At 72.0% G+C, this 115,343-nt stretch carries 100 protein-coding genes and 1 riboswitch (1 of these 101 running past the window's edge); of the genes, 58 read left to right on the top strand and 42 right to left on the bottom strand.

All coding sequences use genetic code 11. The features are described 5' to 3' along the window. The 3 genes from AB0H62_RS19115 to AB0H62_RS19105 form a co-directional block, all read left to right on the top strand. Positions 1-18,473, top strand: the 3' portion of a protein-coding gene (locus AB0H62_RS19115; protein ID WP_360587188.1) for a non-ribosomal peptide synthase/polyketide synthase. It extends 5,080 nt beyond the left edge of the window; only the last 18,473 of its 23,553 coding nucleotides appear in the window; its start codon lies beyond the left edge, outside the window; its stop codon occupies positions 18,471-18,473. Between the two features lie 14 nt (positions 18,474-18,487). Continuing rightward, positions 18,488-18,697, top strand: a complete 210-nt coding sequence (locus tag AB0H62_RS19110; protein ID WP_220240961.1) for an MbtH family protein — start codon at positions 18,488-18,490, stop codon at positions 18,695-18,697. Between the two features lie 221 nt (positions 18,698-18,918). Then, on the top strand, positions 18,919-20,589 hold the full coding sequence (locus tag AB0H62_RS19105; RefSeq protein ID WP_360587186.1) for a DUF885 domain-containing protein: 1,671 nt from the start codon (positions 18,919-18,921) through the stop codon (positions 20,587-20,589). Positions 20,590-20,657: 68 nt separating this feature from the next. Here the strand turns inward: AB0H62_RS19105 and AB0H62_RS19100 are convergent, their stop codons facing one another. The 3 genes from AB0H62_RS19100 to AB0H62_RS19090 all read right to left on the bottom strand — a co-directional run bounded on the left by AB0H62_RS19100 (position 20,658) and on the right by AB0H62_RS19090 (position 25,280). Beyond that, on the bottom strand, positions 20,658-21,734 hold the full coding sequence (locus AB0H62_RS19100; protein ID WP_360587184.1) for an iron-siderophore ABC transporter substrate-binding protein: 1,077 nt from the start codon (positions 21,732-21,734) through the stop codon (positions 20,658-20,660). A gap of 82 nt (positions 21,735-21,816) precedes the next feature. Then, positions 21,817-23,592, bottom strand: a complete 1,776-nt coding sequence (locus AB0H62_RS19095; protein ID WP_360587182.1) for an ABC transporter ATP-binding protein — start codon at positions 23,590-23,592, stop codon at positions 21,817-21,819. Beyond that, positions 23,589-25,280 (bottom strand): ABC transporter ATP-binding protein, encoded by a 1,692-nt coding sequence (locus AB0H62_RS19090; protein WP_360587180.1) that lies wholly within the window; start codon positions 25,278-25,280, stop codon positions 23,589-23,591. The genes AB0H62_RS19095 and AB0H62_RS19090 overlap by 4 nt, the downstream gene beginning before the upstream one ends. Before the next feature lie 114 nt (positions 25,281-25,394). On the opposite strand from AB0H62_RS19090, the gene AB0H62_RS19085 reads away from it, so the two are divergent. Together AB0H62_RS19085 and AB0H62_RS19080 are read left to right on the top strand one after the other, a co-directional pair. Beyond that, the gene (locus tag AB0H62_RS19085; protein WP_360587178.1) at positions 25,395-26,447 is read left to right on the top strand and encodes an iron chelate uptake ABC transporter family permease subunit; all 1,053 of its coding nucleotides are present in this window, start codon (positions 25,395-25,397) and stop codon (positions 26,445-26,447) included. Next, positions 26,444-27,484, top strand: coding sequence for an iron chelate uptake ABC transporter family permease subunit (locus AB0H62_RS19080; RefSeq protein ID WP_255638047.1), 1,041 nt, complete (start codon positions 26,444-26,446; stop codon positions 27,482-27,484). Before AB0H62_RS19085 ends, AB0H62_RS19080 begins: the two co-directional genes overlap by 4 nt. A 3-nt stretch (positions 27,485-27,487) precedes the next feature. On the opposite strand, the gene AB0H62_RS19075 is transcribed toward AB0H62_RS19080, so the two are convergent. The 4 genes from AB0H62_RS19075 to AB0H62_RS19060 all read right to left on the bottom strand — a co-directional run bounded on the left by AB0H62_RS19075 (position 27,488) and on the right by AB0H62_RS19060 (position 31,047). After that, a complete protein-coding gene (locus AB0H62_RS19075) occupies positions 27,488-28,327 on the bottom strand; it encodes a DMT family transporter (protein ID WP_220240950.1) in 840 nt (279 codons plus the stop codon). 82 nt (positions 28,328-28,409) lie between these two features. After that, on the bottom strand, positions 28,410-28,829 hold the full coding sequence (locus AB0H62_RS19070; RefSeq protein ID WP_360587176.1) for a barnase inhibitor: 420 nt from the start codon (positions 28,827-28,829) through the stop codon (positions 28,410-28,412). Between the two features lie 177 nt (positions 28,830-29,006). After that, positions 29,007-30,182 (bottom strand): serine hydrolase domain-containing protein, encoded by a 1,176-nt coding sequence (locus AB0H62_RS19065; protein ID WP_360587174.1) that lies wholly within the window; start codon positions 30,180-30,182, stop codon positions 29,007-29,009. 484 nt (positions 30,183-30,666) lie between these two features. After that, on the bottom strand, positions 30,667-31,047 hold the full coding sequence (locus AB0H62_RS19060) for a hypothetical protein (RefSeq protein ID WP_360587172.1): 381 nt from the start codon (positions 31,045-31,047) through the stop codon (positions 30,667-30,669). A gap of 426 nt (positions 31,048-31,473) precedes the next feature. On the opposite strand from AB0H62_RS19060, the gene AB0H62_RS19055 reads away from it, so the two are divergent. From AB0H62_RS19055 to AB0H62_RS19030, 6 genes are all read left to right on the top strand, one after another. Continuing rightward, positions 31,474-31,986, top strand: a complete 513-nt coding sequence (locus tag AB0H62_RS19055; protein WP_220240947.1) for a DinB family protein — start codon at positions 31,474-31,476, stop codon at positions 31,984-31,986. 17 nt (positions 31,987-32,003) lie between these two features. Beyond that, positions 32,004-32,714 carry an MBL fold metallo-hydrolase gene (locus AB0H62_RS19050; RefSeq protein ID WP_220240946.1) on the top strand — a complete coding sequence of 237 codons (711 nt, stop codon included), beginning with the start codon at positions 32,004-32,006 and terminating at the stop codon, positions 32,712-32,714. Between the two features lie 262 nt (positions 32,715-32,976). Continuing rightward, entirely contained in the window at positions 32,977-33,810 is an 834-nt protein-coding gene (locus AB0H62_RS19045; protein ID WP_220240944.1) for an ABC transporter permease, read from the top strand. Continuing rightward, positions 33,795-34,523 (top strand): ABC transporter ATP-binding protein, encoded by a 729-nt coding sequence (locus tag AB0H62_RS19040; RefSeq protein ID WP_220240942.1) that lies wholly within the window; start codon positions 33,795-33,797, stop codon positions 34,521-34,523. The genes AB0H62_RS19045 and AB0H62_RS19040 overlap by 16 nt, the downstream gene beginning before the upstream one ends. A 25-nt stretch (positions 34,524-34,548) precedes the next feature. Continuing rightward, positions 34,549-35,544 carry an ABC transporter substrate-binding protein gene (locus AB0H62_RS19035; protein WP_360587564.1) on the top strand — a complete coding sequence of 332 codons (996 nt, stop codon included), beginning with the start codon at positions 34,549-34,551 and terminating at the stop codon, positions 35,542-35,544. Continuing rightward, complete coding sequence (locus tag AB0H62_RS19030) at positions 35,541-36,701, top strand: LLM class flavin-dependent oxidoreductase (protein ID WP_220240940.1); 1,161 nt, start codon at positions 35,541-35,543, stop codon at positions 36,699-36,701. The genes AB0H62_RS19035 and AB0H62_RS19030 overlap by 4 nt, the downstream gene beginning before the upstream one ends. A gap of 1 nt (position 36,702) precedes the next feature. Here AB0H62_RS19030 and AB0H62_RS19025 read toward each other — a convergent pair whose 3' ends face one another. The 4 genes from AB0H62_RS19025 to AB0H62_RS19010 form a co-directional block, all read right to left on the bottom strand. Continuing rightward, positions 36,703-37,314, bottom strand: coding sequence for a class F sortase (locus tag AB0H62_RS19025; RefSeq protein ID WP_360587169.1), 612 nt, complete (start codon positions 37,312-37,314; stop codon positions 36,703-36,705). Further along, positions 37,304-38,164 (bottom strand): DUF4397 domain-containing protein, encoded by an 861-nt coding sequence (locus tag AB0H62_RS19020; RefSeq protein ID WP_360587167.1) that lies wholly within the window; start codon positions 38,162-38,164, stop codon positions 37,304-37,306. The genes AB0H62_RS19025 and AB0H62_RS19020 overlap by 11 nt, the downstream gene beginning before the upstream one ends. Positions 38,165-38,185: 21 nt before the next feature. Next, entirely contained in the window at positions 38,186-40,024 is a 1,839-nt protein-coding gene (locus AB0H62_RS19015; protein WP_360587165.1) for a phospholipid carrier-dependent glycosyltransferase, read from the bottom strand. Positions 40,025-40,135: 111 nt separating this feature from the next. After that, the gene (locus AB0H62_RS19010; RefSeq protein WP_360587163.1) at positions 40,136-40,894 is read right to left on the bottom strand and encodes an IclR family transcriptional regulator; all 759 of its coding nucleotides are present in this window, start codon (positions 40,892-40,894) and stop codon (positions 40,136-40,138) included. Between the two features lie 41 nt (positions 40,895-40,935). Between AB0H62_RS19010 and AB0H62_RS19005 the strand changes: the two genes are divergently transcribed. Next, entirely contained in the window at positions 40,936-41,838 is a 903-nt protein-coding gene (locus tag AB0H62_RS19005) for an acetaldehyde dehydrogenase (acetylating) (protein WP_220240932.1), read from the top strand. After that, a complete protein-coding gene (gene dmpG, locus AB0H62_RS19000) occupies positions 41,835-42,884 on the top strand; it encodes a 4-hydroxy-2-oxovalerate aldolase (protein WP_360587161.1) in 1,050 nt (349 codons plus the stop codon). Before AB0H62_RS19005 ends, dmpG begins: the two co-directional genes overlap by 4 nt. Positions 42,885-42,895: 11 nt before the next feature. Here the strand turns inward: dmpG and AB0H62_RS18995 are convergent, their stop codons facing one another. Further along, positions 42,896-43,492: a TetR/AcrR family transcriptional regulator gene (locus tag AB0H62_RS18995; RefSeq protein ID WP_354875906.1), complete on the bottom strand. Its 597-nt coding sequence runs from the start codon at positions 43,490-43,492 to the stop codon at positions 42,896-42,898. Positions 43,493-43,581: 89 nt separating this feature from the next. On the opposite strand from AB0H62_RS18995, the gene AB0H62_RS18990 reads away from it, so the two are divergent. The 4 genes from AB0H62_RS18990 to AB0H62_RS18975 all read left to right on the top strand — a co-directional run bounded on the left by AB0H62_RS18990 (position 43,582) and on the right by AB0H62_RS18975 (position 48,418). Continuing rightward, positions 43,582-44,508: an oxygenase MpaB family protein gene (locus tag AB0H62_RS18990; protein WP_220240926.1), complete on the top strand. Its 927-nt coding sequence runs from the start codon at positions 43,582-43,584 to the stop codon at positions 44,506-44,508. A gap of 15 nt (positions 44,509-44,523) precedes the next feature. Beyond that, positions 44,524-45,549 (top strand): LLM class F420-dependent oxidoreductase, encoded by a 1,026-nt coding sequence (locus AB0H62_RS18985; protein WP_360587158.1) that lies wholly within the window; start codon positions 44,524-44,526, stop codon positions 45,547-45,549. Between the two features lie 134 nt (positions 45,550-45,683). Continuing rightward, positions 45,684-47,003, top strand: coding sequence for an MFS transporter (locus AB0H62_RS18980; protein WP_220240922.1), 1,320 nt, complete (start codon positions 45,684-45,686; stop codon positions 47,001-47,003). After that, complete coding sequence (locus AB0H62_RS18975; RefSeq protein WP_360587155.1) at positions 47,000-48,418, top strand: aminotransferase class V-fold PLP-dependent enzyme; 1,419 nt, start codon at positions 47,000-47,002, stop codon at positions 48,416-48,418. Before AB0H62_RS18980 ends, AB0H62_RS18975 begins: the two co-directional genes overlap by 4 nt. 40 nt (positions 48,419-48,458) lie before the next feature. On the opposite strand, the gene AB0H62_RS18970 is transcribed toward AB0H62_RS18975, so the two are convergent. From AB0H62_RS18970 to AB0H62_RS18935, 8 genes are all read right to left on the bottom strand, one after another. Continuing rightward, a complete protein-coding gene (locus tag AB0H62_RS18970; protein ID WP_360587153.1) occupies positions 48,459-48,731 on the bottom strand; it encodes a DUF6295 family protein in 273 nt (90 codons plus the stop codon). Positions 48,732-48,758: 27 nt separating this feature from the next. Continuing rightward, complete coding sequence (locus tag AB0H62_RS18965) at positions 48,759-49,502, bottom strand: dienelactone hydrolase family protein (protein WP_220240916.1); 744 nt, start codon at positions 49,500-49,502, stop codon at positions 48,759-48,761. Further along, positions 49,499-51,226: an MFS transporter gene (locus AB0H62_RS18960; protein ID WP_255638043.1), complete on the bottom strand. Its 1,728-nt coding sequence runs from the start codon at positions 51,224-51,226 to the stop codon at positions 49,499-49,501. The genes AB0H62_RS18965 and AB0H62_RS18960 overlap by 4 nt, the downstream gene beginning before the upstream one ends. Beyond that, positions 51,223-51,666, bottom strand: a complete 444-nt coding sequence (locus AB0H62_RS18955) for a MarR family transcriptional regulator (RefSeq protein WP_220240914.1) — start codon at positions 51,664-51,666, stop codon at positions 51,223-51,225. Before AB0H62_RS18955 ends, AB0H62_RS18960 begins: the two co-directional genes overlap by 4 nt. Positions 51,667-51,881: 215 nt before the next feature. After that, positions 51,882-52,976: a GTP-binding protein gene (locus AB0H62_RS18950; protein WP_360587150.1), complete on the bottom strand. Its 1,095-nt coding sequence runs from the start codon at positions 52,974-52,976 to the stop codon at positions 51,882-51,884. Further along, a complete protein-coding gene (rpmF, locus tag AB0H62_RS18945; RefSeq protein WP_220240910.1) occupies positions 52,973-53,131 on the bottom strand; it encodes a 50S ribosomal protein L32 in 159 nt (52 codons plus the stop codon). The genes AB0H62_RS18950 and rpmF overlap by 4 nt, the downstream gene beginning before the upstream one ends. After that, positions 53,131-53,394 carry a type B 50S ribosomal protein L31 gene (locus tag AB0H62_RS18940; protein ID WP_360587148.1) on the bottom strand — a complete coding sequence of 88 codons (264 nt, stop codon included), beginning with the start codon at positions 53,392-53,394 and terminating at the stop codon, positions 53,131-53,133. Before AB0H62_RS18940 ends, rpmF begins: the two co-directional genes overlap by 1 nt. Continuing rightward, the gene (locus AB0H62_RS18935; RefSeq protein ID WP_360587146.1) at positions 53,391-54,650 is read right to left on the bottom strand and encodes a GTP-binding protein; all 1,260 of its coding nucleotides are present in this window, start codon (positions 54,648-54,650) and stop codon (positions 53,391-53,393) included. The genes AB0H62_RS18940 and AB0H62_RS18935 overlap by 4 nt, the downstream gene beginning before the upstream one ends. Positions 54,651-54,727: 77 nt before the next feature. Here AB0H62_RS18935 and rpmB point away from each other — a divergent pair, with 77 nt between their 5' ends. Genes rpmB through cobA form a run of 6 tightly spaced genes read left to right on the top strand, consistent with a single transcriptional unit; the run spans position 54,728 to position 57,367 of the window. Next, entirely contained in the window at positions 54,728-54,964 is a 237-nt protein-coding gene (rpmB, locus tag AB0H62_RS18930; protein WP_360587144.1) for a 50S ribosomal protein L28, read from the top strand. Beyond that, positions 54,965-55,132, top strand: coding sequence for a 50S ribosomal protein L33 (gene rpmG / locus AB0H62_RS18925; protein WP_220240903.1), 168 nt, complete (start codon positions 54,965-54,967; stop codon positions 55,130-55,132). Beyond that, positions 55,132-55,437, top strand: coding sequence for a 30S ribosomal protein S14 (gene rpsN, locus AB0H62_RS18920; RefSeq protein ID WP_360587142.1), 306 nt, complete (start codon positions 55,132-55,134; stop codon positions 55,435-55,437). The genes rpmG and rpsN overlap by 1 nt, the downstream gene beginning before the upstream one ends. After that, complete coding sequence (gene rpsR, locus AB0H62_RS18915) at positions 55,434-55,679, top strand: 30S ribosomal protein S18 (RefSeq protein ID WP_220240899.1); 246 nt, start codon at positions 55,434-55,436, stop codon at positions 55,677-55,679. The genes rpsN and rpsR overlap by 4 nt, the downstream gene beginning before the upstream one ends. A 40-nt stretch (positions 55,680-55,719) precedes the next feature. Beyond that, entirely contained in the window at positions 55,720-56,112 is a 393-nt protein-coding gene (locus AB0H62_RS18910; RefSeq protein ID WP_220240897.1) for an ankyrin repeat domain-containing protein, read from the top strand. Between the two features lie 28 nt (positions 56,113-56,140). Beyond that, positions 56,141-57,367 carry a uroporphyrinogen-III C-methyltransferase gene (cobA, locus tag AB0H62_RS18905; protein ID WP_360587139.1) on the top strand — a complete coding sequence of 409 codons (1,227 nt, stop codon included), beginning with the start codon at positions 56,141-56,143 and terminating at the stop codon, positions 57,365-57,367. A gap of 10 nt (positions 57,368-57,377) precedes the next feature. Here the strand turns inward: cobA and AB0H62_RS18900 are convergent, their stop codons facing one another. After that, entirely contained in the window at positions 57,378-58,253 is an 876-nt protein-coding gene (locus tag AB0H62_RS18900) for an alpha/beta fold hydrolase (RefSeq protein WP_220240893.1), read from the bottom strand. A 113-nt stretch (positions 58,254-58,366) separates the two neighbouring features. Between AB0H62_RS18900 and AB0H62_RS18895 the strand changes: the two genes are divergently transcribed. Both AB0H62_RS18895 and AB0H62_RS18890 read left to right on the top strand, forming a co-directional pair. Beyond that, positions 58,367-59,209, top strand: coding sequence for a crotonase/enoyl-CoA hydratase family protein (locus tag AB0H62_RS18895; RefSeq protein WP_220240891.1), 843 nt, complete (start codon positions 58,367-58,369; stop codon positions 59,207-59,209). 34 nt (positions 59,210-59,243) lie between these two features. After that, on the top strand, positions 59,244-60,968 hold the full coding sequence (locus tag AB0H62_RS18890; RefSeq protein WP_360587137.1) for an AMP-binding protein: 1,725 nt from the start codon (positions 59,244-59,246) through the stop codon (positions 60,966-60,968). Between the two features lie 27 nt (positions 60,969-60,995). Here AB0H62_RS18890 and AB0H62_RS18885 read toward each other — a convergent pair whose 3' ends face one another. Continuing rightward, positions 60,996-61,502 (bottom strand): hypothetical protein, encoded by a 507-nt coding sequence (locus AB0H62_RS18885; RefSeq protein WP_255638042.1) that lies wholly within the window; start codon positions 61,500-61,502, stop codon positions 60,996-60,998. Positions 61,503-61,826: 324 nt separating this feature from the next. Between AB0H62_RS18885 and AB0H62_RS18880 the strand changes: the two genes are divergently transcribed. From AB0H62_RS18880 to AB0H62_RS18855, 6 genes are all read left to right on the top strand, one after another. Continuing rightward, positions 61,827-62,078 carry a hypothetical protein gene (locus AB0H62_RS18880; protein WP_220240887.1) on the top strand — a complete coding sequence of 84 codons (252 nt, stop codon included), beginning with the start codon at positions 61,827-61,829 and terminating at the stop codon, positions 62,076-62,078. A 207-nt stretch (positions 62,079-62,285) separates the two neighbouring features. Continuing rightward, positions 62,286-62,879, top strand: a complete 594-nt coding sequence (locus AB0H62_RS18875) for a CDP-alcohol phosphatidyltransferase family protein (RefSeq protein WP_220240885.1) — start codon at positions 62,286-62,288, stop codon at positions 62,877-62,879. A gap of 46 nt (positions 62,880-62,925) precedes the next feature. Beyond that, complete coding sequence (gene gcvH / locus AB0H62_RS18870) at positions 62,926-63,309, top strand: glycine cleavage system protein GcvH (RefSeq protein ID WP_220240883.1); 384 nt, start codon at positions 62,926-62,928, stop codon at positions 63,307-63,309. A 132-nt stretch (positions 63,310-63,441) separates the two neighbouring features. Further along, complete coding sequence (gene garA, locus AB0H62_RS18865; RefSeq protein WP_033287853.1) at positions 63,442-63,909, top strand: glycogen accumulation regulator GarA; 468 nt, start codon at positions 63,442-63,444, stop codon at positions 63,907-63,909. Beyond that, positions 63,906-64,664: a MerR family transcriptional regulator gene (locus AB0H62_RS18860; protein ID WP_220240881.1), complete on the top strand. Its 759-nt coding sequence runs from the start codon at positions 63,906-63,908 to the stop codon at positions 64,662-64,664. Before garA ends, AB0H62_RS18860 begins: the two co-directional genes overlap by 4 nt. Before the next feature lie 216 nt (positions 64,665-64,880). Continuing rightward, the gene (locus AB0H62_RS18855; RefSeq protein ID WP_091613264.1) at positions 64,881-65,354 is read left to right on the top strand and encodes a bifunctional nuclease family protein; all 474 of its coding nucleotides are present in this window, start codon (positions 64,881-64,883) and stop codon (positions 65,352-65,354) included. Positions 65,355-65,415: 61 nt separating this feature from the next. Here the strand turns inward: AB0H62_RS18855 and AB0H62_RS18850 are convergent, their stop codons facing one another. Next, positions 65,416-66,051, bottom strand: coding sequence for a TetR/AcrR family transcriptional regulator (locus AB0H62_RS18850; protein ID WP_354875946.1), 636 nt, complete (start codon positions 66,049-66,051; stop codon positions 65,416-65,418). A 256-nt stretch (positions 66,052-66,307) separates the two neighbouring features. On the opposite strand from AB0H62_RS18850, the gene AB0H62_RS18845 reads away from it, so the two are divergent. Beyond that, positions 66,308-66,889, top strand: coding sequence for a MerR family transcriptional regulator (locus AB0H62_RS18845; protein WP_220240879.1), 582 nt, complete (start codon positions 66,308-66,310; stop codon positions 66,887-66,889). A 41-nt stretch (positions 66,890-66,930) separates the two neighbouring features. Continuing rightward, positions 66,931-67,031: riboswitch (glycine riboswitch) on the top strand. Between the two features lie 341 nt (positions 67,032-67,372). Here the strand turns inward: AB0H62_RS18845 and AB0H62_RS18840 are convergent. Next, on the bottom strand, positions 67,373-67,735 hold the full coding sequence (locus tag AB0H62_RS18840) for a nuclear transport factor 2 family protein (protein ID WP_220240878.1): 363 nt from the start codon (positions 67,733-67,735) through the stop codon (positions 67,373-67,375). Positions 67,736-67,916: 181 nt separating this feature from the next. Here AB0H62_RS18840 and AB0H62_RS18835 point away from each other — a divergent pair, with 181 nt between their 5' ends. Beyond that, on the top strand, positions 67,917-68,726 hold the full coding sequence (locus tag AB0H62_RS18835; RefSeq protein WP_255638041.1) for a helix-turn-helix transcriptional regulator: 810 nt from the start codon (positions 67,917-67,919) through the stop codon (positions 68,724-68,726). 102 nt (positions 68,727-68,828) lie between these two features. Beyond that, on the top strand, positions 68,829-69,653 hold the full coding sequence (locus AB0H62_RS18830; RefSeq protein WP_220240877.1) for an aldo/keto reductase: 825 nt from the start codon (positions 68,829-68,831) through the stop codon (positions 69,651-69,653). Positions 69,654-69,734: 81 nt separating this feature from the next. Here AB0H62_RS18830 and AB0H62_RS18825 read toward each other — a convergent pair whose 3' ends face one another. The 6 genes from AB0H62_RS18825 to AB0H62_RS18800 form a co-directional block, all read right to left on the bottom strand. Next, complete coding sequence (locus AB0H62_RS18825) at positions 69,735-70,436, bottom strand: substrate-binding domain-containing protein (protein ID WP_220240875.1); 702 nt, start codon at positions 70,434-70,436, stop codon at positions 69,735-69,737. A 118-nt stretch (positions 70,437-70,554) separates the two neighbouring features. After that, positions 70,555-71,436, bottom strand: a complete 882-nt coding sequence (locus AB0H62_RS18820; RefSeq protein ID WP_220240874.1) for a 3-methyladenine DNA glycosylase — start codon at positions 71,434-71,436, stop codon at positions 70,555-70,557. Further along, on the bottom strand, positions 71,433-72,476 hold the full coding sequence (locus AB0H62_RS18815; protein ID WP_220240872.1) for a hemolysin family protein: 1,044 nt from the start codon (positions 72,474-72,476) through the stop codon (positions 71,433-71,435). Before AB0H62_RS18815 ends, AB0H62_RS18820 begins: the two co-directional genes overlap by 4 nt. Further along, on the bottom strand, positions 72,473-73,888 hold the full coding sequence (locus AB0H62_RS18810; protein WP_220240870.1) for a hemolysin family protein: 1,416 nt from the start codon (positions 73,886-73,888) through the stop codon (positions 72,473-72,475). Before AB0H62_RS18810 ends, AB0H62_RS18815 begins: the two co-directional genes overlap by 4 nt. 208 nt (positions 73,889-74,096) lie before the next feature. Next, positions 74,097-74,663: a TIGR03086 family metal-binding protein gene (locus AB0H62_RS18805; RefSeq protein ID WP_220240868.1), complete on the bottom strand. Its 567-nt coding sequence runs from the start codon at positions 74,661-74,663 to the stop codon at positions 74,097-74,099. 43 nt (positions 74,664-74,706) lie between these two features. Then, positions 74,707-75,294, bottom strand: coding sequence for a TetR/AcrR family transcriptional regulator (locus tag AB0H62_RS18800; RefSeq protein ID WP_220240866.1), 588 nt, complete (start codon positions 75,292-75,294; stop codon positions 74,707-74,709). A gap of 184 nt (positions 75,295-75,478) precedes the next feature. On the opposite strand from AB0H62_RS18800, the gene AB0H62_RS18795 reads away from it, so the two are divergent. Genes AB0H62_RS18795 through pip form a run of 5 tightly spaced genes read left to right on the top strand, consistent with a single transcriptional unit; the run spans position 75,479 to position 79,499 of the window. After that, positions 75,479-75,874: a hypothetical protein gene (locus tag AB0H62_RS18795; protein WP_220240864.1), complete on the top strand. Its 396-nt coding sequence runs from the start codon at positions 75,479-75,481 to the stop codon at positions 75,872-75,874. Continuing rightward, entirely contained in the window at positions 75,871-76,497 is a 627-nt protein-coding gene (locus AB0H62_RS18790) for a DUF3558 domain-containing protein (RefSeq protein ID WP_220240862.1), read from the top strand. The genes AB0H62_RS18795 and AB0H62_RS18790 overlap by 4 nt, the downstream gene beginning before the upstream one ends. Next, positions 76,498-77,769 carry a hypothetical protein gene (locus AB0H62_RS18785; protein WP_360587128.1) on the top strand — a complete coding sequence of 424 codons (1,272 nt, stop codon included), beginning with the start codon at positions 76,498-76,500 and terminating at the stop codon, positions 77,767-77,769. It abuts the gene before it with no gap. Further along, positions 77,766-78,515: an ESX secretion-associated protein EspG gene (locus AB0H62_RS18780; protein WP_360587126.1), complete on the top strand. Its 750-nt coding sequence runs from the start codon at positions 77,766-77,768 to the stop codon at positions 78,513-78,515. Before AB0H62_RS18785 ends, AB0H62_RS18780 begins: the two co-directional genes overlap by 4 nt. A gap of 33 nt (positions 78,516-78,548) precedes the next feature. Further along, a complete protein-coding gene (gene pip, locus AB0H62_RS18775; protein ID WP_360587124.1) occupies positions 78,549-79,499 on the top strand; it encodes a prolyl aminopeptidase in 951 nt (316 codons plus the stop codon). Between the two features lie 96 nt (positions 79,500-79,595). On the opposite strand, the gene AB0H62_RS18770 is transcribed toward pip, so the two are convergent. Continuing rightward, a complete protein-coding gene (locus AB0H62_RS18770; protein ID WP_360587122.1) occupies positions 79,596-80,795 on the bottom strand; it encodes a Glu/Leu/Phe/Val dehydrogenase dimerization domain-containing protein in 1,200 nt (399 codons plus the stop codon). 120 nt (positions 80,796-80,915) lie between these two features. Here AB0H62_RS18770 and AB0H62_RS18765 point away from each other — a divergent pair, with 120 nt between their 5' ends. The 9 genes from AB0H62_RS18765 (at position 80,916) to AB0H62_RS18725 (ending at position 90,867) form a co-directional block, all read left to right on the top strand. Beyond that, positions 80,916-81,842, top strand: coding sequence for a LysR family transcriptional regulator (locus AB0H62_RS18765; protein WP_220240854.1), 927 nt, complete (start codon positions 80,916-80,918; stop codon positions 81,840-81,842). 178 nt (positions 81,843-82,020) lie between these two features. Then, positions 82,021-83,283, top strand: a complete 1,263-nt coding sequence (locus tag AB0H62_RS18760; protein ID WP_220240852.1) for a glutamate-cysteine ligase family protein — start codon at positions 82,021-82,023, stop codon at positions 83,281-83,283. Then, positions 83,280-84,629 carry an ergothioneine biosynthesis protein EgtB gene (egtB, locus tag AB0H62_RS18755; RefSeq protein ID WP_360587120.1) on the top strand — a complete coding sequence of 450 codons (1,350 nt, stop codon included), beginning with the start codon at positions 83,280-83,282 and terminating at the stop codon, positions 84,627-84,629. The genes AB0H62_RS18760 and egtB overlap by 4 nt, the downstream gene beginning before the upstream one ends. A 5-nt stretch (positions 84,630-84,634) precedes the next feature. Then, positions 84,635-85,399 (top strand): ergothioneine biosynthesis protein EgtC, encoded by a 765-nt coding sequence (gene egtC, locus AB0H62_RS18750; RefSeq protein WP_360587118.1) that lies wholly within the window; start codon positions 84,635-84,637, stop codon positions 85,397-85,399. Beyond that, on the top strand, positions 85,396-86,367 hold the full coding sequence (gene egtD / locus AB0H62_RS18745) for an L-histidine N(alpha)-methyltransferase (RefSeq protein ID WP_220240846.1): 972 nt from the start codon (positions 85,396-85,398) through the stop codon (positions 86,365-86,367). The genes egtC and egtD overlap by 4 nt, the downstream gene beginning before the upstream one ends. Before the next feature lie 46 nt (positions 86,368-86,413). After that, positions 86,414-86,830 (top strand): nitroreductase family deazaflavin-dependent oxidoreductase, encoded by a 417-nt coding sequence (locus AB0H62_RS18740; protein ID WP_220247750.1) that lies wholly within the window; start codon positions 86,414-86,416, stop codon positions 86,828-86,830. Positions 86,831-86,942: 112 nt separating this feature from the next. Beyond that, a complete protein-coding gene (locus tag AB0H62_RS18735) occupies positions 86,943-88,091 on the top strand; it encodes an EfeM/EfeO family lipoprotein (RefSeq protein ID WP_360587115.1) in 1,149 nt (382 codons plus the stop codon). After that, complete coding sequence (locus AB0H62_RS18730; RefSeq protein WP_360587113.1) at positions 88,088-89,245, top strand: Dyp-type peroxidase; 1,158 nt, start codon at positions 88,088-88,090, stop codon at positions 89,243-89,245. Before AB0H62_RS18735 ends, AB0H62_RS18730 begins: the two co-directional genes overlap by 4 nt. Then, positions 89,242-90,867, top strand: coding sequence for an alkaline phosphatase family protein (locus AB0H62_RS18725; RefSeq protein ID WP_220240842.1), 1,626 nt, complete (start codon positions 89,242-89,244; stop codon positions 90,865-90,867). The genes AB0H62_RS18730 and AB0H62_RS18725 overlap by 4 nt, the downstream gene beginning before the upstream one ends. An 80-nt stretch (positions 90,868-90,947) precedes the next feature. Here AB0H62_RS18725 and acnA read toward each other — a convergent pair whose 3' ends face one another. Next, positions 90,948-93,758, bottom strand: coding sequence for an aconitate hydratase AcnA (acnA, locus tag AB0H62_RS18720; RefSeq protein ID WP_220240840.1), 2,811 nt, complete (start codon positions 93,756-93,758; stop codon positions 90,948-90,950). A 366-nt stretch (positions 93,759-94,124) separates the two neighbouring features. On the opposite strand from acnA, the gene AB0H62_RS18715 reads away from it, so the two are divergent. Then, positions 94,125-95,456: an NlpC/P60 family protein gene (locus AB0H62_RS18715; protein WP_220247748.1), complete on the top strand. Its 1,332-nt coding sequence runs from the start codon at positions 94,125-94,127 to the stop codon at positions 95,454-95,456. 19 nt (positions 95,457-95,475) lie between these two features. Next, positions 95,476-96,144, top strand: a complete 669-nt coding sequence (locus AB0H62_RS18710) for an SMI1/KNR4 family protein (RefSeq protein ID WP_360587111.1) — start codon at positions 95,476-95,478, stop codon at positions 96,142-96,144. On the opposite strand, the gene AB0H62_RS18705 is transcribed toward AB0H62_RS18710, so the two are convergent. After that, the gene (locus AB0H62_RS18705) at positions 96,098-96,883 is read right to left on the bottom strand and encodes a GNAT family N-acetyltransferase (protein ID WP_360587109.1); all 786 of its coding nucleotides are present in this window, start codon (positions 96,881-96,883) and stop codon (positions 96,098-96,100) included. The two genes, AB0H62_RS18710 and AB0H62_RS18705, sit on opposite strands and share 47 nt — an antisense overlap. 404 nt (positions 96,884-97,287) lie before the next feature. On the opposite strand from AB0H62_RS18705, the gene AB0H62_RS18700 reads away from it, so the two are divergent. The 3 genes from AB0H62_RS18700 to AB0H62_RS18690 are packed head-to-tail and all read left to right on the top strand — an operon-like array spanning position 97,288 to position 100,282. After that, entirely contained in the window at positions 97,288-98,352 is a 1,065-nt protein-coding gene (locus tag AB0H62_RS18700) for a MoxR family ATPase (protein WP_220240834.1), read from the top strand. Positions 98,353-98,357: 5 nt separating this feature from the next. Beyond that, a complete protein-coding gene (locus AB0H62_RS18695; protein WP_354884708.1) occupies positions 98,358-99,305 on the top strand; it encodes a DUF58 domain-containing protein in 948 nt (315 codons plus the stop codon). Beyond that, entirely contained in the window at positions 99,302-100,282 is a 981-nt protein-coding gene (locus tag AB0H62_RS18690; protein ID WP_220240830.1) for a VWA domain-containing protein, read from the top strand. The genes AB0H62_RS18695 and AB0H62_RS18690 overlap by 4 nt, the downstream gene beginning before the upstream one ends. Positions 100,283-100,303: 21 nt before the next feature. On the opposite strand, the gene AB0H62_RS18685 is transcribed toward AB0H62_RS18690, so the two are convergent. The 6 genes from AB0H62_RS18685 to AB0H62_RS18660 are packed head-to-tail and all read right to left on the bottom strand — an operon-like array spanning position 100,304 to position 105,598. Next, complete coding sequence (locus AB0H62_RS18685; protein ID WP_360587106.1) at positions 100,304-100,771, bottom strand: tRNA (cytidine(34)-2'-O)-methyltransferase; 468 nt, start codon at positions 100,769-100,771, stop codon at positions 100,304-100,306. A gap of 18 nt (positions 100,772-100,789) precedes the next feature. Continuing rightward, the gene (locus AB0H62_RS18680) at positions 100,790-101,224 is read right to left on the bottom strand and encodes a thioesterase family protein (protein ID WP_360587105.1); all 435 of its coding nucleotides are present in this window, start codon (positions 101,222-101,224) and stop codon (positions 100,790-100,792) included. 23 nt (positions 101,225-101,247) lie between these two features. Next, positions 101,248-102,189 (bottom strand): TAXI family TRAP transporter solute-binding subunit, encoded by a 942-nt coding sequence (locus tag AB0H62_RS18675; RefSeq protein ID WP_220240824.1) that lies wholly within the window; start codon positions 102,187-102,189, stop codon positions 101,248-101,250. Further along, complete coding sequence (locus AB0H62_RS18670) at positions 102,186-103,571, bottom strand: HAMP domain-containing sensor histidine kinase (protein WP_220240822.1); 1,386 nt, start codon at positions 103,569-103,571, stop codon at positions 102,186-102,188. The genes AB0H62_RS18675 and AB0H62_RS18670 overlap by 4 nt, the downstream gene beginning before the upstream one ends. A gap of 3 nt (positions 103,572-103,574) precedes the next feature. Continuing rightward, positions 103,575-104,240 (bottom strand): response regulator transcription factor, encoded by a 666-nt coding sequence (locus tag AB0H62_RS18665; protein WP_220240820.1) that lies wholly within the window; start codon positions 104,238-104,240, stop codon positions 103,575-103,577. 14 nt (positions 104,241-104,254) lie between these two features. Continuing rightward, positions 104,255-105,598 (bottom strand): MFS transporter, encoded by a 1,344-nt coding sequence (locus tag AB0H62_RS18660; protein WP_220240818.1) that lies wholly within the window; start codon positions 105,596-105,598, stop codon positions 104,255-104,257. Between the two features lie 348 nt (positions 105,599-105,946). On the opposite strand from AB0H62_RS18660, the gene AB0H62_RS18655 reads away from it, so the two are divergent. Both AB0H62_RS18655 and fabI read left to right on the top strand, forming a co-directional pair. Next, positions 105,947-106,651 carry a beta-ketoacyl-ACP reductase gene (locus AB0H62_RS18655; RefSeq protein ID WP_220240816.1) on the top strand — a complete coding sequence of 235 codons (705 nt, stop codon included), beginning with the start codon at positions 105,947-105,949 and terminating at the stop codon, positions 106,649-106,651. A gap of 46 nt (positions 106,652-106,697) precedes the next feature. After that, complete coding sequence (gene fabI / locus AB0H62_RS18650; RefSeq protein WP_220240814.1) at positions 106,698-107,465, top strand: enoyl-ACP reductase FabI; 768 nt, start codon at positions 106,698-106,700, stop codon at positions 107,463-107,465. 58 nt (positions 107,466-107,523) lie between these two features. Here fabI and AB0H62_RS18645 read toward each other — a convergent pair whose 3' ends face one another. Continuing rightward, complete coding sequence (locus AB0H62_RS18645) at positions 107,524-108,732, bottom strand: Cmx/CmrA family chloramphenicol efflux MFS transporter (RefSeq protein ID WP_360587101.1); 1,209 nt, start codon at positions 108,730-108,732, stop codon at positions 107,524-107,526. Positions 108,733-108,822: 90 nt separating this feature from the next. Continuing rightward, entirely contained in the window at positions 108,823-109,407 is a 585-nt protein-coding gene (locus AB0H62_RS18640) for a TetR/AcrR family transcriptional regulator (RefSeq protein ID WP_220240810.1), read from the bottom strand. A gap of 86 nt (positions 109,408-109,493) precedes the next feature. Here AB0H62_RS18640 and AB0H62_RS18635 point away from each other — a divergent pair, with 86 nt between their 5' ends. Further along, on the top strand, positions 109,494-110,537 hold the full coding sequence (locus tag AB0H62_RS18635; protein WP_220247747.1) for a ferrochelatase: 1,044 nt from the start codon (positions 109,494-109,496) through the stop codon (positions 110,535-110,537). Positions 110,538-110,653: 116 nt separating this feature from the next. On the opposite strand, the gene AB0H62_RS18630 is transcribed toward AB0H62_RS18635, so the two are convergent. Beyond that, positions 110,654-111,451: a hypothetical protein gene (locus AB0H62_RS18630; RefSeq protein WP_220240808.1), complete on the bottom strand. Its 798-nt coding sequence runs from the start codon at positions 111,449-111,451 to the stop codon at positions 110,654-110,656. 100 nt (positions 111,452-111,551) lie between these two features. Between AB0H62_RS18630 and AB0H62_RS18625 the strand changes: the two genes are divergently transcribed. Then, a complete protein-coding gene (locus AB0H62_RS18625) occupies positions 111,552-112,949 on the top strand; it encodes an ATP-binding protein (RefSeq protein ID WP_220240806.1) in 1,398 nt (465 codons plus the stop codon). Further along, positions 112,949-114,904: a VWA domain-containing protein gene (locus AB0H62_RS18620; RefSeq protein ID WP_220240804.1), complete on the top strand. Its 1,956-nt coding sequence runs from the start codon at positions 112,949-112,951 to the stop codon at positions 114,902-114,904. The genes AB0H62_RS18625 and AB0H62_RS18620 overlap by 1 nt, the downstream gene beginning before the upstream one ends. Positions 114,905-115,343: the final 439 nt, after the last annotated feature.

Below are 115,343 nucleotides of genomic sequence, written 5' to 3'. Positions count from 1 at the left end.
ACATCAACACCTTGCCCGTGCGGGTCCGCTGGACCGGGGGCGACACCGTCGCCGGGCTGCTGCGGCGGTTGCAGGACGAGCAGGCCGCGCTGCTGGACCACCAGCACCTCGGGCTCGCCGAGCTGCAGCGGATCGCCGGCGTGGGCCAGGAAGAGCTCTTCGACACGCTCGTCGTGGTCGAGAACTACCCGCGCGAGAACGACGACGCGGGCGCGCTGCGCGTGACCGGCGTCGAGGTCGTGGACGCGGTGCACTACCCGGTCGCGCTCATCGCCACGCCGGGCGACACGCTCGAGTTCGGGCTGAAGTTCGACGCGGCGCGCCTTGACGCACGGGCGGCCGAGCAGCTCGCGGAGCGGTTCGTGCGCGTGCTCGAAGCGTTCGCCGCGGCCCCGGACGCGCCGGTGGCGCACGTGGACCTCGTCTCGGCCGCCGAGCTGGAGCGGCTGGGAGAGCTGAACGCGACCGCCGTGTCAGTGCCGGAGCAAACGCTGCTCACGGCGTTCGAGCGGCACGTGGCCGAGGCTCCCGACGCGATTGCGGTGCTGTTCGAGGACCAGCGACTGTCCTATGCGGACCTGGACACTCGCGCGGCCGCGCTGGCCCGACGGTTGCGGGCCCGCGGTGCCGGGCCCGGGTCGGTGGTCGCCGTCGCGGTGCCGCGCTCGGCCGAGCTGATGGTGGCACTGCTGGGCGTGCTGAAGTCCGGCGCGGCTTACCTGCCCCTCGACCTCGACTACCCGGCCGAACGGCTCGAGTACATGCTCGCTTCCTCGGGGGCCGCGCTGGTCGTCATCGAACCGGGGACGGCCGCGAAGGTCCCGGCAGGGCCCGAACAGGTGGCCGTCGACGGCCCCGAAGACAGCACCGCGGTCGAGGTTCCCGGCGCGGTTGGCGGGCCGGACGACGCCGCCTACCTGATCTACACGTCCGGTTCGACCGGCCGGCCCAAGGGTGTTGTGGTCACGCACCGCGCGATCGTCAACCGGCTCGTGTGGATGCAGCACGAGTACCGGCTGGGCGCCGACGACCGCGTGCTGCAGAAGACGCCGTCGAGCTTCGACGTGTCCGTGTGGGAGTTCTTCTGGGCGCTGCGCGAAGGCGCGGCCGTGGTGTTCGCCCGGCCCGACGGCCACCGCGACCCGGCCTACCTCGCCGAGGTGATCCGCACCCACGGTGTGACAACGCTCCATTTCGTGCCGTCGATGCTGGCCGCGTTCCTCTCCGTCGAGGAGGTCACCGGCGATCCGCGCTGGGCCGCGTCGCTGCGTCGCGCGTTCACCAGCGGCGAGGCGCTGCCCGGCGAGGCCGCGGCACGCTGGCGGCGGCTGACGGGGGTGCCGCTGCACAACCTGTACGGCCCGACCGAGGCGGCCGTGGACGTGTCGTACTTCCCGTTCCGCGACGGTCCGGAAACGACTGTCCCCATCGGACGTCCGGTGTGGAACACGCGCCTGCTCGTGCTGGACACGTGCCTGCGCCCGGTGCCCGACGGCGTGGCGGGGGAGCTGTACCTCGCGGGCGTGCAGCTCGCGCGGGGTTACCACGGGCAGCCCGCGCTGACGGCGGAACGGTTCGTGGCCGACCCGTTCGGCGAGCCCGGCGCGCGGATGTACCGCACGGGTGACTTGGTGCAGCGCCGCGCGGACGGCGAGCTCGAGTACCTGGGCCGCACCGACCGGCAGGTGAAGATCCGCGGCAACCGCGTCGAGCTGGGCGAGATCGAGGCCGTGCTCGCGGCGCAGCCGGGCGTCCGGGCGGCCGCGGTCGTCGTGCACGACGGCGCCCTGGTCGGTTACGCAGCCGGTGCCGTGGACACCGACGAGCTCCGGGCCGCGTTGACCGCGGCGTTGCCCGCGACGATGGTGCCCCACGCCCTCGTGGTGCTCGACGAGTTCCCGCTGACCCCGAGCGGCAAGCTCGACACCCGCGCCCTGCCCGCGCCGGCCGTCCCCGCGGCCGCGGCGACGGTGCAGCGCGGCGACGACCGCGAGTCCGCCCTGGCGGCGATCTTCGCCGACGTGCTCGGGCTGGCCGAGGTCGGCGCGGACGGTGACTTCTTCCTGCTGGGCGGCGACAGCATCACGTCGATCAGCGTGTCGAGCCGGGCCCGCCGGGCCGGGTTCGACCTGAGCCCGAAGGACGTGTTCACCCACCGCACGCCCGCCGCGCTGGCGGCGCTCGGTGGCGAGCCCCGGGCGCAGGGGCCGGTGTCCGACCCGGACGGGGTCGGCGACGTGCCGCTGCTTCCCGAGGTCCACCGCCTGCGCGAATTCGGCGACAGCGGTGCCGAGTCGATCGAGCTGCGCCTGCCGGCCGATGCGGACACCGAAAGCCTCGCGGCCGCTCTGCAGGCAGTGTTCGACCACCACGACGGGCTGCGGCTCAAGCGCAGCCGCGTCGCGTCCGTGCTGTGGTCGCTCGAGACGCGCCCGGCCGGCGCGGTCGACGCCGCCGAGGTGCTGCTCGCCGCGAACACCACTGCCGCGAACACCACGGCTGCGGACACCACTGCCGCGGACACCACGGCCGAGTTCGACCCGGACGCCGGGATCCTGCTGCAGGCCGTCCGGTCCGGCGACCGGCTCGTGCTCACGGCCCACCCGTTGCTGGTCGACGCGCCGTCGTGGCGCACGATCGCCGCCGACCTCGCCACGGTATGGACGGCGGTGCAGGCCGGGCGCACGCCGGTGTTCGCCGCGGTGGAAACCTCGCTGCGCACCCACGCCCGCGCCGTCACCGAGCGAGCGCAGGCGCCGGAGCTGCTGGCGGACCTGGAACACTGGGCCGCGACGCTCGCGCCGGGTGCCGCGACGGTCCCCGTCGCCGGGACGCAGATCGAACGCATCGTGCGGTTCCCCCTCGACCAGAGCCGGGCCCTCGTCGAGCAGCTGCCGGCGTCGGTGCGCGGAGACGTGACCGACGTGCTGCTCACGGCCCTCGCGCAAGCCGGCGGCGAGCTGATCGTCGACGTGCTCGACCGTCCTGAAGGGACACCTGCCGCGGTGGGCGCGCTGCACACCGCGCGTCCGGTGCGGCTGACCGCGCCGGACCTCAAGCAGGTCAAGGACCTCGTCCGCGCAGCCCCCGACACGCTCGGCTACGGCCTGCTGCGCTACCTCAACCCGCAGGCCGCGCCGTTGTTCGCCCAGCTCGCCCGCGCCGACGTGCTGCTGCGCTACGCGGGCCACGTGTCGTTCGGCGCGCAGGACTGGGACTTCGCGGCCGGCCCGGGCGCACCGGTCGGCGCGCACGCGCTGCGCATCGGCGCGGTCTGCGAGGACACGCCGGAAGGACCGGTGCTGGCGCTCACCTTCGCCGGTGCCACACCGGACTTCGTCGACCGCGTGGTCGCCGCACTGGCCGACCTCGCCGGGACGGACGTCGCCGCGGCCGGGCTGACCACGTCGGACCTCACGCTGATCGAGTTGGCACAGGACGAGATCGAGCACGTCGAACGGCTGAGCCCGCTGCCGCTGTCGGACATCTGGCCGCTTTCGCCGTTGCAGGAAGGCCTGTTCTTCCACTCCAGCTACGACCAGTCGCGCATCGACGTCTACACGATCCAGGAGGCCATCGACCTCGACCGGCACCTCGACGCCGATCGCCTGCGTGCCGCGTGCGCGGCGCTGATGGACCGCACGCCCAGCCTGCGCGCGGGCTTCACTAGCGAAGGCCTGCGCGGGCCGGTGCAGTTCGTCACCGCTGGCTTCCCGCCGCCGGTGACCGAAGTGGACCTGCGCGGACTGTCCGAAGCGGACCGTGAGCGGCAGCTGGCCGAGCTGATGGAGCGCGACCGGACGACCCGGTTCGACCTCGCTACCCCGCCGCTGTTCCGGATCACGCTCGTGCGCCTCGGCGACGAACGCGCCCGCGTGGTGCTCAACCGGCACCTGCTGCTGTGGGACGGCTGGTCCGCGTGGCTGTTCATCGAGCAGCTCTTCGCGCACTACGAAGGCGGCGAACAGCCGACCGGCGGGTCCTATGTGGACTACTTGGAGTGGTTGTCCCGCCAGGACGTCGAGGAGGCCACGGCGGCGTGGCGCTTGGCGCTGTCGGGGCTGGGCGAGCCGACGCTGATCGGCCCCGACACGCAGGGGCTGGAACCCGTCACGCCGGTCAACCTCGACACACACCTGACGCCCGAGCTGACCGACCGGCTGCGCGACGAGGCCCGGCGCCACGGTCTCACGGTGAACTCGGTGCTCAACGCGGCGTGGGCCCTCGTGCTGTCCACGATGGTCGGCCGCCAGGACGTGGTGTTCGGCGCCGCCGTCGCCGGGCGCCCCGCCGCCGTGCCGGACATCGAGACCACGATCGGCCTGTTTCTCAACACCGTGCCGGCGCGTGTGCGGCTCGTGCCCGACGAGCCGGTGCTCGACCTGCTGCGCCGCATCCAGTCCGAGCGCATGGACCTCACACCGTACGAGTTCATGAGCCTCGGCGTGCTGCAGCGCGAGGCCGGCCACCGCGTGCTGTTCGACACGCTGTTCGTGCTCCGCGGCGCGGACGGCGACGAGCGTTACGCCGGGCTGCGCCACCGCCACGGCATCTCGAGCCTCGTGAACGTCGATGCCACGCACTACCCGTTGACGCTGGTCGTCACGCCGGGGCAGTCGATGCGCGTGACCCTGTCCTACCGCGACGACGTGATCGCGGCCGACGAGGCCGCCGTGCTGCTGAGCCGGTTCACCGGGCTCGTCGAGCAGCTCGTCGGCGACCTCACCGCACCTGTCGGCGCGCTGGAGACGGTGTCCGCCGAGCGCCGCGCGGAGCTGGCGGAGATCTGGTCGGCCACCGAGCACCCGATGGTGCGGGACACGATCGCCGACCTGCTTGCCGCGCAGGCCACGAGCACGCCGGATGCCACCGCCCTCGTGTTCGGCGAGCAGACGCTGACCTACTCGGAGCTCGACGAAGCCGTGAACCGCATGGCCCGCCTGCTGCTTTCCCGCGGCGCCGAGCCGGAACGCGTGATCGCGCTCGGCCTGCCGCGCTCGATCGACATGGTCGTGGCGCTGTTCGCCGTGCTGCGCACCGGAGCCGCGTACCTGCCGCTCGAACTCGACTACCCGGCCGACCGCCTCGCGCTGATGCTCGACGATGCCGGCCCCCTGTGCCTGGTCACGACCACGGCCGTCGCGCGGGATCTGCCGCAGGACCTGCCGCGCGTGCTGCTCGACAGCGAGGAGACGCGCGCGGAACTCGGCGCGCTGTCCGGCGGCGACCTGGCGGACGCCGAACGCCCACTGTTCGGCCGCGACCGTGCCGACCGCATGGAACACCCCGCGTACGTCATCTACACCTCCGGTTCCACGGGGAAGCCGAAGGGCGTCGTCACGCCCTACCGCGGCCTGACGAACATGCAGCTCAACCACCAGGAAGCGATCTTCGGGCCGGCCATCGAGTCGGCCGGCGGGCGGCGGCTGCGGATCGCGCACACCGTGTCGTTCGCGTTCGACATGTCGTGGGAAGAGCTGCTGTGGCTCGTGGAGGGCCACGAGGTGCACGTGTGCGACGAGGACCTGCGCCGCGACGCCCGCGCGCTCGTGGCGTACTGCGACCGGCATCGCGTCGACGTGGTGAACGTGACGCCGACCTACGCGCACCTGCTCATCGAGGAGGGCCTGCTCGAGGAAGGTCCCGAAAGCCACCGCCCCGCGTTGGTGCTGCTCGGCGGCGAGGCCGTGTCCGAATCGGTCTGGAACCGCCTGCGCGACACCGAAGGCGTCTACGGCTACAACCTCTACGGCCCCACCGAGTACACGATCAACACCCTCGGGGGCGGCACGACCGACAGCGACACCCCGACCGTCGGCAAGCCCATCTGGAACACCCGCGCGTACATCGTGGACAACTGGCTGCGGCCGGTGCCCGACGGCGTGCCCGGTGAGCTCTACATCGCCGGCACCGGCCTGGCCCGCGGCTACCTCGGTCGAGCGGCCCTCACCGCGGAGCGGTTCGTCGCGGATCCGTTCGGCGAGCCCGGCGCGCGCATGTACCGCACGGGCGACCTCGTGCGCCGGCGGCCCGACGGGAACCTCGACTTCCTCGGCCGCACCGACGACCAGGTGAAGATCCGCGGCTACCGCGTGGAGCTGGGCGAGATCGAGACGGCGCTGGCGCGGCACCCGCAGGTCGCGCAGGCGGCCGTGATCGCGCGACCGGACCCGTCGGCACCGGGGCTGCAGCGGCTCGTCGGCTACGTCGTGCCGGCCGAGCTGAGCGGCGACGAGCGCGACGCGGCCGAGGCCGACCAGGTCGGCGAATGGGAGCAGATCTACTCCGACGAGTACACCGAGATCCCGACCGCGCTGTTCACCGAGGACTTCGCCGGCTGGGACTCCAGCTACGACGGCACGCCGATCCCGCTGGCGCACATGCGGGAGTGGCGCGCGGCCACCGTCGCGCGCATCGAGGAGCTGGCGCCGCGGCGGATCCTGGAGATCGGCGTCGGCACCGGCCTGCTGATGGGGCAGCTCGCGCCGCACGCCGAGGAGTACTGGGGCACCGACCTCGCCGCGCCGGTGATCGGCAAGCTCACGCGAGAGCTGGAGCGGGATCCGGAGCTGGCCGCCAAGGTCGCACTGCGGGCGCAGCCGGCGCACGAGTTCGGCGACCTGCCGCGCGGCCACTTCGACACCGTCGTCATCAACTCCGTGATCCAGTACTTCCCGAGCGTCGACTACCTCACGCAGGTGCTGAGCACGGCGCTCGATCTGCTCGCGCCGGGCGGTTCGCTGTTCGTCGGCGACGTGCGGAACCTCCGGCTGGTGAGGTCGTTCCACACGGCCATCCAGCTCACGCGCGCCGACGCGACGTCAGACGTCGCCCAGCTGCGCCGCGCGATCGAACGCGGAGCCGCGCTGGAGAAGGAGCTCCTGCTCGACCCGGACTACTTCACGGCGCTCGCGCACACGCTGCCCGGCGTCGGCGCCCGCATCCGCGTGAAGCGGGCCGAACTGCACAACGAGCTGAGCCGCTACCGCTACGACGTCGTGCTCACCAAGGACACCGCGGGCGAGGTGCCGGTGGCGCAGGCGCCGCGCCTGCTGTGGGACGAGGCCGGCTCGCTCGCCGAGCTGGAGAGCAGGCTGACCGGCGACCAGCTGCGTGTCAGCCGGATTCCGGACGCGCGGCTCGCCGCGGAGTTCGCCGCCATGCGGGCGCTCGACGCGGGCGCGCCGCTGCTCGACGTGCTGGATCGCTTCCACGGCACCGGTGACGGCATCGAACCCGAAGCGGTGCACCGCCTGGGTGAGCGCCTGGGCTATGCCGTGCACACGACGTGGTCGACCGGCGTCGACGGGGTGTTCGACGCCGTGTTCGTCCGCGCGGAGGCACCGGTCTCGGGCCTGTACGTGCCCGCTGCGACGGGCACGAACCTCACGCGGTTCGCCAACCGCCCCACCGCCGCGCGCGGCAGCGCCGAACTGGTGCAGGTGCTGCGCGACGAGCTGAAGCGGCAGCTGCCCGACTACATGGTCCCGGCGGCGTTCGTGACGCTCGGCAGCCTGCCCCTGACCGACAACGGCAAGCTCAACGTCCGCGCCCTGCCCGATGCCGAACCCGCCGTGTCGCTGGCGGAGAGCCGGCCCGCGGCCTCGCGCGAGGAAGAGGTTCTCTGCGAGCTGTTCGCCGAGGTCCTCGGCCTCGTGCGCGTGGGCGTGGAGGACTCGTTCTTCGACCTCGGCGGGCACTCGCTGCTGGCCACCCGTCTGATCAGCCGCGCGCGGACCGAGCTCGGCGCCGAGCTGGCGATCAAGGACCTGTTCGAGGCCCCGACCGTCGCGGAGCTGGCCGCGCGGGCCGGGAGCGGCGAACCCGCGCGGCCGTCGGTTGTGCGCGCGGAACGGCCCGAGCGCGTCCGGCTGTCTGCGGCCCAGCGCCGGCTACTGCTGCTGGAAGAGCTGGGCGAGGTCGGCGAGGCGTATGACTTCCCGCTGTTCTTCCGCGTGTGTGGCGACCTCGACGTGGCCGCGCTGCGCACCGCGCTCGGCGACGTCGTCGCCCGGCACGAGTCGCTGCGCACCGTCTTCGCCGACCACGAAGGCTCGCCGTACCAACGGGTTCTGCCCGCGGCGGAGCCGGAGCTCACGGTCGGGGACTGCGCGGAGGCCGACGTGCCCGAGCGGCTGCGGGAGCTGGCCCGGTACCGCTTCGACCTGCGACGCGAGCCGCCGCTGCGCGCCGAGGTGCTGCGGCTGGACGATCGTGACCACGTGGTGGCGATCGTGCTCCACCACGTCGCCACCGACGAATGGTCCGACCGGCCGTTCCTCGCGGACCTGACCACTGCGTACGAGGCGCGCGTGGCCGGCCGCTCGCCGGAGCTCGCGCCGCTTCCCGTGCAGTACGCGGACTACGCGCTCTGGCAGGAGGCGCTGCTCGACCGGCTCGGTTCCGAGCAGCTGGAGTTCTGGACCACGGCGTTGCGCGGCCTGCCGGACGAGCTGGCTCTGCCGGCCGACCGGCCCCGCCCCGCCCGTCCGAGTGGTGCCGGCCGGACCGTGCGGGCCGGACTGCCGGCCGAGGTCGCCCGAGCGCTGCACGGCTTGGCGGCGTCGTCGGGCGCGAGCATGTTCATGGTGCTGCACGCGACCGTCGCGACCCTGCTGCACCGGCTCGGGGCGGGCGAGGACATCCCGCTGGGCGCGCCGATCGCGGGCCGCACCGACGCCGCGCTCGACGAGCTGGTCGGGTTCTTCGTCAACACGCTCGTGCTGCGCGCCGACCTGTCCGGTGAGCCGACGTTCGCCGAGCTGCTCGCCCGGCTGCGCGAAGCGGACCTTTCCGCGTTCTCGCACCAGGACCTGCCCTTCGACCGGCTGGTCGAAGAGCTGAACCCGGACCGCGTGCCGGGGCGCAACCCGCTGTTCCAGGTCATGACGGGCTACCACTACCGGCCCGACGGCGACCCGGACGTGCTGGGGCTGCCCACCGAGTGGCTCGAGGTGCCCGGTGAGACGGCGATGTTCGACCTGAGCTTCACAATGGTCGACGGCGCCGGTGCCGAGATCACGTTGCAGCTGGAGTACGCCACCGACCTGTTCGACGCGGGCACGGCGGAGCGGATGCTCGCGCGGCTGGTCTCGCTGTTCGGCCAGGTTGCCGCCGAACCCGCCGCCACGATCGGCGAGTACGACCTGCTCGGCGACGACGAACGCGATCTCGTTGTGCGCCAGTGGAACGACACCGCGCACGAGAGCGAACCGGCGACCGTGGCGGAGCTGGTCGAGGCCCAGGTGGCGGCGACGCCGGACGGCGTGGCCGTGGTGTTCGAGGGCACTTCCCTGACCTACGCCGAGGTGGACGCGTGGGCCAACCGGCTCGCCCACTGGCTGCGGGAGCAGGGCATTGGCGCCGAATCGGTGGTCGCGGTCGCGCTGCCTCGCTCGGTCGAGTTGGTCGTGGCGCTGTACGCCGTGCACAAGGCGGGCGCCGCCTACCTGCCGCTCGACCCCGGCCAGCCGGCCGAGCGCGTGGAGTACCTGCTCGCCGATGCCGCTGCGGTGTGTGTCCTCGACGACCCGGCGCTCCTCGGGCGGCTGGACGGCTACCCCGCCACGGCACCGGAACGCGTGGCGCGCCCGGCGAACCCCGCGTTCGTCCTCTACACGTCCGGTTCGACCGGTCGGCCCAAGGCCGTGGTTGTTCCGCACGAAGGCGTGGTGAACCGGCTGCGCTGGCTGCAGCACGCTTATCCGATGGACGCGACGCACCGCATGCTGCACAAGACGCCGATCACCTTCGACGTGTCGGTGAGCGAGGTGTTCTGGCCGCTCATGGTCGGCGGCGTCGTGGTCGTCGCGCGCCCGGACGGGCACCGCGACCCGCGGTACCTGGCCGAGCTGATCCAGGCCGAGCGCGTGACAGCCGCCGACTTCGTGCCGTCGATGCTGCAGCTGTTCCTGGAAGAACCCGCCGCGGCCGGGTGCACGAGCCTCACGCGGATCGTCGTCGGCGGCGAGGCGCTGGGACGCGACCTGGCCGCCCGGGTCCGCGAGGTGCTCGGCATCCCGCTGCACAACCTCTACGGCCCGACCGAGACGTCGATCGACGTGCTGGCCTGGACCGACGACGGCGGGCCGATCGCGATCGGGCGGCCGGGCTGGAACGTGCGCGCGTACGTGCTCGACGCGCGCCTGCAGCCGGTGCCGCCGGGCGTCACCGGCGCGCTATACCTCGCGGGCGCCCAGCTCGCCCGTGGTTACCTCGGGCGGCCCGGCCTGACGGCGGATCGCTTCGTCGCCGACCCGTTCGGCCCGCCGGGTTCGCGGATGTACCGCACTGGCGACCTGGCCCGCCACCGCGCCGACGGCGTGCTGGAGTTCTCGGGCCGCGCCGACGACCAGGTGAAGGTGCGCGGCGTCCGGATCGAGCCCGGTGAGGTCGAGGCCGCGCTGGCCGGCGACCCATCGGTGGCGCAGGTCCGGGTGGCCGCGCGCGACGGGCTGCTGGTCGCCTACGTCGTCCCGGCCGGTGCGCTGGACGCGGCCGGTTTGCGGGCGCGGGCCGCGGAAACGCTGCCGCCGCACCTGGTTCCGGCGGCGGTCGTCGAGCTGGCGGAGCTGCCGCTCACCCCGAGCGGCAAGCTGAACCGCCGTGCGCTGCCGGCGCCGGAGTTCTCGGCCGGGTCCGGCCGGGCGCCCCGGACGGCGCGCGAGACCGAGCTGTGCGAGCTCTTCGCCGAGGTGCTCGGCGTGGCCGAGCCGAGCGTCGACGACGACTTCTTCGCTCTCGGCGGGCATTCACTGCTCGTGATGCGGCTGGTGAGCCGGATCCGGGGCGCCCTCGGCGTCGACGTGCCGCTGCGCACGGTGTTCGATGCGCCGACGGTCGCGCAGCTGGCCACCCGACTCGACGGTCTGTCGGCCGGGCGGCCCGAACTGGTGGCGGCGACGCGGCCGGAGGTGCTCCCGCTTTCGGCGGCGCAGCAACGGCTCTGGTTCCTCTACCGCTTGGACGGCCCCACGTCGACGTACTCCGTGCCGCACACGTGGCGGCTGCGGGGCGCCTTGAACCTCGACGCGTTGCGCGCGGCGTTCGGCGACGTCGTCACCCGGCACGAGGTGCTGCGCACGGTCTTCGAGGAACACGACGGGGTCCCCGCGCAGCGGATCCTCGCCGGCGCGCCGCTGGACTTCGCCGTCGAGCACGTGACCGAGGTGACCGCGGGGATCCGGTCCGAAGTGGACGTTCCGTTCCGGCTCGACGAGGCCCCGCCGGTGCGGGTGCGCGTGTTCACCGTGGCCGACGACGAGCACATGCTGCTGGTGCTGCTGCACCACGTGGTCACCGACGAGTGGTCGGAAGGCCCGCTGCTCGCCGACCTCGCGACGGCCTACCGCGCGCGGCTCGACGGTGTCGCTCCCGAGTGGACACCGTTGCCGGTGCAGTACGCGGACTACGCGTTGTGGCACCAGGCCGTGCTCGACGGCGAGCAGGAGGGCCAGAGCTCGTTCTGGCGCGACGCGCTCGCCGGGCTGCCGGAGGAGCTGGATCTGCCCGCCGACCGGCCGCGGCCGGCGGAGTCCAGCCACCGCGGCGGCACGGTGACGTTTGAGGTGCCGGCCGAGCTCACGGCGCGGCTGCGCGCGCTGGCGATCGGGCACGACACCAGCATGTTCATGCTCAGCCAGGCCGCGGTCGCCACGCTGCTGCACCGCCTGGGCGCCGGCACCGACATCGCGCTGGGCGCGCCGGTGTCCGGGCGCACGGACGAACGGTTGACGGATCTGGTCGGGTTCTTCGTGAACTCGCTGGTCCTGCGCACGGATCTGGCGGGCGATCCCGCGTTCGGCGAGCTGTTGCGACGGGTGCGGGCGACGGACCTGGCCGCGTTCTCACACCAGGACCTGCCGTTCGACCGCGTGGTCGAGGTGGCGGACCCGGAGCGTTCCCTGGCGCGGCACCCGCTGTTCCAGACCATGGTCGTGTACCTGCCGGAGGGCGCGGACTCGCCACAGCTGCCAGGGCTGCAGGTCGTGCGCGAGGACGTGACGCAGGACGTCGCGAAGTTCGACCTCGAGTTCGGGTTCCTGGAGCAGCCGGGCGGCGCGATCGCCGGCGCGGTGGAGTACAGCGCTGACCTGTTCGACCGCGCGACGGCGGAGTCGTTCTCGACGCGGCTGGTGCGGGTGCTGGAGCAGGTGGCCGCTGATCCCTCGGTGCCGGTCGGGTCGGTCGACGTGCTGTCGGACGATGAATCGGCGCTGCTGGCGACGTGGAACGCCACCGATCACGACGTGGTCCCGGCGACACTGCCGGAGCTGTTCGAGGCGCAGGTCGCTCGGACGCCGGATGCCGCCGCGGTGGTGTTCGAGGGCGCGTCGCTGTCGTACGCGGAGCTGAACGCGCGGGCCAACCAGCTCGCCCGGTGGCTGCGCGAGAACGGCGCCGGGCCGGAGTCCGTGGTCGCGGTGTCGCTGCCGCGGTCGCTGGACCTCGTGGTATCGCTCTACGCGATCCACAAGGCGGGCGCGGCCTACCTGCCGCTCGACCCGGACTACCCGGCCGACCGGCGTGAGTTCATGCTCGCCGACGCCGCTCCGGCCGTCGTGCTCGACGGCCCGGTCGACGCGTCCGGTCACGGCAGCACGAACCTGGAGCTCACGGTTCCACCGGACGCGCCCGCGTACGTGATTTACACCTCGGGCTCGACCGGGCGGCCCAAGGGCGTCGTGGTCCCGCACGCCGGGATCGTGAACCGGTTGCAGTGGATGCAGGACGAGTACGCACTGACCGCCGACGATCGCGTGCTGCAGAAGACGCCGTCGAGCTTCGACGTGTCGGTGTGGGAGTTCTTCTGGCCGCTCGTCACCGGCGCGACGCTGGTGGTCGCCAAACCCGAGGGGCACACGGATCCCGTGTACCTCGCGGGGCTGATCCAGCGTGAAGGCGTGACGACCGTCCACTTCGTCCCGTCGATGCTGGAGGTGTTCCTCGGCGAACCGGGCGCCCGCGCGTGCCCGAGCCTGCGGCGCGTGCTGTGCAGCGGTGAGGCCCTGCCGGCCGACGTCGTGGCGAAGTTCGACCTCGACGCCGAACTGCACAACCTCTACGGGCCCACGGAGGCGTCGGTCGACGTCACCGCGGCGCCCGCGCGAGTGGCGGCGTCGGGCCGGGTCCCGATCGGACGTCCGGTGTGGAACACCCGCACCCACGTCCTTGACGCGCGCCTGCGGCCCGTGCCGCCGGGCGTGGCGGGGGAGCTGTACCTGTCCGGCGTGCAGCTGGCGCGCGGCTACCACGCGCGCCCGGGCCTGACGGCGGAACGGTTCGTCGCGGACCCGTTCGGCGCGCCCGGCGAGCGGATGTACCGGACCGGCGACCTCGCGCGCTGGACGGCGGACGGGGAGCTCGAGTTCCTGGGCCGCGCCGACGACCAGGTCAAGATCCGCGGCTTCCGCGTGGAGCTCGGCGAGATCGAGGCCGCTTTGGGCACGCACCCGGCCGTCGCTCAGGCGCGCGTGATCGTCCACGAAGGACGGCAGCTCGTGGCCTACGTCGTCGCGAGCGGGGCCACGGACGACCTGCTCGACAGCGCCGTTCTCAAGCACGTCGCGAAGACGCTGCCCGAGCACATGGTCCCGGCCGCCGTCGTGGCGCTGGCCGAGCTGCCGCTGACGCCGAGCGGCAAGCTCGACCGCCGGGCGCTGCCCGCACCGGAGTTCGAGGCCGGCGACGACGCTCCGGCCACACCCCGCGAGGAAGTGCTCGCGGAGCTGGTGGCCGGCGTGCTCGGGCTGCCGCGCGTCGGCGTGCGCGACGACTTCTTCCGCCTTGGCGGCGACAGCATCGTCGCGATGCAGCTCGTGGCCCGCGCCCGGGCCGCCGGTCTGCTGCTCGGCGCGCGGGACGTGTTCCGCCACCGCACGATCACCGGCCTCGCGGAGGTCGCGGGGGAGGTGCTGGCCACGCCGTCGTCGGACGACGGACGGCCGCTGCTGGACCTGAGCGAGGCGGAACGCGCGGAGCTGCAGGCGAGCGCACCCGACGCGGCCGAGGTCTGGCCGCTCACGCCGCTGCAGTCGGGGCTGCTGTTCCTGGCCACGGCCGACACCGAGGGCCCGGACGTCTACACGGTGCAGTTCGGGTTCGACCTCGCCGGCCCGCTCGATCCGTCCCGGCTGCGGCAGGCGGTGCGGGACTTGCTGGGGCGGCACCCGAACCTGCGCACGAGCTACCGGTACCTGGCTTCCGGGCGTCCGGTCGCGCTCGTCGCGCGTTCGGCCGAGCCCGAGTGGCGGGAGGCGGCCGACGACGCCCTCGACGCGGAGTTCGCGCACGAGCGCCGCCGGTTCGACGTCAGCGCCGGGCCGCTGCTGCGGTTCCTGCTCGTGCGCTTCGCCGACGGGCACCACCGGCTGGTGGTGTCGCACCAGCACCTGCTGCTCGACGGCTGGTCCGTGCCGCAGCTGCTGGCCGAGCTGTCCGCGCTGTATGCCGGCCGGGAGCAGCCGCCCGCGCTGCCGTACCGCGGTTACCTGGGCTGGCTGCGTGACCAGGACGAGGCCACGGCCAAGGCGGCCTGGCGGGACTCGCTCGCCGGCCTGGCCGAGCCCACCCGGCTCGCGCCCGTGGACCCGGATCGGGCGCCCGCGTTGCCGAAGCAGCGGACGCTGGAACTGCCCCGTGAAGCGACTGCCGAGCTGACGGAGCTGGCGCGCGAGCGCGGGCTCACGGTGAACACGCTGGTCCAGACGGCGTGGGGCCTCCTGCTCGCGTCGCTCACCGGGCGCACCGACGTGGTGTTCGGCGCGACGGTCGCGGGCCGACCGCCGGAGCTGCCCGGAATGGAGCGGATGCTCGGCCTGTTCATCAACACCGTGCCGGTGCGCGTGCGTCACGACCCGGCCGAACCGCTGTCGGCGCTGCTGGAGCGCGTGCAGGAGGAGCAGGCCGCGCTCCTGCCGCACCAGCACGTGGGGCTGGCCGACATCCAGCGCGAGGCCGGGCTGGGCGAGCTGTTCGACACGCTCGTGGTGTTCGAGAGCTACCCCGGCGCCGAGGACGATCCTGACGACGGGCTGCGGGCGACGATCGTGGACCACCGCGACTCCACGCACTACCCGCTGACGTGGGCCGTCGAACCGGCCGGGCGGCTCCGGCTCACCGCCGAGTACCGCGCGGACCTGTTCACCGACGAGGACGCGGAGCGCCTGCTCGCCGGCATGGAACTGCTGCTGGGTGCGATGGCGTCCGAAGTGGACCGTCCGGCCGGGACGGTCGACGTGCTGCCGGCTGAGCTGTCGCGGCGGATCCTGCGCGACTGGAACGACAACGCGCGCGCGGTGGAGCCGTCGACCGTCGCCGGGCTGTTCGAGGCGCAGGTGCGCCGCTCGCCCGACGCCGTCGCGGTCGTCGGCGGGGCGAAGTGGACCTATGCGGAGCTGAACGCGCGGGCCAACCGGCTCGCGCGGGCCCTGGTCGAGCGCGGTGCCGGGCCGGAGACGCTGGTGGCGCTGGCGTTGCCGAGGTCGGCCGACGTGCTGCTGGCGATCCTCGCCGTGCACAAGGCCGGCGCGGGCTATCTGCCGATCGACCCGGACTACCCGGCCGAACGGCTCGCCGCGATGCTGGCGGATGCCCGGCCCGGGCTGCTGGTCACCGTCACGGAGGTCCGCGGTGTGCTGCCCGAGTTCGACGACACGGTGCTGCTGCCGGATCTCCTGGCGGCCGAGGTGTCTGAAGTGTCCGAAGAGGACTTGACGGACGCCGACCGGCTGCGCCCGCTGCGGCCCGAGAACCCGGCGTACGTGATCTACACGTCGGGCTCGACGGGCACGCCGAAGGGCGTCGTGGTGCCGCACGCGGGGCTGGTGAACCTGTTCCACAGCCACCGGGCGACGCTGCACCGGCCGGCCGTGGCCCGCGCCGGGCGCGAGCACCTGCGGGTGGGGCACGCGTGGTCGTTCTCGTTCGACGCGTCGTGGCAGCCGCAGCTGTGGCTGCTCGACGGCCACGCCGTGCACGTGGTGCCCGACGAGGTGCGCCGCGACCCGGAGCAGCTCGCCGACCTGATCCGGCGCGAGGGCCTCGACTTCATCGAGGTCACGCCATCGCTGTTCACGCAGCTGGCCGACGCCGGGCTCGTCGAGGGCGACCGGTGCCCGCTGGCCGTGGTCGGCGTCGGCGGCGAGGCGGTGCCGGACGCGCTCTGGCGCCGGCTGGCCGAGCTGGACGGGACCGAGGCGGTCAACCTCTACGGGCCGACGGAGTCCACTGTGGACGCGCTGGTGGCGCGGATCGCGGACAGTGACCGGCCGCTCGTGGGCCGGCCGGTGGCCAACACCCGCGCGTATGTGTTCGACGGTTCGCTGCGGCCCGTCCCGCCGGGCGTCACGGGGGAGCTGTACCTCGCCGGTGGGGGCCTGGCGCGGGGATACCTCGGCCGGTCGGCGCTGACGGCCGAGCGGTTCGTCGCGGACCCGTACGGCGAACCCGGCACGCGCATGTACCGCACGGGCGACCTCGCGCGGTGGACGCCCGACGGCCGGCTCGACTTCGGCGGCCGCGCCGACGACCAGGTGAAGATCCGCGGCTTCCGCGTGGAGCCCGCGGAGATCGAGGCGGCGCTCGACCGGCACCCGGCGGTGGCGCAGTCGGTGGTCGTGGTGCGCGAGGCGCGGGTGAAGCAGCTGGTGGCGTACGTGGTGCCGGCGGCGCCGGTGGACGCTGCGGAGCTGCGGCAGTACGCCGCGTCGGCGCTGCCGGATCACCTGGTGCCGGCGGCGTTCGTGGTGCTGGAGCGGCTTCCGGTGCTGGCCAACGGGAAGCTCGACCGCGCGGCCTTGCCCGCGCCGGACTTCTCGGCCCAGGTCGGCGGCCGCGCACCGTCGACCGAGCGGGAGCGCGAGCTGTGCGCGATGGTCGGCGAGGTGCTCGGCGTGCCGGGCCTCGGCGTCGACGACGACTTCTTCGCGCTGGGCGGCGACAGCATCGTGGCCATGCAGCTGGTGGCCCGCGTCCGCGCGGGTGGGCTGCGGATCTCGCCGCGCGACATCTTCCGGCACCGGACGGTGGCGGGGCTCGCGACGGTGGCCACCGAGGCCGGCGTCGTGAAGCCGGTGTCCGACGACGGCACCGGCACCGTCGGGCTGACCCCGATCATGCACGCGATGCGGGAGCTGGGCGGCCCGATCGCCGGGTACCACCAGGCGGCGCTGCTGATCACGCCGGCCGAGGTGACGAGCGAGAGGCTTTCTTCCGTGCTGCGGGCCGTGGTCGACCGGCACCCGATGCTGCGGGCGCGGCTCGACCGGGAGCCCGAGCGGTGGGCGTTGCGGGTGCCGGCACCGGTGGACGTGAGCGGCTGGGTGTCGCGACTGGACGTTCGCGGGCTCGGGGGTGCGGAGCTGGAGCGCGTGATCGCGGCGGAAGCTCTGGCCGCGCGGGCGCGGCTCGACCCGGACGCCGGCGCGATGCTGCGGGCGACCTGGTTCGACGCCGGGCCGGCGCGGGGCCGGTTGCTGGTGCTGGTGCACCACCTCGTGATCGACGGGGTGTCCTGGCGCGTGCTGCTGCCCGACTTCGCGGCGGCGTGGGAGGCCGTGGCCGCCGGGCGGAAGCCGGAGCTGCCGCCGGTGGACGTGTCGTTCCGGCGGTGGTCGGAGGAGCTCGCGGCGCGGGCGCAGGAGCCGGCTCGCGAGGCTGAGCTGGACCGGTGGCGCTCGGTGCTCGCCGGCGGCGATCTGTTGCCGCTGCTGCGTTCGCGTGATCCGGAGATGGACGTCGATTCGGGGCTGGCGGCTCTGTCGCTGACCTTGCCGGCGGCGGTGACGGGTCCGCTGCTGGGCCGCGTGCCGGCGGCGCTGCGGGCGACCGTGAACGACGTGCTGCTCACCGGCCTCGCGCTCGCGGTGGCCGACTGGCGCCGCCGCCACGGCGCGGGCGAGGGCACGGCGACGCTCGTCGACCTCGAGGGCCACGGCCGCGAGGACGAGCTCGCCGGCGGCGCGGACCTGTCGCGCACGGTCGGCTGGTTCACCAGCGTCGTGCCGGTCTGCCTCGACCTGGGCGAACTCGACCTCGCCGACGCACTGGCGGGCGGCCCGGCGGCGCGCACGGCACTCGAGCGCGTGCGGGCGGAGCTGGACGCCGCACCCGTCGCGGGCACGGGCTTCGGGCTGCTGCGGCACCTGAACCCCGTGACCGGGCCGGAGCTCGCCGCGCTGCCGGAGCCGGAGATCGAGTTCAACTACATGGGCCGCTTCGGCCACGCCGACCAGGGCGACTGGGACTACGCCCCCGAGGGCGACGCCGCCGACCTCGGCGCCGATCCCGGCAAGCGCGTCTCCCACGCGCTGACCGTCAACGCGCTGGCCGAAGACCGGCCCGACGGCCCCGCCCTGGCGGCCCACTGGTCGTGGCCCGAGGCCCTCGCACCCGAATCGCGGGTGCGCGACCTGGCCGAAACGTGGTTCCGCGCGCTGGGCGCCCTGGTGCGCCACGCCGAAAACTCGCAGTGAGAAAGGACAACACCATGACCAACCCCTTCGAAAACCCCGACGGCACCTACCTCGTGCTCGTCAACGACGAGGGCCAGCACAGCCTGTGGCCACAGTTCGTGGCCGTCCCGGCCGGCTGGACCACCGCCTTCGGCCCCGACGCTCGCCAGCCGTGCCTCGACTACGTGGAACAGAACTGGACGGACCTGCGGCCGAAGTCGCTCATCGAGGCCATGGAGTCCTGACGCAGCAACACGAAACCGCCCGGGCGGAGAGCTTCCGGCCGGACGGTTCGGTGTTTCAGGCTCTGTGCTGAGGTTCGTTGACGAGCGACGGCTTCTCTCGGGTTGGGAACTCGGAAGGGGGACTGCAGTCGAAGACGACTCACCACGCTGTGGGCGTGCCCGCGACCGATCAGGATCGGGATGACACGATGAGTGGGTCCGGTCCGGCCGTTGGGGGAACGATGTCCGAGGTCACGAAGCTGGCTGATGAGCTCCATCGGACGGTGCTCGACCGGTTCCCGATGTCCGCGATCGTGCAGGGCATCCCCGGCTATGGCGACCGGCTGCCCGACTACGGCGAAGCCACCGAATCGGACTTCGCCACCACCGTCGCGCGGATCGCGGACCGCGCCGAACGGCTGGACCCGGCCGAGCTGACCGCCTCCGAGCTGGTCACCCGGGCGGTCGTCGTTCAGCAGGCACGGATGCACAGTCAACGGGCCGAGGGCCGGTGGACCGAGTTCACCGTCAGCGACTTCATCCTCACCCCTGTTCCCGGGTTGCTGCTCGATCTGGCCACACTGCCGCTGACCATGGGCGAGGACCTTGTGGGCCGATTGCGTAGCCTGCCCACGTTCTTCGAGACGCTCACCCGGCGCCATCGCGACGGCATGGCGGCCGGGCTGCTCCCGGTCGCGCACCTCGTGGTGGCCGCCGTGAAGCACCTCGACGACCAGCTCGCCGACCTCGGCACGCTGCGCCGGTCGGCTGAGGGTGCGCTCGGCGACCGTTGCGACGAGATCCTCGGAGAGGTTGCCGCCCCCGCGATCCGGGCCTACCGCGACGTGCTGACCAGCGAGCTCCTGCCACGCGGCCGCGACGCTGACCACGCTGGGGTGTGTTGGCTGCCGGGCGGGGAGATCCGGTACGCGGCCGCCGTGCGCGGACACACCACGACCGGCCTTTCGCCGGACGAACTGCACCGGATCGGTCTCTCACTCGTCGCCGAGCTCGGCGAGGAGTACGTGGCGCTCGGCCCGGCGGTGTTCGGGACTTCGAGGCTGAGCGAGATCTTCGCGCGGTTGCGGGGCGACCTGACGCTCCGGTTCCGCACCGGGGAGGAGATGCTCCTCGCGGCCCGCGACGCGGTAGTGCGGGCAACGGCGGCCGCACCTGGTTGGTTCGCCGCCATGCCTTCGTCGGAATGCGAGGTGGCCGCGTACCCACCTACGAGCTCGTCCCGTGTTCCCTCCGCCTATCTGGTCGGCAGCCTCGACGGTGCCCGGCCGGGCACCTACTTCGTGAACACGAGGAGCCCCGCCGATGTCCCGAGGCACAAGGCGCAGGTCACGGCGTTCCACGAGGGCGTGCCGGGTCACCACTTCGAGATGACGCTGAGCCAGGAACGCACGAACCTGCCGCTGCTGCGCCGCACCGCGCAGGTCACCGCGTTCCGCGAAGGCTGGGCTCTCTACGCCGAACGGCTGGCCGACGAGATGGGTCTGTACTCCGGTCCGCTCGACCGGCTGGGCATGCTCGCGATGGACTCCAACCGCGCGGCCCGACTGGTCGTCGACACCGGGCTGCACGCCAAGGGCTGGAGCCGCCGGCGCGCGGTGGAGTACCTCCTTGCCAACACCCCGATGGCTCCGGCGCTGATCGAGTCCGAAGTGGACCGTTACCTGTCGGAGCCGGGGCAGGCCCTGGCGTACATGGTGGGCCGCCGTGAGATCGGCCGACTGCGTAACCAGGCCCGTCACGTGCTCGGCAACCACTTCGACCTTCGCGCTTTCCACACGGCAGTACTTTCCGAGGGCCAGGTGCCATTGTCCGTTCTCGACGAAATCGTCACTACGTGGATCGGCTCGTGTACTCCACCGAGGACTGAGTCCGCTGGCTCGCCGGCAAGCTGAGTCGGCAGGCAGTCACAACGCCCGGCCGGAGGACGTCTCCCGGCCGGGCGTTGGGGCGTGCACAGGGATCAGGCCGCGGGCTTCACGTCCGTGGCCGGATTGCCGTCGACGGCGGCGGCGAGCTGGGGGACGATCCGCTCGAGCGTGTAGGGCAGGCTGAGCACGCTGACGAACGACGTGGCGCTGCCGTAGGTGCTCGGGTCTTCGATGAAGACCTCGCGCTTCTGCTTCGCGACGTTCAGGCCCGAGTACAGCTTGTCCTTCGCCAGGGTCGCTTGGCCGCCCGGGATGGTGTCGACGATCCAGACCAGGGCGTCGACGTTGAGGAGGTCGGTGCGTTCCGCGCTGATGTTCGCGCCGAACTTGTCGCCGATGAGCTGGTCGAGGTTCGGGGGCAGCTGGAAGCCCAGCGAAGTCAGGATGCGCGAGCGCGGGTCCTCGCTGCCGTAGACGAAGTAGCCGTCGTACTGGGTGGCCATCAGGGCGCTCTTGCCGGCGAACTCCGGGTGCGCGGCGCGGGCCTTGGCGAACTGGTCCTCGACCCCGGCGACGAGCGCGTCGGCTTCCTTCGCCTTGCCCACGGCTTTGCCGACCGTCCTGGTCGTGTCCTGCCACGGGATGCCGTAGTCGTTGTACTGCTTGGGTTGCGCGATCGTCGGCGCGATCTTCGACAGGGTGGTGTACTGCTCCTGCGTGAGCGCCGAGTACAGGCCGATGATGAGGTCCGGCTTCAGCGCGGCGATCTTCTCGAACTGCGGCCCGTCGGCGTCCTTCAGGACGGTCGGCAGCGGCGCGTTGCCGAGCTGCGCCTTGGCCCACGGCGCGATGGCGCCGGGGAAGTTGCCGAGCCAGTCGGTGGTGCCGACGGGCACGACGCCGAGCGCGAGCAGCGAGTCCTGCTCGGTGAGGCCGACGGTGACGACGCGCTGCGGCGCCTTCTCGATCGTGGTCGAGCCGTACTTGTGCTCGATGGTGACCGGGAACGCGCCGGGGTCCGTGGCGTGGGACTCACCGGTCGAGCCCGGTGCCGCGGGGGTGTCGGAGCCGCACGCCGTGAGCGCGCCGGTGAGCACGAGTGCCGCGGCGAGCGCCCCGGCGGTCCGGGCGCGCCCGCGCGCGGCGGACAGGAGGGAGAAGCGGGCCATCGTCGGTCCTCTCGATTAATCAGGTTTGCCTAACCTAAGTCAGACCGCCCTGTCGATGCAACCACGTCCACCGCGGCGAGCCTCACTCCGTTACCGGGTCGTCCACCCGGCGCGTCCCCGACCACGCGGCCCACAACGTCGCGTACTGCCCGCCCGCGGCGACCAGCTCGTCGTGCGTGCCCGTCTCCACGACCGCGCCCGCGTCGAGCACCACGATCCGGTCCGACGCCGCCGCCTGCGTGAGCCGGTGGGCCACCACGAGCCCGGTCCGCCCCGCGAGCGCCGCCGCGGCGGCCGCCTCCAGCGTCTTGGCGCCCGCGCTGCCCGCTTCGGCCGTGGCTTCGTCGAGGATCGCGACCGGCGGGTCGGCCAGCACGAGCCGCACGAGCGCGAGCTGCTGCGCCTGCGTGACGGTGAGCTGATGCCCGCCGTCGCCGACGACCGTGTCGAGCCCCTCCGGAAGCGCCTGGGCCCACTCCAGCGCGCCGACAGTGGTCAGCGCCGCGCGAAGGTCCTCTTCGGACGCTTCGGGCCGCGCCAGCCGCAGATCGTCGGCCAGCGTGCCGCTGAAGACGTGCACCTCCTGGCTGATCAGCGCCACGGTCCGCCGCGTCTGGGCCGGGCCCAGGTCGGCGAGCGCCACGCCGCCGAGCGACACCGAACCCGAGCCCGGCTGGTGGATGCCGGCGATGAGCTTCGCCAGCGTCGTCTTGCCCGCGCCACTCGCGCCGACCAGCGCGACGCGTTCGCCGGGCGCGAGTTCGAGGTCCACCTCCCGCAGCACCGGGTGACCGTCCACATAGGAGTGTCGCAACGCGCCGGCCTTCACCGACGAGTCGACCGGATGGGCCGGCTGCTGCGGCTCGACCGGTGCCGGCAGGTCGGCCACGCCGATCAGCCGCGCGAGGCTCGCCGCGGCCGCCTGCGCGTCGTCGACGAGCGCGAGCGCCGTGTTGATCGGACCGAAGAGGCTGTGGAAGTACAGCGCCGCCGCGGTGGCGACACCGACCGTCGCGAGGTTCGCGCCCACGAGCAGGTAACCCGCCGCCAGCACGGCCGAGAGCCCGATGAACTCCGCGAGGTTCAGCCGGCCGAAGAACCGCGTGACCAGGCGGATCCCGCGCAGCGCCAGCTCGACCGCGCCGTCCGAACGCTGACGCACTCGCTCCACGTGCTCGTCGGCCAGCCGGAACGCGCGCACGGTCTTGGCACCGCCGATCGTGTCGAGCAACTGTTGCTGCTGGGCACCGACGGCGGCCCGCTGCGCCGCGTAGAGCGGCTTCGCCTGCCGGACGTACCAGCGCACGGTGTGCAGCTGGATCGGCACGGCGAGCAGGGCCGCGAGGAGAAACCGCCAGTCGAGCACGGCCATGGCCACGAGCGTCAGCACGATCGTGAGCACCGACCGGCCCAGCTCCGGCAGCGCCTCGCGCACGGCCTCGGCGACGACCGACACGTCGTTGGTCACGCGCGTGGTGAGGTCGCCGGAACCGGCCTTCTCGACCTGTTCGAGCGGCAGGCCCAGCGCGCGGTCCACGAACCGCTCACGCAGATCCGCCAGCATCGTCTCGCCGAGGCGCGCGAGCATCGAGGTCCCGATGGCCGTGGCGATCGCCGACGCGACCGCCACGAGCACGAGCTCCACCACCGGTGTTACGAGGTCTGTGGCCGGGCGGTGCTGCGCGACGATGTCGACGACGCGGCCCAGGAGTGGCGCGGTGAGCAGGCCGACGGCCGTGGCGGCCACGACGAAGGCGAACGACCCGGCGGCGCGCGCCTTTGAGCGGCGCAGCAGTTCGCCCAGTACGGCGCGGATGCGGTGCCCGTCCGCGGTCGGGAGCAGTTCGCGGGTGCTCACGAGAGCACCGCCGCGCGGTAGTCGGCGCGCTCGCGCACGAGGCCGGCGTGCTCGCCTTCGGCGACCACGCGTCCTTCGTCGAGCAGCACCACCCGGTCGGTGGCCGCGAGCAGCGCCGGGCTGGTCGTCACCACGATCGTGGTGCGGCCGCGGCGCAATCGGGCGATGCCTTCGGCGATCCGGGCTTCGGTGACCGTGTCGACGGCCGTGGTCGGGTCGTGCAGCACGAGCACCGGTGTGTCCGCCGCCAGCGCCCGCGCGAGCGCGACGCGTTGTCGTTGCCCGCCCGAGAGCGAGCGCCCCCGTTCGGTGACGGCCGTGGCCGTGCCGGACGCCAGCGTGCTCGCCACCTCGTCGGCGGCCGCGGCCGCCAGCACTCCGTCCGGCACCGCCGGGCCACCCGCTCGCACGTTCTCCTCCAGGGTTCCTTCGAACAGATCGGCGTCGTGGGCGGCCACGAGCACCACCTCACGCACGCGGTCCGGGTCCACAGTGGACAGGTCGACCGCGTCGACGCGCACCGTGCCCGCACCGGGGTCGGTGAAGCGGCCGAGGCAGTCGAGCAGGTCGGTGGCCGTGGCCGGGTCGGCGGTGACGACCCCCAGCAGCTGTCCGGCGGGCACGGACAGGTCGAGCTCCCGCAGCTTTCCGTGCGTCACGCGGGAAAGCTCGATCCCGCCCGCGGCCGACGCCGGCAGCGACGCGCTGCCCTCGGGCACGGCGAGCGGGGAGTTCAGCACGGTCGCGACGCGCCCGGCCGACGCGCGGCCCTGCGCGAACTGGCCGTTGACCCACGCGAAGATCGAGAACGGCGTCTGCAGGAACTGCGCGAGCCCGACCGCCGCGACGAGGTCGCCGACGCTGATGTCGCCGTTTGCCGCCAGGTTCCCGCCGACGAGCGCCACCAGCGCGATGAAGATGCCCGTCAACGCGAGGAGCGCGCCGTTGTGCCAGGCCTGCGCGCGGGCGGCGCGCACGGTGGCCAGCAGTGAATCCCGGCTGGTGCGGCGATACCGGTCGACGGCGGCCGGTTCGGCGCCGATGCCCTTGAGCACCCGCAGCCCCGCCACCAGGTCGGCCGCGACGCCTGACGCGTGCGCCGCGCGCTCCTGCTCCACCTCACTGCGCTTCTCCAGCGGCTTGCCGATCAGGTGTGCGAGCAACAGCAACGGGGGAGTGCCGAGCAGCACCAGCAGGCCGAGCGGCACCGACATCCGCAGCAGCGCGACCGCGCTGACTACGAGGCCCGCCAGCGCCGAGATCCCGAACGGCACCGTCGCGTTGATCATCCCGACGCGGCGCGCGTCCGACGTCCCGATGCTGGCCAGCTCACCCGCGAGCGCGCCCGTTTCGGTGCCGCCCCGCGAATGCAGCACGCGCCGCGAGAGCGAGAGCCGGATGTCGTGCGCCGCGCGCTCGGCGGCGCGTTCCGCGGCCCGCGCGCCGAAGCGGTAGCTGTAGGACAGCACCAGGAACACCACCGCCAGCACCCCCAGCCAGGTGAGCAGCGTGAGCACGGAGCTGTCGGCCACGGCGTGATCGATGACCACGCCGATCACCACGGGCACCAGGGCTTCACCCCCTTGGTGCGCGGCGGCGAGAACGGACGAGAGCGTCACGGCCCCCCGCTGTCCGGAGATCGCGTGCCGCAGCACGTCCCGCCCGGTCGTCGCTGCAGCCGTCGTCACCGGCGCCCTCCCCTTCGCTCCACCTGCTCAGCGTGCCGCCCGCACCGCATCTTGATAGGTAAGGCTAGTCTAAGAACCGCCCGCGAAGGAGTGCCCGGTCCCCAGGAGGTGTCGGTGGTCGTCAGCGTCAGCCCACCCGTGGCGGCGGGGCCACCCGCACACCGGGGGCGGGCCCGAACCCGGCGCGGCGGCGGCCTGGTGTGTGCCGTCGCGCTGCTCGTGCTGATCATGCTTGTCAGCCTCTGGGTGGGCTCGAAGAGCATCCCGTTCGGCTCGACCTGGTCGGTCCTCTGGCACAACGACGGCAGCGCGGACGCGGTCATCATCCACGACCAGCGCCTGCCCCGGACGCTGCTCGGCGCCCTCGTCGGCGCCGCCCTCGGGCTCGCCGGCGCGGTAATGCAGGCGCTCACGCGCAACCCGCTCGCCGACCCGGGCCTGCTCGGGGTGAACAACGGCGCTGCCGCTGCGGTGGTCTCGGCCATCGCGTTCACCGGCGTCACGACCGTCCTCGGCTACGTGTGGTTCGCGTTCCTCGGCGCCGCGGTCGCTTCGGTGGCCGTCTACCTGCTCGGCACGGCCGGCCGCGGCGGCGCGACGCCCGACCGGCTCGTGATGTCGGGCGCGGCGTTAACCGCGGTGCTGCAGGCCTACATCGGTGCGGTGCTGCTCATCGACCCCGACACGTTCAACCAGTTCCGGTTCTGGAACGTCGGCTCGCTCAGCGGCCGGCGCGCGGACGTGCTGGTGCAGGTGTCGCCGTTCATCGCGATCGGCATCGTGCTGGCGCTGCTGCTCGCGCGGCCGCTGAACGTGCTCGCGCTGGGCGAGCAGACCGGCAAGGCGCTCGGCGCGCACATCGGCCGCACGCGGGTCCTGGGCGCGATCGCGGTCACCCTGCTGTGCGGCGCTTCGACGGCGGCCATCGGGCCGATCGCGTTCATCGGCCTGGCGGTGCCGCAGGCGGTGCGGATCCTGGTGGGTCCGGACCAGCGGTGGGTGCTGCCGTACTCGATGATCCTGTCGCCGGTGCTGCTGATCGGGTCCGACGTGATCGGCCGCATCCTCAACCCGCCGGAGGAGCTGCAGGTGGGCATCGTGACGGCGTTCCTCGGCGCGCCGGTGTTCATCGCCCTGTGCCGGCGGCGGAAGCTGGCGCGCCTGTGACCGCGATCGAGGAACGTCCCGTCCGGGTGCGGCGGGTTTCGCTGCGCGTGACACCGCGCGCGCTGGCGGTGGGCATCGTGCTTGCCGTGGCGCTGCTCGTGCTCAGCGCCGTCAGCATGACGACGGGTGACTACCCGCTGTCGGTCCTCGACGTCGTGAAGACGCTCTTCGGCTTCGGCGACGCGGGCACGGAGTTCATCGTGACCACGCTGCGGCTGCCGCGGCTGCTGCTCGCGATCCTGGTCGGCGCGGCGCTCGCGGTGAGCGGCGGCGTGCTGCAGAGCCTGTCGGGCAACCCTCTGGGCAGCCCGGACGTCATCGGCTTCACCGAGGGGTCGGCGACCGGCGCGTTGCTCGTGATCGTGCTGGCGCACGGCGGTTCCGGCGAAGTGGCGCTCGGCGCGCTCGTCGGCGGGATGCTCACGGCGCTGGCCGTCGGGTTGCTCGCCTACCGGCGCGGGCTGCAGGGGTTCCGGATGATCCTGGTCGGCATCGGGGTCGCCGCCATGCTCACGGCCGCGAACTCGTACCTGATCACGCGGGCTTCGCTGCAGGACGCGTACGCCGCGCAGGCGTGGCTCGTCGGCGGCCTCAACGGCCGCGGGTGGGACGAGATCTGGCCGGTCGCGATCGCCGTGGTGGTGCTGCTGCCGCTCGCGTTCGGCTACGGCCGCCGGCTCGCGCTGCTGGAGATGGGCGACGACTCGGCCAAAGGGCTCGGCGTGCCGGTGGAGCGCAGCCGGGCGATGCTGCTCGCGGTGGCCGTGACGCTGTGCGCGATCGCCACCGCGGCGACGGGACCCATCGCGTTCGTCGCGCTCGCCGCGCCACAGCTGGCGAAACGGCTGGCGCGCTCGGCGAAACCGGCGCTCGTGTCGTCGGCCTTGATGGGCGCGCTGCTGCTCGTGGCCAGCGACCTGGTGACGCGCCTGGTGTTCGGTGAGGAAGGGCTGCCGGTCGGCATCGCGACGGGCGCGATCGGCGGTCTCTACCTGATGTGGCTGCTGTCGAGCCAGTGGCGGCGCAACCGCGGCTGATCCTCAGACGGGCTGCTCGATCGGCGCCGGCTCGCCGAACCGGGCGAGGGCGAGCGCCGCGGTGACCGCGAGCACGAACCCGGCGACGGCCACGATCACGAAGCCGGGCCGCGTGCGGTCGCCGAGCAACACGACGCCGATGAGCGAGGGCAGCACTGTCTCGCCGAGCACCATCATCGCGGTCGACGTGGTCACGCTGCCGCGCTGCAACGCCGTGGCGTAGAACAGCATCGCCATGCCGCCAGAGACGGCGACGATGTAGAGCGCGGGGTCGGTCAGCAGGTCGAGCGGGGCGAGGCTCGGGATGATCCGGCCGGCCACGGCGACGAGCCCGAAGCACAGGCCCGCGATCAGGCCCAGCGCCGGCGTCCGGACGCGGCGCCCGGCCTTGCCCGCCGCGATCCCGGCCAGCCCGAGCACGACCACGGCGCCCGCGAGCGCCAGCCGGAAGCCCAGGCCCACCTGGTCCGAACCTTCGCTCTGCGCCGACGAACCCAGCAGCGCGAGCCCCGCGCAGACCACGACCACGGCCGCCCACTCGCGCGCCCCGAGCCGCACGCCGAACACCCGAGCGGCCACGGCCGTCACCGCCAGGCTCGCCGCCTGCGTGGCCTGCACGACGAACAACGGCAACACGTGCAGGGCGGCGATCTGCGCGACGAACCCGAGCACGTCCAGCCCCAGGCCCGCCACGTACTTCCACTGCCGCAGCACCCGCAGCAGCAACCGCGGGTCGACTCCCGCGCCCGCGTCGGGCGTCGCCTTCGCCGCCACGGCCTGCATCACCGAAGCGACGCCATACGCCACGGCCGAGAGCAGCGCACACAGCAGTCCCCACACCATGACTGTCACCCTATTCCGGGCGATCGAGCGGAGGTCAGGCTGTTCACCCGGCGGGTGTGCGGTCCGGTTCGGACAGCGCCGGTCAGGCCAGTTCCAGCAGGATGCCGTCCTCGGATTCTCGACCACCGGGGCCGTGGATGCGGATGATGTCGACGATCGCGTCGAACAGGGTCGGGCCCTCACCGCGTTGGGCGGCGGCGATCCTGGCGGCGACGGCGGAGCGGTTGCCCGGGTGGCAGACCAGGAGATTCTCTTCCAGCCAGTGGACTGTCGCCTCGTATCCGAGCGCGCGGCGAGACACGTCCGAGTCGAGCCAGCGCAGGACCCAGCCGCCGTCCGGGGTGCCGAAGCCGCCCCGGAGCACGTCGTTGAAGGCGTCCAGGCTCCCACGCCAGCGGTAGCCGTCGAGCAGGCGCGAAAACTCGCGGACGAAGCCCGCGAAGTCGGAAAAACGGGATCCGTCGACGAGCAACACCGGAAGGTCCTCGTCGTTGCCGGTCATGGTGCCAGCATGGCATGACCCGCGTTGCAGGGTTCCCATCACGTCGAACACGAGTTCGAAGGTCGAGCGTGCCTGGCCCGATCCGCTGACCGGCGACGAGCTGATGTGACTGCGTGAAACGCCGTGAAGGGCGCTACCCCGCAACGGGAAGAGCGCCCTTCACGGTTCTCGCCGGGTTCAGAGCGAGGCGTAGAGCGCCCGCTCGAAATCCGCGTACATCTGGAGCTGCCCTGGCGGGACGAACGGCAACGACTGCGAGTAGATCGCGCCGGCTATGCCGCTCGCCGGGTCGACCCAGAAGTGCGTGTTGCACAATCCCGCCCACGCACCGCTGCCGGGCGCGCGCATGCCCGGCTGCTGCGCCGTGGTGAGCACCAGGCCCCAGCCCCACTTGAGGCCCGGGCCGAGGTCGAGCTCGTGCGTCGTCGCCGGGTCCGCGGTCGGGATGTGCGCCGGGAACTCCATCTCGCCCACCTGATTGGTGAACGCCTCGTCCACAGTGGACTGCTGGAGCACTTCGACCCCGTCGAGCGTGCCGCCGCCGAGCAACATGCGCTGGAACTTCAGGTAGTCGCGCGGTGTGGAGTAGAGCCCGTGGCCGGCGGTGTAGTACTCGGGCTCGGTCGGCAGGTCGATCTCCGTGACCGCCCAGGTGCCGTCCTTATCCTGCACGTGGACGGGCACCAGGTTGGCCCGCTGCTCGGCGCTCGGGACGAACGTCGTCTCCGCCATGCCGAGCGGGCCGGTGATGTTCTCCTTGAAGTAGACGTCGAGCGACTTGCCGGACGCGGCCTCGACGACCCGGCCGAGCCAGTCGGTGTTGATGCCGTACTCGAATGTCGTGCCCGGGTCGGCCACCATCGGCCCGTCGAAGATCACGGTCTTGCCGGCCAGCACGTTCGGTGTGCCGGTGGCCTGCTCCCACTTGAGGATGTCGGCGTTCCAGAACCAGTAGCTCAGGCCGCTCGTGTGCGTCACCAGCTGTGCGACAGTCGCACGGCTCGCGGGCGGGCGCAGCACCGGGTTTTCGCCGTCGAAGCCCTCCAGCACCTGGATATCGGCGAACTCGGGCCGGTAGGTGTCGATGGGGGCGTCGAACTCGAGCTCGCCGCGGTCGCGCAGCTGCAGCGCGGCCACGGTGCCCACCATCTTGGTCATGGACATGATCCGGAAGTGCGAGTCGGCCGAGACCGGCTCCGGCGCCCCCGCGGCACGGGGTCCGGCCGCGCCTTCGTAGATGATGCCGTCACGATCCGCCGCGACGGCGACGACGTTGGGCGCGTGCCCAGCGCCGACCGCGTCTCGTAGCACTCGGTCCATAGCCGAGGTGTCGATCGTCGAAGTCGAGCTCACCGTTGAGTTCCCCTCATCACGTGTTGTGAGTCCTGCCGGAACGACGGCCGCGGATGCGCCGCCACCAATTGCGCGCTCGCGAACGGAGCGTGCCTGCCACCAGGACGATGGCGCTCGGGGCTCCGGCGGGGCGGCGGGTGCCCCGCGGAACCGCGGTCTTCTCCACCGCCACCCGCGAACTGCTCGAACATCCGCCGGCCGACGTCGCCGGCGAATGCCCGGCCGAACTGGGCGATCCGCCCGGTGAGGTAAAGGCAGTGATGGCCCGCAGCCGCGCCCCGCCTGGCCGGTTCCTCGGCGACCAGCACGGTGCCGGCCTGCGTCCGGCCGCCGGCGTCCTCGCCCTGGGCCGACGACGCGGAACCTATGTGCGCCGGCGAACGAGAGCCGGATCGAGCCGACGGCCACCCGCGCCCGGCCGCGGTAGCGGTCGTCGCCGAGGTGCTTGGTGAGCTCCGCGCCAGGACCGGGCGAGGAAGCGTCATCACCGCTTTCCCCTCGTGGCGAAACGGTACGCGTGCGCCGGGTCCCGCGCACCCAGTGCGGACAGCAGGCGGCGCCGGTGGGCGGGCGAGCCGTGCGGGTCCGCGGCCGTGTCGACGAGCTCGCCGGCGAGCGCCGCCGCCGGTTCGGCGCGGGCGTCCGCGTCACTTCCGACTTCGCGCACCATCGGGGTGACATCGCGAGTGACTGCCCGGTCGGACGCACCGAAGGCCGTCAGCACGGCCTCCTCCACCTGCCCACCGGACACCTGGACCCGGATCGCGACGCCGGCGAGCGCGAAGTCGCCGCGGCGACGGGCGACCTCGGCGAACCCGAAGCCTTCCCCCGCACGCGGCAGCGGGAACCGGACGGCGGCGAGCACGTCCCCAGGGCCGAGGTCGCTCGACTGAGCACCGTTGAAAAACCAGGGGTGAACAAACTTCTCACCACCGCGGGGTCCGACCTCAACCGGCGAAAAGGATCGGCAGCGCACTCCCACGTCACCGACGTGGCCGACCCCGGCCGACCGTTCGGTTACCGCGATCTCGGCGCGCAGACGCACGGTCGCGGCGTCTGGGTCACCGAGGTCGGCCAGTACCAAGGCCTGCGGTTCGGGTGCGTCGGCCCGGCCCCAGCTGTCGGCGGACGCGGTGAAGTGGGCAACAGCCTGTTCGGCGCGGGCGCAAGGCGCATCCGTGATGTGGACCGGGGGTCGGCGTGGGTGACAACAGGCGCCCACAGCTGCGACGAAACACCGGCCTCGTGCACGTTCGTCGGTGACCTGGTCCGCGTTGTAGACTCCGCAGCCATGTCGAACACTAGTTCGAAGGTCGAGCGTGCCTGGCCCGACCCGCTGAGCGGCGACGAAATGACCGTCCAGCTGCGGTTCCTCGGGTTCCTGAGGGCGACCGCGGTGAACAAGGTCGCGGGCCTCACCCGGGAGCAAGCGGTCGCGACGCCGTTGCCGAGCTCGCCGCGGATGAGTGCGCTCGGGGTGGTGAAGCACCTGACGGCCGTCGAACGGTGGTGGCTCTCGATCGAGGCCGGTGGCTCCGACGCGCCGTCGTTGTGGCCGGGTTCGCCGGACCCGAGCTGGGACCTGGCCACCGGCGACGACCTGGCGTCGATGGTCGCCGCCTACCGCGCCGAGTGGGAGCGGACGGCTGTCGCGCTCGCGGGTCTCACGCCCGAGGAGCGGACGCGCCGCGGCGGGGAGTTCACCGTGCGGTGGGTACTGGCCCACGTCGTGCAGGAGACCGCCCGCCACGTCGGCCACCTCGACGCGCTGCGCGAGCTGGCGGACGGAGACGTGGGGGAGTGAGCCGATAGGCTGCCCGCATGGCAGACCAGCTGTACTTCCGCCAACTGCTCGCCGGCCGGGATTTCGCGGTCGGGGACCCGGTCGCGACGCAGATGGTCAACTTCGCCTACCTGATCGGCGATCGCGAGTCGGGTGAGGCCGTGATCGTCGATCCGGCCTACGCGGTGGGCGACCTGGTGCAGGTGCTCCGCGACGATGGCATGCGCCTGGTCGGCGTGCTCGCCACGCATCACCACCCCGACCACGTCGGCGGCGACATGATGGGCTTCTCGCTGCCCGGCATCGCCGAGCTGCTCGCGATCCAGCAAGTACCGATCCACGTCAACACCGAAGAGACCGAGTGGGTCCGCCGCGTCACCGGCGTGTCCGACACGGACCTGCGCGTGCACGACCACGACGACGTGCTCAGCGTCGGCGCGATCGACATCCGGCTCCTGCACACGCCCGGCCACACGCCGGGCAGCCAGTGCTTCCTCGTCGGCGACCGGCTCGTCTCGGGCGACACGCTGTTCCTCGAGGGCTGCGGCCGCACCGACTTCCCCGGCGGCGACGCCGACGCGATCTACCGCAGCCTCCAGTGGCTCGCGACGCTGCCCGGCGACCCCGTCGTCTACCCGGGCCACCAGTACTCGGCCGAGCCGTCGGCCGCGCTGTCGCACGTGAAGGACACGAACTTCGTGTTCCGGCCGCGTTCGCTCGACGAGTGGCACCGGATGTTCGGCGCCTGACGCCGTCCCACTCCTCGGATCTCCCGTGCCTTTCTGAGCGCCCACAAGCGGAACAAGCGCCGCACCGGTTCCAGTGCCTGGGAGCCGGCGCGGGCTTTGTTGACGCGGTCCGCCGGATCGGGTGAAGCTCGGGGCATGAACCTCGGCGCGCTGCTCGTGAGCCGCCTGCACGTCGACCTCCGGCAGCAGGCGAGCGCGATCTGCCGTCCGCGCTGAGCAGTTCCCCTTTCCCTGTAGCAAAACCCGTACCCGGGAGAAATCCGTGTCGATTTCCACCACGGGTGTGCTGACGCGCGCCCGAAAATCCGAAGCCACCGGGCCGCCGAGGCCCGCGCAACGGCCGTCCCGGCGCCGAGTTTCCCTCCGCCGCTGGATCAGCCCGGTCGTGCTCGTGGTCGCGTGGCAGCTCGCGAGCTCCACCGGCGTGCTGCCGCCTGAGAAGCTCAGCGCCCCGTGGACGGTGCTGACCAGCGCGTTCGACCTCGCCCGCACCGGTGAACTGGGCAACGCGTTCGTCGTTTCGCTCGGCCGGGTCGGGGCGGGGTTCGCGATCGGCGCCGTCGCCGGCGTGCTGCTCGGGATCGTCGCAGGGCTGTCGCGGTGGGGCGAGGCGCTGGTCGACCCGCCCGTGCAGATGCTGCGGACACTGCCGTTCCTCGGACTGATCCCGTTGTTCATCCTGTGGTTCGGGATCGGCGAGGAGACAAAGATCGTGCTCGTGGCCCTCGGGGTCGCGTTCCCGCTCTACCTGAATGTCCACTCGGGAATCCGCACGGCCGACGCCCGGCTGGTCGAAGCCACGCGCGCACTGGGATTCACGCGGGGCGAACGGCTGTGGCACGTGATCCTGCCCGGCGCGCTGCCGCAGGCGCTGGTCGGGCTGCGGCAGTCGCTCGGGCTCGCGTGGCTGGCGCTGATCGTCGGCGAAACCGTGAACGCCGACGCCGGCCTGGGCTACCTGATCAACAACGCCCGTGAGTTCCTGCGCACGGATGTCGTAGTGGTCGGCCTGATCGTCTACGCGATCCTCGGCCTCGCGACCGACGCGCTGGTGCGGGTTCTGGAACGGAGGGCGCTGCGATGGCTGGTCCCGTGACGCCGGTGGTCGCGGTGCGCGACCTGACGAAACGGTTCGGCGAGCGCACTGTCCTCGACGGACTCGAGCTCGAGATCGGTCGCGGCGAGTTCGTCGCGCTGCTCGGCCGCAGCGGCTCGGGCAAGTCGACGCTGCTGCGCGTTCTTGCCGGGCTCGACACGGAAATCGACGGCACCGCGCGCGTCGAGGGCACCGTGTCGGTCGCGTTCCAGCAGCCGCGCCTGCTGCCGTGGCGCAAGGTCTGGCGCAACGTCGTGCTCGGCCTGCGCCGCGACGGTGAGAACCGCTCGCGCGACCGCCGCGTCGCCGAGCAGGCACTGGAAGAAGTAAGGCTGTCCGGGCACGAGGACGACTGGCCGCTGACGCTGTCCGGCGGTGAGGCACAACGGGTTTCGCTCGCCCGCGCGCTCGTGCGCGAGCCGGACCTGCTGCTGCTCGACGAACCGTTCGGCGCGCTCGACGCGCTGACCCGCCTCGCGATGCACCGGCTCGTCGAACGGCTGTGGCGCACGCACGAACCCGCGGTGCTGCTCGTGACCCACGACGTCGACGAGGCACTGCTGCTCGCCGACCGCGTGCTGGTCCTCGACGAGGGCCGCATCGTCTCCGAACACGTCCTCGGCCACCCGCGGCCGAGGACGGCCACCGACCACGCCGACGTGCGCTCACGCGTGCTGGCCGACCTGGGAGTGACCGAAGGTGCACCTGCGTAACCCCGCCCGCAAAACCGCACTCGCGCTGGCCGTGGCCGTAGCGCTCGGCGGGCTCACCGCCTGCTCGTCCTCCGGGGCGGCGACCGGACCCGCGCCCGTGCCCGCCCCCGTCTCGGCGGCCGACCTGGCGAAGGTGACGCTGCGCGTCGGAGACCAGAAGGGCGGCGTGAAGTCGCTGCTCACGGCGGCGAACCTGCTGTCCGACGTGCCATACCGCATCGAGTGGTCCACGTTCACCTCCGGCCCGCCGCTGCTGGAGGCGGCCTCGGCCGGCGCGATCGACGTCGGCCGCGTCGGCAACACCCCGCCCCTCTTCGCGGCCGCGGCGAAAGCGAAGATCTCGGTGGTCAGCGTCGCGAAGAGCAACGTCGAGCGCGAGGCCATCCTGGTGCCGCCGGACTCGCAGCTGAAGGACGTGGCTTCCTTGCGGGGCAAGACGATCGCGGTGTCGAAGGGCAGCTCCGCCCACGGGCAGCTGCTGAACACGCTCAAGCGGGCGGGAATGTCCACGAAGGACGTGAAGCTGTCGTTCCTTCAGCCGTCGGAGGCATACGCGGCGTTCACCCAGCACCAGGTGGACGCGTGGGCGATCTGGGACCCCTACACGGCCCAGGCGCAGCTCGACGCGCACGCCCGCGTGCTTTCCGACGGACGCGGCAGCTCCAACGGCCTCGCGTTCGAGACCGCGAGCACCGCCGCACTCGCCGATCCGGGACGCAACTCCGCCATCCAGGACTTCGTGAAGCGCGTGGTCAAGGCGCAGCTGTGGGCGAACAGCCACCGCGACGCGTGGGCGAAGGCGTGGGCCGCCGAGACAGGCCTGGAGCCCGCCGTGGCGCAGAAGGCCGTGTCCGCCGGACGCGACGAGCCGATCCCGCTCGACGACTCGGTCGTCGCGTCGGAGCAGCGGCTCGCCGACGCCTTCACCGAAGACGGCACCCTGCCCGGCAAGGTCGATTTCGCGGCGTTCGCCGACCGCCGCTACGGGCCCGACATCGAAGCCGTGAGGAGCAACGGATGAGCCTGAAACTGCACTGGTTCCTGCCGACCAGCGGCGACGGTCGCACGATCGTGGAACGCTTCCACGCCAACAAGTCCCTGGGCCGAACCGCGCAGCGACCGGCGGATGTCGACTACCTCGCCCAGATCGCGCGGGCGGCCGAGCAGCTCGGGTTCGAGGGCGTGCTCACGCCCACCGGCACGTGGTGCGAGGACGCGTGGCTCACCACGGCCGCGCTGATCCGCGAGACGCGCCGGCTTAAGTTCCTCGTCGCGTTCCGGCCCGGCGTCATCTCGCCGACGCTGGCGGCGCAGATGGCGGGCACCTTCCAGCGCTTGTCGTCGGGCCGGGTGCTGCTCAACATCGTGACCGGCGGCGACGCGGTGGAGCAGCGCCGCTTCGGCGACTGGCACGACCACGACGCCCGCTACGCCCGCACCGACGAGTTCCTCACGATCGTGCGCGGCGTGTGGTCGGGCCGCCCGTTCGACTTCTCCGGCGAGCACCTGGAGGTCGCGGGTGCGACGACGCTGGCCGCGCCCGATCCGGTGCCACCGCTGTACTTCGGCGGCTCGTCGCCCGCCGCGCTGCCGGTGGCCGCGCGCCACGCCGACGTCTACCTGACGTGGGGCGAGCCGCCCACGCAGGTCGCGGAGAAGATCGGGAAGGTGCGCGCGCTGGCCGCGGCCGAAGGCCGGACCGTCCGGTTCGGCGTCCGCCTGCACACCATCGCGCGCGACACGTCGGCCGAGGCGTGGGCCGAAGCGCAGCGCCTGCTCGACGCTCTCGACCCCGCGCAGGTCGCGCAGGCACAGGCCCAGCTCGCCGCCAGCGAGTCGGAGGGCCAGCGCCGCATGGTCGCGCTGCACGGCGGCCGCCTCGACGCGGGTGCGCGCGGGCTCGAGATCCACCCGCACCTGTGGGCCGGCATCGGCCTCGTGCGCGGCGGCGCGGGCACCGCGCTGGTCGGCAGCCACGAGGAGATCGCCGACCTCATCGAGGAGTACCACGCGGTGGGCGTCTCGGAGTTCGTGCTGTCCGGCTACCCGCACCTGGAGGAGGCGTACTGGTTCGGCGAGGGCGTGCGGCCGGCGCTGGCCCGCCGCGGTCTGCTGGCCGACGAGCCTGTGCTGCGGTTCGAGGAGGAGCTCGCGCAACGAAGTGTGGCGGCCCAGTAGGTCAGATCCAGCGGGTCGAGGCGTAGACCACCACGTTGTCGCGATAGGACCGGGCGGCGGCGTCGAAGGCGCCGCCGCAGGTGATCAGGCGCAGCGCGGCACCCGGGGCGGGGCCGTACACGGCGTCGGTCGGGAAGGCGTCCTTCGGGTAGCGCTGCACGGCATCGACGACGAAGCGGGCGGCGCCGCCGTCGGAGCGTTCGACGCGGACCTCGTCTCCGGGCTGAAGCTCGCGCAGGCGGAAGAACGGCGCCGGGCCGGACCGGGAGTCCACGTGGGCGGCGATGACCGCCGGCCCGGGGTCACCCGGTGCCGGGCCGGCGGCGTACCAGCCGATGTCGTCGAAGCTCTCCGGCGCCTGCAGCTCGTGCGCCGGGCCGAGGACGAGCGGGACCAGCCCGCGCACGTCGACCCCGATCGCCGGGATCGTCAGGCGGACCGGGCTCACGCTCGCCGCGGGAGGCAGCGGCCCGACGCTGCCGGCCGGTTCGGTGGCTGTTGCCGCCGGAGGGGAGACGGACGTCGTCGCGGAGACCACTGTGGACGGTGCGGGCGTGCACGCGGCGCAGACTAGCGCGACCGCGCAGCACAGCCGGATCAGGTCAGCGCGCACGGCCTTCCCGAATCCGCCGGACCAGCGGCGTGAGCACCAGTACGAGCAGGAACACCCCGACGCCGCCCGCGAACCACGGTTCGGAGTGGTCGCCGCCGGACGCCGTGCCGCCGCCCCCGGTCTCGACGCCGAGCTTCGGCGGGTTCGGCAGGTTGGCGCCGTCGGAGATCGGGGTCGCCTTCAGCGTTCCGTTGTCCTGCGTCACGAGCAACGTGGTCGACGAACCGGCCGCCACGGGGACGTCGGCGTTCGCCTTGACACTGCCGCTCGTCAGCTGCAGGGGCACGGTGCCCTCCGGCACTTCGGCGTACGGCGTGGTGTCGCCGTAGGCCGCGTTCGTGGCGAGCGTCATGCCGTCCGGCCCGCCGACGCTCACCGGCGCGGGTGTCGCCGACCCCTCGACCACGCGTACGCGGCCCTTGCCCGCGCCCGGCGCGGTGAGATCGTCGGTCACGAGGGCGCCGTGCAGCGTCCCGTCCGGACCGTTCTCGAACACCAGCAGCGAGTAGGCGGTCTGCTGTTCCACGGAGATCGTCGCGCTGAGTGCGGGCACGGTCGTCGGCGCGGCGTCGGCGGGCCGCATCGAGAGCGTGTACTGGCCCGGGTCGAGCGACGAGTACGGCGTGACGGCGCCGTAGCCCGCCTTGCGGATCACCACCTTCTCGGGCTGCCCGAACGGCGCGAAGTAGATGTCGACCGGCGGTACACCCGGCGACAGGTGCCCGACGCGGATCCAGCCGACGCCGGGTCCGGGGCCGGTGGCCGCTCCCGCGGCGGGAGTGGTCGTGAGAAGCAGCAGCCCGGCGGCCGCGAGGAGACCGGTGGGTCTCAAAAGGGTTCGAAGGCGCATTGGAGGTGACCTTTCGGAGGATCAGGGTGCGGTGAAGGAGGTGAGCAGGCCGGGCGGGGCGAACGGCGGGTACGTGACGAGCACGCCGCCGGCCGTCCGCACGACCGACGCCGGGCGGAACACGGCGCGCTGCCCGGCGTAGAACCGGGTGGCCGCGTCGTCGGCGCCGGTGACGAGCACCTGCCGGCGCGGCTGCCCCGCCGCGTCCTCGCCGGGCACGGGCGGGAACGCCGCGACCCGCACCGGCTGCTGCGACGCGAACGCCGCCAGCGTCGAGATCAGCCGGGGATCGAGATCGCCCCGGCCGAGCACGGCACGTGTTTCCGGCACGCAGTTCACGCGTCCGGACCTGGTGAGCGCGGCACCCGCGTGGGCCCGCGCGGTCTTCTCGCCGTTCTCGTCCGGCACGAGCACGGGCGGCCCGAGCCGGGCGACGGTGACCTGTCCCGCGCCGCTGCCGAACACCGCGGCCGCGTCGGGGGAGTCCACTGTGGAGGACTGGGCCAGCGCCCGTGGGGTGAGGGCAGCCCAGTCCGGTGGCGGGTTCGCGTCGGCCGTCGTGACGAGCAGCCCGGTCGGCCAGCCGCCCGCGGCGAGCGTGGTCCAGGTGGCGTCGTCGACGAGCACGCGGGAGCCCTCCGCGTTGGCCTGCAACCAGGTGCGGGCCTCGATCGCCGGGTCCGGGCTCGCGGGCCCGGGGCGCAGCGCGGTGAACCCGTACGTCCAGCTCAGCGCGAACGCCGCGGTCAGGACCACCACGCCCACGGCGACGCCGGCCCGGGCGGGAGCGCGCCGGTGCTCCGGTTCGTGGTGCGCGGAAACCACGGCGTGCGCCACTCCGGCCGCGACCAGCGGAGTGAGGGGCAGCAGCAGGGCCAGCACCGCGCTGGCCGGCAACCCGGGGACCGCGAGCAGACCGGCCACGAAGATGCCGGACACCGCGAGCGGGCGCACCGTCGCGACGAACAGGCCGGCGATCAACGCGAGCGCCGATACCGCCATGAGGGCCGGATCGAAAACCAGCCACCTGGGCAGGGCCGGCTCGCCGCCGGTGGCGAGAGCGGGGCGTAACCACGCGGACAGCGGCCCGAAGGCGAGGCCGAGGCCGAGGTTCACCACCACGGCGACGAGCCCGGCCCGCACTGGAGAACGCCGCAGCAGCAGCCAGCCCGCGGCAGGCAGGAACAGCAGCGTGAGTGGTGAGGTCAGCACGGCGGCCAGCAGGCACCCCGCGCCCAGCAGGTCCTGGGCAAGGCCGTGGCGCGCAGGTCCACTGTGGTCGCCGGCGGCGTGAGAAGGACGGAGAGGTGCGGCGACGAGACACAGCCCGGCCAGTGCCCACATCACCGCGAGGTGCTCGACGACCACCACGTGCTGCAGCTCGATCGCCAGCGGCGACACGGCGAGCAGCACGGCGGCGACCAGGCCCGCCCAGCGCGGAAGGCCGAGCCGGCGGGCGAGGAGCCACACCAGCACCGTCGTCACCACCGTGGCGACGATCATCGCCTCGCGCACGGCGGCGACCGGCGTCGCCGCGCGGTCGAAGGCGTGGGACAACATCGTGTACCCGGCGAGCTGCAGCTGCCCGAACGGGCTGGCGCCGGCCGTGGTCGTACCGCCGTACGCCGTGAGGTGGCCGAGCGCGTAGGCGCGGGCGACGGTCGTGGCTTCTCCGGGCAGGGCGGGCGTGGTGGCCGCGAGGTAGACCACGCGCAGACCACCGGCGAGGGCGAGCAGACCGAGCACGAGATCGAGCGACAGCAGCCGGGTTCCGGCCGCCGCGACGGGATCGCGGCGGATCCTGGAGATCGGCGTGGGGGACCGGCCCGGGAACGTGATCCCCCAGCTCTGCTGGGCCATCCGGACGATCGTAGTTACGGAGAATCACGAGACCAGACCTCCGCCCCTGACGTCATCCGAACGGCCTAACCCTCACGCAACCCGTTGTGCGGCAGGAATTTTTCCGACTGCTCAGGTCTGGACAAACGAACGGGACAACGCGAGCGCGACCGTGCGCACCGCCGGGGCGACACGCTCCGTGCGCATCCGGGTCGCCCAGCCGGTGATGGAGATCGCCGCGACCACCATGCCCGCGGCGTCGAGCAGGGGACTCGCGGCACAGACCACTCCGACGCCGGACTCCTCTCGTTCGAACGCCACGCCCTCGGCGTGGATGCGCGCGAGCTGGCGGCGCAGCAATCCCGGTGCGGTGATGGTGCGCCGGCTGATGCGGGGGAGACCGGCGTCGATCACCCGCGCCACCAACGGTTCCGGCGAGAACGCGAGGATGGCCTTCCCGACGCCGGTGGCGTGGGCCGGGAAGCGGCCGCCGATGCGGGACGGTACATCGGGGGCGTCCGGGCCACGCAGCACGTCGAGGTAGACCACCTCGGTGCCCTCCAGCACGGCGAGGTGCACGGTGTTGCGCGTGGCCTCGCGCAGGTCGGCCAGCGACGGGCGGGCGGCCTCGACCAGACCACGGCGCCGGATCGCGAGCTGGCCGATCTCGAACAGCCGCAGCCCGAGCCGCAGCGCGGTGCCGTCGGGTTCGAGCAGGCCGGTGTCGCAGAGGTGGCGGGTCAGGCGGTGCACGGTCGTCTTCGCCAGCCCCGTCCGCCGCGCCAGCTCCGACACGCCGACGGTGTCGTCGCCCGGGCGGAAGGCACCCAGGATCGCCGCGACGCGCGAGGCGACCAGGCCTTCGCCGCCGTTCCGTCCAGTGGTACGCACGGGTTGAGTGTGCACCGCCGCGGCGAGGACCGTCGGAAAACATGGCGGAACGCAAGGTGACGGCCGCGATCGTCGGCCCCGGCAACATCGGCATGGACCTGCTGGCGAAGCTGCGGCGCAGCGAGAAGATCGACGTGCGGTACATGGTCGGCGTCGACCCGGCGTCCGACGGGCTCGCCCGCGCGGCGCGACTCGGCCTGGAGACTTCGGCGGACGGCGTCGACTGGCTCCTGCGCCAAGCCGAACTTCCGCAGCTCGTTTTCGAGGCGACGTCGGCGAAAGCGCACCTCGCGCACGCGCCGCGCTACGCCGAAGCGGGCATCCGCTCGATCGACCTGACGCCCGCGGCCGTCGGCCCGTTCACCTGCCCCGCGGTGACTCCGCCGGAGCGGCTCGACGTGCCGGACCTCAACCTCATCACCTGCGGCGGCCAGGCGACGATCCCCATTGTGCACGCCGTCGCCCGCGTGACTCCGGTGCCGTACGCGGAGATCGTCGCGTCCGTGTCCTCGCGCTCGGCGGGCCCGGGCACGCGCGCGAACATCGACGAGTTCACCGAAACAACCGCGCGGGGCCTCGAAGAGGTCGGCGGCGCCGCGAAGGGCAAGGCGATCATCGTCATCAACCCGATGGACCCGCCCATGATCATGCGCGACACTGTGTTCTGCGCGGTCGGCGCCGAAGCGGACTTCGCGGCGATCACCGACTCGATCCACCGCATGGTCGCCGAGGTCCGCCGGTACGTGCCCGGCTACACGCTCAAAGCCGATCCGCAGTTCGACCCGCCGCGTCCCGAGTGGAACGGCGTCGCGCGCGTCGGCGTGTTCCTCGAAGTCGCGGGCAACGGCGACTACCTGCCGACCTACGCCGGCAACCTCGACATCATGACGGCCGCCGCGGCCCGCGTCGGCGACCTGGTGGCCGCGGAGCTGGTGTCGGCATGAGCGCGCTCATCCGGAAGCAGCCGGCGAAGAACGCGCCGGTGCGACTGGTCGACACCACCCTGCGCGACGGCAGCCACGCCATGGCCCACCGCTTCACCGAACGCCAGGTGCGCGACACCGTGCGCGCGCTGGATGACGAGATCTCGCTCATCGAGGTGACCCACGGCGACGGGCTCGGTGGTTCGACCTTCACCTACGGCTTCTCCCTCACCGACGAACGCGAGCTGATCGCCGCCGCCGTCGACGAGGCGAACGACGCCAAGATCGCGGTGCTCCTGCTGCCCGGGCTCGGCACCGTCACCGACCTGCGCGTCGCCGCGGACCTCGGCGCCGGCGCCGCCCGCATCGCCACGCACTGCACCGAAGCCGACGTTTCCGTGCAGCACTTCGGCGCGGCCCGCGACCTCGGTCTGGAAACCGTGGGATTCCTGATGCTGGCGCACCTGGCGGCGCCCGAGCACCTCGCGAAGCAGGCGCGGATCATGGCCGACGCCGGCTGCCAGTGCGTCTACGTGGTCGATTCCGCCGGCGCGCTCATCCTCGACGAAGCCGCCGATCGCGTCGCCGCGCTCGTCGCGGAGCTGGGCGACGACGCCCAGGTCGGCTACCACGGTCACCAGAACCTCAGCTTCGGCGTCGCCAACTCCGTGCTCGCCTACCGCGCCGGCGCGCGGCAGATCGACGGTTCCCTCGCCGCCCTCGGCGCGGGCGCGGGGAACTCGCCGACCGAGGTGCTCGCGGCGACGTTCGAACGCCTCGGCGTTCCGACCGGCGTCGACAAGGACGTGCTGATGGCCGCGGCCGAGAACGTCGTGAAGAAGTACCTGACCCGGCTGCCGGTGATGGACCGCTCGTCGATCGTGCAGGGCTTCGCCGGCGTGTACTCGAGTTTCCTGCTGCACGCCGAGCGCGCGGCGCAACGCTACGGCGTGCCGGCGCACGAGATCCTCTACCGCGTCGGCGCGGAGCGCTACGTCGGCGGCCAGGAGGACATGATCATCGACATCGCGTTGCGGCTGCGGGCGGAACGAGCCTCGGCACGATGAGCTGGGTGAGCTCAGTGATCGAACTCGTCCGCTCCGAGCACCAGCCGGACGCAGTGCGCGACGAGCCGTTCGCGGCTCACCCGCAGCGTGCCGTCGAGGTAGGCGATGAATACGTTGCTCAGCGCCCCGACCAGCCCGATCGACACCAGCTGCCGGTCGGTCTCGTCGCCGTGCGAGAGCTGTTCGCCGACGAGCGCCGCGAACGCCGGCAACAGGTGCAGGCCGCGGCGAGTCAGTGCGGGATCGGTCAGTGGCGCCAGCAACAGCACCCGGCCCTGGCGCGGGTCGTCGACCAGGAGGGCCACGAACGCCCGCACCGCGCGTTCCGCCCGCTGCCGCGGATCGGGTGCGTCGCGGATCGCGTCGACCAAAGCCTGGCGCGCCCGCTCGCCGACGTGCTCGTACACGGCCGCGACGAGTTCCTCGCGGTCGGCGAAGCTCTCGTAGAAGTAGCGCTCGGTCAGGTGGGCCTGGCGGCAGACCGCGCGCACGCTGACGGCCGCGGAGCCCTCGGTGCCGAGCAGGTCGAGGCCCGCGGCGACCAGCTGGTCCCGCCGTGCCGCTTTCCGATCGTCCAGCGTCGTGCCCGCCCACGTGCGGCCCGGCATATCCACTCCCGTAGTTGACCACGCCCGTTGTCACATCCTAACCTGACAACAGGCGTAGTCAGTTCATCGACCCGACCGCAGGAGCCGCCATGCCGGGGGAGGAACCCGAACCGCTGGGACCGGACTCGCTCACGTGGCGCTACTTCGGCGACTGGCGGGGGCTGCTGATCGCCCTGTGGGCCGGGTCGATGCAGAACATGCACCCGGGTCTGGGCGCCGGCGTCGAGCAGCATTCGCGGTTCTTCGAGGAACGCTGGCAACGGCTGTTCCGCTCGCTCTACCCGATCGGCGGCGTGGTCTACGACGGCCCGCTCGCCCACCGGACCGCGCTCGAGGTGCGCGGGTACCACGACCGCATCAAGGGCGTCGACGCGAAAGGCCGCCGCTACCACGCGCTCGACCCGGACACGTTCTACTGGGCCCACTCCACGTTCTTCGTCAGCACGATCCTCATCGCCGACCACTTCATGGGCGGCATCGGCGAAGAGGAGAAGCGCAAGCTGTTCGACGAACACGTGCGCTGGTGGCGGATGTACGACATGACGATGCGGCCGGTCCCCGAGTCCTGGGAGGACTTCCGGCGGTACTGGAAGCACATGTGCGCCGAGGTCCTGGAAGACAACAAGGCCACGCGCGACGTCCTGGATCTGCGCGGCATCGCGAAACCGCCGAACCTGGCGTGGCTGCCCGACCTGCTGTGGCGGCCCGTCTCGGCGGTGATCGCGAAGCGGTTCGTCTGGCTCACGGTCGGGCTCTACGACCCGGAGATCCGCGACCTACTCGGCTTCACCTGGACTGCGCTCGACGAACGCCGGCACCGCTTCGCCGGGCGCGCGATCAACGCCGTGTTCTCCCTCGTCCCGCACGACCGCCGCTACCACCCGCGGGCGCGCGCCGGCCGGCGCCGGGCAAGGGGTGAGGTGGCCGCGGGCGCGCCCGTGGTCGAGACTCCACGGAGGAACCTGCCGCCCGTGGGGGAACGCGGCAAGCCGGAGCACTACTCGCCGAACATCTGAAGCCCGGAGGGCCGTATGAAGCTGGGTTACCACCTCGGGTACTGGGGGAGCGGCCCGACGCCGGGCGCGCTGGAGGCCGTGCTCGAGGCCGAGCGCCTCGGGTTCGACTCGGTGTGGTCGGCGGAGGCCTACGGCTCCGACGCGTTCACCCCGCTCGCGTGGGCCGGTGCGTCGACCAGCCGCGTGAAGCTCGGCACCAACATCGTGCAGATGTCCGCGCGCACGCCCACCGCCACCGCGATGACGGCGCTGACGCTCGACCACCTCTCCGGCGGCCGGTTCGTGCTCGGGCTCGGTGCGTCGGGCCCGCAGGTGGTGGAGGGCTGGTACGGCCAGCCGTACCCGAAGCCGCTGGCCCGCACCCGCGAGTACGTAGCGATCATCCGCCAGGCGCTGGCGCGCGAGGCACCCGTGACGCTCGACGGGCAGTTCTACCAGCTGCCGCTGCAAGGGGGAGCGGGGCTGGGCAAGGCGCTCAAGCCGACCGTGCACCCGCTACGCGCCGACCTCCCGATCTACCTCGCGGCCGAGGGCCCCAAGAACGTCGCGCTGTCGGCGGAGATCTGCGACGGCTGGCTGCCGCTGTTCTTCTCGCCCAAGGCCGACGCGTTCTACCGGGCCGCGCTCGCCGAGGGGTTCGCCCGGCCGGGTGCCCGGCGCAAGCCCGAGGACTTCGAGGTGCCCGCGTCGGTGCCGGTGATCGTCCACGACGACGTGGAGGAGGCGGCGAGCTGGATCAAGCCGGCGCTCGCGTTGTACATCGGCGGCATGGGCGCCAAGGCCGTGAACTTCCACCACGACGTGTTCGCACGCCTGGGTTACGAGGAGGTGGCCGACAAGGTGCAGGAGCTCTACCTCGCCGGGCGCAAGGACGAGGCCGTCGCCGCGATCCCGACGTCGCTCGTGGAGGACACCTCGCTCGTCGGCCCGGCCGCGAAGATCCGCGAGGAGCTCGCTGCCTGGGAGGACACTGTGGTCACGACGCTGCTGCTGCGCGGCGACGCGGGGTCGCTGGCGAAGGTGGCCGAAGCCCTGTCGTGAGCAGGGCACGGGGCGAGGTCGGCCCGGTACTCGCGGTGCATTACGACGGTGGCACGATTCCCTCCGACCACTACCGGGGAACGGCGAAGATCCACTAGGTATTGCGTTCGTCGGACCGCCCTCGAGGAGGACCCTTGGCGCCGCTGCCCCGCCGGACGCGTTTCCGTTACTCGCTCGGCTCGTTCGTCACCGGATCTTTCGGCACCGTGCCGGGCCTGTTGCTCCTGCCGTACCTCACGGACACGATGGCCGTGCCTGCCGCGGCGGCCGGCGTGATCGTGTTCGTGCCGAAGGCGTGGGACGTGGTGTTCAACCCGATCGCGGGCCGGCTGTCCGACGCGGACCTCGTGCGGACAGGCAGCCGGCGGCGGTTCCTGCTGGGCGGCGGCGTCGGCGTCGCGATCCTGTTTTTCGCGTTGTTCGCGCACCCGGGCTTCGGCAAGCCGGCGATCGACGCGACCTACGTGGTGATCGTGTTCTTCCTGTGTGCCACGGCGTACGCGTTCTTCCAGGTACCGTTCAACGCGCTGCCGGCCGAGCTCACGGACTCGGCCGAGGAACGCACGAAGCTCACCAGCGTGCGTATCGGCGTGCTAGCCGTGGCGATCCTCGTGTCCGGCGGCGCCGCCCCGGCGATCACGGACATCCTCGAAGGCGTGGCCGGCTACCGGGTTATGGGCCTTGTGATGGCCGTGATCATCCTGCTCGCCACCCTGGGTGTCTACTTCGGTCTGCGCGGCGCACCCGTCGGTTCGCTGCGGCCCAACGCCGTGAGCTTCAAGCAGCTGATCCGCACGATCGCGCAGTGGCGCCCGTTCTGCTGGCTGATGGGCTCGTACTTCATCCAAGCGCTGGGCATCGGCACGGTGCTCGCCGCGATCCCGTACTTCGCCGAGCACGTGCTGGGCGACCCGAGCTACCGCACGGTGCTGTTCGTGGGCTTCGTCGGCCCGGCGCTGATCACGATGCCGCTGTGGCCGCGGCTGGGGCACCGTTGGGGCAAGCTCGTCGGCTTCCGCATCGCGACGGTCTCGTTCACCGTCGGCCTGCTCGGGATCCTGTTCGCCAAGGACATCCCGTTCGCGGTGACGATGGTGTTCGTCGCGCTGTCGGGCATCGGGTACGCCGGGATCTCCGTGTTCCCGCTGGCGATCCTGCCCGACCTCATCAGTGCCGAAGAGGAACGCACCGGCGAGACCCGCGCGGGCATCACGGCCGGCGTGTGGACGGCGTCGGAGACGCTGGGTCTGGCGCTCGGCCCGGGCCTGTTCGGGCTGGTGCTGCAGGCCGGCGGCTACGTGTCGAGCACCGACGCGACGACCGCGCAGCCGTCCTCGGCGATCACGGCCATCACCGTGGGCACCTCGGTGTTGCCGGCGGTGCTCATCGCGCTGGCGATCCCGCTGCTGCGCCGCAAGGTGCTCGAGCCGCGGCCGGTGGAGCCGCAGCGGTGACCGACGCCCTGGCCGAGCTGCGGGCGCTGCGCGCGGGCGACCTGCCGACGCACGGCGGGCACACGCTCGCCTACGTCTACGACAGCGGTCTGTCCGAAGTGGACGAGATCGCGGCGGCCGCGCACGCGCTCGCGTCGTCGGCCAACGGCCTGGACCCCACGGCGTTCCCGAGCCTGCTGCGCCTGGAGAACGACCTCGTCGGGCGCGCGGCGGGACTCCTCGGCGGAACCGCGGAAACGGTCGGCACGGTGACGTCCGGCGGCACCGAGTCGTGCCTGCTCGCGGTGCTGGCCGCGCGGGACGCGCGGCCGGACATCACCGCGCCGAGCATCGTGCTGCCCGACACCGCGCACGCGGCGTTCCACAAGGCCGCGCACCTGTTCGGGTTGCGCAAGATCGTGGTGCCGGTCGACGCGAAGACCTTCCGCGCGGTGCCCGACGCGATGGCGGCGGCAATCGACGAGTCCACCGTGCTCGTCGTGGCGAGCGCGCCTTCCTACGCCCACGGCGTGGTCGACCCGATCCCGGAGATCGCGGCCGCCGCGGCCGCTCGCGGTGTGCGGATGCACGTGGACGCGTGCATCGGCGGCTGGGTGCTGCCGTACTTCGCGAAGCTGGGCGCGGACGTGCCGCCGTTCGACTTCCGCGTGCCGGGCGTCACGAGCATCTCGGTGGACCTGCACAAGTACGCCTACTGTGCGAAGGGCGTCTCGGTGCTCCTGCACGCGAACGCCGAGCTGCGGCGCACGCACTACTTCGCCAGCGCGGCCTGGCCGGGCTACACGATGCTGAACCCGACGCTGCAGAGCACCCGCTCCGGCGGCCCGCTCGCGGCCGCGTGGGCCGTGGTGAACCACCTCGGCGAGGACGGCTACCTGCGCCTCGCGGAGGTGACCCGCGAGGCCGTGACCCGGATCCGCGCGGGGGTCGAGACCCTGCCGGGCCTGCGGGTCCTGGGCGACCCGGACTCGACGCTGATCGCCTTCGCCACGACCGGCACTGCCGACGACGGGTTCGACCTGTTCACGGTCGCGGACGAGATGAAGGTCCGCGGCTGGTACGTACAGCCGCAGTTCGCCCACGGCGACTCGCCGCTGAACCTGCACCTCACGATCACGGCCGCGAACCACGGCAGCGAGGCAGAGTTCCTCGCGGACCTGACCGCCTCGGTCGCCTCGGCGCGCGAAGCCGGCCCGACGTCGGTGGACCCGGACGTGGCCGCGTTCGTGGCGGCGCTGGACCCGGAAACCCTGACGGCGGAGCAGTTCGCGGGCCTGCTCGCCGCCGCCGGCCTCGTCGGCGACGCCGGCCTGCCCGAGCGGATGGCACCGATCAACGCACTGCTGGCGACAGCGGCGGAACCGCTGCGGGAACGGCTGCTGCTGGAGTTCCTCGGCGCGCTCTACACGCCCTGACCGGCTGGCCCGGGCGTGAACCCGGGCCAGCCGGTGCGGCTCACTGGTTGCGCGAGGCCAGCCCCGCCGGCGCCGACGCCAGCGCGGTGTGGATCGCGTCGGCGAGGGCGAGCGCGTCCTCTTCGGTCAGTTCCAGCGCGACGCGCGCGGCCGGGCCCATCGCCGGGTTGCGGAAGTCGATGTTCACGGTGTGGGCGAACCGGGCGTGCGTCGGGTGGTCGACGTAGACGGTGGCTTCGTCGACGCTGTGCCAGCCGGTCGCGCTCTTGCCGCTGCCCTCCACGGCGAACTTCTCGGTGAGGTAGGTGCACATGGGAAACGTCCTTCCTGCGAAGCGGAATCAGGCCGCGAGGTGCCGGCCGTAGAAGTCGAGGATCTTGGCCCAGCCGTCCACGGCGGCCTCCGGCCGGTAGCTCGGGCGGTCGACGGCGAAGAACGCGTGGCCGGCGCCGTCGTAGGTGTGGAACTCGTGCTCCTTGCCGAGGCGGTCGAGCTCGGCGGCGAGCTTCGCGGTCTCCTCGGGAGCGGGGTACTGGTCGTCGGCGCCGAAGATGCCGAGCAGCGGGGCCGACAGCTGCGGTGCGAGGCCCAGCAGCGGCTTCATCGACGCGGGCATGCCGGCCGGCGGCTCGTTCACCACGAACGCGCCGTAGCAGTCCACCGCGGCGTCGACCTGGGTCGAGCACGCGACGAGGAACGTCTGGCGGCCGCCGGAGCAGTGGCCGATCACGCCGATCTTGCCGTTGGCGCCGTCCAGCGCCTTGAGGTACGCGGCCGCACCTTCGACGTCGCCGACGAGGCGCTCGTCGGGCACGCCGCCGTTGGCGCGGACGGTCGCGGCGGCGTCGTCCGGGCTCGCGCCCGGCGCCTCGCGCGAGTACAGGTTCGGGCACAGCGCCGCGAAACCCTCGGCGGCGAAGCGGCGCACCATCTCCTTGGTCGCCGGGTCGTAGCCGGGCATGTGGTGGATCACCACGACGCCGCCGCGCGGAGCGGGGTCGAGCGGGCGAGCCAGGTACGCCTCGATCTCGTCACCGCCGTGGCCGGTGATCGTGACGGTGCCGGCGGTGAGCGTGTCGTTCATCCGTTCTCCTTGTCCGGGGTGCTGCGTTGCTCGCCCGCGCGCGGGGCGAGGTCGGGGTGGAAGTAGCGCTTGCCGCGCGACACCGAGGCGAGGCCCGCGACGAGCGCCATCACGGCGGCCGCCGTGAAGACCGTGACCAGTCCGTTGTGGAACGGGCCGGAGATGAGTTGTGGGAAGAACTCCTTGCCGGTCAGCGCGGCCGAGTCGCTCGGCGACAGCCCGGAAAGGACACCCGGGCCGAGCAGGTGCGCCATCGGGTTGCTGCCGAGGAACGCCGCGAACAGTGTGCTCACGGGCGGCAGCTGGGCGACGTTCGCCGCGACGTCGGCGGGCACGCCGTGGGCCTGCAGCCCGCCGGTGAGCGTGGCGGGCAGCGAGCCGGCCAGGCCCGCGATCATCAGCGAGAAGAACACGCCGATCGACAGCGCGGTGCCGGAGTTCTGGAACGTCGAGCGCATGCCCGACGCGACGCCGCGCTGGTGGTCGGCGACGCTGCTCATGATCGCCGAGGTGTTGGGCGCCGAGAACATCCCCTGTCCGATCCCGCTGATCACGAGCAGCAGCGCGAACACGGGGTAAGAGAAGTCGACCGGCAGCGCCAGCAGGCCGAGGAACGACCCGGCGACGAGCACGAGCCCACCGGTGGAGAACAGCCGCGCGCCGAACCGGTCGGACAGGTAGCCGGACATCGGGCCGGCGATGAGGAACCCGACCGTGAGCGGCAGCAGGTAGATCCCGGCCCACAGCGGGGTCTTCTCGTACTCGTACCCGTGCAGCGGCAGCCAGATGCCCTGCAGCCAGATGATCAGCATGAACTGCAGCCCGCCGCGCGCGATCGACGTGAGCAGCACCGCGAGGTTGCCCGCGGTGAAGGCCCGGATCCGGAACAGCGAGAGCTGGAACATCGGTTCCTTCACGCGTGTCTCGATCACGCCGAACGCGATGAGCAGCAGCACTCCGGAACCGATGCCGCCCAGCACCCACGGGCTGCCCCAGCCGGTGGCCGCCCCGCCGTAGGGCTGGATGCCGTAGGTGATCGCGGCGAGCAGCACACCGGTGCCGAGGGCGAAGGTGACGTTGCCGCCCCAGTCGACGCGCGCGCGGCGCGGCTTGCCGATCTCGCGCAGGCTGCGGATCGACCACACCGTGCCGAGGATGCCGAACGGCACGCTCACCCAGAACACCGCACGCCAGTCGATCTCGGCGAGCAGGCCGCCGGCGACGAGGCCGAGGAACTGCCCGGCCAGCGCGGTGATCTGGTTGATGCCGAGTGCCATGCCGCGTTGTTCGCGCGGGAACGCGTCGGTGAGGATCGCCGCGGAGTTGGCCGTGAGCATGGACCCGCCGACGGCTTGGATGATGCGCCAGCCGATCAGCCACAGCGCGCCCTGCCCGCCGTGGAACGGGTCGAACGACAGCGCCACCGAGGCGACGCTGAAGATCACGAACCCGACGTTGTACATCTTCACGCGGCCGAACATGTCGCCGAGGCGCCCGAGCGTGACCACGAGCACCGCCGACACCAGCAGGTAGCCCAGGATCATCCAGAGCAGGTAGCCGATATTGCCCGGCGCGAGCGGGTCGAGCCCGATGCCGCGGAAGATCGCGGGCAGCGAGATGATCACGATCGACCCGTCGAGGGCCGACATGAGCACGCCGAGGGTGGTGTTGGAGAGGGCGACCCACTTGTAGCGGTCTCCGCGGCTGGTGGTTGTGGTTGTCACAGTTCGTCTGCCAGGCGTTCGAGCAATGGGATCACTTCGAGCAGTCGGTGGCGTTCCTCGGCGGTGAAGCCGCCGGCCAGGGCTTGGGCGACGCGCTGGGTGCTCAGCGAGCGCCGGTCGGTCAGGAGCTTCCGGCCGGTCGCGGTCACGGACATCAGGACGCGGCGGCCGTCGGCGGCGTCGGGGCTTCGGCTCACGAGCCCGCGTTCGACGAGCCCGGCCAGGGTCGCGCCCATGGCCTGCGGCTTCACCCGCTCCTGCTCGGCCAGGTAGCCGGGTGTAGAGGGCCCGTCGCGGTCGAGCCGCGAGAGCACGGAGCTCTCCGAGAGCGTGGCCTCGCCCGCCACGTAGCCCTGCCGCATCCGGCGCACCAGCCGCCCGATCGCGATCCTCAGGTCGGCGGCGGCCTCCACGAGATCTTTGGTGATCCGATCCGGCATATTAGTCAACCTAGACTGATAAACCTGGGTTGATCAACCTTCGCGAAACACCCCTAACCCCAACGAATCGCCCAGTTCAGACGTGGTGTGTCCGGCGTGGACCGAGCCTGATCCGCATGATCACGCCGGCCGGTGAACGATCAAGGAACTTCCGGGAACACGAAGGCCGCGCGCCCGGTGTGACGCGGGTCGCGCGGCCTTCGGTGCGTCTGTCCTCAATGGACGTGCATGGGCTCCCATGCGGGGAAGGGATCCGCCGTCACCGGCTCGTCGGTGAGGCACGCCTCGAGCGCGGCCAGCAGCGGGTCGCCGGCGAGCCCGACGCCGATGAAGACCAGCTCCTGCCGCGGCGCGTCGGTCACCCCCTGCGGTTCGAACCGCGCCACCGAGCCCGCCTGCGACCACAGGCCGAGCACACCCGGTCGCGACGCGAGCGTGAAGAACCCCTTGGAGCGCAACACCGTGCCGAACTCGCCCGAGTCGAGGCGGGTCGTGACGAAGTCCCACAGCGGTGCCGGGTCGAACGCCCGGGTGGCGCGGAACACGAGGCTGGAGATGCCGTACTCCTCCGTCTCCGGCACGTGGTCGCCGTTGAGCTCCGCGACCCAGCCCGGCGCCTGCTGCGCCCGCAGGGGGTCGTGGCGACCCGTGCCGACCACGCGCCCGAGCGGCACCCGGCCGAACTCCGCCGTCACCACGTCGGCGCCCGGGTTGAGCCGGCGCAGCGCCGCCACCAGTCGGTCGGCCTCGGCGGGGGAGACGAGGTCGGTTTTGTTCAGCAGCAGCACGTCGGCGAACTCGACCTGGTCCACGAGCAGGTCGCTGACCGTGCGCTCATCGCCCTCGTACTGGTCGAGGCGGCGCTCGGCCAGGGAGTCGCCACCGGCCAGCTCACGGCCGAAGTTCACGGCGTCGACCACGGTCACCATCGTGTCCAGCCGGGCGCCGGAGAGCGCCGGGCTGCCGTCGTCGCCGGGGAAGGAGAACGTGGCGGCGACCGGCATCGGCTCGGAGATCCCGCTCGACTCGATGAGCAGGTGGTCGAACCGCCCCTCCGCCGTCAGGCGCGCGACCTCGTCGAGCAGGTCTTCGCGCAGGGTGCAGCAGATGCACCCGTTGGTCAGCTCGACCAGGCGCTCCTCGGTGCGGGAGACGCTGTCACGCACGAGCGCGGCGTCGATGTTGACCTCGCTCATGTCGTTCACGATCACCGCGACCCGCAGGCCTTCGCGGTTGGCGAGGATGTGGTTGAGCAGCGTCGTCTTGCCCGCGCCGAGGAACCCCGACAGGACGGTGACGGGCACGCTCACCGATCGAGCCGCTGGAAGTGCTTGATCAGGCGGCGCGGCACGAGCTTGCGCTCGCCGTCGACCGTGATCGGCACCAGATCGGGCACCGCGGCCTTCCACTGCGCGCGGCGCGCGCGGGTGTTGCTGCGGGACTTCTTCCGCTTCGGCACGGCCATCAGCGCGCACCGCCCTTCTCACGACGGCCGTAACGGCGGTGGAACTTCTCGACCTGGCCCGCGGAGTCGACGATCCGCTGGTTGCCGGTCCAGAACGGGTGCGACCACGAACTGATGTCCACGACCACGAGCGGGTAAGTGTCGCCGTCGCTCCACTCGATCGTCCGCTCGGACGTCGCGGTGGAGCGGGTGAGGAACGCGTCGCCCGTGGACGAGTCGCGGAACACCACGGGGTGGTAGTCGGGGTGGATGCCAGGTTTCACTGCGGTTCTTCCTTTCGGTTCGCGGCGTTGAGGTGCCGCTCTTCGTCTTCGTCGTCGGTTTCGATGGCCTCGCACGGGTCTTCGTGCCACTCGCCGAACGGGTCGGGGTAGCTGCGCCAGGCAGCTTCTCCCTCGGCCAGCTCGGCGTCGGTGAGCAGCGCGGCGTGCAGCGCGTCCTCGATTTCCCTCGGTGCCACCAGATCCGTGACCACGACGAGCTCCTGCGCGCGGTCGCCGTGCACCGGGTGCCAGCGCAGCGACGCGAGCGTGCGGCGTTCGGGGGAGACGTCGGCCCAGTCCGGGCCGTCGGGTGAGGTCAGCCACGGCCCGGCGTGCCCGATCGCGAGGCCGCCGCCCGCCGACTCGAGCCAGAACGCGATGTCGGGCTGACTCGCGACCCATGCGCGGCCGCGGGTGCGGATCACGCCGCCCAGCAGCGTGTCGATCGCCTCGTGCAGGCGCTCGGGGTGGAACGGCCGCTGCGAGGTGAAGGTGAGCACCTCGATCCCGCAGTCGGCGTGCAGCGGCGGCTGTCCCCGCAGGAGCGCGCCGTGCAGGTCGATCACCTCGCCGCGCCGCGATTCCGCGGGCACGGCGGCGAACAGCAGCCCGGCGTTCGCGCCCTTCAGGACGACGCGCGGGACGGACGGCGCGACGCGGTCGAGCACGGCCGCGGTCTTCGCGGCGCACCACGCGTCGGGCACTTCGCCCGCGAGCACCAGCACGTCGGCGAACTCCACCTGCGCGAGCGCGACCTGCGCGACGCTGCGCTCGTCCTCGGGGCTGCCCAGCAGGCCGCGTTCCAGGAGCAGCTCGTCGCCGGACGCGTCGGCGAGCCAGGCAGCGCGGTCGACGGTGGTGAACACGGCCTCGATCTCGACGTCGTCGCTCACGGGCCGGTCGCCGACGAGCACGTTGGCGATCGCCCAGCTGACCGGCTCGGGCTCCATGGCCTCGTCGAGGCGCAGCACGATCCGGTCCACCTCCGGCAGCCGGGCGAGCCGGCGCAGCAGCGGCAGGAGGTCTTCGCGCAGCGTGCAATTCACGCAGCCGTGCGCGAGCTCCAGCGCGGTGAGCTGGTCGCGGGGGCCGAGGCGGATCCGCCTGCGGACGATGCCGCTGCCGATCTGCCGCAGGTCGTGGTGGACCACGGCGACGCCGGGGCCGGCGCGGCGCAGCAGTTCGGCGAGCTCGTCGTTGCCTTCGGCGGCGAGTCCGCTGACGAGCACGAGCGGGACACGCGGGTGTGGGGTCACTGAAGCTCCAGTCGACGGGACGGGGTACGGTGGCAGCGTAATTGAAAACGAATATCACTATCAACTCGGGAGGGTCCGTGTCAGCCGTGTGCCAGGTCACCGGCCGCAAGCCGGGCTACGGCAAGCAGGTCTCGCACTCGCATCGCCGCACGTCACGGCGCTGGGAGCCGAACCTGCAGACCCGCCGCTACTACGTGCCGAGCCTCGGCCGGACCGTGCGGCTCAAGGTGTCGGCGAAGGGCATGAAGACGATCGACAAGCGCGCGATCGACGCGGTCGTCGCGGAACTGGCCGCGAAGGGGGTGAAGCTCTAGATGGCGAAGAGCACCGACGTCCGGCCGATCATCAAGCTGCGCTCCACCGCGGGCACCGGCTACACGTACGTGACGAAGAAGAACCGGCGCAACGACCCCGACCGGATGGTCCTGCGCAAGTACGACCCCGTGGTGCGCAAGCACGTCGAGTTCAAGGAAGAGCGCTGATGGCGAAGAAGTCGAAGATCGCGAAGAACGAGCAGCGGAAGGTGATCGCCGCCCGCTACGTCGAGAAGCGCCGGGCGCTCAAGGCCGTGATCGCCTCGCCGCACTCGTCGGCGCAGGACAAGGCCGACGCGGTGGTGGCGTTGCAGCGCATGCCGCGCGACGCGAGCGCCACGCGCATCCGCAACCGCGACGCCGCCGACGGGCGCCCGCGCGGCTACCTGCGCAAGTTCGGCCTGTCGCGCGTGCGGATGCGGCAGATGGCGCACAACGGCGAGCTGCCCGGCGTCTCGAAGTCGAGCTGGTGAGGCGCGTGCCGAAGCACGAACGCGTGCCCCGCAAGCGGGCGAACCCGTTGCACGCCCGGGGGATCACGGCCGTCGACTGGAAGGACGTCGACCTGCTGCGGATCTTCATCTCCGACCGCGGCAAGATCCGCGCCCGCCGCGTGACGGGGCTGACGCCGAAGCAGCAGAAGCAGGTGGCCTCGGCCATCAAGAACGCGCGGGAGATGGCGCTGCTGCCCTACCCGAACTCCGCCCGGGGTTGAGCACCCGGCGTCCCGGGAGCCGGCGTGCCAGACTCGGCGCATGGCTTCCGGGACGCCGTCGGACGAGGAGCTCGGCCTCTGCGCCCGCGTGTTCACCATGGCGCGTGCGGACGACACGGAGCGCCTCGCCGCCTACGTCGACGCCGGCATCCCCGCGAACCTCACCAACGACCGCGGCGACACCTTGGTGATGCTCGCCGCTTACCACGGGCACGCGGAGACGGTGGCCGCGCTGCCGGCGCGCGGCGCGGATCCCAACCGGGTCAACGACCGGGGCCAGAGCCCGCTCACCGGCGCCGTGTTCAAGGACGAGCCCGAGGTCGTGAAGGCGCTGGTGGCGGGTGGTGCCGATCCACGGGCGGGCACGCCGTCCGCGGTCGAGGCGGCGACGATGTTCGGCAACACCGGGCTGCTGGCCCTGCTGCAGCGCTGAGCGGGCCGGGCAGGCAGACTTTCGGGCTATGGACGACCCGCACTACCTCTCCGGACTCCAGCTCGCCGGCCGCCGCGTCGTGATGGTCGGGGGCGGCTCGGTCGCCCAGCGCCGCCTCCCGCGGCTCATCCGCGCGGGCGCGCGGGTGGAGCTGGTCTCGCCCCACACCACGCCGTCGGTGAGCGCGATGGCCGACGCGGGCGAGCTGGTCTGGCACGAGCGCCGCTACGCCGAGGGCGACCTCGCCGACGCCTGGTACGCGCTCGCCTGCACCGACGACCCCGAGGTCAACGCCGCAGTGTGCGCCGAAGCCGAACGCGAGCGCGTGTTCTGCGTGCGTGCCGACGAGGGGGAGTCCGGCAGCGCCGTGACCCCGGCTTCGGGCCGCCACGGCGGGCTGCTGTTCGGCGTCCTGTCCGGCGGTGAGCCGCTGCGCTCGGCCGCCGTGCGCGACAGCATCCTCGACGCCCTGCACGCCGGCACCGTCAAGGATGCTGCCGGCGGCCGCGCGCCGCGAGGCACCGACACGGAGCTGCCGGGTGTCGCCCTGGTCGGCGGCGGCCCGGGCGACCCGGACCTGATCACCGTCCGCGGCCGCCGGCTGCTCTCGCGCGCCGACGTGGTGGTCGTCGACCGGCTCGCGCCCCGCGAGCTGCTGGACGAGCTCGCGCCCGAGGTCGAGGTCGTCGACGCGGCGAAGATCCCGTACGGCCGCGCCGCGAGCCAGGACGTGATCAACAGCACGCTGATCGAGAAGGCCAAGGAGGGGAAGTTCGTCGTCCGGCTCAAGGGCGGCGACCCCTACCTGTTCGGCCGCGGGTTCGAGGAGGTCCTGGCCTGCGCCGAGGCGGGCGTGCCGGTGACCATGGTCCCGGGCATCACGAGCGCCTTCGCGGTCCCCGCCGTGGCCGACGTGCCGGTCACCCACCGCGGCGTCGCCCACGAGGTCGTGGTCGTCTCGGGCCACGTCGCCCCCGGTGACCCGCGCTCGCTGGTCGACTGGTCCCTGCTGGCCGGCCTGCGCGGCACGATCGTGCTGATGATGGGCGTCGAACGGCTGCCCCAGTTCGCGGCGGCGCTGCTGGATGGCGGCCGCCCCGCCGACACGCCGGTCGCCATCGTCGAAGACGGCACCATGCGCACACAGCGCACCCTGCGCTCCACGCTGGGGAAGGTGGCCGGCGAAGCGGCCGCCGCGGGTGTCCGGCCGCCGGCGGTGATCGTGTTCGGCCCGGTGGCCGGCCTCGCGAAGTGACCCGGCCGGGTCAGCTTTCGTAGCAGCGCTCGGCGAAGTCGGTGATCGCCGAGGTCAAGCGCTTCGGGTCGGAGCGGAGCTCGACCGGGCTGCGCGCCTGGACGAACTCCGCACCGGGCATGTCGGCGGCCAGGGTGTCGGCGTCGCCGAAGGGGTGGATCGGATCGCCTTCGTGGCCGATCACCAGCGCGGGCGTGGTGATGGCCCGGCGCACCGACTTCGGCGGCGCGATGCGGCCGAACAGCACGCCGTGCAGGAGCGCGGCCATCGGCTCGGGCTGCTGGGTCAGGGTGTCGGTGACGACGTCGACCCACTGGCTGCCGTGGGGCACGAGGTTGGCGGCCAGCGCGACGCCGCGCACGGTCACGGGCAGGAAGCGCGCGGCGAACAGCAGCGGGGCGAACGTGAGCAGCCCGGCGACGATCGCGTTGTCCAGCACCGGCATCTCCACGACCAGCCCGCGGGCGCGGGACGGCTGCGCGACCGCCACCTCGAGCGCCACGTTCGCGCCGAGCGACGTCCCGCCGAGCACGGCGTCGGGCAGGTCGAGGTGGTCGAGCAGCGCCACGGCCTGCTCCCCGAACGCCGGCATCGAGTAGCGCCACGACTCGGTCGGCCGGTCGGACTCGCCGTGGCCCAGCAGGTCGAGGGTGATCACGCGGAAGCCCGAGCGCGCGAGCCGGCGGGCCAGGGGAGCGTGCATGCGGCGGGTGAACATGATGCCGTGCATCAGGACCACCACGCGCTCGCCCGAGCCGTACTCGGTGTAGGCCAGGCGCTGGCCGTCGCAGGTGAACGAGCCGGACAGCTCGATCGGACGCGAGCGGCGCGCCGGCGGGGGATCCGCAGGCAGGTCGTCGACGGCAAGAACGGGGGCCGGGGCCATGCGCCACCTTCCTCTCGTGGTCGAGGGCCGCTTCGATCTCTCGTGGCCCTCCCAGGAAAGCATCCCGCGACCGAATTGGCACAGCGTCAACCGGATGGTTCAAGATGACAGGCATGACCGGACCTGCCGACTCCCTGCCCGATCTCGTCTCGCTGAAGGTCGACCTCGACGGCCACGTCGCCGAAGTCACCCTGCTCGGCCCGGCGAAGGGCAACGCCATGGGCCCCGACTTCTGGCGCGAGCTGCCGCTGGTCTTCGCCGCCCTCGACGCCGACCCGCGCGTGCGCGCGATCGTGCTCACCGGCAGCGGCGCGCATTTCTCCTACGGCCTCGACCTGCCCGCGATGATGGGCGGCTGGGCCCCGATGCTCGCCGGCGACGCGCTGGCCGGCCCGCGCACGGACTTCCACCGCGAGGTCCGCCGCCTGCAGGAGTCCGTGAGCTCGATCGCCGAGTGCCGCAAGCCCGTGATCGCCGCCGTGTCCGGCTGGTGCATCGGCGGCGGCGTCGACGTGATCAGCGCCGCCGACGTGCGCCTGGCCAGCGCCGACGCGAAGTTCAGCGTGCGCGAGGTGAAGGTCGCGATCGTCGCCGACCTCGGCAGCCTGCAGCGGCTGGCCACGATCGTCGGCGAGGGCCACGTGCGCGAGCTCGCCCTGACGGGCAAGGACGTCGACGCCGCGCGCGCCGAGAAGATCGGCCTGGTCAACGACGTCTACCCCGACTCCGACACGCTGCTGGCCGAGGCCCGCAAGCTCGCCGCCGACATCGCGGCGAACCCGCCGCTGGTCGTGCAAGGCACCAAGCAGGTGCTCGCCGCCAACACCGAGCGCCAGGTCGCCGAGGGCCTGCGGTACGTCGCGGCGTGGAACTCCGCGTTCCTCCCGAGCAAGGACCTCGCCGAGGCCGTGCAGGCGTTCATGGAGCGCCGCGCGCCCGAGTTCAAGGGCGAGTAGAACAGGCACGTACGCGAGCACGAGGGAGCACGACGTGAGCAATGGCGCTTCGGGGAACCAGCGGGCCGGCGAGGCCTACCAGGTCTTTCGGGAGGCGCGGGACTACCTCCAGTCCCACCGCGAGGACTACGACACCGCCGTCCGGGAGTTCGCGTGGCCGCAGCCCGCGGAGTTCAACTGGGCGCTCGACTGGTTCGACGTGGTGGCCCGCGACCCGGCGAACGCGCAGCGGTACGCGCTCTGGATCGTCGAGGAGGACGGCACCGAGAACCGCTGGACCTACCCGGAGATGGCCGCCCGCTCGGACCAGGTCGCCACGTGGCTGCGCCGCCTCGGCGTCTCGCGCGGCGATCGGCTGATCCTCATGCTGGGCAACCAGGGCGAGCTGTGGGAGACGATCCTCGCCGCGATCAAGCTCGGCGCCGTGATCATCCCGGCCTCGACGCTGCTCGGGCCGGCCGACCTCGTCGACCGCGTGGAGCGCGGCAAGGCCAAGCACGTGGTGGTGCGCTCGGCCGACGCGCCGAAGTTCGCCGACGTGGCGGGCGACTACACGCGCATCGCCGTCGGCGAGCCGGTCGAGGGCTGGCACGCCTACGCCACCGCGTACGCCGAGCCGGCCGGTTTCACCCCCGAAGGCGTGACGGCCGCGGGTGACCCGCTGTTGCTCTACTTCACCTCGGGCACCACGGCGAAGCCGAAGCTCGTGCAGCACACGCACGTCTCCTACCCGGTCGGGCATCTGTCCACAATGTACTGGATCGGCCTCGAACCGGGTGACGTGCACCTGAACATCTCCTCGCCCGGCTGGGCGAAACACGCGTGGAGCAACGTGTTCGCGCCGTGGAACGCCGAGGCCACGGTGTTCCTGTACAACTACACGCGCTTCGACGCCACAGCGCTCATGGCGCAGATGGACCGCTGCGGGGTCACGAGCTTCTGCGCGCCGCCCACGGTGTGGCGCATGCTCATCCAGGCCGACCTGACGGCGCTGAAAACCCCGCCGCAGAAGGTGGTCGGTGCGGGCGAGCCGCTCAACCCCGAGGTGATCGAGCAGGTCGAGAAGGCCTGGGGCGTCACCATTCGCGACGGGTTCGGCCAGACCGAGAGCAGCGTGCAGATCGCCAACACTCCCGGCCAGGACGTGGTTCCCGGCTCGATGGGCCGGCCGCTGCCGGGTTTCGTGGTGGCTCTGGTCGACCCGGTCACGGGCGAGCGCGCCGGCGAGGGCGAGATCTGCCTCGACCTCGCGCACCGGCCGGTCGGCCTGATGACGGGCTACGCGGACGACGACGAGCGCACCTCGGAAGCCTTCCGCGACGGCTACTACCACACGGGTGACGTCGGTTCGGTCGACGAACGCGGCTACATCACCTACGTCGGGCGCACCGACGACGTGTTCAAAGCATCGGACTACCGGATCTCGCCGTTCGAGCTGGAGAGCGTGCTGCTGGAGCACGAAGCCGTCGCCGAAGCCGCCGTGGTGCCCGCGCCGGACCCGATCCGGCTCGCCGTGCCGAAGGCCTACGTCGTGCTGGCCGCGGGCCACGAGCCCACCGCGGACACCGCTCGCGCGATCCTGGCGTACGCGCGGGAGCACCTCGCGCCGTACAAGCGGATCCGGCGCCTGGAGTTCGCCGAGCTGCCGAAGACGATCTCCGGCAAGATCCGCCGCGTCGAGCTGCGCGGGCGCGAGCACGAGAACACCCGGCCCGAGGGCGAGTACCGCGAGGACGACTTCCCGGACCTCAAGGCCTGAGCCGCGCGGCCGTCGTTCCCCTCGGCTTCACTCCGAGGGGACGACGGCCGCGAACACCGTCTGCTCACCCTTGCTGCACGTCGTGCCGCCCTGCGCCGCGGGCGGACCCGAGGTGCACAGCCAGCCCGACACGGTGTCGTTCACGGCGTCGTTGGACCCCGTGCCCTGCCGGCCGGCGATCTTCGCGTGGAAGTCGCGCACGAGCGCCATGGCCTCGGCGCACGGCACCCCGCCCGCGCGGCTGTCGAACACGTACAGGGTCAGGCCGCTCGCGGCCGTCACGGTGCCGCAGGACCCCGGAACGGCCGGTGTGGTGCTCGGGGCCTTGGTGTGCGTGCTCGGCGGCGCCTGTGTCGTTTCAGGCGGCGGGGGAGGAACCGAGTGCGCCGTCGAGGTCGTCGGCGGGGGCGTGGTCGCGGACGGTGGCGGCGGTACCGCCGCCCGGGGCTCGGGTTCCCCCGAACAGGCGGCGAGCGCCGGCAGCACGAGCCAGGCCGCGAGCAGCGGCCGCCACGCGGGCTTCGACGGGGGCACCGGGGTCCTTTCGCCAGGGGTCTTTCCCGGCATTCTGGCCCGACGCCGGCGCTGTGACCCGCACCGACACCCGGCGCGGCGGGCGGAGGTTACCGGAACCGGGGCTTCCGCCTCGCCGGGCTCCCGCGAAAGTCCGTCTATTGTGGACGGTTAACATCGCGTTCACGCAGTGAGACACCGGGAACCGCTCGCTCATCGATCGGACGAATCTCCGGCGCGGACGTTAACGTCTGGCGCTCTCGGACCGAAATAGGTGAGGAGCGCCCCGGCGCGTTCCCGTCCCCGATCACCCGCCGACCCCGAGAGACAAGAGCACCGCACAGCATGACCACCGAAACGGCCAGCGAGCCCGCCATCCCGTCAGCGTCCGCCCTCACCGACCCGTCCGAGCGGCCCACCGAGACCACTCCGCCCACCGCGCCCTGCAGCGTCGTGTGGTGCTGCGGCCGCCCGTACGTCCTCGAAGGCCGAGCAGGCCGAGCCCGCTGGGTCGGCAACGACGACCGCGGCCGCCCCGAGCGCCTCAGCAGCGCGGAGCTGCAGCGCCGCGGCTGGAGCCACCGCCGCGCCGGCTGAGCACCCCCGCGGCTTTCCCGGCCGACCGCTTCGAAGCCCCACGGCTTGAGAGTCCACGGGTTTGATGCCCGGCGGCTTTTCGATCCACGGCTTTCCATCCACGGCTTTTCCACCCACAGCCCCGCGGTCGGGTCGCGCGCCACGAACCCGCGACCCGACCGCGTGACCACCGGCGTCGGCGCCGGTCCTCACCTCTAGGCTGAGCGAGTGACCACGGTCCCCGAGCCCAAGACGGAGCCTTCCCTGCTGCGGCAGGCGTTCAACGTCCCCAACCTCCTGTCGCTGCTGCGGCTCGCGGGCGTGCCCGTGTTCCTCTGGCTGCTGCTCGGCCCGAAGGAGGACGGCTGGGCGCTCGCGCTGCTCGTCTTCTCGGCGCTGACCGACTGGCTCGACGGCAAGCTCGCCCGCTGGCTCGACCAGATGTCGCGGCTGGGCCAGCTGCTCGACCCCGCCGCCGACCGGCTCTACATCCTCGCGACCCTCGTCGCGTTCCTCATCCGCGACATCATCCCGTGGTGGGTCGTCGTGCCGCTGGTGCTGCGCGAGGCCGTGCTCGCGATCTGCGTGCTCGTGCTCCGCCGCGGCGGGTTCGCGCCGCCCGAGGTGACCTACATCGGCAAGGGCGCGACCTTCGTGCTCATGTACGCCTTCCCGTTCCTGCTGCTCACGCAGGGCGGCTCGACTGTGGCCGTGGTGGCCCGGCCGATCGCCTACGCCTTCATGGTCTGGGGCGGGGTGCTCTACGTCTGGTCCGGCGCGCTCTATGTCGTGCAGGCAGTGCGCGCGCTTCGCAGCCGGTGATGGAAGACTGCCCGCGACGAAGTCGGTTCTAGGAAGGGGAGGGGCGTTGACCACTCCAGAAGAGCTGCGTTACACCGAGGAACACGAGTGGGTGGCCACGCGTGAGGGTGCGCTGGTCCGCGTGGGCATCACGGAGTACGCCCAGGACCAGCTCGGCGACGTGGTGTTCGTCGACCTGCCCGAGGTCGGCAAGCACGTCGACGCGGGCGACGTTTTCGGCGAGGTGGAGTCCACCAAGAGCGTCTCGGAGCTGTTCGCGCCGGTCGACGGCGAGATCGTCGCGGTGAACGCCGCGGTCTCCGATTCGCCCGAGTTGATCAACTCCGACCCGTACGGCGAGGGCTGGCTCGTGGAGATCCGCCTCGACGACCCCGCGGGGCTCGAAGCCCTGCTCGAAGCCGAGGCGTACCAGGCGCTCATCACCGGCTGAGGCGGGTTCGGCCTGGCCCGGGGGTTCCGCCCGCACAAGGGGGAGCCCCGGGGTTCCGAACCGATCAGGCACGGTACGTTGGCAGCTACACGTTCTTGGTCATAGCAACATTGTGTGTAGAGGAGAGCTCAGGTGAGCACGAACGACGGGCCCGGCGTTCCCCCGGAGCAGTCTCCGGAGCGGACCTCTGTCTTCCGGGCCGACTTCCTGGCCGACGTCGAAGGCCAGGAGTCCGCACCGGCCGCCGAGGCACCGGTGCAGGGCGTCGACGCCCTGCCGCCGGGTTCCGCCCTCCTGGTCGTGAAGCGGGGCCCCAACGCGGGGTCGCGCTTCCTGCTGGACCGCGACACCACGAGCGCGGGCCGGCACCCCGACAGCGACATCTTCCTCGACGACGTCACCGTTTCCCGCCGGCACGCCGAGTTCCGGCGTGAGGGCGGGGAGTTCGTGGTGATCGACGTCGGCAGCCTGAACGGCACCTACGTCAACCGCGAGCCGGTCGACCAGGCCGTGCTGGCCGGCGGCGACGAGGTGCAGATCGGGAAGTTCCGCCTCGTCTTCCTGACGGGCCCGGGGCACGGGGGCCAGGGGGCACAGTGACGGCGGCCGGGCAGCCCGGTCGTTCGGAGGCCCGGCGTGACGGGTTGAGCATCGGGGCGGTCCTGGCGCAGCTGCGCGGCGACTTCCCCGATGTCACCATCTCCAAGATCCGGTTCCTCGAGGCGGAAGGCCTGGTCCGGCCGGGCCGCACGCCCTCGGGGTACCGGCAGTTCGCCCCGGCGGACGTGGAGCGGCTTCGCTTTGTGCTGTCCGCGCAGCGGGACCACTACCTCCCGCTCAAGGTCATCAAGGAACAGCTGGACGCGGCGGACTCCGGAGCGGAGCCCGCCGCGGTCGCTCCACGCCTGCCCCGGAAGCTGGTGTCGCTCGACCCGGCCGACACCGGCGGGCTGCCCGACGCCGACGACTTCGAGACCGGTCCCGAGATCCGGCTGACGCAGGAGGAGTTGCTGGCGCAAGCCGGCATCACCGCCGCGACGCTCACTGAGCTGCAGCAGTACGGGCTCGTACGGCCGGGCGCGGCGGGATTCTTCGGCCCCGACGCGGTGCTGATCGCGCGCACGGTGAAGGCAATGACCGAATTCGGTATCGAGCCGAGACATCTGCGTGCCTTCCGCGCCGCGGCCGACCGCGAAGTCGGCCTGCTGGAGCAGATCGTGACCCCCGTGTATCGCCACCGTGACGAGGATGCGAAAGCGAGGGCAGACGAGGTGGTCCGCGAGCTCGCCGCACTGTCCGTCACACTCCACACGCTCCTCGTGAAAGCGGGGATCCGGGGAGTCACCGGCGGTTGAACCGGACGTAACGGGCTGAACACCGGTGTGCGTCACATGTCAATGACTGAATGTTCGGGACCGTATGCCGTACCGTGAGAGACGGTTTGCGGTGCAGTGAACCGAGAATGTCCGCCACTAGCGAGCACAGCGCCCGGATGACGGGTAGCGTCGAACCCAACGGCGCGAGTACGTCGAGCGCTGCAGCCCGTGTGCACGAGAGGGAGGCGAAACCCGATGAGCGAGATGCGCGTCGTCGGTGTGCGGGTGGAGCTGCCCGCCAATCAGCCGATCTTGTTGCTGCGGGAAACCGACGGCGAGCGCTACCTGCCGATCTGGATCGGCTCGGTCGAGGCCACCGCCATCGCCTTGGAGCAGCAGGGAGTACGACCCGCCCGGCCACTGACCCATGACCTCCTCAAAGAGGTCATCGGGGCGCTCGGCCGCGAGCTGGAGCAGGTCGTGATCACGGACCTGAAGGAAGGCACCTTCTTCGCCGAGCTCGTCTTCGACGGTGACATCCGGGTGTCCGCGCGCCCCAGCGACTCGGTCGCGCTGGCGCTGCGGATCGGGGTCCCCATCCACGCCGTGGACGCGGTGCTGGAGGAGGCGGGCCTGATCATCCCGGACGAGCAGGAGGACGAGGTCGAGAAGTTCCGCGAGTTCCTCGACTCCGTGTCCCCTGAAGACTTCCGCGGCGCCGACACCTGAGCCGCCGGCGGCGGGAACGCGGTCGTGCACCACGTTCCCGCCTTGCTTTCGGGCGGCGTATTCACCGCTTCGGAGCAGTCGCCCGCTCGAAGAGGTCGGCGATTTCCCGCCCGTAGCGGTCGAGGTCGGTCGACGGATCGGCCGCATACGCCGTCGCCACCCCGTCGATGGCCTGTGCGATCGACATCGCCATCACCTCCGGCGCGAACTCTCCGAACACCCCCTCGTCCTGACCCTGCTTGAGCTGGCGCTGCACGCCGCCCACCCGCAGCTGGCCCACGAGCACCGAGGTCATCGCCCAGCCGTCCGCGTCGTCGGCGTTCGCCGAGAGCTCCGCGAGCACCCTGACGCATTCCGGGTAGTCGCGCAGGAACGCCACCGACGTCTCGATGTGGGCCCGCAGGTTGCCCGGCCGGTCGCCGGGGTCGAGGTCCTTGCTGCGCTCCTGCAGGAACATCGCCTTCGTCTCGGACACCGTGCTCAGCACGGCCTGCATGAGCCCGGCCTTGTTCGTGAAGTGGTAGGAGATCATGCGCGTGCTGCTCAGGCCCGCGCGTTCCTTGATCTTGGCGAAGGTGGTGCGTGCGTAGCCGTGGTCGGCGATCGTGGCGATGGTCGCCGCGATGATCTGCGCCCGGGTCGTCGCCTCCGTGACGCTCAGCCCGAGTTCCGCTTGCGTGTCGAAATTTACTCGCATGAGTAACAAGTTACTCAGCCAAGTAATTAGTGTCAACCCGTACGACGAACGGACTAAAGGCTCAAGACGAGCTTGAGGTGCGCCGCGCGTCGCGTTGACCGGCCCGCGGCGCGGCCTTACCGTCGAAGGCGGTAAATCGTCACGATGTGATTCTCCGACCGGAGCACGATCGTGGCGGTTCTCCCCGGCCGATCCCGCTCCTGGGCTCGACCGGCTGTCATTCGCCGGCCGCCAGGTCGGGCGAAGGGAGGCTTGCGTGGTCGAGGCTGGTAGTCCGGAGAGGCCGCCCGTTCGTGCCGCCGATGGCGAGCAGGGCGAGCTGTTCCCCGACGCCTCCCTTCCGGACGAGCTCGTGGGGTACCGCGGTCCCGCCGCGTGCCAGATCGCGGGGATCACGTACCGCCAACTCGACTACTGGGCCCGGACGAAGCTGGTCGCGCCGAGCATTCGCACCGCGCACGGTTCGGGCTCGCAGCGGCTGTACTCGTTCAAGGACATCCTCGTCCTGAAGGTCGTGAAGCGGCTGCTGGACACCGGGGTCTCGCTGCAGAACATCCGGGTCGCGGTGGAGCACCTGCGCGTACGCGGCGTGCGTGACCTCGCGAAGGTCACCCTGTTCTCCGACGGCACCACGGTGTACGAGTGCACCTCGCCCGAAGAGATCGTGGATCTGCTCCAGGGCGGGCAGGGCGTGTTCGGCATCGCCGTGAGCGGCGCGATGCAGGAGATCAGCGGCACGATCCACGAGTTCCCCGCCGAACGCGCCGACGGCGGCGTGATCGAATCGGTCGTCCCGGACGAACTCACCCAGCGCCGCAACTCCCGCCGCACCGGGTGATCACCGCCCGCGAGCGCAAGGTATTCTGAGCGCGCGGTCGACGAACCCGCGCGGGAGAGACCGAGCCGGCATCCACGAGCTCGGCGCCGAAGGAGCAAGTCCTCCCCGGAACCTCTCAGGCACCCTGGACCGCGCGGATGAGACGCCTCTGGAAAGTGGGCCCGCTGGACACCACCGGCCGGTTCCGCCGACGGTGCAAACCCGGGTATCCACGCGGGCGAAACTCTCAGGCGCCCCACGGGGTACGGACAGAGTGGGGAGGACCTCGGACCCGGTGGTCATCGGGTCCGAGGCCGGATGGTTCAGACCTCCGGACCACGATCTTTTCCGGGCGGGCTTCGCTGTGGTCTGAACCTCGCGAGGCTGCCGGATTTCGCACCGCCGGCACACGCATTCCTGTGATCCACGTCTCATCGGCCGTCCACTGTGGAGCAACGGCGGACCCGCTCGATCGCGAGTCCGCCGCGCTCGTGCACCACGACCTCAGCCCGGGATCTTGTCCAGGAACCCGTGCACCTTGGCGATCCGGCCGTCGGCCAGCTCGACGACGTCGAACCCGATCGCGATCGGCTCGTCGGCGCCCGGCGCCGTGAGGTACCACTGGAACCGCGCCAGGTCGTGGTGGGCGTCGGGCGCCTTCGGCAGGCTGAAGGTCAGCCCGGCGAACTGCGCCTGCGCGCCGCCGATGAACCCGTCGATGCCGTCGTGGCCGGTCACAGAGCCCAGGGGATCGGTCATGGACGCGTCGGGCGTGAAAACCTCGGCGACGAGGGCACGACGGCGCTCGGCGTCGGTCTCGTTCCAGATCGCGATGTACTGCTCGACAGTGCTCGTCACGTCGGACACGGGGAAACTCCCTTTGCTTGGCGGACAACGGGTTCGCCGTCCTGATGTCACCAACACTGGTGTGCCGGGCGCGGTTCGTCGATTACGCCGGAGGTAACGGCCGCACCCTTGCCTGCGCTCCCCCCGGCGATTACCCGCAAGGTAATGGCCTGAGCGCGGGCGGACCCGTAGCGTCGGGGGCGTGACGACTTCGGTGAAGGCCCCGGCACGGCGCGCGGTCGGCGAGCTCCTGCGGGAGTGGCGCGACCGGCGCCGCATCAGCCAGCTCGACCTCTCGATCGCCGCGGACATCTCCACACGGCACCTGAGCTTCGTCGAGACCGGCCGCTCGAAGCCGAGCCGGGAGATGGTGCTGCGCCTCGGCGAGCACCTCGAAGTGCCGCTGCGCGAACGCAACCGCCTGCTGCTGGCCGCCGGCTACGCCCCCGCGTACGGCGAGACCGAGCTGAGCGCGCCGGAGCTGACGGCCGTGCGCGACGCCGTCCGGCTGCTGCTCACCGGCCACGAACCGTATCCCGCGGCCGTGGTCGACCGCGGCTGGAACCTCGTCGACGCCAACACGAGCCTCGGCGTGCTCATCGAGGGCGTGGCGCCGGAACTGCTGGCACCGCCGGCGAACGTCCTGCGCGCGACCCTGCACCCCGACGGCATGGCCCCGAACGTGCTGAACCTGGGGGAGTGGCGGGCCCACCTGCTGGGCCGCCTGCGGCGTCAGGTCGAGCAGACGGCCGACGCGGGTCTCGCCGAGCTGCTGGCGGAGCTGCGGGAGTACCCGTGCGACCAGCCGGTGCCCGAGGTCGAGATACCTGGGCCAGGTGACATCTTCGTCCCGCTGCGCTATCGCCACCGCGGCACGGAGCTCACGTTCTTCAGCACGGTCGCGACCTTCGGCACCCCGCTCGACGTGACGGTCGCCGAGTTGGTCATCGAGTCCTTCTACCCGGCGAACCCGGAGACGGCCGAGTACCTGCGCGCCCAGGCGAGCGCCTGAGCCGGACCGCTCGATCGTGCGGCGGGGTGACGAGCCGGTGGACCGGGGGAGTGGAAGGATCGGAGAGGTCACCCCAGGACACCGCAGTGAGGATCCGCCTTCATGGCCAACCCGCCCCTGCTCACCCTGAACAACTCCGTCACCGTCCCGCAGCTCGGCTTCGGTGTCTACCAGGTCCGCGCCGCGCAGGCCGGGAAGGTGATCGGCGCCGCGATCGAAGCGGGTTACCGCAGCATCGACACCGCCGCGATGTACGGCAACGAGGCCGAGGTCGGCGAAGCGATCCGCGCTTCGGGCCTGCCCCGGGACGAGTTCTTCGTGACCACGAAGCTGTGGAACGATCAGCACGGGTACGACAACGCGTTGCGTGCCTTCGACCACAGCGCCGCCGCGCTCGGGCTGGAGCAGATCGACCTGTTCCTGATCCACTGGCCGCAGCCGCGCCGCGACCGCTACGTGGAGACCTGGCGGGCGCTGGAGCAGCTCTACCAGGACGGGCGGGTGCGGGCGATCGGTGTGTCGAACTTCGGCATCACGCATCTGCGCCGGCTGCTGGACGAGACCGACGTGGTCCCGGCCGTGAACCAGGTCGAGCTGCACCCGTGGCTGCAGCAGCTGCCGCTGCGCACGTTCCACGCCGAGTACGGCATCGCCACGGAGGCGTGGAGCCCGCTCGCGCGCGGCCGGCTGCTGGCCGACCGCGTGATCACGGCGCTCGCGGCCAAGTACGGCAAGACGCCCGCCCAGCTCGTGCTGCGCTGGCACCTGCAGATGGGCACGATCGCCATCCCGAAGTCGGCGACGCCGGCGCGGATCCGGGAGAACTTCGCCGTGTTCGACTTCGAACTCGCCGACGACGACCTCGCGGCGCTGGCCGAGCTCGACAACGGCACCCGCACGGGCGCCGACCCCGACACCTTCGGCTGAGTCACGCCGCCCGGCGAACGGAAAACGGCCGGCCCCAGGAATTCCGGGACCGGCCGTTTCGGCGCTTTCGGCTGACGCGGCTCAGGACGCCCGGATGCCGGCGGCCGCGAAGTCGGCCAGCTGGGCGGGCTCCTTGAGGTACGCGCGGAAGCTCTGCGTGGCGCGCTGCTGGTTCTCGTCGGTGGTGGCGCCGCCGACGGACGACGCCGCGAGGCCCACGAACGGGTAGTCGGCGGGCGGGCCAGAGCCGATCGGCATCGCCGGCGAACCGATGAGCTCGGGCTTGGCGTCGGTCAGCTGCGTGACCCAGTACGACGACTCGGGGACCCAGCCGTCGGGCAGGCCGCCGATGGTCGAGAGGTCGGTTTTGCCCGTCAGCGCGTCGAGCACCTCCGACGACGACTTGGTCGTGACGTTGACCTGGAAGCACGCGCCGTGCACGGGGGTCAGATCGGCGTCCCAGCGGTGCGCGGCGGCCTCGACGGGCTTCGCGATCTGCGGGGTGACGACGAGCTTGATGGTGGTCCGGTTCCCGCCGCAGCTGGCGGCCTGGGCCTCTGCGCGGTTGTTGAGCACGCTGTCGGCCCAGTTCCAGCCGAAGACGCCGAGTGCGACCAGGACGACGAGCCCGGCACAGGCGATGGGCCACTTGGCGATCCGGCGGCGCGGGGCCTTCGCGGCGACGATCCGGTGTGAGCCCGTCGTCTCGCTGCGGCCTTGCTGGCGCTTCGGCGGATCGAGAGGGTGCGGCACCGGCTCTTCGGCCAGTGTGTGTCGCCCCATCGTTGTCCTTTCGAGATGTGCGCACACGCGCTGCTATGCAATCAAACCGTTATCACTCTAACAGGTTAGCGACCCTCGGTGAATATTGTGACTCAGAGTTGCACGGTCTGTACACAATTCACCAAGTGCCGCCGAGCAGGTGACGGCAGAGCGCGATCAGCCGAGCCCGCAGCGGCGCCGCCCGGCGCGCGAAGCCGCCTTGCGCGCGGGCGTACTCGGCCCGCCCTTCGGGCGTCTCGATGCGCACAGGAGAGTAGCCGTAGGCCAAAAGGTCGTACGGGCTGGCCCGCATGTCGAGCTCCCGGACGTCGGCCGCGAGCTCGAAGCAGTCGGCCACCAGCTCCGCCGGGACGAACGGGTCGAGCTTGTACGCCCACTTGAACAGATCCATGTTCGCGTGCAGGCACCCCGGCTGCTCCAGCTCGACCTGGTTCTCGCGGACCGGCTCGAGGGTGTTGCGCGGCCGTGCCGGGTCGGTGAAGAACCGGAACGCGTCGTAGTGCCCGCAGCGGATCTCGAGCGACTCGACCACCGTGTCCGTGCCGGCCGAGCCGAGCCGCAGCGGCACGTGCGAGTGCCGCACGGAGTCGGCCGGCTCGCGGTACACCATGGCCCACTCGTGCAGGCCGAAGCAGCTCAACCGCGGGGAACGGCTCGCCGTGGCTTCCAGCAGCCGCAGCACGAAATCCGCCGTCCGGACCCGGCGTTCGGTGAAGGCGGCCGGGTCGAGCGTCACGCCGGCGGCCGTCTCGACGAAGGCCGGCCGGTCGAGGAAGCGCCGCGCGGCCGGGCCGGCGAGCACCACGCCCGGGCCCGGCTGCCAGCGTTCGAGGTGCCCGGGCCGGTACGAGTAGTACGTGAACAGGAAGTCGAGCACGGGGTGCTTCTCATCTCGCGCCCGGCGTTCCTGGTGCGGCACGGTCCACGCGCGCATGCGCTCGACGTGTTGGGCCTGACGTGCCTGCCACTCCGGTCCCGCGAGGACGAGCGGCCCGGTCATGCCGTCACGTGCGTGCCGTCGCGAACGGTGCCCACGTACTCCTCGACGAGGTCCTCCAGCGCGACGACACCCACGGCCTTGCCGGCGGCGTCGAGCGCCCGCGCGAGGTGGCTGCCTTCCTTGCGCATGGCCGAAAGCGCCACGTCGAGCCGCGCGTCGGCGCGAAGCTCCGTGAGCGGCCGGGTCTTCGAGTCCGGCACGCTCGTGTCCGGGCTCTGGCCGACGAGGTCGAGCACGTCCTTCACGTGGATGTAGCCGGTGAGCGTGCCGTCGTCGGTGCAGACCGGGAACCGCGAGAACCCGGTCGAGGACACCGCGCGTTCCACGTCGCCGAGCGTCGGTCCACAAGGGAGGGTGGTCAGCTGCGCGGTGGGCACGAGCACGTCGGACACCGTCTTCTCGACCGACGACAACGTCTGCGAAAGCCGTTGGTGCTCCGACTGTTCGAGCAGTCCCTCGCGCCGCGACTCACTGAGCAGCTCGGCCAGCTCGTCGGAGGTGTAGGCCGTTTCCAGCTCGTCCTTCGGCTCCACCTTCACCAGGCGCAGGAACGAGTTCGCCACGAGGTTGAGGAACCAGATCACCGGGTTCGCGAGCTTCACCCACGCCACGTGCGCGGGCACCAGCCACAGCGCGAGCCGTTCCGGCTCGGCGATGGCGAGGTTCTTCGGCACCATCTCGCCGATCAGCACGTGGAGCATCGTGATGAACGCCAGCGCGATCGCGAACGAGATCGGGAACAGCAGCTGTTCGGGCAGGTTGAGCAGGTCGAAGAACCCGGAAAGCCGGTGCGCCACGGCGGGTTCGCCCAGCCGGCCGAGCAGCAGCGAGCAGATGGTGATGCCCAGCTGCGCGCCCGCGAGCATCCGCGAGACGTTCCTGCTCGCGTTGATCACGATCCGCGCGCGCGTCTTTCCCTGCTCCAGCAACGCTTCCAGGCGGTCGCGCCGCGAGGAGATCAGGGTGAACTCGGCGCCGACGAAAAACGCGTTGGCGAGCAGCAGCACCACGACCAGGGCGATGTTCAGCCAGTCGTTCACGCGACCACCTCGCGTTCGGTGACCGGCTGCGGCGCGGCGTTCCGCTTCGGCGCAGCGGCCGGGTCGTGGCCGGTGTTCTGGTCGGTGTTCTGGCCCGGCCCGGGTTCCACGGGCCGCACCTCGACCTCGGCGATGCGGTGGCGGTCCATGCTCGTGACGGTGAGCCGCCAGCCGTCGACGACGGCGGCGTCACCCTCGGCGGGGATGCGGCCGAGGCGTTCGAGGATCAGGCCGGCGATCGTCTCGTAGTCGCCGTCGGGCATGCGGAAGCCGGTGACCTCGCTGACCTCGTCGGAGCGCAGCTGGCCCGACACGAGCCAGCTGTCCGAGCCGACCTGCTGCGACGCCGGGGCTTCGCGGTCGTCGTGCTCGTCGCGGACGTCGCCGATGATCTCCTCGACCACGTCCTCCAGCGTCACCAGCCCGGCCGTGCCGCCGTACTCGTCGACGACGATGGCGAGCTGGTAGCGGGAGTCGCGCAGGCGGTTGAGCAGGTCGTCGCCCGAGAGCGACTCGGGCACGGTCGGCACAGGGCGCATGACCGAGCCGATGCGCACGGTGGCGCGCTCTTCGCCGGGCACGGCGAAGGCCTGCTTCACGTGCACAGCGCCCTGCACGTCGTCGAGGTCCTCGCGGTAGACGGGAAACCGCGAGAAGCCGGTGCGGCGCGAGATCTCGATGAGGTCGTTGATCGTGTCGTCCACGGTCAGCGACTCGACCTGCACGCGCGGGGTCATGAGCTCGTCGGCGGTGCGCTCACCGAAGCGCAGCGAACGGTCCAGCAGCTCGGCCGTGGACGTGTCCAGCTTCCCGCTCTCGGCGCTGGAGCGCACGATCGAGCCGAGCTCCTGCGGCGAGCGCGCGGACCGCAGCTCTTCCTGCGGCTCGACGCCGAACTTGCGCACCACGAAGTTGGCGCTGTTGTTCATGAGCGTGATGAGCCAGCGGAACAGCGCGGAGAACCGTGAGTGGTAGCCGGTCACCGCGCGGGCGGTCTGCAGCGGGCGCGCGATCGCGATGTTCTTCGGCACCATCTCGCCGAGGATCATCGACAGGAACGTGGCCAGCACCAGTGCGACGGCGATCGACGCGCCGGCCGCGACGGCTTCGGACAGGCCGAACGCGTCGAAGGCCGGCCGCACGAGCTCGCCGATGAGCGGCTCGGCGAGGTAACCGGTGATCAGCGTGGTGAGGGTGATCGCGACCTGGGCACCCGAGAGCTGGAAGCTCAGCGTGCGGTGCGCCTTCTGCACCGCGAGCGAGCGGCGGTCGCCCACCTGGCGCACGTCGGCGTCGACGGTGCTGCGCTCGAGGGCGGTCAGCGAGAACTCGGCGGCGACGGCGAGGCCGGTGCCGATCGTGAGGAGGATGAAGACCAGCACACCGCCCACGGAGAGCAGGACGTGGGTCATGCCGCACCGTCCGGGACGCGAGAAGGAGCGGTGGAGGCTAGCGGGCAGCCGGGTTGTCGACCCGGCCCGGTACTGTCACCGGGCGATTGCGCGGCGCGCACGTGTGGAGTCACTCCTAGCAAGGGAATCGGCTTGTACTGCGACGATGCCGACAATCTTAACGTGCTCCGGACGCCGGACGGGTGACAGCCGGGTGAAGCGGTGTGGCTCAGCGCGGCTGCCGGCCCAGGAGCGCCACGAGCCGCGTCGCGTCGTCCGCGGAGCGCCCGACCGCGACCGGCGGCTCGAACAGGCCGATGCCCTGCCAGTCGTCGACCCACGGGCGCACGACCTCGAGCAGGCGGGCCGCCAGGTCCGCCGGGATGGGGTTCGGCTTGCCGAGCGCCGTCGCGAGGTCCCAGGCGTGCACGGCGAAGTCGATGGACATCTGCCAGCCGTACTCTTCGGCCGGGATCAGCCCGAAGGAGACGTGGACGGTGCGCTGCGGCACGCCCGGCACCAGCCACGCCTCGCGCGCCGTGGCCGCCGACGTCTCCCAGGCGGCGACGGGATCGTCGCCGAGCCGGTCGCCGTCGAAGCGGTCGCCGACGTCGTCGAGGGTGGCGCCGTCGAGCAGCGGCGGGACCCACAGCTGTTCGACGACGAGGTGGTTCACGAGGTCGCGTACGGACCAGTCGGCGCAGGGGGTGTCGCGGCCCCAGTCACCGGGTCCGATCTCGTGCACGGCCCGGTCGAAGAGGGCGAGAGACTGTCCGTGCGCGTCGAGGATCTCCACGGCCACATTCAACACGAAAGCGACCGCGGCGCAGTGTGAGCACCTATCGGGTGGCCCCGGGCCGGTGGCGCCGGACGGTCTCCTCGACCAGGTCGAGCACGGGGCCGAGGTCGTCGCCGGGCAGTCCCATCGCGAGGTGGGAGACGAGGCCTTCGAGCACGAGCTCGAGGAACGCGGTGAGCACGTCCACGTCCACGTCGTCGCGCAGGTTGCCGGCCTCGCGCTGGCGCATGAGCCGTTCGCGCGTCGCGGTGGTCAGCTGCTCGGAGCGCTCGGCCCAGCGGCCGCGGAACTCGGGGTCGGTGCGCAGCCGCCGCGACACCTCGAGCCGTGTGCCCAGCCAGTCGGCGGGGTGTTCGCTGTCGCCGGAGAGCAGCTCGCGCATGACCTGCACGAGGCCCTGTTCGGCGACGACGTCGGCCATCCGCACGGCGTCGTCCTCGGCGAGTGCGAGAAAAAGCGACTCCTTGTCGCGGAAATGGTGGAAGATGGCTCCGCGGGACAGACCCGTGGCCTCCTCGAGGCGGCGGACTGTGGCACCCTCGTATCCGTAGCGGGCGAAGCACACGCGCGAACCGTCGAGGATCTGGCGCCGGCGTGCGTCGAGGTGATCCTGGCTGACCCGGGGCATCCTGGAATCCTGACATCTGGGACGGGGTTCTTGCAATCCGTACGTACGTACTGTGACGTGGAGTCGCCGGAACCGCCACCCCCTTTTCTTCGTCTCACCTCGGCCACGTTCTGCTGACACGGACGTGGCCGGTGACTACGCTGTGCGCCATCACGGTGAGTGAGACTGGGGAGAGGAACGAGCCTTGATCATCGGCGAAGCGGGCCGCGCGGCCCAAACCGTCTTCGGCGACGTCTCCGGCCGTGGCCCCGTGTACGGCGGTGGGAGCGGTGGCGGCGGCACCTTCGAGATGGAGCCCGCGGAGCTCGACGCCGTGATCGGCCTGTGGGAAGACCAGTTGACGAAGATCACCGCGGACGGCCGCAAGATCGTGGACATCGTCGCGGCGTTGAAAGCTCCTGGGAAGGATCCCGCCAGCAGCGGTTACGCCACCACCGGTGGCGACTCGTTGCGCGCGCTGCAGGAGCAGAACGATTCGATGCGCCAGTACGTGCAGGGCTACGTCGCGAAGCTGAAGGCGGCGAAGGACAAGACCGTGGCGACCGACCAGGCGAACGCCGAGCTCGGCCAGGCACGATGAGGGGAGCCAGCGCGAGGGCGGCGGGGTGCGCCGCGCTCGTGGTCGTGGCCGCCGTGGTGGCGGCCGGGTGTTCGGCACCCACCGCGGGCACCGCGCAGCCGGCTCCGAGCAGTGCCTCCGGCACCGCCCCCGATTCCCGTGCGCCGAAGGTGACGGACCCCCTCGATCCGGCCGCGTACCTGGGCAAACCTTGCGCGCTCGTGCCGGAGAGCGTGCTGGCCCCGCTGCGCTATCCGGCGCAGGGCGAAGCAACGGTGAGCGGGCCGTTCGCCGAGGCGGGGCCCGGCTGTGGCTGGCAGATCGGTGCCGAAGGGCTCAGCGTCCAGATCATCATCGGCACGGGGAACCGCGACCAGGGGATGGGCGGCCTCGCCGGTATCTACCGCGCGAAGGACGCGGGGCAACTGGGCTTCGTGGACCCCGCTCCCTCGGTGGCCGGTCACCCCGCGGTGTTCAGCGATCTCAGCGACCGCAGGGCTCGCGGGAACTGCACCCTCTGGGTGGGTCTCTCGGACGAGCTCGCCTTCGCCACGGCGGCCCAGGGTTATCAAGGCGAGCAGGATTCGTGCCAGGTCGCGGAAACCGTGGCAGGCGCCGTCGTCGGCACACTCAAGGGGGCTTAGGTGGACGGCAAGCAGATCTACGAGAACTTCAGAACCGGCAACACCTCGGGGCTGCGGACCGCGGCCACGCAGGTGCAGGAGCTGTCGTCGGCATACCTGGAGCGGGCGCAGAGCATCAATGACCTGCAGGACCGCATGGCGAAGTCGTGGACGGGCAACGGTGCCGACGCCGCCAACGCGGGCGCGGGCCCGCTGGAGAAGGCGTTCGCGGACACCGCGGACCCGCTCGACATGACCAACGCGTCGGTGGACATGCAGGCGAGCAGTTTCGAGGACTCGAGCCACGCCGTGGTCGAGGTGCCGCCGAAGCCGGACAAGCCGAGCCCGTGGACGACGGGGCTGAAGGCGGCGATCCCGATCGCGGGGCCGTTCATGGCGGCGCACGACCAGAACTCGTACCAGGACAAGCTGAACAAGTACAACGCCGCCAACGACACCAACGTGCGCGTGATGGACCAATACAACGGCGTCACGACGAGCACGAAGTCGGTGCTGCCGACGCAGTACGGCACGCTGGAGTCCGACGGCGCGGCGATCCGGCTGTCCACGCCGGCGCCGCCGGGGCACGTGACCGTCCCGGGGTCGCTCGGGAGCACCACGCCGGGCGGGACGACGGGGACCGGGACCGCCGGGCAGACCCCGGCCACCGGCTTCCACGGCACCGGCGAGCAGGTGATCACGGGCGGCCACACCGGCACCGGCCACACCGGCGGGACGGGCGGCACCGGCCACACCGGGGAAACCGGCGGGACCGGCGGTACGCACCACCCGGCGGACACGACCACCACGCAGAGCAGCACCGGCGGCACGAACACCGCGGTCCCGCCGGCCACGTCGACGTGGCCGGACCCGACCTCGAGCCGGGGTGGCACGGCGTTCGTCCCGGACCCCGGCCAGACCCCGACGTCCGGCCCGACCGGCCTCATCGGCGGCGACCCCGCAGGCACCGCGGGCCGAGGCGCGTCCGGCGGCCGGTTCGCGGGCGGCACGGGGGGCCAAGCCGGCGCGGCAGAAGGCCGCGCGCTGCGTGGCGGTGCCGCTGCGCGGTCCGGCGTCGGTGGTCTGAACGCCGTCGCGGCCGAAGAAGCCGCTGCCGCGCGGGGCGCCGCGGGGAGCCGCGGGACATCGATGGGACCGGGGGGTGCCGCCGGCCGCCGCGGGGAAGAGGAGGAGGACGCCGAGCACCGCCGTCCCGACTTCCTCGTCGAACCCGACCCCGACGCCCTCTTCGGCACCGATCAGCGGACGATCCCGCCGGTCATCGGCGAGTGACGGCCGTGGCCGGACGGGTCGACGTACCGCTGGAAGCGCTCGCGGCGCTCGCCGCGCGGGAGCAGGTCGGGTCGTTGCACGTGACGCTGCGCCCCGAACCGGTGTGGCTGTCGGACCTCGAACGCGAGGAGGCCGCCAAGCGGATCGACGACGCGCTCGCCGTGGCCGGCCTCGTCGACCGGCGCGGCCGCGCCACCGTCGACTTCCTCGACTGGCTGCCGCTGCTGTCGCGGCCGGCGGAGGAGTACTACGGCTGGGTCGCCACGGGCGGGCGCACCTACGGCGTGCTCGTCGCCGCGAGCGGGCTGCAGGCGGTGCTCGCCGTGTCCGACGGTGAGCACGTTGGCGTGCAGGAGATCGACCGGCAGCGGCTGGTCGAGACCCTTGTGGAGCAGCTCCCGGTCGTCGGGGCCGGTGGCGGCGTCCCGCGTTCGGTCCGTGTCTCCGACCTCGCGGACGCCGCGCGCCGCGGCGAGGACGCGTACCCGCTCGAACCCGAGCTGGCCGACGTCGTCAGCCTGGTGCGGCGCCCGGTCCACGGCAGCGGTGAGCTGTACGTCGCCCGCCGCGACGAAGTCGGCCGCCGCCTGTGTGTGGACGAACCCCTGCACTACGCCGACAGCGACTGGGGCCGCTACCTCAGCCACACCGCCGGCTCCGGCGCCGAAGCCGTGATCCACCTCGGCCCTGCCGCACCCGCCCAGCTGTGCCGTGCGCTGTGGGAGCTGGCCGCGGACCTGCTCTGACCCGCCGGAAGGCTCCGTCGAAAAGGACGTGCCGTGCCTGGACTGCACCCCGAGACCACCCCGTACCGCACCGGAATGCTCGACGTCGGCGACGGCAACGCCGTGTACTGGGAGGAGTGCGGCAACCCCGCCGGAAAACCCGCCCTCGTCGTGCACGGCGGACCCGGCAGCGGCTGCCTGCCGGCGCACCGGCGGTTCTTCGACCCCGATCGTTACCGCGTGGTGCTGTTCGACCAGCGCGGCTGCGGGCGCAGCACGCCGTACGCGGGCGAGCCCGTCGCCGACCTCTCGGCCAACACCACCCCGCACCTGCTCGCCGACATGGAACTGCTGCGGACCACGCTCGGCATCGACACCTGGCTGCTGTTCGGTGGGTCCTGGGGGTCGGCGCTCTCGCTGCTGTACGCCGAACGTCACCCGGAGCGCGTCAGCGAGCTCGTGCTCCTCGGCTTGGCCACCGACCGGCAGGCCGAGCTGGACCTGCTCACGCGGGGGCTCGGCGCGGTGTTCCCGGCGGCGTTCGCGAAGTTCCGCGACGGCGTGCCGGAGGCCGAGCGCGACGGTGACCTGGCCCGCGCGTACCACCGGCTGCTGATGGATCCCGACCCCGCCGTCCACGAAACCGCTGCCCGGCGCTGGTGCGAGTGGGAAGACGCGATGCTCTCGATCGAACCGGCGGCGTCGCGGTTCACCGACCCCGCGTACCGGCTGGCGTTCGCGCGGCTCGTCACGCACTACTTCGCCAACGGCTGCTTCAGCGAGGACGGCGCCATCCTGCGCGACACCCACCGGCTCGCGGGGATCCCGGCGGCGCTGGTCCAGGGCTCGCTCGATCTCGGCAACCTGGTCGGCACGCCGTGGCTGCTGGAACGGGCGCTGCCGGACGCGGAGCTCCTGCTCGTCGGCGACTCCGGGCACACCACGGCCACCGGCTCGATCAGCGAGGTCCTCGTCGGCGTGCTCGACCGGTTCGCCCGGTCCTGAGCTCCCCGAAATTCTGGAACACCGGGAAGTTCCGCGCGGTGCCCCGCCCCGTCTCGGGGCACCGCGCGACCCCCGGTCCCGAGGGGCTGCGGCCTGCTACGGGATGAGAAGGGCAGGCGCACCCTCGTTCGCCTGCGTCTCAGCCGCCCGGGCGGCGCGGGTGGTCTCGGCCAGCTGCAGGCCGGTCACGCGCGGCGGCACGCGGTCGAGGTTCCACTCGGCCAGCAGCAGCGCCACCTTCGCCTGCATCTCCGTGCGCAGGCGAAGGAATGAGTCGGCCGGGTCGGCGCCCACCTCGCCGAGCAGCAGCCACCACGCCCACGCGGCGGCACCCGCGTTCGCGACGAAGTCCGGGATCACCGCGACACCCCGTGCGGACAGCGAGGCCTCGGCCTCGGGCGTCGTCGCCGCGTTCGCGGCTTCCACCACGACCTTGGCCTTCACGAGGTTCTCGTTGTCCACGCGCAGCGCGTAGGAGATCGCGGCCGGCACGAGGATGTCGGCGTCGGTCGCCACGACCGCCTCGCGTGGCAGGGTGCGGACGCCTTCGGGCAGCCGCGAACGGTCCACCTCGCCGAAGCGGTCGCGCAGGTCGAGCAGCGCCGGCACGTCGAGGCCTTCGGGGTCGTAGAGCGTGCCCGCCGCGTCGGCCACGGCGACGACCTTCACGCCGGCTTCGTGCAGGTACCACGCGGCCCCGCCGCCCATGGTGCCGATGCCCTGGATCGCGACGGTCGTTTCGGCCGCGTCCCAGCCCCACGCCGAGGCGGCGCCCAGGCAGGCCTGCGCCACGCCGTAGCCGCCGATCACGTCACCCAGCAGGAGCCCGCCGGGCACGGGCGCGTTGAGCCCGGCCTGCACGCGCCGCAGCGTGCGCCCGGGATCGGCCGAACGGTGGATCGCGGCGTGGTAGGACTGCTGCAGCCCGAGCTTCTCGAACACGGAGTCGATGAGGTGCTGTGGCACGCCGAGGTCCTCGGCGGTCACCCAGCTGGCGTCGAGCCACGGGCGCAGGAACTCGCAGAACCGCGTGAGCACGCTGAACGCCCGCGGGTCCTTGGGGTCGAAGTCGATGCCGCCCTTGGCACCGCCGACGGGGAGGTTGAACGTGGCCGTCTTGTTCGCCATCCCGCGGGCGAGGTCCTCGACCTCGCCCATCGTGCAGCCCGCCCGCATTCGCGTGCCGCCCGTGGCGACGCCGGACACCAGGCTGTGCACGACCAGGTAGCCGTGCGCGCCGGTGATGGGGTCGGTCCACGTCAGCCTCATCAACGGTTCGGCGTTCGGCGAAAGCATCGGGCCACTCACCTCCAAGAGTCGGGGGCGGCCCTGCTCGGCCGCCGCTTTCGAGGGTGCGGTCGCGACCGCCTTCGCGTCCAGTTAACGAAGCTGCACGAAGTTGTTTAGGGTTTCTGTATGGAGCTTTCGTTGCACCGCCTGCGGATGCTCCGGGAGCTGCGGCGCCGGGGGACGGTCACCGCTGCCGCGGTGTCGCTGCACTACACGGCTTCGGCCGTGTCGCAGCAGCTGGCGCAGCTCGAACGGGACGTGGGCGCGAAGTTGTTCGAACGGCTGGGCCGGCGTGTGCAGCTGACCGAGCTCGGCGTGCTGCTGACCGAGCACGCCGAGGAGATCCTGGGCTCGGTCGAGCGCGCGACGCTGGCGCTGGAGGAAGCACAGGGCTCGATGTCGGCGCGCCTCACCGCCGGGGTGTGGGCGTCGGTGGCGTCCGGCCTGCTGCCCACCGCGCTCACCGCGCTCGCCGCCGAGTACCCCGGGATCCAGCTGAAGACGCGGGAGCTGGCCCCCGAGGACACCGCGGAGGCGGTGCGCGACGGCACGCTCGACCTGTCGTTCGTGATCGACTATTCCGACGCGCCGACGCGGTGGGACAACGGGCTGGAACGCGCGGTGGTGGCCATCGAACGCCTGCACGCCGCGGTGCCGGCGGGCGCGTTCCCCACCGGTTCGGTGTCGCTCGACGAGCTGGCCGAGCACCCGTGGATCCTCGCGAGCCCGAAGTCGCACTTCGGCCGTGCGATGCGCATGGCGTGCCACCGCCACGGCTTCTCGCCGAAGATCAACCACGAGGTCGAGGAGCAGTCGACGGCCATGGCCATGGTGGGCGCCGGCCTCGGGGTCACGCTCGTGTCCGACCTCGGGCTGCGGCTGCTGCGGCCGCCGGGCATCGACGTGGTCACGCTGACGACGCCGCTCCTGCGCACGGTGTCGATCGCCTACCGGCGTACCGAGATCCGGCGCCCGGCGTTGCACCTCGTGATCGGGGCCGTGCAGTCCGCGGCCGCGGAGCTCGGATTGGGCACCGAACCTGCCCTGCCCTGATCATCCGGACGGAGCAGCGTGCCGGAACTTCAGGAGAAACACCCAGGTCAGGAGTCCTTACGAGAGTCTTGTGGATCTCGCGCGTACTCGCGGGCACCTGATTTTGTCAGACCCTCCGTGTAGCGTCCGAAGGCGAGAGGTTCCACCCCGCGGACCTCCTTGACTCGGACGGCGAACGATGACTGCGGTGCACGATTTTCCGGAGAAGTCCGGAAGTGCGTCGAACCTCACCGCGCGGGTGCTTTCGGACCGCGCGGCCGGGGAGGCGTACGTCGCCTCGGTGTGTTTCAAGCACGGCCCACCGAGACTGCTGGGCGTGGAACTCGAGTTCACGGTGCACCACGCCGAGGACCCGGCCCGCCCGCTCGACCCCGATGTCCTGGCCACGGCGCTGGGCCCGCACACCCCGCGGACACTGCGCCCCGACAGTCCGGCCACCCCGCTACCGGCAGGCTCTCCCGTGAGCCTCGAGCCCGGGTGCCAGGTGGAGATCTCCGCTCTTCCTCAGGCCTCGCTGCCAGATCTGCTCGCAGTCGTCTCGGCCGACCTCTCCCATCTCGCCAGCCTGCTGGCCCGGCACGGACTCGTGCTCGGCGAGTCGGGCATCGACGCCCACCGTCCGCCCCGGCGCGCCCTGCGCACTCCTCGCTACGCCGCGATGGAGCGCCGGTTCGAGCCGATCGGCGAAGGCGGGATCACCATGATGTGCAGCACCGCCGGGCTGCAGATCTGTGTGGACACGGGGGAAGCAGACCAGATCGCGGCGCGCTGGGAGGCGGCGCACGTGATGGGGCCGCCGCTGCTCGCCGTGTTCGCCAACTCCCGGGTGCACGCCGGTCGCGACACCGGCCTCGAGTCCGCGCGCTGGCTCGCGGTGCTCGAGACCGAACCGGTTCGGACCCATTCGGCCGAGCCTGGTCCAGACCCCGCCGCCGACTGGGGCCGGCGGATGATGGACACGCCGTTGATGGTGCTGCCCCGCGGCGAGCGGCCGTGGGACGCGCCGGACGGGCTCACGTTCGCCGACTGGATCGACGGCCGCGGTGCGGCCGGGGTGCTGCGCCGCCCGACGGCGGAGGACCTCGACTATCACCTCACCACGATGTTCACCCCGGTGCGGCCCCACGGGTACCTGGAGATCCGGTACCTCGACGCCCAGCCGCCCGGCGAGTGGCTGCCCCCGGTCGCCCTCGTCTGGGCCCTGCTCGCCCGTCCGTCCACAGTGGACGAGGTGCGCCGGTTGTGCGCGCCGGTGGCGGGCCGCTGGGTCGACGCCGCGGCCCGGGGTCTTGCCGACGACGCCATCGCCGCCGTCGCGCGCAAGCTCGTGGAGCTCGGCATCGCCGAGCTGCCCGCCACGGGCCTGCCGGCCGCAACCATCACGGAGATCACCGAGAGCGTGCGCACACGCGTGAACGGATCGAGGAGTCAGGAGCGATGAGCGTTACCCCGGAACACAACCCGCTGCTGGAGCTGAGCCCGCAGAACCTGCGGGCTCACGCGGCCGAGGCCCTCACCCGGGCGCGGGCGCGCAGCGTCGTCCTCACCGACGCCGTCGACGACGAGGACCTGGTCCGCCAGCACTCGAAGCTGATGTCGCCGCTGGTCTGGGACCTCGCGCACATCGGCAGCCAGGAAGAGCTGTGGCTGGTCCGCGACGTGGGCGGGCGCGAGCCGCTGCGCCCGGACATCGACGACCTCTACGACGCGTTCCAGCACGCGCGCGCCGACCGGCCGGCCCTGCCGCTGCTCGGCCCGGCCGAGGCCCGCGCCTACGTGCGTGAGGTCCGTGAGAAGGCGTTCGACGTGCTGGAGACCGCGCCGCTCGACGGCAGCCGGCTCACCGAGAGCGCGTTCGCGTTCGGCATGATCACCCAGCACGAGCAGCAGCACGACGAGACCATGCTGGCCACTCACCAGCTCCGCAAGGGCGAGCCGGTGCTGCACGCGCCGGAGCCGCCTCCCGCGCGGGCGGGCCGGCTGCCCGCCGAGGTCTTCGTGCCGGCCGGCCGCTTCACCATGGGCACCACGGCCGAGCCGTGGGCGCTGGACAACGAGCGCCCGGCCCACGAGATCGACGTGCCGGCGTACTTCCTCGACACCGGCGCGGTCACGTGCGGGGCCTACGTCGAGTTCCTCGAGTCCGGTGGCTACGACGAGCGGCGGTTCTGGAGCGAGCCCGGCTGGGCGTATCGGCAGGAGCACGACATCACGGCGCCGCGCTTCTGGCACCGCGAGCCGAGCGGCTGGTGGCGCACGCGGTTCGGCGTGCACGAGCCGGTGCCCGTGAACGAGCCCGTGGTGCACGTGTCGTACTACGAGGCCGAGGCGTACGCCGCGTGGGCGGGCAAGCGGCTGCCCACCGAGGCGGAGTGGGAGAAGGCCGCGCGCCACGACCCGGCGACGGGCCGTTCGCGGCGCTTCCCCTGGGGCGACGAGGAACCGACGGCCGAGCACGCCAACCTCGGGCAGTGCCACCTGCGCGCGGCCGAGGCCGGCGCGTACCCGGCGGGGGCGTCGCCGCTGGGCGTGCACCAGCTGATCGGCGACGTGTGGGAGTGGACGAGCACCGACCTCCACGGCTACCCGGGGTTCGTGGCGTTCCCGTACCGGGAGTACTCGGAGGTGTTCTTCGGCCCGGAGTACAAGGTGCTGCGCGGGGGTTCGTTCGGCACCGACTCGGCGGCGATCCGCGGCACGTTCCGCAACTGGGACTACCCGATCCGGCGGCAGATCTTCTCCGGCTTCCGCTGCGCCCGTGACGCCCGGCCCGGCGAGGTGAACTGAACGGCATGTGCCGGCACCTCGCGTACCTCGGCGCGCCGATCTCGCCCGCCGAGCTCGTGTTCGCGGCGCCCCACGCGCTGCTCGTGCAGTCGTACGCGCCGCTCGACATGCGCGGCGGCGGCTCGGTCAACGCCGACGGTTTCGGCCTCGGCTGGTACCCCGAGCCCGGAGGCGCGCCGCAGCGCTACCGGCGCGCGTCTCCACTGTGGACGGACCAGACGCTGCCCGCGCTGGCCGCCTCGGTCTCGACCACGGCGTTCGTCGCCGCGGTCCGCAACGGCACCACCGGGATGCCGGTGACCGAGGCGGCCGCGGCGCCGTTCACCGACGGGCGGTGGCTGTTCAGCCACAACGGCGTGGTCCGCGGCTGGCCCGGTTCGATGGCCGGGCTGGCGAAGACCCTCGACGTCACCGAGCTGCTCACACTCGAGGCGCCGACCGACGCGGCGCTGCTGTGGGCGCTGCTGCGCGCCCGGCTTCGGGACGGAGCCGACCCGCTGGCCGCGGTCACCGACCTGATCGCCGAGGTCGAGGCCGCGGCCCCGGGTTCGCGGCTGAACTTCCTGCTGACCGACGGCACCACGCTGATCGGCACCACGTGGACGCACGCGCTGTCGGTGCGGTCCATGACCGGCGGTGTGGTGCTGGCGTCCGAGCCGTGCGACCCGGACCCGGCCTGGACCCCCGTTCCCGACCACCACGCCGTGCGCGTCACCGCGGCCGGCGTCGAACTCCTTCCCTTGACCCTGGATCGGAGCACCACCTCATGACGGAAGTGGATCTCGAAAGCCATCGCCGCGACGTCGCGGGCGAGCTTCGCGCGGACGTGCGAGCGGGCCTGGCGGCGGAGCAGAAGTGGTTGCCGCCCAAGTGGTTCTACGACGCCGAGGGCAGCGAGCTGTTCGAGAAGATCACCGAGCTGCCCGAGTACTACCCGACCCGGAGCGAGCGTGAGGTGCTTGCCGCGCGCGCCGGTGACGTCGCTCGGCTCACCGACGCGCACACGCTCGTCGAGCTCGGTTCCGGGTCCAGCGAGAAGACGCGGCTGCTGCTCGACGCGTTGACCGAGCACGGCACGCTCGAGTCGTTCGTGCCCCTGGACGTCTCGGAGTCGGCGCTGGCCGAAGCCGCCGAAGCGATCGCGGCGGACTACCCGAAGCTGGAGGTGCGCGGCGTCGTCGGCGACTTCACCCAGCACCTGAACCTGCTGCCGGGCACCTCGCCGCGCGTGGTGGCGTTCCTCGGCGGGACGATCGGCAACTTCCTGCCCGACGAGCGCGCCGTGTTCCTGCGCTCGGTGCGCGACGTGCTCGACGAGGGCGAGTGGCTCCTGCTGGGCACCGACCTGGTGAAGGACCGCGAAACACTGGAACGCGCCTACGACGACGCGGCCGGGGTCACCGCCGCCTTCAACGGCAACGTGCTCCGGGTCATCAACTCCCGGCTGGGGGCGAACTTCGACCTCGACACCTTCGAGCACGTTTCGCACTGGAACGCCGAGGACGAGTGGATCGAGATGTGGCTGCGCGCGCGGCACGAGGTCACCGTCGACATCCCGGGCGCCGACCTGCAGGTGCGTTTCGCCGCGGGCGAGCACATCCGCACGGAGATCTCCGCGAAGTTCCGCCGCACGGGCGTCGAGGCGGAGCTGGCCGCCGCCGGTTTCGCCGTCGAGCGCTGGTGGACGGACTCCCAGGAGCGGTTCGGGGTGAGTTTGGCAAGATCTGTGCGTGCGTAACCCCCTCGAGCCCTTCGCTCGCAAGCTCGGCACCAGGCCCTTCGTGATGACGCTGTCGCGCGGCATCATCTGGACCGACCAGAAGCTGCACCGCTTCTTCGGCGGGCGGGTGAGCCTGGTCGGCATCGCGGGCCTGCCGTCGCTGCGGCTGACCACGACCGGGCGCAAGAGCGGGCTGCCGCGCAGCACGAATCTGCTGTACTTCCCGCACGGCGACGACTTCGTGCTCACGGGCTCGAACTGGGGCCGGCCGAACAACCCGGCCTGGACCTACAACCTGCGCGCGGATCCCAAAGCGACAGTCGGGATCCGCGCGCGGGTCGTGGAGGTCAAGGCCCGGGAGCTCGAAGGCGCGGAGTACGACCGGATGTGGTCCGAGCTGCTCGCGTTCTGGCCGGGCTACGAGATGGAACGCGTCGCGGCCGGGCGGCCGTTGCCGGTGTTCGTGTTGTCGCGAAAGTGACGGCGTAGGACAGACCGCGCCCCAAAATCGGGCATAACGGGGCATAGCTCTTGTCAGGTGTGTGCGAATACGTGAAAGTGTTCGCCAGAAGTTCACCTGAGGGGAGTTGGTGGTGCGGCGATGGCGCTGGGCGGCGGTGGTCGGCCTGGTCGTGGTCGCCGCCGGCGTCGTGGTGGTCGTCGTCGACGCGGCCGGACCGGACGCCGAGGCCGGGCCGATCGTGGTGTCGCGGTCCGGGTGCGGTGCGGGCGGGGCGGCGCCGCCGCCGGGCCCGCAGACGCTGCAGGTGCGCAACACCGGCGCGGTGACCATGGAGGTCGAAGTCGTCGATCCCGCCACCGGCACCGTGTTCGGCGAGCTGGAGGGCGTGGGGTCCGGCACCACCCGAGCTCTGCCGGTGAACTTGGCCGACGGCGCGTACGCGCTGCGGTGCGCGCCGGAAGACGGCACTCCGTTCGTCGGGCCGGAGGTCCGCGTGAGCGGCGGCGCGCAGCGGCCGGGGCCCGCGGTCGTGCCCGTGACCAACGCCGACCTGCTGGAACCGCTCGAGAAGTACCACCACTACGTGGCCGAAGGGCTTACCACGCTGGCCGGGCAGACGGCCGCGCTCGACAACGCCGTCCACAATGGAGACCGCGAGGCGAGCGAACGGGCCTGGCTCACCGCGCACCTGACCTACGAACGGCTCGGCGCGGCCTACGACGCTTTCGGCGACGCCGACGGGGCCGTCAACGGCACCACGGCGGGCCTGGCCGGCGGTGCGGCGGATCCGGGGTTCACCGGGTTCCACCGTCTCGAGAACGGCTTGTGGCACTACGAGGACCCGGCCGCACTGGAGCCGGTGGCCAGGCAGCTCGACACGGATGTGCGGCAGCTGCGCACGGCGTTCGGCGACGCGCAGGTCGACCAGAACGACCTCGGCCTGCGCGCCCACGAGATCATGGAAAACACGCTGCAGTTCGAGCTCACCGGCCGCACCGACTACGGCAGCGGGAGCACACTCGCCACAGCCCAGGCCAACATCACCGGCACGCGCGCCGTGCTCGACGTGCTGCGGCCGTTGCTCGTCACCCGCTTCCCGGGGCTGGCGGACCTCGACGCGTGGCTCGACCGCACCGAACGCGATCTGCACGCGACACAGGGCACTTCTCTGGCGAACCTGACGCAGGCCCGGCGCGAGAAGATCAACGCCGACGTCGCCGAGCTCACCGAGCGCCTCGCGCCGATCGCGGCGATCGCCGAGCCGAGGAGGATCTCGTGACGCTCGGGCGGCGTGCGTTCTTGCGCGGGGCCGCGGCCGCCGGAGCCGGAGCGGGGCTCGTGGGCCTTGCCGGGAGCGCGTCGGCGACCGGGCCGGCGCCGTTCCACGGACCGCGCCAGGCCGCGATACTCGCCGAGCCGGCGCGGCATTCGATCGTCGCGGCGTTCGACGTGGTGGCGGAGAACCGGCAGGAGCTGACCGGCCTGCTGCGCGAGCTGACCGATCGCGCCGCGTTCCTCACCGCGGGCGGCGCACCGGCCGCGCTGGGGATCACCGGTCCGCCCGCCGACTCCGGCGTGCTCGGGCCCGAGGTGCCGGCGGGTGAGCTGGCGGTGCTGGTGGGCGTGGGCTCGTCGCTGTTCGACGACCGCTACGGCCTCGCCGCCCGCAAGCCCGCGAAGCTCAAGCCGATGCCGGTGTTCCCCGACGACGCCCTCGACCCGCGGTGGTGCCACGGCGACCTGAGCCTGGTCCTCACCGCGGCCGAGCCCGATACCGTGCTGCACGCCCTGCGCGACCTCACCCGGGCCACGCGCGGCGGCATGCAGGTGCGCTGGAAGATCGACGGCTTCACCTCACCGCCACGCCCGGCCGGCACACCCCGCAACCTCCTGGGGTTCAAGGACGGCACCGCCAATCCGCAGCCGTCCGAACTGGACCGTCTGGTGTGGACGGACGACGGCGGCAGCTACCAGGTCGTACGGCTCATCCGGATGCTCGTGGAGTTCTGGGACCGGGTATCGCTGTCGGAGCAGGAGAACATGATCGGCCGGCGCCGCGACACCGGCGCGCCGCTCGACGGCGCAGGCGAACTCGACGTGCCGCGCTACGCGGAGGACCCCGTCGGCACGGTGATCCCGCTGACCAGCCACATCCGCCTCGCCAACCCGCGCACGCCGCGGACCGACGGCGAGCGGATCCTGCGGCGCGCGGTGACCTACGACCGCGGCGTGGACTCCAACGGCAACCTCGACATGGGCCTCGTGTTCACCTGCTACCAGCGTGACCTCGAGAGCCAGTTCGAGGCGGTGCAGAAGCGGCTCGAAGGCGAGCCGCTCACGGACTACGTCTCGCCGTTCGGGGGCGGGTACTTCTACCTGCTCCCCGGCGTGACGGATCCGGCCGACCACTACGGCCGGACGTTGCTGGGATGAGCGGGAAGGGGCAGGTCGTGGGCAGGAGCAGGAGGACCGCGCTGGCGGCCGGGGCGCTGGGCACTGCCGTGCTGATGGCGGCGGCGTGTGCGAGCAGCGCCGCGTCGCCGGCGGTGCCGGACAAGGCCGTGGACGCGGCGAGTTTCCCGACCACGTCACCGATCAAGCACGTGGTGGTGATCTTCGGCGAGAACATCTCGTTCGACCACTACTTCGGCACCTACCCGGACGCCACCAACGAGAACGGCACCCCGTTCCACGCGGCACCGCACACGCCGAAGGTCAACGGGTTGGACCACAAGCTGCTCACGGACAACCCGAACGCCTACAACCCGAAACGGCTCGCTCCCGACCAGGCGCTGACGTGCGACCAGGCCCACGACTACAACAAGGAACAGGCCGCCTTCAACGGCGGGAAGATGGACAAGTTCGTCGAGAACACCGAGAAGGACAAGTGCACGGGCCAGCCCGTGCTGTTCGGTGAGCCCGGCCTGGTGATGGACTACTTCGACGGCAACACCGTCACCGCGATGTGGAACTACGCCCAGCACTACGCGCTCAACGACAACTCGTTCGACGCCGTCTTCGGCCCGTCCAGCCCTGGCGCGATCAACCTGATCTCGGGCCAGACCCACGGCCTGCAGCCCGTGGACTCGGTCACGGGCGAGCCGAAGGTCGACCCGAACACCGCCGCCTCGCCCGACGAGCACGGCGTCGGCACGATGATCACCGACCCGGACCCGGCTTTCGACGACTGTTCCGACAAGAACCACACCGCGACCGACAACCTGGGCGCCTTCCAGGGCCGCAACGTCGGTGACCTGCTCAACGCCAAGCACGTCACGTGGGGCTGGTTCGAAGGCGGCTTCAAGCCCACCGGCGCGGCCGGCGGCTACGCGGTCTGCGGCACCCAGCACCCGAACGTCGGCGGGCAGGCGGCCGTGGACTACAGCCCGCACCACGAGCCGTTCCAGTACTACGAGTCGACCGCCAACGCGAAGCACCTGCCGCCGAGCTCGCTCCACGCCGTGGGCCAGACCGACCAGGCCAACCACCAGTACGACGTGAGCGACTTCGACGACGCGCTGCGCACCGGCACCATGCCCGCGGTCAGCTTCCTCAAGGCACCGTCCTACCAGGACGGTCACGCCGGCTACTCCGACCCGCTCGACGAGCAGGCGTTCGTGGTCTCGGAGATCAACCGCATCCAGTCCTCGCCGCACTGGCGCGACACCGCGATCGTGCTCGCCTACGACGACTCCGACGGCTGGTACGACCACGTGCCCTCGAAGATCGTGAACGGCTCGCACGACTCCGCGCAGGACTCGTCGGTGTGCACCTCGCACCCGGTGCGCCTCGGCGGCTACGCCGACCGCTGCGGCTACGGCCCACGCCTGCCGCTGCTGGTGATCTCGCCCTACAGCCGGGCGAACCACGTCGACCACACCATGACCGACCAGACGTCGGTGCTGCGGTTCATCGAGGACAACTGGCGCCTCGGCCGCATCGGCGACGGCTCGTTCGACGCCTTGGCCGCGCCCCTCACCGGAATGTTCGACTTCTCGCACCCGAACGCGAAACCGCTGAAGCTCGATCCGAAAACGGGTGCCGTGGTCCGCTGACCCGCGGCGGTCGGCTGGTGATACGGCGAAGGCCGCTCCGGAAGCTTCCGGAGCGGCCTTCGCGCGTCGTTCCCTGTGGATCAGGCGTTGGTCATCTTGCGCAGCACGTACTGCAGGATGCCGCCGTTGCGGTAGTAGTCGGCCTCGCCCGGGGTGTCGATGCGGACGTCGGCGTCGAACTCGACCTTGGTGCCGTCTTGCTTGGTGGCGGTGACGTGCACCGTACGCGGGGTCTCACCGTCGTTGAGCTTGGTGATGCCGGAGATGTCGAACGTCTCCGTGCCGTCCAGCTTCAGCGACGCGGCCGACTCGCCGGCCGGGAACTGCAGCGGGATGACACCCATGCCGATGAGGTTCGAGCGGTGGATGCGCTCGAACGACTCGGTGATCACCGCGCGCACGCCCAGCAGCGAGGTGCCCTTGGCCGCCCAGTCACGCGACGAGCCCGAGCCGTACTCCTTGCCGCCCAGCACGACCAGTGGGGTGCCCTGCGCCGCGTAGTTCTGGGCCGCGTCGTAGATGAACGCCTGCGGCGCGCCGTCCTGGGTGAAGTCGCGGGTGTAGCCGCCCTGCACGTCGTCCAGCAGCTGGTTGCGCAGCCGGATGTTCGCGAAGGTGCCGCGGATCATGACCTCGTGGTTGCCGCGGCGCGAACCGTAGGAGTTGAAGTCCTTCCGGTCGATACCGTGCTCGGTGAGGTACTGGCCGGCCGGGGTGTCGGCCTTGATCGCACCGGCGGGGGAGATGTGGTCGGTGGTGACCGAGTCGCCCAGCTTCGCCAGCACGCGCGCGCCGGAGATGTCGGTGACCGGCGCCGGCTCGGCCTGCATGCCCTCGAAGTACGGGGGCTTGCGCACGTAGGTGGACTCGGTGTCCCACTCGAAGGTCTTGCCCTCGGGGGTGGGCAGCGCCTTCCAGCGCTCGCCGCCGTCGAACACGTCGGCGTAGTCCTTGGAGAACATCTCCTGCGTGATCGAGGAGTCGATCGTCTCCTGGATCTCCTGCGGCGACGGCCAGATGTCCTTCAGGAAGACGTCGTTGCCGTCGGTGTCCTGGCCCAGCGGCTGGTTCTCGAAGTCGAAGTCCATCGTGCCGGCCAGCGCGTAGGCGATGACCAGCGGCGGCGACGCGAGGTAGTTCATCTTCACGTCGGGGTTGATGCGGCCTTCGAAGTTCCGGTTGCCCGAGAGCACCGAGACGGCGGTGAGGTCGTTCTCCTGGATCGCGGCCGAGATCTCGTCCGACAGCGGGCCGGAGTTGCCGATGCAGGTGGTGCAGCCGTAGCCGACCAGGTGGTAGCCCAGCTTCTCCAGGTACGGCCACAGGCCGGCCTTGTTGTAGTAGTCGGTGACGACCTGCGAGCCTGGCGCCATCGACGTCTTGACCCACGGCTTGACCGCGAGGCCCTTGTCCACCGCGTTGCGGGCGAGCAGAGCGGCGCCCAGCATCACCGAGGGGTTCGAGGTGTTGGTGCACGAGGTGATCGACGCGATCACCACGGCGCCGTGGTCGAGCACGAATTCGCCGCGCTCGTCCGACTTGACCGTGACCGGCTTGGTCGGACGGCCCGACGCGCCGTTGGCGGCCGACTGCACCGGCACGGCGTCCTCGTCGGCGAACGACAGCGAAGCCGGGTCGCTCGCGGGGAAGGTCTCCTCGATGGTCTCGTCGACCTTGGTGTGCGGCGCCGGGAACTGCTCCTCCACGTAGTCGTGCACCGACTTGCGGAACGAGTTCTTGGCGTCGGACAGCTCGATGCGGTCCTGCGGGCGCTTCGGGCCGGCGATCGACGGGACGACCGTCGACAGGTCCAGCTCGATGTACTCGGAGAAGACCGGCTCGTGGGACGCGTCGTGCCAGAGGCCCTGCTCCTTGGCGTAGGCCTCGACGAGCGCGACCTGCTCGGCCGAGCGGCCGGTGAGCTTGAGGTAGCGCATGGTCTCGTCGTCGATCGGGAAGATCGCGGCGGTGGAGCCGAACTCGGGGCTCATGTTGCCGATGGTGGCGCGGTTGGCCAGCGGCACCGAGGCGACGCCCTCGCCGTAGAACTCGACGAACTTGCTGACCACGCCGTGCTTGCGCAGCATCTCGGTGATGGTGAGCACGACGTCGGTGGCGGTCACGCCGGTCGGGATCTCGCCGGTCAGCTTGAAGCCGACCACGCGCGGGATGAGCATCGACACCGGCTGGCCCAGCATGGCGGCCTCGGCCTCGATGCCGCCGACGCCCCAGCCCAGCACGCCCAGGCCGTTGACCATCGTGGTGTGCGAGTCGGTGCCGACGCAGGAGTCGGGGTAGGCCTGGCCGTTACGGGCCATGACCGTGCGCGCGAGGTGCTCGATGTTGACCTGGTGCACGATGCCGGTGCCCGGCGGCACGACCTTGAACTCGTCGAAGGCGCCCTGGCCCCAGCGCAGGAACTGGTAGCGCTCGCGGTTGCGCTCGTACTCGATCTCGACGTTGCGCTCGAACGCGTCGGCGCGGCCGAACACGTCGATGATCACGGAGTGGTCGATGACCAGCTCGGCCGGCGCCAGCGGGTTCACCTTGTCGGGGTCGCCACCGAGGTCGGTGACGGCCTCGCGCATCGTGGCGAGGTCCACGACGCAAGGAACGCCGGTGAAGTCCTGCATGATCACGCGCGCGGGCGTGAACTGGATCTCGATGGACGGGTCGGCGCTGGGATCCCAGCTGCCGAGCGCGCGGATGTGGTCGGCGGTGATGTTCGCGCCGTCCTCGGTGCGCAGCAGGTTCTCGAGCAGGATCTTCAGGCTGTAGGGCAGGCGCTCGGCGCCCTCGACCTTGTTCAGGCGGAAGACCTCGTACGAGTTGTCTCCGACCTTCAGCGTGTCTTTGGCGCCGAAGCTGTCCTTGCTGGCAGGTGCAGTCACGTCTAACTCCAGTGGCGGGGACCCGCGCCGTCGCGGGTGCGGGCCCCGGGTCAGTTCGGTGTGTGTTTCGCGGTCCTCGGGAAGACCGCGTCCGAGTCTTGCGCACCCCCACCGTAGGACCGGAATCGGGATGGCACACCTCGTCGTCGCCGCAAACAGTACGCGTGTCCTGTATTAACTTCAAGACGGCACGCGGAGTGAGCTGGGCCATTCGGACACGCCGAACGTCAGGGGTCCCCCGATGAGGGGAATTGGTGTCTACGGTGTGTGAGTTCCGCCTGAGGCTTGTGATAGTGGTGTGACTGCAGTGGCACGCGGTGTGATCACTGCTGGCAGACGCAGGTGAGCGGGAGGTGGCTGGTCGTGGTGGTCCGGCGTGGACGGGTCTTGCGGCGTGGTCTCACAGTCGGCTCCTTCGCTCTCGTGGTCCTGTTCGGAGCAGCGGGCACGGGCCTGGCGGTGCCGCCGCCCCCGCCCAACCCGAGCGACTCGGAGCTGAACTCCTCGAAGGCCGCGGCCAACGAGAAGGCCGGTGAGGTCGGCAAGCTCACCAACCAGCTCGCGCAGGCCGAGCAGAAGCTCAGCTCGCTGCAGGACGACGTCGAGCTGAAGCAGGAACAGGCCATGAAGGCCCTGGTCGACCTGCAGTCGGCGCAGGACGCCGCGAGCCAGGCCGAGGACGCCGCGAAGTCCGCGCGCACGCAGGCCGACGCCGCGGCGGGCGCGATCGAGAAGGCGCGCCAGGACCTCAAGGAGTTCGCGGCGGCCAGCTTCGAGCAGGGCAGCACGGTCGGCTCGATCTCGGCGTACCTGACCTCCGACAGCCCCAAGGACCTGCTGGCCCGCGCCCAGATCCTCGACTCCATCGGCGGCTCGCGGCTCAACGCCCTCGACCGCCTCCAGCAGGCGCAGACGGACAAGTCCAACAAGGACGCCGCCGCACGTAAGGCCCTCGACGTCGCGCAGCAGAAGCAGGAAGCCGCGCGCCAGGCGAAGAGCGGGGCCGACGCCGCCCAGGCCGACGCCGTGCAGGCGCAGCAGTCCCAGGCGTCGCAGAACCAGCAGCTGCAGGCGAGCAAGAGCTCGGTGGAGCAGCAGCTCTACGCGGCGCAGTCGAAGGTCACCGGCCTGCAGGGCCAGCGCCAGCGCTACCAGGACTGGGTGGCGCAGAAGCAGCGCGAGGACGAGGAACGCGCCCGCCAGGCGGCGCTGAGTTCCTCGGGTGGCGGCGGCCGTCCCTCGTCGGGCGGCGGTGGCCGGCCTTCGCCCGCGGCGGGCTCGTCGATCGAGTCCGTGATCGCCCGGGCCCTGTCGCAGCTGGGCCGCCCGTACGCCTGGGGCGGCGGCAACGGCAGCGGCCCCACCCGTGGCATCCACGACGGCGGCGTCGCCGACATGTACGGCGACTACCGCAAGATCGGCTTCGACTGCTCCGGACTGATGATCTACGCCTTCGCCGGCGTCCGGTCGTTGCCGCACTACAGCGGCTACCAGTACACCTCCGGCCGCCGCGTCCCCCTCTCCCAGATGCGCCGCGGCGACATGCTCTTCTGGGGCGGCTCGGGCGGCATCCACCACGTCGCCCTGTACCTCGGCGGCGGGCAGATGGTGGAGGCTCCGCAGTCCGGCTCGTACGTGCGGGTGACGGCGGTCCGGTACGGCGGGATCATGCCGTATGCGACCCGGTTGATCGGCTGAGGTCCTACGCTCGTCCCTCGTGACGTGGGACGGAGTCCGCGACCGGCTGGCGCGGCTGGCGAAGCGGCGGGACGCGCGCTCGGTGTTCGGCGCGAGCGCCCACGGATTCCGGCTGGCCTCGCCGCTGATTGAACGCGACGTCGAGGCTGTCGAGGAGCAGTTCGGCGCGCCGTTGCCCGAGCCGTACCGGAACTTTCTCGTCGAGGTCGGCGCCGGCGGGGCCGGCCCGGGCTACGGGTTGCTGGGTTTCGGCCGCTCCGGTCGCCGCTGGGAGTTCGCCGCCGACGACCGCCGTGGCGGCGACCGCGTGGACCTGCGGACGGAGTTCCCGCACCGCGAGCTCTTCCACCACGCCGAATGGCCCGACTTCACGAAGATCCCGCAGGAGCGCCGGCCGGAGCTGACCCGGTCGCTCGATGCTCGCGACGAGGCCGACACCCACGGCACCCTGCCGCTCTGCCACAGCGGCTGCGGCCACTACGACCTCCTCGTGGTGACCGGCCCCGACCGTGGCGCTCTGTGGTTCGACGGCGAGGCCTCCGACGGCGGCATCGGGCCGCAGGCCGACGACCACGGCCGGATGACGTTCGACCGCTGGTACCTCGGCTGGCTCGCCGAGGTCGAGGCCGAGGTGGGCCGGCCTAAGCCGGGGTCCAGACATACGGCGTGGTCGTGGTCACGGCGGTGAAGCCGAGGCGCTGGAGGATCGGGCGGCTCGGCGGGAGGGCGTCGACCTGGAGGTAGCGCGCGCCGCGGGTGTGGGCGGTGGCGGCGCGGTGGGCGACGAGCGCGCGGTAGAGGCCGCGGCCCCGGAAGTCCGGCAGGGTGGCGCCGCCCCAGAGGCCGGCGAAGGTGGTGCCGCCGACGAGTTCCAGGCGGGCCGCTGAGACGACGCGGCCGGCGGATTCGGCGACGACGTGGACCGTTGTGCCCTCGTTGTCTTCGCGGGCGCGCGCGAGGAGGTCGCGGGCGACGGCAGCCTCGTCGCTGCCGAAGACGGTGGCGCTGAGGTGGGCGATGCGGCGCAGGTCGGCCTCGCCGGTGGCTTCGCGGATGGTGACATCGGCCGAGGGCGGGGCCGAGGGGGAAATCGCGGCGACGGGGGCGATGAGGACCGTTTCGGTTTCCTCCGGCGCGAAACCGGCGGCGATCAAGCGGTCGGGCAGATCGGCGGGGCGGTCGTACGCGCGGGTTTTCCATTCGAAAGCTTCACCGCGTGAGGCGAAGAAGCGGACCTGGCGGTCGATGAGGGCGTCCAGCGAAGGGCCGGTCACGCCGAGGTCCGGCGGGCCCACCACGAAACCACGCCGGGAGCCGAGGATGCGGGTGACGGGGGCGTCGCGGTCGAGGGTTGTGCCCGGTTCCGCGGTGGTCAGCTCGGCGGTGCGGACTTCGGCGTCGTAGGCGGCCAGCAAGGGGTCGGTCATGGGACGACGCTAGCGGTAACGTACGCCGCGAACGTGCTCGGCGGCGGTGTCGCCCGGCGACTGTCCGGTGTGGACAAACCGGAGCTGATCGCGAGTGGAAGCCGTCGGCCCGGCCAAGCGTCCACTGTGGACCGGCTGATCGCGCCGACCGCGACGGCACTGCCCTCGTCGATGCGGCAGGGGAGGGGCCGCGGGTGCCCCGGACCGCAAGCCGAACCGGTCAAAAGCGACGATCACGACACGCCGCGCGACCTGTGCCGAAGCCGCTGACACCGTCTTCACAGCTGTCACACCGCTGATGCGCTTGGCTACCGTGACGGGCCAGCGTGCCGCGCGGACTACGACCACCGGGAAGCAGTACGGTCGCGGGCGAGCCCGGAGGAAGCAGAACCACAGGAGGCAGAGTGACCGAGCCCGGCTACGCCGAGGGCGGGAACGGGCAGCAGCCCGGCACGCCGGCGCGGGACGCCCAGTTGCTGGAACGCACCGTGTTCGAGGTCAAGCGCATCATCGTCGGCCAGGACCGGCTGGTGGAGCGCGTGCTCGTCGGGCTGCTGGCGAAGGGGCACCTGCTGCTGGAAGGCGTGCCCGGTGTCGCGAAGACGCTGGCCGTGGAGACCTTCGCGCGGGTGGTCGGCGGCTCGTTCTCCCGGGTGCAGTTCACGCCCGACCTCGTGCCGGCCGACATCCTCGGCACGCGCATCTACCGCCAGGGCGCCGAGCGCTTCGATGTGGAGCTGGGCCCGGTCGTAGCCAACTTCGTCCTCGCCGACGAGATCAACCGCGCGCCCGCGAAGGTGCAGTCGGCGATGCTGGAGGTGATGGCCGAACGGCACGTGTCGATCGGCGGCCAGACCTTCCCGATGCCCGACCCGTTCCTCGTGCTCGCCACGCAGAACCCCATCGAGAACGAGGGCGTGTACCCGCTGCCGGAGGCACAGCGCGACCGCTTCCTGTTCAAGATCGTGGTCGAGTACCCCACGGCCGAGGAAGAGCGCGAGATCATCTACCGGATGGGCGTCACGCCGCCGGTGCCCCACGAGGTGCTCAGCCCCAGCGAGCTCGTGCGCCTGCAGGGCGTCGCGTCGCAGGTGTTCGTCCACCACGCGCTGGTCGACTACGTGGTGCGCCTCGTGCTCACCACCCGCACGCCCAACGACCACGGCCTCGCCGACGTCGCGGGCTGGGTTTCCTACGGCGCGTCGCCGCGCGCGAGCCTCGGCATCATCGCCGCCGCCCGCGCGCTCGCGCTCGTGCGCGGCCGCGACTACGTGCTGCCGCAGGACGTCGTCGACGTGGTGCCCGACGTGCTGCGCCACCGCCTCGTCCTGTCCTACGACGCGCTGGCCGACGGCGTGCCCGTGGACCACATCATCACCCGCGTGCTTCAGACGGTGCCCCTGCCGCAGGTCTCGGCCCGGCCGCAGGGCGGGACCGGGCCGGTGCCGGCGGGCGCGCCCGTCAGGTAGTCGGCGTGGCAGGGAAGGCGCAGAAGGACCAGCGTCCCGGGTGGGCGCCCCCGGTCCTGCGCGGTGACCGCCTGGAGGCGGGGCTGCGCACGCTGGAGCTCGACGTCCGCCGCCGGCTCGACGGGCTGCTGCAGGGCAACCACCTCGGCCTGGTGCCAGGCCCCGGCTCAGAGCCGGGTGAGGCGCGGCCGTATCAGCCGGGCGACGACGTGCGGCGGATGGACTGGGCCGTCACGGCCCGCACGACGACGCCGCACATCCGCGAGACGGTGGCCGACCGCGAACTGGAGACGTGGGTGGTCGCGGACATGTCCGCGAGCCTCGACTTCGGCACGGCGCTGTGCGAGAAACGCGACCTGGTGGTGTGCGCGACGGCCGCCGTCGCCCACCTCACCGGTGGAGGCGGCAACCGCATCGGCGCGCTGGTGTCCAACGGCCAGGGCGTGAACCGCATCCCCGCGCGCGGCGGGCTCGCCCACGCGCGCGGCCTGATCCGGCGGCTGGCCGAGACCCCGCGGGCGCCCGAGGGCGTCCGCGGCGATCTCGCCGACGCGCTGGAGCAGCTTCGCCGTCCGCCCCGCCGGCGCGGCCTGGGCGTGGTGATCTCGGACTTCCTGGGACCCACCGACTGGCAGCGGCCGCTGCGCGCGCTCGGCGGGCATCACGAGCTCATCGCCATCGAAGTCCTCGACCCGCGCGACGTGGACCTGCCCGACGTGGGCACCGTCGTCCTGGCCGACCCGGAGACAGGGAAACAGCGCGAAGTGCACGCTTCCGCCTTGCTGCGCAAGGAGTTCGGCGCCGCGGCGCATGCCCACCGGCAGGACGTCGCGGCCGGGCTGCGCCGCGCGGGTGCGGCGCACCTGGTGCTGCGCACCGACTCCGACTGGATCGCCGACATGGTGCGGTTCGTGGTCGCGCGCAAGCGCCGCTGGTCGGGTGGTGTCGCATGAGCCTCGGCGGCTTCACTTCACCGTGGTGGTTCCTGCTGCTGATCGTGGTGGCGGCCGTGGCCGTCGCATACGTGCTGGCCCAGCGGGCGCGGCGCAAGCGCGTGATGCGGTTCGCGAACCTGGAGCTGCTCGACAAGGTCGCGCCGAAGACGCAGGGCTGGATCAGGCACCTGCCGGCGGTGCTGATCGTGTTGTCGCTGCTCGTGCTCACCGTGGCGCTGGCCGGGCCGACGGCGGAGCAGAAGGTGCCGCGCAACCGGGCCACCGTGGTGCTGGTGATCGACGTGTCGCTGTCGATGGAGGCCACCGACGTCGCGCCCAACCGGCTGAAGGCGGCGCAGGACGCGGCCAAGCAGTTCGCCGAGAACATGACCCCGGGCGTGAACCTCGGGCTGATCTCCTTCGCCGGCACCGCGACCGTCCTGGTCAACCCGACCACCGACCGCGCCGGCGTGGTGAAGGCGATCGACAACCTGAAGCTCGCGCAGTCGACGGCCACCGGTGAAGGCATTTTCGCGGCCATGCAGTCGATCGAGAGCTTCTCGGCCGTGGTCGGCGGCGCCGACGGTCCGCCGCCCGCGCGCATCGTGCTGATGAGCGACGGCAAGCAGACCGTGCCGGAGGATCTCTACGCCCCGCGCGGCGCGTACACCGCGGCGCAGGCCGCGAAGCAGGCGCAGATGCCGATCTCGTCGATCTCGTTCGGCACCACGCACGGTTCGGTCGACATCGAGGGCAAGCCGCAGGACGTGCGGGTGGACGACGACTCCTTGAAGGAGATCGCGCGGCTGTCCGGCGGAGACTTCTACAAGGCGGCCAGCGCCGACGAGCTGAAGAAGGTCTACGCCGACCTCGGCGAGCAGATCGGCTACGAGCTCAAGAACGCCGACGCGAGCAAGCCGTGGGTCGTGATCGGCACCCTGGTGCTGATGATCGGGGCGGCCGCCGCGTTGCTGATCGGCCAGAGACTCCCGTAGCGAGCTGAGGATTTCGGCGACTCAGCCTGGCGGCAGGCCGAAACCGTTCTGCCGCCAGGCTTCGTAGATCGTGATGGCCGCGGTGTTGGCCAGGTTGAGCGAGCGGCTCGTGGGCACCATCGGCAGCCGCACCCGGTCGGTGATCTCGGTCGCCTGCTGCACGTCGTCGGGCAGGCCGGCGGACTCGGGGCCGAACAGCAGCACGTCGCCGGGTTCGTAGGCCACGTCGGTGTAGAGGCGCGTGGCCTTGGCGCTGAACGCGTAGACCTTGGCCGGCAACAGCGCTCGCCACGCGGCGGCGAGATCGGCGTGCACGCGGACGCGCGCGAGGTCGTGGTAGTCGAGCCCGGCGCGGCGCAGCTGCTTGTCCTCGAGCGTGAACCCCAGCGGCTCGACCAGGTGCAGCTCGCAGCCGGTGTTGGCGGCGAGGCGGATCGCGTTGCCGGTGTTCGGCGGGATCTCGGGGTGGTAGAAGAGCACGCGGAACATGGCCGGACCTCAGGAACGTCAGGGAGCGGTGGGTGCGGGCAGGTGGGCCGCGTAGACGTCGCGCACGGCGACGGGCGGCTCGGTCTTGCGCAGGGTGACGGGGTCGATGAACACGTAGCGGATCTTCGCCTCGGTGGTGAGCTTGCCGCCGCGGCGGATCTCCGACTCGTAGACCATCGACGTGGTCCCGAGGTGTGCGAGGAACACCGACACCACGAGGTCGTCGTCGTAGCGGCACGGCGCGCGGTAGCGCAGGTTCGACTCCGCGACCACCACGTCGATCCCCGTGGCCAGGAACGCTTCGTGCGAGCCGAACAGCGCCTTCTCGACCTCGAACGAGGCCATGTCCACGTACGCGAGGTAGTGGGCGTTGAAGACGATCCCCTGGCCGTCGCACTCGTGGTAGCGCACGCGCAAGGGCATCTCGACCAGCGGTCGGCGCGGTGGGGTCACGCGACCAATCTAGCGAGCGCCGATCAGCCGTGGAGTGCCCGGTAGGTGTCGGCGGCGCCGGGGTGTAGCGGCACGGGCTGGGTGCCGATGAGCGTGCGCACGTCGAGGAACTGCGTCCCGACGGCCTGCGCCGGCACCAGATCGGCCGCGCGCCCGGCGAGCACCCGCACCACCGCCGCGGCGACGTCCGAGGGCAGCCGCGGGGCGCAGACGAGCAGGTTCGCCACGCCGATCGTCGCCGGCGCCCCGACGCCCGCGTACGCGCCGGCGGGCACCTGGACCTGTTCGTAGACCGGCCCGTGCTGCGCCCGCAACGCGGGGATCACCGACGCGAGCGGCAACAACGCGAGTGGTGTCGTGCGGTTGAGCTCGGCGAGCGCCGGGGTGGGGAGGCCGCCCGACCACAGAAGCGCGTCGATGCGATGGCTCGCCAGCGCGGCGATGGCGTCCGCCAGCGGCAGGTGCCGCGCCACCACCGACACACCGGCCGCGGCGAACACGCGCTCGCCCAGCTGCGCGGCGCCCGACCCGCCCGCGCCGACGGACACCGGCCGTCCCGCCAGGTCCCGCAGCTGCGCGAGACGATCGTCCGCGCGCACCACGAGCTGCAGGTAGTTCTCGTACACCCGGCCCAGTGCCCGCAACGGCACCGGCGCGGGAAACGGCGCCTGGCCCGCGAGCGCCGACTGCGCGACGTCCGCGAGCACCAGACCGAGGTCGGCCCCGCCGTCGCGCACGCGCTCGACGTTCACGACGCTCGCCTCGGTCGCCACGGCCGCGCAGTGCAACCGCGGCTCCGCCCGGCTCACCTCGGCCGCCAGCACCTCCGCGAACGCCAGGTAGAACCCGCCTTGCTCCCCGGCGGCGATCGTGACGGACCGTTCGGGGCCGCGGTAGGCGGGCGCGCACCCGGCCAGCGCGAGGCCGAGCCCGCCGAGCAACGCGGTGCGGCGTGTGATCGTCACGGCGTCACCGCCGGCAGTGCCACGCGGACCTGCAACCCGTGCGGCTCGTTGGCGTGCAGTTCGAGCGTGCCGCCGCGGGCGCGGGTCTGCTCGCGCGCGATGGCGAGGCCGAGGCCCGTGCCGCGGGGCGCGCCGTCACCGCCGGCCCGCCAGAAGCGGTCCGTCGCGCGGGCGAGGTCGGCGGGTGGCAGGCCGGGGCCGTCGTCGGTGACGACGAGGGTGGCGGCGCCCGGCGACGTCTCCCACACGGCCGAGATGGTGGCGCCGCGGCCGGCGTGGTGGACGGCGTTGTCGAGCAGCACGTCGAGGATCTGCGCGAGCTCACCCTCGGGGGTGTGCACGAGCACGGGTTCGTCGTGGCCGGGGCAGGGGAGCAGGGTGGCGCCGGCGTCGTCGGCGGCGGGACGCCAGGCGTCGACGCGTTCGGCGATCACGGCGGCGAGGTCGGCGGGTTCGTCGTCCGAGCCGGCGGCGATGCGGGTGGCGGTGGACTCCGCGGTGGCGAGGGCGAGCAGGCCGTCGAGGATGCGTTCGAGGCGTTCGACCTCCGCGACGATCGCCCGGTACGCCGGCCGGCCGGCCTCGGCCGAGGCGAGTGAGTCGACGCGCAGCCGCAGCGCGGCCATCGGGTTGCGCAGCTGGTGGGAGGTGTCCGCGACGAGCCGGTGCTGCTGGTCGGCGGCCTCGGCCACGGCGTCGGACATGCGGTTCACCGAAGCCGCGAGCGACCGCAGCTCTCGCGGCCCGGAGCTCTCCGGCACCTGCGCGCGGTGGCCGCCCGCGACGGCCAGCACGCCCGTCTCCAGCTCGACGAGCGGCCGCACCATCCACCGCGCGAGCAGCACCGCCAGCAGTACGAACACGGCTGCCACGAGCAGTGCCCCGGCGGCGATCGCGCTCCAGCGGGCGGCGACATCGGCGGCCGCCGCGGCCACGGAGGCGCGCAGCACCACCACACCGGCCACCCGCGTGCCGGACCCCACCGGGCGCGCGAACAGCACCGGCCCGACTGACCACGGGCTCAGCCGCTCGACGTGCTGGGCGGGCTCGTTGCGCATGGTCGCCTCCACGAGCGCGCGCACCTCCGGCGCCGCGGCCGTGAGCCCACCTGTCTGCACCAGCGGGGTGCGCTGCGCGTCGACCACCACCACGGCCTCGCCGTAGAGCTCCGAGTACCGCTCGGCCTCCGCGTCGAGTGCCGCCGGGTCGTGCGCGTCGACCGCCTGCTGAGCCAGCACGCCGAACCGGTCGACGTCGTTGCTGCGGGAGATCACCAGCTGCTGCGTGCGCTGCTCCGCTGTGCTCGCCAGCAGCGGCACAGCGAACGCGGCCACCACAAGCAGCGCGAGCGCGACCAGCACGACGAGCAGGCGGGTGCGCACCGCTCAGCCCCGGCCCAGCCGGTAGCCGAAGCCGCGGATCGTCGTGAGCAGGCCCGGCCGGTCGAGCTTGGCGCGCAGCTGTGTCATGTGGACGTCGAGCGATCGCGAGATGGCGAGGTACGCGTCGCCCCACACCTCGTCCATCAGCTGCTGGCGGCTCACGGCGGTGCCCGGCCGCGCGGCGAGCACGGCCAGCACCGCGAACTCCTTCGTCGTCAGCCCGATGTCCCGGCCCGCCACCAGGACGCGGCGCCCGCCGAGGTCGATCTCGACGTCTTCGAGCCGCACCACGGCGTCGTCGGCCGGGGTGTCGCGCACGCCCGCCCGGCGCACGACGGCGTCCATCCGCGCGAGCAGTTCGGCCAGCCGCACGGGTTTCGTGAGGTAGTCGTCCGCGCCCAGGCGCAGCCCGCGGACGACGGACCGTTCGTCGCCGCGGGCGGTCAGCACGATCACGGGCACGGCGGAGACCTGGCGGATCTTGCGCAGCACGTCGAGCCCGTCGAGGTCGGGCAGGCCGAGGTCGAGCAGCAGCAGATCGGCCTCACGGTGCCGGTGCAGCGCGTCGGCACCGCGGCCGACGCTGGTCACGGCGTGGCCGCGCGCGTGCAGCGTCTCGGCGAGCGCACCGGCGACCCCGGTGTCGTCCTCCACGAGCAGCACGCGCACGGCCGTCCTCCCGCTCAGTCTTCGTCACGCTCCAGGGCGGACGAACGCGACGTTTCGCGCATTGTCCCGTACACGATGAGCGAGACGAGGATGCAGCCCGCGACGTACCAGAAGAACAGCGATTCGTGCCCCGCCTTCTTCAGCGCCTGGGCGATGAGCTCGGCCGTGCCGCCGAAGATCGCCACCGTCAGCGCGTACGGCAGGCCGACACCGAGCGCGCGGATCCGCGTGGGGAACAGCTCGGCCTTCACGATCGCGTTGATGGACGTGTAACCCGTGACGATCACGAGCGCCCCGAGCAGCAACAGGAAGGCGAGCACCGGCTGCTTCGTGTGCGCCATGGTCGTCATGATCGGGACGGTGAGCACGGTGCCCGCGATGCCGAAGAACATCAGCAGCTTCCGCCGGCCGATCCGGTCCGACAGCCGTCCGGCCACCGGCTGCAGGAGCGCGAAGATCAGCAAGGCGATGAAGAGGATCCACGTGACCGTGCGGCGCGGGATGCCGGCGGTGTTCTCGAGGAACTTCTGCGTGTAGGTGGCGTATGTGTAGAAGGCGACCGTGCCGCCGAGCGTGAGGCCGACGACGAGCGCGATCTCCCTCGGGTACTTCACGAGCGTGCGCAGTGTGCCGCGTTCGCCGGCCTGCTTGCCCGAGCCGGACTGTGCAGAACTCTCCTGGGCGGCGACGCGCTCGTAGCTGGCCGACTCGTCCATGCTGCGCCGCAGCGCCATCACGACCACCGCCGCGACGGCGCCGACCACGAACGCGATGCGCCAGCCCCAGTCGCCCATCTGCGCCTCGGTGAGCACGCTCTGCAGGATCAGCTGCAGCCCGAGCGCGAGCAGCTGTCCGCCGACGAGCGTCACGTACTGGAAGCTGGAGTAGAAACCGCGCTTGCCGGGTGTGGCCACTTCGGACAGATACGTCGCCGACGTCGAGTACTCGCCGCCCACCGAAAGACCCTGCAGCAGTCGCGCGAGCACGAGGAGGATCGGCGCCGCGACGCCGATGGACGCGTAGCCCGGCGTCGCCGCGATGAGCAGCGAGCCGAACGCCATCATCGAAACCGAGAGCACGAGCGCGCTGCGGCGCCCGAACCGGTCGGCGAAGCGCCCGAGCATCCAGCCGCCCAGTGGGCGCATCAGGAACCCCACGGCGAACACGGCCGCGGTGTTGAGGAACTGGGCCGTCGCGTCGCCGCCGGGGAAGAACGCTTTGGCGAAGTAGATCGTGAACGCCGAGTAGGCGTACCAGTCGTACCACTCGACGAGATTGCCGATCGAGCCGCGCAGCACGTTGCCGACGACTCGGCGCTCGCCCTCGCGGGTCACCGGGGTGGGGATCCGGGTAGTCATCCTTGACCTCCTGTGTCGCGACTCACGGTGACCACCGGAGTACTCCCGCGGCAAGGTCGCGGCGCTGTTCCTTACCTGGCCTTAGGTGAGTTGCGACCGTCTCGAAGGGCCGGGGGACCGGCGATCCTGATCACGTTTTGTGCGGATCGCACGCCCGGCCTTTCCCCCGTTTGTAGGAACCCTCTGGTCTGCGCAAACGGACCGCCGCGCCGCGCCCTAACCTCCGCTCTGGACTTCCGCGCCCGGCCCGGACGCGGAGGTGGCGCCGGGTGCGGCGACGCCGCGCGCGGCCGATAGCCTCGTCTCGGCACGAACGCGACAGGGACACCGAGCAGAGGGAGACATGCAGTGGGACGGTCGGTCTTGGTCACCGGCGGCAACCGGGGTATCGGTCTGGCGATTGCCCGGGACCTCGCCGAGCAGGGCCACCAGGTGGCCGTCACCCACCGCGGCTCCGGCGCGCCGGAAGGGCTGTTCGGGGTCGAAGCGGACGTCACGGACGCCGAGCAGATCGACGCCGCGTTCAAGCTGGTCGAGGAGCACCAGGGCCCCGTCGAGGTGCTCGTGTCCAACGCCGGGCTCACCGACGACACACTCCTGATGCGCATGAGCGAGGAGCAGTTCGAGCGAGTGGTGAACGCGAACCTCACCGGCGCGTTCCGGGTCGCCAAGCGCGCGTCGCGCGGTATGCTGCGCGCCCGCTGGGGCCGGTTCATCTTCATCTCGTCGGTCGTCGGCCTCTCGGGCTCGGCGGGCCAGGCGAACTACGCCGCGTCGAAGGCCGGTCTCGTCGGCTTCTCGCGCTCGCTCGCACGGGAGCTCGGCTCGCGCAACATCACGTCCAACGTGATCGCCCCCGGCTTCGTCCGCACCGACATGACCGAAGCGCTCGGCGAGGACCGCAAGAAGGAGATCCTCGCCAACGTGCCCACCGGCCGCTACGCCGAGCCGGCCGAGATCGCCGCGGCCGTGCGCTACCTCGCCTCCGACGACGCCGCCTACGTCAACGGCGCGGTGCTGCCGGTCGACGGTGGCCTCGGCCTCGGCCACTGACGTTCCCCGACTCTTCCGCGACCACCACAAGACCTGGAGGAACCCGTTGCCCGGACTGCTCGAAGGCAAGCGGCTGCTGATCACCGGTGTCATCACCGACGCCTCGCTCGCGTTCCACGCGGCCAAGATCGCGCAGCAGGAGGGCGCTGAGGTCGTGCTCACCGGCTTCGGCCGGCTCTCGCTGGTCAAGACGATCGCCAAGCGCCTCCCGAAGCCGGCGCCGGTACTCGAGCTCGACGTGACCGACCAGGAGCACCTGGACTCGCTGGCCGACCGCGTGCGCGAGCACGTCGACGGCCTCGACGGCGTGCTGCACTCCATCGGCTTCGCACCGCAGACCTGCCTGGGCGCGCCGTTCCTGGACGCGCCGAGCGACGACGTGAAGATCGCCGTGGACGTGTCGGCGTTCTCGTTCAAGTCGCTGGCGGTGGCGACGCTGCCGCTGCTCTCGCGGGGCTCGTCGATCGTCGGCATGGACTTCGACGCGCGCGTGGCGTGGCCGGCCTACAACTGGATGGGCGTCGCGAAGGCGGCGCTGGAGTCGGTGAACCGCTACCTCGCGCGGGACCTCGGCCCGCGCGGCATCCGCGTGAACCTGGTCAGCGCCGGCCCGATGAAGACGATGGCCGCGAAGTCGATCCCGGGCTTCAACGAGCTCGAAGACGGCTGGAACGAGCGCGCCCCGCTCGGCTGGGACAGCTCCGACCCGGACCCGACGGCCAAGACCGTCTGCGTCGCGCTGTCGGACTGGCTGCCGGCCACCACCGGCTCGATGATCATGGTCGACGGCGGCGTGCACGCGCTCGGCATCTGAGCTCTTTCCCTTACGGCGAACGGCTCCCGCGAAGTTTTCGCGGGAGCCGTTCGCCGTTTCACTGCGCGGCCGGCTGGGTTACCGGCTCCTTGGAGGAGAGCGCCGAGCGGGGAGCGCGGGCGTCGTCGGAACGCTGCAGGCGCAGGGCGAACGTGAGGGCGGCCAGCGCCAGCCCGCCGAGCCCCACGCTCACCCATGCGACGCTCGGGAAGCCGAGACCCGCGTTGATCGCGACACCGCCGACCCACGGACCCGCGGTGTTGCCGACGTTGAAGCCCGACGTGGTGCTGGCGCCGACCAATGTGGACGATCCGCCCGCGACCGAGTACGCCCGGACGTTGAGGGCCGGGTTGGCCGCGAACGCGGCGGCGCCGAGCACGAGGACTGCGACCACGGCGACGACGGTGTCCGAAGTGACCGCGAGGGCGATCAGCGCGGCGACGGCCAGCCCCAGGCTGCCGTACAGCGTCGAGAACGGACGGGCGTCGGCGAGCTTGCCGCCGGCGAGGATGCCGATCACCGCGCCTGTGCCGAAGAGCACGAGCACGAGCGGGACCCACGAGGACGGCAGGCCGTCGGTTGTCGTGAGCAACGGCGCGAGGTAGCTGAACGTCGCGAAGACCATGGCCTGCGTCAGCGCGATCACGCCCAGCGCCAGCCAGACCCGTCCGTTGCGGAAGACCCGCAGTTCGGTCCGCACCCGCAGGGCCGAGGAGTCCGAGACGGTGCGCGGCACGAACGCGAGCACGCCGACGACGGCCACCACGGTCAGCGCGGCCACCGCCCAGAACGCGGTGCGCCAGCCGGCGTGCTGGCCGAGGAAGGTGCCGGCGGGGACGCCCGCGATGTTCGCCAGGGTCAGGCCGCCGACCAGCACCGCGAGCGCGCGGCCGCGGCGCGCCGCGGGCGCGAGCGAAACGGTGGTCGAAGCGGCGACGGCCCAGAACCCGGCGCAGGCCAGGGCACTCACGATGCGGGTCGCGAAGAGCAGGGCGTAACCCGGGGCGAGTGCGCCGCCGACGTGCGAGCCGGCGAACACCACCAGCAGCGCGAGCAGGGTCGTGCGGCGGGGCAGCTTGAGCGTGCCGACGGCCAGCAGCGGCGCGCCGACCACCATGCCGACGGCGAACGCCGAGATGAGCAGGCCGGCGTCGGGGATGCTGACGCCGAGGTCGGCCGCCATCCCGGGGAGCAGGCCGGTGATCATGAACTCCGAGGTGCCGAGGGCGAAGATGCTGAGCCCGATCACGAAGACGGCCAAGGGCACGGTTCGTCTCTCCTTATGGATCGATTGGTACAAAACTGGCTCGTGTCGCATCGACGCTGATGCTCGGGTGGAGTAGTCGGTGCGGGTGGGTCAGCGGCGGGCGAGTGCGGCGACGGCGATGTCGGCCACGGCCGTCATGGCCGCGCGTTCGGCGCCGCGGCGCGACATCAGCCGCAGCCCGCTCACGGTGCTGTGCACGAACTCCGCGATGTCGTGTGGATCCCGGTCGCGGGTGATGCTGCCGTCGGCCTGGCCGAGGCGGGCGCACTCGGCGAGTGAGGCCAGGTGCGCGGCGGTGTCGGCCTCGACCCGGGCCGTGATCTCGGGGTCCGCGGTGCCGAACTCGGCGACCGTGTTCACCACCAGGCAGCCGCGGCGGCCGTGGGTGAGCTCGTCGTCGATCACCGACGCCAGGAGCCGGTGGATCGCGTCGAGTCCGTCGTCGGCCTGTTCCAGCACTGCGGCCCGGCCGCGGACGCCGAGCTGAATGTAGTGCTCGAGCGCGCGCCGGAACAGGATTTCCTTGCTGGTGAACGTGTTGTACACGCTGCTGCGCCCGAGTCCGGTCGCGGCGCAGAGGTCCTGTGTGGAGGTCGCCTCGTAGCCGCGGGCCCAGAAGGCGTTCATGGCGCCTTCGAGGGCTTCGGTCTCGTCGAACTCGCGTGGCCTGGGCATACGGACACCGTACCAGGTTTTGGATAGGTCAGTACACAATGAGCCCGCTCCGTCGTGGGCGCCGCCACAGGGGCAAGATGGACACCGTGGGTTACGACGCGTTGTTATGGCTTTCGTTCGGCGGTCCGGAGGGGCCCGACGAGGTGATGCCGTTCCTGGAGAACGTCACCCGGGGACGCGGGGTGCCGCGTGAGCGGCTGCTCGAGGTCGCCGAGCACTACCAGCACTTCGGCGGGGTGTCGCCGATCAACCGGCTCAACCGCGCGGCCATCGCGGCCGTCGAGAGGCAGCTCGCGGCCGAAGGTCTCGACCTGCCGGTGTACTTCGGCAACCGCAACTGGCAGCCCATGGTGGAGGACACCGTGGCGCGGATGAAGACCGACGGCGTGCGGCGCGTGCTCGCGTTCCCCACCAGTGCCTACGGCGGTTACTCCGCGTGCCGCCAGTACGACGAGGACATCGTGCGCGCCCGCGAAGCCGTGGGACCCGAAGCGCCGGAGATCGTGAAGCTGCGCCAGTTCTTCGACCACCCGCTGTTCATCTCCTCGATCGCCGACGCGGTGCGCGCCGCCCACGCGCGCCTCGGTGACCGCCCGGACACGCGCACGGTCTTCACCGCGCACTCCGTGCCGGTGAGCGCCGACGTCGCCTCCGGTCCGCCCGCCGAGGGGGGCCGGCGATACTCCCGCCAGATCGCCGAAGCCGCGCGGCTGGTGGCGGCCGAGGCGGGCATCGCGGAGTACGACGTGGTCTGGCAGTCGCGCTCGGGGCCGCCGCAGGTGCCGTGGCTGGAGCCGGACATCGTCGACCACGTCGACGCCCTGCACGCCGCCGGCGTGAAGTCCGTGGTGGTCAGCCCGATCGGCTTCGTCTCCGACCACCTCGAGGTGATCTGGGACCTCGACAACGAAGCCGCCGAGCGCGCCGCCGAACACGGCATGGCCTTCGCCCGCGCTGCGACGCCCGACGTCGACCCGCGCTTCGCCGAGCTGGTGGTGGAACTGGTGCGCGAGCACGTTTCCGACGCCCCGGCCCGCAAGCTCTCGCCCTTCCCGGCCGACGGCTGCTCGGTCAACGGCGCGCCTTGCTCGATCGGGTGCTGCGAGCCCCCAAAGCGTCCCGCCCGCTGAACTGAAAAGTGTCCGCGTTGCCCGGAAAAACCGGGCAACGCGGACAAAAAGCGTGTTGTTCGCTCTCGGCTGAGCTGCGGAGGCGCGTGTTCGCTGTCAGCTGAGCGTGGAGAACCTCACGGCTGCCGGTCGGCCTGCTCCGCGAACACCCGCACCGCTTCGTTGACCGACGCCGTCCGAGCCGTGCGCACCGCGTCCGACAAGGGCCGCAACGCTTCGGCGCGACGGCTGGCGGCCGAGGCGGACAGCGCGCCTCCCGGGTCGTCGGTGCGGGCGATGGCCAGGATCGCCGAGATCTCCTCCGCGCGCTGCAGCACGCGCAGCGCCCGCGCGGGCGTACCGGCCGGCCACTCGACCTGCGGGCGTGATCGCAGATGGGCCGACAGCTCGGCGCGTACGCCGGGGCGGTCGCTGGCCACGTCCAGCGCCTGCAACGCACCCGCGCTGGCGCGGATCGCGTCCGTGAGCCCGTGTTCGGAGTCGGGCAGCGACTGGTACTCCAGCGGAACCGGGGCGGGCACCGAGTAGACCGTCCAGCGCATCAGGCCTTCCGCGATCGGCTCGGGCACGAGGCCGAAGCCGAGCTCGGTCAGCACCACCGCGTCACCGCAGCGCAGCGCCGCCTCGGCGAACGGGCCGCTCCCGCCGAGGCCGCGGACGTCGCCGGGTACGGGGAGCACGAGCTGCGCCATTTTCACACTCTGCGCGCGCAGCGCCATGAGGAGCTGGACCGGGGTGGCGGCGCGGTGGAACGCCAGCGGGAGCTCGAAGGCCTCGGCAGCGGGGGCGTCGGCCGCGACGACGTCGTGCGCTTCGCCCCAGGCAGCGAGGGCGTCGAGCACATCGTCGGAAGCGGCGGCTCCGTTGAGCCACGCGGAGGACCAGACGGCGAGGGTCGCACTGGGACGGCACACGACGGCCTATTTTACCGGTAGTCCACACTTCGTGGACGATCGCCCACGCTGGAGTCGCTCCACGTCGACGTACGCCGAAACGGTAAGTAGCGTCGATGCCGTGACCGTTGTCCCAGACTCACTTCCCCGTACCGCGGGCGAGCTCCGCGCCGCCGGGTACACCCCGCGCCCCATCGCTCAGGAGATCCACGACAACCTGCTGACCGCGCTGCGCGAAGGCCGCGACGCGTGGCCCGGCATCGTCGGCTTCTCCCGTACCGTCCTGCCGCAGCTCGAGCGCGCGCTGCTCGCCGGCCACGACGTCGTCCTGCTCGGCGAACGAGGCCAGGGCAAGACCCGTCTGCTGCGCACGCTCGCCGGCCTGCTCGACGAGTGGACCCCCGTCATCGAGGGCTCCGAGCTCGGCGAGCACCCCCTCGACCCGATCACCCCCGCCTCGATCCGCCGCGCGGCGGAGCTGGGCGACGACCTACCCGTGGCGTGGCGCCACCGCAGCGAGCGCTACACGGAGAAGCTCGCGACGCCGGACACGTCCGTCGGTGACCTCATCGGCGACGTCGACCCGGTGAAGGTGGCTGAGGGCCGCAGCCTCGGCGACCCGGAGACGATCCACTTCGGGCTCGTTCCGCGCGCCCACCGCGGCATCGTGGCGATCAACGAGCTGCCCGACCTCGCCGAGCGCATCCAGGTCGCGCTGCTGAACGTGATGGAGGAGCGCGACATCCAGGTCCGCGGTTACACGCTGCGGCTGCCGCTGGACGTGCTGCTCGTCGCCACCGCGAACCCCGAGGACTACACCAACCGCGGCCGCATCATCACGCCGCTCAAGGACCGCTTCGGCGCGGAGATCCGCACCCACTATCCGCTCGACGTCGACGCCGAAGTCGCCGTGGTGAAGCAGGAGGCGCACCTCGTCGCAGAGGTCGGCGAGCCGCTGCTGGAGGTGCTGGCCCGGTTCGTGCGCAACCTGCGCGAGTCGCCGGTGATCGACCAGCGGTCCGGGGTGTCGGCGCGCTTCGCCGTGGCCGCCGCCGAAACCGTCGCCGCCGCGGCGCTGCGCCGGTCGGCGCTCACCGGGGAGAACCCGGCCGTCGCGCGGCCGGTCGACCTCGAAGCCGTGCCTGCCGTGCTGCGCGGCAAGATCGAGTTCGAGCCGGGCGAAGAGGGCCGCGAGGTCGAGCACCTCGTGCACCTGATGCGCCGGGCCGTGGCCGAAACCGCGCGGGAGCGCTTCGCCGGGCTGGACCTGCGTCCGCTGTCCGACGCCGTCGCCGACGGCCACCTGGTGGCCACCGGCGAGCGCGTGCCGGCCCGCGACGTGCTCGCCGCCCTGCCGGAGCTGCCGGTGCTGCACGAGGTCGCCCAGCGTGCCGGGGTGTCCTCCGACGAGCCTGCCGGTCGCATCGCGGCCGCGGTGGAGCTGGCACTGGAGTCGCTGTTCCTCGCCAGGCGGCTGGCGAAGGACTCCGACGAGAACACCACGGTGTACGGCCAGTAATGCCGCTCATTCCCGAGGGGTACTCCTACGGCCCGTGGCACGACGGGCCGGATCCGCTGGCGCCGCCGGCAGACCTGCGCGACGCGCTCGACGAGATCGGCCGCGACGTGATGGCCGGCGCGTCGCCGCGTTCGGCCCTGGAGGAGCTGCTGCGCCGCGGCACCGAGCGCACGTCGGGCCTCGACGAGCTCACGCGGCGGCTGTGGCAGCGCCGTTCGGAGATCCAGCGCCGCCACCGGCTCGACGGCACGCTGCAGGAGGTGCAGGAGCTGCTGAGCGAGGCGCTGACCGCCGAGCGCCGCGAGCTGTTCCCGGACCCGGACGACGAGGCGCGCTTCCGCGAGGCGCAGCTCGACGCCCTCCCGCCGGGCACCGCCGCGGCCGTGCGCGAGCTGAGCGAGTACGACTGGCGGTCGTCCGAAGGCCGTCAAAAGTACGAGCAGATCCGCGATCTGCTCGGCCGCGAGGCGCTCGACGCGCGGTTCCAGGGCATGAAGCAGGCGCTGCAGAACGCCGGGCCCGAAGACGTCGAGCAGGTCAACCAGATGCTGTCCGACCTCAACGCACTGCTGCAGGCCCACGCGCAGGGGGCCGACGACATCGACGAGCGGTTCGCGGAGTTCATGAACCGCCACGGCGAGTTCTTCCCGGAGAACCCGCGCAACGTCGAGGAGCTGATCGACGCGCTGGCCTCGCGCGCCGCGGCCGCGCAGCGGATGCTGAACTCGATGTCGGCCGAGCAGCGCGCCGAGCTGGCGGAGCTGTCGCAGCAGGCGTTCGGTGATCCGCGCATCGCCCAGCAGCTGTCCGCTCTCGACGCGGCGCTGCAGGCGCTGCGGCCGGGGGAGGACTGGCAGGGCTCGGAGCGTTTCCGCGGCCAGGACCCGCTGGGCCTGGGCGAGGGCGCGCAGGCGATGCAGGACCTCGCGGAGCTCGACGGGCTGGCCGAGCAGCTGGGCCAGGCCTACCCGGGCGCGCGGCTCGAGGACATCGACATGGACGCGCTGCAGCGCCAGCTGGGTCCCGACGCCGGTGTCGACGCGCGGAGACTGTCCGAACTGGAGCGTGAGCTTCGCCGGCAGGGCCTGTTCGAACGAGCGGCCGACGGCTCGCTTCGCCTGTCGCCCAAGGCGTTGCGGCGCCTGGGCGAGACGGCACTGTCCGATGTGGTCAACTCGCTGCGCGGCAAGACGGGCGACCGGGAGACCGAGTCCGCCGGCGCCGCGGGGGAGCCCACGGGCTCGAGCCGCCCGTGGCGGTTCGGGGACATGCAGCCGTGGGACGTGCCGCGCACGGTCCGCAACGCGGTGCTGCGCTCGACGTCGGTCGGCTCGCGCGCGGTGACGCTCGACGTCGAGGACGTGGAGGTCGTCGAGACCGAGCACCGCTCGCGCGCGGCCGTGGCGCTCCTGGTGGACACGTCGTGGTCGATGGTGCAGGAGGACCGCTGGCTGCCGATGAAGCGCACGGCGCTCGCCCTGCACCAGCTGATCAGCACCCGCTTCCGCAACGACGCGCTGCAGCTGATCACCTTCGGCCGCTACGCGATGAAGGTGGACCTGCCGGAGCTGGTGGGCCTGGAGGGCACGTGGGAGCAGGGCACCAACGCCCACCACGCGCTGCTGCTGGCCGGCCAGCACCTGCGCCGCCACCCCGACGCGCAGCCGGTGGTGCTGATGGTCACCGACGGCGAGCCGACGGCGCATTTGGAACCCGACGGCGAAGCGGTGTTCGACTACCCGCCGGACCCGCGCACGATCTACAAGACACTGTCCGAAGTGGACCGGATCGCCAAGATGGGCGCTTCGGTCACGGTCTTCCGCCTCGGGGAGGACCCACGGCTGGAAGCGTTCGTGGACACCATCGCCCGCCGCTCCGGCGGCCGCGTGGTGGCCCCCGACCTGGACGGCCTGGGCGCCGCCGTGGTCGGCGACTACCTGCGCAATAGGCGGTAATTTTGCCCCGGCTGTGTCTTTGGCCCCGGCTCCGCCGTGGCGTGCGAGATCGCCTTTGAGCCGGTGTGGGGGATCGAGCGGTCGGATCGGCCTGGCGGCCGATCGCACCGCTCGATCCCCCACACCGGCGCGATCTCGCGCTGTGGTCGCCGTGGGAGACAGATCTTCGTGGGCGGTGGCGGGCTCTCAGCGCTTGTGGACCGCGATGCGCGCCCCGCAACGAGACTCCGGCGCCGGGGCAGCGACTGCCGCTCGGCCGTGACCTCGACCACCTCCGACCACCCCCACCCAGCTCACCCCGCCAAGGCGACCCACCAGCGAGATCGCGCCGGCTTCCGGATGGGGCGCGCGATCGCCGGTTCCTTCACGATCTCGTGCACCATCTGGTCCCGCACCTCGGCCGTCCGTCCCGCCGCGACGACCGCCAGCGCTTCGGCAA

This window comes from Amycolatopsis sp. NPDC050768 (genome assembly GCF_040654155.1).
In the GTDB taxonomy this organism is placed as follows: Bacteria; Actinomycetota; Actinomycetes; order Mycobacteriales; family Pseudonocardiaceae; genus Amycolatopsis.
Note: the sequence above shows the minus strand (reverse complement) of the source record. Positions and strands in the feature narration are given on the sequence as shown.

Bases quoted from the DNA above. Each gene is read 5' to 3' on its own strand.
- dmpG (WP_360587161.1), top strand. From the start codon at position 41,835: ATGAGCGCGCTCATCCGGAAGCAGCCGGCGAAGAACGCGCCGGTGCGA.
- AB0H62_RS19105 (WP_360587186.1), top strand. From the start codon at position 18,919: ATGTCCGAGGTCACGAAGCTGGCTGATGAGCTCCATCGGACGGTGCTC.
- rpmF (WP_220240910.1), bottom strand. From the start codon at position 53,131: ATGGCCGTGCCGAAGCGGAAGAAGTCCCGCAGCAACACCCGCGCGCGC.
- AB0H62_RS18705 (WP_360587109.1), bottom strand. From the start codon at position 96,883: ATGACCGACCCCTTGCTGGCCGCCTACGACGCCGAAGTCCGCACCGCC.
- AB0H62_RS18765 (WP_220240854.1), top strand. From the start codon at position 80,916: ATGGAGCTTTCGTTGCACCGCCTGCGGATGCTCCGGGAGCTGCGGCGC.
- AB0H62_RS19110 (WP_220240961.1), top strand. From the start codon at position 18,488: ATGACCAACCCCTTCGAAAACCCCGACGGCACCTACCTCGTGCTCGTC.
- AB0H62_RS18810 (WP_220240870.1), bottom strand. From the start codon at position 73,888: ATGACCCACGTCCTGCTCTCCGTGGGCGGTGTGCTGGTCTTCATCCTC.
- rpsN (WP_360587142.1), top strand. From the start codon at position 55,132: ATGGCGAAGAAGTCGAAGATCGCGAAGAACGAGCAGCGGAAGGTGATC.
- AB0H62_RS18725 (WP_220240842.1), top strand. From the start codon at position 89,242: ATGAGCGGGAAGGGGCAGGTCGTGGGCAGGAGCAGGAGGACCGCGCTG.
- AB0H62_RS19050 (WP_220240946.1), top strand. From the start codon at position 32,004: ATGGCAGACCAGCTGTACTTCCGCCAACTGCTCGCCGGCCGGGATTTC.
- AB0H62_RS18850 (WP_354875946.1), bottom strand. From the start codon at position 66,051: ATGCGAGTAAATTTCGACACGCAAGCGGAACTCGGGCTGAGCGTCACG.
- AB0H62_RS18990 (WP_220240926.1), top strand. From the start codon at position 43,582: ATGCCGGGGGAGGAACCCGAACCGCTGGGACCGGACTCGCTCACGTGG.
- cobA (WP_360587139.1), top strand. From the start codon at position 56,141: ATGGACGACCCGCACTACCTCTCCGGACTCCAGCTCGCCGGCCGCCGC.
- AB0H62_RS18895 (WP_220240891.1), top strand. From the start codon at position 58,367: ATGACCGGACCTGCCGACTCCCTGCCCGATCTCGTCTCGCTGAAGGTC.
- AB0H62_RS19030 (WP_220240940.1), top strand. From the start codon at position 35,541: ATGAGCCTGAAACTGCACTGGTTCCTGCCGACCAGCGGCGACGGTCGC.
- AB0H62_RS18820 (WP_220240874.1), bottom strand. From the start codon at position 71,436: ATGACCGGGCCGCTCGTCCTCGCGGGACCGGAGTGGCAGGCACGTCAG.
- AB0H62_RS18880 (WP_220240887.1), top strand. From the start codon at position 61,827: ATGACCACCGAAACGGCCAGCGAGCCCGCCATCCCGTCAGCGTCCGCC.
- AB0H62_RS18910 (WP_220240897.1), top strand. From the start codon at position 55,720: ATGGCTTCCGGGACGCCGTCGGACGAGGAGCTCGGCCTCTGCGCCCGC.
- AB0H62_RS18985 (WP_360587158.1), top strand. From the start codon at position 44,524: ATGAAGCTGGGTTACCACCTCGGGTACTGGGGGAGCGGCCCGACGCCG.
- egtB (WP_360587120.1), top strand. From the start codon at position 83,280: ATGAGCGTTACCCCGGAACACAACCCGCTGCTGGAGCTGAGCCCGCAG.
- AB0H62_RS18830 (WP_220240877.1), top strand. From the start codon at position 68,829: ATGGCCAACCCGCCCCTGCTCACCCTGAACAACTCCGTCACCGTCCCG.
- AB0H62_RS18825 (WP_220240875.1), bottom strand. From the start codon at position 70,436: ATGGGGCGACACACACTGGCCGAAGAGCCGGTGCCGCACCCTCTCGAT.
- AB0H62_RS19015 (WP_360587165.1), bottom strand. From the start codon at position 40,024: ATGGCCCAGCAGAGCTGGGGGATCACGTTCCCGGGCCGGTCCCCCACG.
- AB0H62_RS18800 (WP_220240866.1), bottom strand. From the start codon at position 75,294: ATGCCCCGGGTCAGCCAGGATCACCTCGACGCACGCCGGCGCCAGATC.
- AB0H62_RS18640 (WP_220240810.1), bottom strand. From the start codon at position 109,407: ATGCCCAGGCCACGCGAGTTCGACGAGACCGAAGCCCTCGAAGGCGCC.
- AB0H62_RS18995 (WP_354875906.1), bottom strand. From the start codon at position 43,492: ATGCCGGGCCGCACGTGGGCGGGCACGACGCTGGACGATCGGAAAGCG.
- AB0H62_RS18900 (WP_220240893.1), bottom strand. From the start codon at position 58,253: ATGGCCCCGGCCCCCGTTCTTGCCGTCGACGACCTGCCTGCGGATCCC.
- AB0H62_RS18685 (WP_360587106.1), bottom strand. From the start codon at position 100,771: ATGTTCCGCGTGCTCTTCTACCACCCCGAGATCCCGCCGAACACCGGC.
- AB0H62_RS18660 (WP_220240818.1), bottom strand. From the start codon at position 105,598: ATGACTACCCGGATCCCCACCCCGGTGACCCGCGAGGGCGAGCGCCGA.
- AB0H62_RS19055 (WP_220240947.1), top strand. From the start codon at position 31,474: ATGTCGAACACTAGTTCGAAGGTCGAGCGTGCCTGGCCCGACCCGCTG.
- AB0H62_RS19070 (WP_360587176.1), bottom strand. From the start codon at position 28,829: ATGACCGGCAACGACGAGGACCTTCCGGTGTTGCTCGTCGACGGATCC.
- AB0H62_RS19020 (WP_360587167.1), bottom strand. From the start codon at position 38,164: ATGCGCCTTCGAACCCTTTTGAGACCCACCGGTCTCCTCGCGGCCGCC.
- AB0H62_RS18790 (WP_220240862.1), top strand. From the start codon at position 75,871: ATGAGGGGAGCCAGCGCGAGGGCGGCGGGGTGCGCCGCGCTCGTGGTC.
- AB0H62_RS18855 (WP_091613264.1), top strand. From the start codon at position 64,881: ATGAGCGAGATGCGCGTCGTCGGTGTGCGGGTGGAGCTGCCCGCCAAT.
- AB0H62_RS19040 (WP_220240942.1), top strand. From the start codon at position 33,795: ATGGCTGGTCCCGTGACGCCGGTGGTCGCGGTGCGCGACCTGACGAAA.
- egtD (WP_220240846.1), top strand. From the start codon at position 85,396: ATGACGGAAGTGGATCTCGAAAGCCATCGCCGCGACGTCGCGGGCGAG.
- AB0H62_RS18740 (WP_220247750.1), top strand. From the start codon at position 86,414: ATGACGCTGTCGCGCGGCATCATCTGGACCGACCAGAAGCTGCACCGC.
- rpmG (WP_220240903.1), top strand. From the start codon at position 54,965: ATGGCGAAGAGCACCGACGTCCGGCCGATCATCAAGCTGCGCTCCACC.
- AB0H62_RS18690 (WP_220240830.1), top strand. From the start codon at position 99,302: ATGAGCCTCGGCGGCTTCACTTCACCGTGGTGGTTCCTGCTGCTGATC.
- AB0H62_RS18955 (WP_220240914.1), bottom strand. From the start codon at position 51,666: ATGCCGGATCGGATCACCAAAGATCTCGTGGAGGCCGCCGCCGACCTG.
- AB0H62_RS18970 (WP_360587153.1), bottom strand. From the start codon at position 48,731: ATGTGCACCTACCTCACCGAGAAGTTCGCCGTGGAGGGCAGCGGCAAG.
- AB0H62_RS18770 (WP_360587122.1), bottom strand. From the start codon at position 80,795: ATGCTTTCGCCGAACGCCGAACCGTTGATGAGGCTGACGTGGACCGAC.
- AB0H62_RS19075 (WP_220240950.1), bottom strand. From the start codon at position 28,327: ATGGTGTGGGGACTGCTGTGTGCGCTGCTCTCGGCCGTGGCGTATGGC.
- AB0H62_RS19005 (WP_220240932.1), top strand. From the start codon at position 40,936: ATGGCGGAACGCAAGGTGACGGCCGCGATCGTCGGCCCCGGCAACATC.
- egtC (WP_360587118.1), top strand. From the start codon at position 84,635: ATGTGCCGGCACCTCGCGTACCTCGGCGCGCCGATCTCGCCCGCCGAG.
- AB0H62_RS18760 (WP_220240852.1), top strand. From the start codon at position 82,021: ATGACTGCGGTGCACGATTTTCCGGAGAAGTCCGGAAGTGCGTCGAAC.
- AB0H62_RS18620 (WP_220240804.1), top strand. From the start codon at position 112,949: ATGCCGCTCATTCCCGAGGGGTACTCCTACGGCCCGTGGCACGACGGG.
- AB0H62_RS18965 (WP_220240916.1), bottom strand. From the start codon at position 49,502: ATGAACGACACGCTCACCGCCGGCACCGTCACGATCACCGGCCACGGC.
- AB0H62_RS19100 (WP_360587184.1), bottom strand. From the start codon at position 21,734: ATGGCCCGCTTCTCCCTCCTGTCCGCCGCGCGCGGGCGCGCCCGGACC.